Annotated in this window: 64 protein-coding genes and 1 pseudogene; 29 read left to right on the top strand and 36 right to left on the bottom strand. The window is 45.8% G+C overall.

The features are described from left to right. The first annotated feature begins 443 nt into the window (after nucleotides 1-443). Nucleotides 444-1,802 carry an MATE family efflux transporter gene (locus KG118_RS14585; RefSeq protein ID WP_117710874.1) on the top strand — a complete coding sequence of 453 codons (1,359 nt, stop codon included), beginning with the start codon at nucleotides 444-446 and terminating at the stop codon, nucleotides 1,800-1,802. 16 nt (nucleotides 1,803-1,818) lie between these two features. On the opposite strand, the gene KG118_RS14580 is transcribed toward KG118_RS14585, so the two are convergent. Then, nucleotides 1,819-3,786 (bottom strand): sulfatase family protein, encoded by a 1,968-nt coding sequence (locus KG118_RS14580; protein ID WP_117710873.1) that lies wholly within the window; start codon nucleotides 3,784-3,786, stop codon nucleotides 1,819-1,821. 238 nt (nucleotides 3,787-4,024) lie between these two features. On the opposite strand from KG118_RS14580, the gene KG118_RS14575 reads away from it, so the two are divergent. From KG118_RS14575 to KG118_RS14535, 9 genes are all read left to right on the top strand, one after another. Further along, complete coding sequence (locus tag KG118_RS14575) at nucleotides 4,025-5,926, top strand: hypothetical protein (RefSeq protein WP_117710967.1); 1,902 nt, start codon at nucleotides 4,025-4,027, stop codon at nucleotides 5,924-5,926. Nucleotides 5,927-5,967: 41 nt separating this feature from the next. Next, on the top strand, nucleotides 5,968-10,014 hold the full coding sequence (locus KG118_RS14570; RefSeq protein WP_117710872.1) for a two-component regulator propeller domain-containing protein: 4,047 nt from the start codon (nucleotides 5,968-5,970) through the stop codon (nucleotides 10,012-10,014). Nucleotides 10,015-10,021: 7 nt separating this feature from the next. After that, on the top strand, nucleotides 10,022-11,137 hold the full coding sequence (locus tag KG118_RS14565) for an aldose epimerase family protein (RefSeq protein WP_117710966.1): 1,116 nt from the start codon (nucleotides 10,022-10,024) through the stop codon (nucleotides 11,135-11,137). Nucleotides 11,138-11,169: 32 nt separating this feature from the next. After that, nucleotides 11,170-11,622, top strand: a complete 453-nt coding sequence (locus KG118_RS14560; protein WP_117710871.1) for a cupin domain-containing protein — start codon at nucleotides 11,170-11,172, stop codon at nucleotides 11,620-11,622. A 266-nt stretch (nucleotides 11,623-11,888) separates the two neighbouring features. After that, on the top strand, nucleotides 11,889-15,101 hold the full coding sequence (locus tag KG118_RS14555) for a SusC/RagA family TonB-linked outer membrane protein (RefSeq protein ID WP_213388559.1): 3,213 nt from the start codon (nucleotides 11,889-11,891) through the stop codon (nucleotides 15,099-15,101). A 21-nt stretch (nucleotides 15,102-15,122) separates the two neighbouring features. Beyond that, nucleotides 15,123-16,796, top strand: a complete 1,674-nt coding sequence (locus KG118_RS14550; RefSeq protein ID WP_117710870.1) for a RagB/SusD family nutrient uptake outer membrane protein — start codon at nucleotides 15,123-15,125, stop codon at nucleotides 16,794-16,796. A gap of 200 nt (nucleotides 16,797-16,996) precedes the next feature. Then, nucleotides 16,997-18,286, top strand: coding sequence for a DUF4995 domain-containing protein (locus KG118_RS14545; protein ID WP_117710869.1), 1,290 nt, complete (start codon nucleotides 16,997-16,999; stop codon nucleotides 18,284-18,286). 18 nt (nucleotides 18,287-18,304) lie between these two features. Further along, a complete protein-coding gene (gene hepC / locus KG118_RS14540) occupies nucleotides 18,305-20,305 on the top strand; it encodes a heparin-sulfate lyase HepC (protein WP_117710868.1) in 2,001 nt (666 codons plus the stop codon). A gap of 98 nt (nucleotides 20,306-20,403) precedes the next feature. Beyond that, nucleotides 20,404-21,033, top strand: a complete 630-nt coding sequence (locus tag KG118_RS14535) for a cytidylate kinase-like family protein (protein WP_117710867.1) — start codon at nucleotides 20,404-20,406, stop codon at nucleotides 21,031-21,033. Between the two features lie 127 nt (nucleotides 21,034-21,160). Here the strand turns inward: KG118_RS14535 and KG118_RS14530 are convergent, their stop codons facing one another. Together KG118_RS14530 and KG118_RS14525 are read right to left on the bottom strand one after the other, a co-directional pair. Then, on the bottom strand, nucleotides 21,161-22,822 hold the full coding sequence (locus KG118_RS14530) for a putative transporter (protein ID WP_117710866.1): 1,662 nt from the start codon (nucleotides 22,820-22,822) through the stop codon (nucleotides 21,161-21,163). A gap of 22 nt (nucleotides 22,823-22,844) precedes the next feature. Continuing rightward, nucleotides 22,845-23,069: a hypothetical protein gene (locus KG118_RS14525; protein ID WP_117710865.1), complete on the bottom strand. Its 225-nt coding sequence runs from the start codon at nucleotides 23,067-23,069 to the stop codon at nucleotides 22,845-22,847. A gap of 22 nt (nucleotides 23,070-23,091) precedes the next feature. On the opposite strand from KG118_RS14525, the gene mutA reads away from it, so the two are divergent. Both mutA and scpA read left to right on the top strand, forming a co-directional pair. After that, nucleotides 23,092-24,993 carry a methylmalonyl-CoA mutase small subunit gene (gene mutA, locus KG118_RS14520; RefSeq protein ID WP_117710864.1) on the top strand — a complete coding sequence of 634 codons (1,902 nt, stop codon included), beginning with the start codon at nucleotides 23,092-23,094 and terminating at the stop codon, nucleotides 24,991-24,993. A gap of 84 nt (nucleotides 24,994-25,077) precedes the next feature. Continuing rightward, nucleotides 25,078-27,225, top strand: coding sequence for a methylmalonyl-CoA mutase (scpA, locus tag KG118_RS14515; protein WP_009123127.1), 2,148 nt, complete (start codon nucleotides 25,078-25,080; stop codon nucleotides 27,223-27,225). A gap of 327 nt (nucleotides 27,226-27,552) precedes the next feature. Here scpA and KG118_RS14510 read toward each other — a convergent pair whose 3' ends face one another. The 11 genes from KG118_RS14510 to KG118_RS14460 form a co-directional block, all read right to left on the bottom strand. Beyond that, a complete protein-coding gene (locus KG118_RS14510; RefSeq protein ID WP_117710863.1) occupies nucleotides 27,553-28,815 on the bottom strand; it encodes a DUF4995 domain-containing protein in 1,263 nt (420 codons plus the stop codon). A 156-nt stretch (nucleotides 28,816-28,971) separates the two neighbouring features. After that, the gene (locus tag KG118_RS14505) at nucleotides 28,972-29,664 is read right to left on the bottom strand and encodes a DUF6250 domain-containing protein (protein ID WP_117710862.1); all 693 of its coding nucleotides are present in this window, start codon (nucleotides 29,662-29,664) and stop codon (nucleotides 28,972-28,974) included. A 13-nt stretch (nucleotides 29,665-29,677) separates the two neighbouring features. Next, nucleotides 29,678-31,660 (bottom strand): heparin-sulfate lyase HepC, encoded by a 1,983-nt coding sequence (hepC, locus tag KG118_RS14500; protein WP_117710861.1) that lies wholly within the window; start codon nucleotides 31,658-31,660, stop codon nucleotides 29,678-29,680. 41 nt (nucleotides 31,661-31,701) lie between these two features. Continuing rightward, nucleotides 31,702-33,921, bottom strand: a complete 2,220-nt coding sequence (locus KG118_RS14495) for a glycosyl hydrolase family 95 catalytic domain-containing protein (protein ID WP_117710860.1) — start codon at nucleotides 33,919-33,921, stop codon at nucleotides 31,702-31,704. Nucleotides 33,922-34,193: 272 nt separating this feature from the next. Next, on the bottom strand, nucleotides 34,194-35,885 hold the full coding sequence (locus KG118_RS14490) for a RagB/SusD family nutrient uptake outer membrane protein (protein ID WP_117710859.1): 1,692 nt from the start codon (nucleotides 35,883-35,885) through the stop codon (nucleotides 34,194-34,196). Nucleotides 35,886-35,904: 19 nt separating this feature from the next. After that, nucleotides 35,905-39,111, bottom strand: coding sequence for a SusC/RagA family TonB-linked outer membrane protein (locus KG118_RS14485; protein ID WP_213388558.1), 3,207 nt, complete (start codon nucleotides 39,109-39,111; stop codon nucleotides 35,905-35,907). 217 nt (nucleotides 39,112-39,328) lie between these two features. Beyond that, nucleotides 39,329-43,372, bottom strand: coding sequence for a hybrid sensor histidine kinase/response regulator transcription factor (locus KG118_RS14480; RefSeq protein WP_117710857.1), 4,044 nt, complete (start codon nucleotides 43,370-43,372; stop codon nucleotides 39,329-39,331). Between the two features lie 115 nt (nucleotides 43,373-43,487). Continuing rightward, nucleotides 43,488-44,714, bottom strand: a complete 1,227-nt coding sequence (locus KG118_RS14475) for a glycoside hydrolase family 88 protein (RefSeq protein WP_117710856.1) — start codon at nucleotides 44,712-44,714, stop codon at nucleotides 43,488-43,490. A 34-nt stretch (nucleotides 44,715-44,748) separates the two neighbouring features. After that, nucleotides 44,749-46,158 (bottom strand): sulfatase family protein, encoded by a 1,410-nt coding sequence (locus KG118_RS14470; protein WP_117710855.1) that lies wholly within the window; start codon nucleotides 46,156-46,158, stop codon nucleotides 44,749-44,751. A 27-nt stretch (nucleotides 46,159-46,185) separates the two neighbouring features. After that, complete coding sequence (locus KG118_RS14465; protein WP_117710854.1) at nucleotides 46,186-49,191, bottom strand: polysaccharide lyase family 8 super-sandwich domain-containing protein; 3,006 nt, start codon at nucleotides 49,189-49,191, stop codon at nucleotides 46,186-46,188. Between the two features lie 333 nt (nucleotides 49,192-49,524). Further along, the gene (locus tag KG118_RS14460) at nucleotides 49,525-51,624 is read right to left on the bottom strand and encodes a VapE domain-containing protein (RefSeq protein ID WP_117710853.1); all 2,100 of its coding nucleotides are present in this window, start codon (nucleotides 51,622-51,624) and stop codon (nucleotides 49,525-49,527) included. Nucleotides 51,625-52,047: 423 nt separating this feature from the next. Here KG118_RS14460 and KG118_RS14455 point away from each other — a divergent pair, with 423 nt between their 5' ends. Beyond that, nucleotides 52,048-52,668: an HU family DNA-binding protein gene (locus tag KG118_RS14455; protein WP_117710851.1), complete on the top strand. Its 621-nt coding sequence runs from the start codon at nucleotides 52,048-52,050 to the stop codon at nucleotides 52,666-52,668. A 182-nt stretch (nucleotides 52,669-52,850) separates the two neighbouring features. On the opposite strand, the gene KG118_RS14450 is transcribed toward KG118_RS14455, so the two are convergent. The 15 genes and pseudogenes from KG118_RS14450 to KG118_RS14380 form a co-directional block, all read right to left on the bottom strand. Next, nucleotides 52,851-55,142: an alpha-galactosidase gene (locus tag KG118_RS14450; protein ID WP_117710850.1), complete on the bottom strand. Its 2,292-nt coding sequence runs from the start codon at nucleotides 55,140-55,142 to the stop codon at nucleotides 52,851-52,853. Between the two features lie 11 nt (nucleotides 55,143-55,153). After that, nucleotides 55,154-56,818, bottom strand: a complete 1,665-nt coding sequence (locus KG118_RS14445; protein WP_117710849.1) for an alpha-L-fucosidase — start codon at nucleotides 56,816-56,818, stop codon at nucleotides 55,154-55,156. A 203-nt stretch (nucleotides 56,819-57,021) separates the two neighbouring features. Continuing rightward, nucleotides 57,022-57,213: pseudogene (locus KG118_RS14440) on the bottom strand (alpha-L-fucosidase); the annotation flags it as partial. Nucleotides 57,214-57,298: 85 nt separating this feature from the next. Further along, nucleotides 57,299-59,800 (bottom strand): DUF4962 domain-containing protein, encoded by a 2,502-nt coding sequence (locus KG118_RS14435; RefSeq protein ID WP_117710848.1) that lies wholly within the window; start codon nucleotides 59,798-59,800, stop codon nucleotides 57,299-57,301. Between the two features lie 206 nt (nucleotides 59,801-60,006). Next, complete coding sequence (locus KG118_RS14430; RefSeq protein ID WP_117710847.1) at nucleotides 60,007-62,775, bottom strand: glycoside hydrolase family 95 protein; 2,769 nt, start codon at nucleotides 62,773-62,775, stop codon at nucleotides 60,007-60,009. Nucleotides 62,776-62,914: 139 nt separating this feature from the next. Then, complete coding sequence (locus KG118_RS14425; RefSeq protein ID WP_117710846.1) at nucleotides 62,915-66,946, bottom strand: hybrid sensor histidine kinase/response regulator transcription factor; 4,032 nt, start codon at nucleotides 66,944-66,946, stop codon at nucleotides 62,915-62,917. A 118-nt stretch (nucleotides 66,947-67,064) separates the two neighbouring features. Then, nucleotides 67,065-69,650, bottom strand: coding sequence for a DUF4962 domain-containing protein (locus KG118_RS14420; RefSeq protein ID WP_117710845.1), 2,586 nt, complete (start codon nucleotides 69,648-69,650; stop codon nucleotides 67,065-67,067). Nucleotides 69,651-69,764: 114 nt separating this feature from the next. Further along, entirely contained in the window at nucleotides 69,765-71,450 is a 1,686-nt protein-coding gene (locus tag KG118_RS14415) for a DUF6562 domain-containing protein (RefSeq protein WP_117710844.1), read from the bottom strand. Between the two features lie 50 nt (nucleotides 71,451-71,500). Next, complete coding sequence (locus KG118_RS14410) at nucleotides 71,501-72,556, bottom strand: DUF6562 domain-containing protein (RefSeq protein WP_117710843.1); 1,056 nt, start codon at nucleotides 72,554-72,556, stop codon at nucleotides 71,501-71,503. A gap of 17 nt (nucleotides 72,557-72,573) precedes the next feature. Beyond that, a complete protein-coding gene (locus KG118_RS14405; protein ID WP_117710842.1) occupies nucleotides 72,574-73,359 on the bottom strand; it encodes a DUF3575 domain-containing protein in 786 nt (261 codons plus the stop codon). Nucleotides 73,360-73,597: 238 nt separating this feature from the next. Continuing rightward, nucleotides 73,598-76,135, bottom strand: coding sequence for a DUF4962 domain-containing protein (locus tag KG118_RS14400; RefSeq protein WP_117710841.1), 2,538 nt, complete (start codon nucleotides 76,133-76,135; stop codon nucleotides 73,598-73,600). Nucleotides 76,136-76,198: 63 nt separating this feature from the next. Then, complete coding sequence (locus tag KG118_RS14395; protein ID WP_117710840.1) at nucleotides 76,199-77,866, bottom strand: RagB/SusD family nutrient uptake outer membrane protein; 1,668 nt, start codon at nucleotides 77,864-77,866, stop codon at nucleotides 76,199-76,201. Between the two features lie 21 nt (nucleotides 77,867-77,887). Further along, nucleotides 77,888-81,088 (bottom strand): SusC/RagA family TonB-linked outer membrane protein, encoded by a 3,201-nt coding sequence (locus KG118_RS14390; protein ID WP_117710839.1) that lies wholly within the window; start codon nucleotides 81,086-81,088, stop codon nucleotides 77,888-77,890. A 218-nt stretch (nucleotides 81,089-81,306) separates the two neighbouring features. After that, nucleotides 81,307-83,937: a DUF4962 domain-containing protein gene (locus KG118_RS14385; RefSeq protein ID WP_117710838.1), complete on the bottom strand. Its 2,631-nt coding sequence runs from the start codon at nucleotides 83,935-83,937 to the stop codon at nucleotides 81,307-81,309. 62 nt (nucleotides 83,938-83,999) lie between these two features. Then, nucleotides 84,000-85,325: a sulfatase family protein gene (locus tag KG118_RS14380; RefSeq protein ID WP_117710837.1), complete on the bottom strand. Its 1,326-nt coding sequence runs from the start codon at nucleotides 85,323-85,325 to the stop codon at nucleotides 84,000-84,002. Nucleotides 85,326-85,810: 485 nt separating this feature from the next. Here KG118_RS14380 and KG118_RS14375 point away from each other — a divergent pair, with 485 nt between their 5' ends. Further along, nucleotides 85,811-87,952 carry a DNA topoisomerase 3 gene (locus tag KG118_RS14375; protein ID WP_117710836.1) on the top strand — a complete coding sequence of 714 codons (2,142 nt, stop codon included), beginning with the start codon at nucleotides 85,811-85,813 and terminating at the stop codon, nucleotides 87,950-87,952. 36 nt (nucleotides 87,953-87,988) lie between these two features. On the opposite strand, the gene KG118_RS14370 is transcribed toward KG118_RS14375, so the two are convergent. Genes KG118_RS14370 through aroC form a run of 3 tightly spaced genes read right to left on the bottom strand, consistent with a single transcriptional unit; the run spans nucleotide 87,989 to nucleotide 90,869 of the window. Continuing rightward, nucleotides 87,989-89,341, bottom strand: coding sequence for a dipeptidase (locus KG118_RS14370; RefSeq protein WP_117710835.1), 1,353 nt, complete (start codon nucleotides 89,339-89,341; stop codon nucleotides 87,989-87,991). A 51-nt stretch (nucleotides 89,342-89,392) separates the two neighbouring features. After that, on the bottom strand, nucleotides 89,393-89,761 hold the full coding sequence (locus KG118_RS14365; RefSeq protein ID WP_233514855.1) for a DUF1016 N-terminal domain-containing protein: 369 nt from the start codon (nucleotides 89,759-89,761) through the stop codon (nucleotides 89,393-89,395). A gap of 31 nt (nucleotides 89,762-89,792) precedes the next feature. Beyond that, complete coding sequence (gene aroC, locus KG118_RS14360; RefSeq protein ID WP_117710834.1) at nucleotides 89,793-90,869, bottom strand: chorismate synthase; 1,077 nt, start codon at nucleotides 90,867-90,869, stop codon at nucleotides 89,793-89,795. Nucleotides 90,870-91,239: 370 nt separating this feature from the next. Between aroC and KG118_RS14355 the strand changes: the two genes are divergently transcribed. Further along, a complete protein-coding gene (locus KG118_RS14355; RefSeq protein ID WP_117710833.1) occupies nucleotides 91,240-92,760 on the top strand; it encodes a PCMD domain-containing protein in 1,521 nt (506 codons plus the stop codon). 618 nt (nucleotides 92,761-93,378) lie between these two features. Here the strand turns inward: KG118_RS14355 and KG118_RS14350 are convergent. Next, on the bottom strand, nucleotides 93,379-94,164 hold the full coding sequence (locus KG118_RS14350) for a porin family protein (RefSeq protein ID WP_117710832.1): 786 nt from the start codon (nucleotides 94,162-94,164) through the stop codon (nucleotides 93,379-93,381). Between the two features lie 8 nt (nucleotides 94,165-94,172). Continuing rightward, a complete protein-coding gene (locus KG118_RS14345) occupies nucleotides 94,173-95,312 on the bottom strand; it encodes a PCMD domain-containing protein (protein WP_117710831.1) in 1,140 nt (379 codons plus the stop codon). 430 nt (nucleotides 95,313-95,742) lie between these two features. Between KG118_RS14345 and KG118_RS14340 the strand changes: the two genes are divergently transcribed. The 3 genes from KG118_RS14340 to KG118_RS14330 all read left to right on the top strand — a co-directional run bounded on the left by KG118_RS14340 (nucleotide 95,743) and on the right by KG118_RS14330 (nucleotide 97,828). Further along, nucleotides 95,743-95,925 (top strand): hypothetical protein, encoded by a 183-nt coding sequence (locus KG118_RS14340; RefSeq protein ID WP_117710830.1) that lies wholly within the window; start codon nucleotides 95,743-95,745, stop codon nucleotides 95,923-95,925. Beyond that, a complete protein-coding gene (locus KG118_RS14335; RefSeq protein WP_117710829.1) occupies nucleotides 95,922-96,431 on the top strand; it encodes a GNAT family N-acetyltransferase in 510 nt (169 codons plus the stop codon). The genes KG118_RS14340 and KG118_RS14335 overlap by 4 nt, the downstream gene beginning before the upstream one ends. A gap of 110 nt (nucleotides 96,432-96,541) precedes the next feature. Beyond that, the gene (locus KG118_RS14330; RefSeq protein ID WP_117710828.1) at nucleotides 96,542-97,828 is read left to right on the top strand and encodes an L-cysteine desulfidase family protein; all 1,287 of its coding nucleotides are present in this window, start codon (nucleotides 96,542-96,544) and stop codon (nucleotides 97,826-97,828) included. A 94-nt stretch (nucleotides 97,829-97,922) separates the two neighbouring features. On the opposite strand, the gene KG118_RS14325 is transcribed toward KG118_RS14330, so the two are convergent. Further along, the gene (locus tag KG118_RS14325; protein ID WP_117710827.1) at nucleotides 97,923-98,501 is read right to left on the bottom strand and encodes an FKBP-type peptidyl-prolyl cis-trans isomerase; all 579 of its coding nucleotides are present in this window, start codon (nucleotides 98,499-98,501) and stop codon (nucleotides 97,923-97,925) included. Nucleotides 98,502-99,019: 518 nt separating this feature from the next. Here KG118_RS14325 and ilvD point away from each other — a divergent pair. From ilvD to ilvC, 5 genes are all read left to right on the top strand, one after another. Then, the gene (ilvD, locus tag KG118_RS14320; RefSeq protein WP_117710826.1) at nucleotides 99,020-100,822 is read left to right on the top strand and encodes a dihydroxy-acid dehydratase; all 1,803 of its coding nucleotides are present in this window, start codon (nucleotides 99,020-99,022) and stop codon (nucleotides 100,820-100,822) included. Between the two features lie 38 nt (nucleotides 100,823-100,860). Continuing rightward, nucleotides 100,861-102,555 (top strand): biosynthetic-type acetolactate synthase large subunit, encoded by a 1,695-nt coding sequence (ilvB, locus tag KG118_RS14315; protein WP_117710825.1) that lies wholly within the window; start codon nucleotides 100,861-100,863, stop codon nucleotides 102,553-102,555. A gap of 115 nt (nucleotides 102,556-102,670) precedes the next feature. Then, on the top strand, nucleotides 102,671-103,234 hold the full coding sequence (ilvN, locus tag KG118_RS14310) for an acetolactate synthase small subunit (RefSeq protein WP_117710824.1): 564 nt from the start codon (nucleotides 102,671-102,673) through the stop codon (nucleotides 103,232-103,234). Next, the gene (locus tag KG118_RS14305) at nucleotides 103,231-103,980 is read left to right on the top strand and encodes an acyl-[acyl-carrier-protein] thioesterase (RefSeq protein WP_117710823.1); all 750 of its coding nucleotides are present in this window, start codon (nucleotides 103,231-103,233) and stop codon (nucleotides 103,978-103,980) included. The genes ilvN and KG118_RS14305 overlap by 4 nt, the downstream gene beginning before the upstream one ends. 51 nt (nucleotides 103,981-104,031) lie before the next feature. Next, nucleotides 104,032-105,075, top strand: coding sequence for a ketol-acid reductoisomerase (gene ilvC, locus KG118_RS14300; protein ID WP_117710822.1), 1,044 nt, complete (start codon nucleotides 104,032-104,034; stop codon nucleotides 105,073-105,075). Between the two features lie 71 nt (nucleotides 105,076-105,146). Here the strand turns inward: ilvC and KG118_RS14295 are convergent, their stop codons facing one another. Then, nucleotides 105,147-107,045 (bottom strand): AAA domain-containing protein, encoded by a 1,899-nt coding sequence (locus tag KG118_RS14295; RefSeq protein ID WP_117710821.1) that lies wholly within the window; start codon nucleotides 107,043-107,045, stop codon nucleotides 105,147-105,149. A 176-nt stretch (nucleotides 107,046-107,221) separates the two neighbouring features. On the opposite strand from KG118_RS14295, the gene KG118_RS14290 reads away from it, so the two are divergent. From KG118_RS14290 to KG118_RS14265, 6 genes are all read left to right on the top strand, one after another. Beyond that, complete coding sequence (locus KG118_RS14290; protein ID WP_117710820.1) at nucleotides 107,222-109,465, top strand: aconitate hydratase; 2,244 nt, start codon at nucleotides 107,222-107,224, stop codon at nucleotides 109,463-109,465. Nucleotides 109,466-109,468: 3 nt separating this feature from the next. Then, nucleotides 109,469-110,617, top strand: a complete 1,149-nt coding sequence (gene icd / locus KG118_RS14285; protein ID WP_117710819.1) for an NADP-dependent isocitrate dehydrogenase — start codon at nucleotides 109,469-109,471, stop codon at nucleotides 110,615-110,617. Between the two features lie 25 nt (nucleotides 110,618-110,642). After that, nucleotides 110,643-111,986 (top strand): citrate/2-methylcitrate synthase, encoded by a 1,344-nt coding sequence (locus KG118_RS14280; RefSeq protein ID WP_117710965.1) that lies wholly within the window; start codon nucleotides 110,643-110,645, stop codon nucleotides 111,984-111,986. Between the two features lie 291 nt (nucleotides 111,987-112,277). Further along, nucleotides 112,278-113,048: a DUF1295 domain-containing protein gene (locus tag KG118_RS14275; RefSeq protein WP_117710818.1), complete on the top strand. Its 771-nt coding sequence runs from the start codon at nucleotides 112,278-112,280 to the stop codon at nucleotides 113,046-113,048. A gap of 40 nt (nucleotides 113,049-113,088) precedes the next feature. Beyond that, nucleotides 113,089-114,312 (top strand): NADH:flavin oxidoreductase, encoded by a 1,224-nt coding sequence (locus tag KG118_RS14270; RefSeq protein WP_117710817.1) that lies wholly within the window; start codon nucleotides 113,089-113,091, stop codon nucleotides 114,310-114,312. A 47-nt stretch (nucleotides 114,313-114,359) separates the two neighbouring features. After that, nucleotides 114,360-115,199: an SDR family oxidoreductase gene (locus KG118_RS14265; protein ID WP_117710816.1), complete on the top strand. Its 840-nt coding sequence runs from the start codon at nucleotides 114,360-114,362 to the stop codon at nucleotides 115,197-115,199. The last annotated feature ends 144 nt before the right edge of the window (nucleotides 115,200-115,343 follow it).

Raw genomic sequence — 115,343 nt, 5'->3', positions numbered from 1 at the left:
CGCTATAATTCACTCAATTTGGGGACAAAAATACGAAACATTTTTCAGAAAGCGAACCTTTAGGGGAATTTATTCACCGCAGGGACCGTGTACGCTGTGGCGGGCTGTTAAGTATTCATCGGGCAAGGTCTTGGAAAAAGATAGCTTCGGATAGGGAAGAAGATGGTCTGACTCCGCCGGAAAGCCTGTCTAAGATAGGGGATGAACTTTATCTTCAGTCTAAAGATGTGTATCTCCAGCTTAAAGATGCGTATCTCCAGCCTGAAGATGAGCATCTCCAACCTAAAGATAAAACTTAAAGTCGGGTTGAACCTTCCTTCATCCCTATACCTGATATTTTTCTGATAGGAGGAAGGGTGGCTCTTCTTTAAGATGAAGCGGGGGCGCTTGCTCACCTGACGAATTTTGAGTACCTTTGCACCCTCGAATAATAGGTAAAAAGTATGGCAGGACAAAAAACGCCCACAGCGTTGGGTACAGAGAATATTGGAAAACTATTGATGCAGTATGCCGTACCGGCAATTATTGCCATGACGGCGTCTTCCTTATATAATATGGTGGATAGTATTTTCATCGGCCACGGCGTGGGTACGATGGCTATTTCGGGGTTGGCGTTGACTTTTCCGTTGATGAACCTTGCGGCAGCTTTCGGGTCGCTGGTCGGTGTAGGAGCGTCTACACTGATTTCCGTCAAGCTGGGGCAGAAAGACTATGATACGGCTCAACGGGTGTTGGGCAATGTTTTCGTGCTGAATATCCTGCTGGGGGTGGCTTTTACGGTGGCTGTAATGGCATTCCTCGACCCTATTCTTTACTTCTTCGGCGGCAGTGACGAAACCGTGGGATATGCGCGCGACTATATGCAGATTATCCTTCTCGGCAATGCCGTTACGCATCTTTATTTGGGATTGAATGCGGTGCTGCGCTCTTCGGGACATCCGCAGAAGGCGATGTATGCCACTATCGCTACGGTAGTTATCAACACGATACTCGACCCGGTGTTTATCTATGGTTTTGGATGGGGCATTCGCGGGGCGGCTATTGCCACGATTGTGGCGCAGGTTATATCCTTGATGTGGCAGCTCAAGATATTCAGTAACAAAGATGAACTGTTGCATTTTCATCGCGGCATCTTCCGGTTGAAGCGTAAGATTGTCTTTGATTCGCTGGCTATCGGTATGTCTCCGTTCTTGATGAATATGGCGGCCTGCTTCATCGTAATCCTTATCAATCAGGGATTGAAAAAGTATGGCGGCGATTTGGCTATCGGTGCCTTTGGTATTGTCAACCGGCTGGTATTCATTATTGTGATGATTGTGATGGGGTTGAATCAGGGAATGCAGCCCATTGCAGGCTATAATTTTGGCGCCAAACAATACGGACGTGTCACCAAGACACTGAAACTGACAATAATCTATGCAACGGGGGTCACGACTTTCGGCTTTATTGTAGGTATGCTGTTCTCCGATTTGGTGGTCAGTATCTTTACATCGGACGCCGAACTGATAGACCTTTCGGCAAAAGGGTTGCGCATTGTAGTGATGTTTTTCCCAATCATCGGCTTTCAAATGGTTACGGCCAACTTCTTCCAGAGCATAGGAATGGCGAGTAAGGCAATATTTCTTTCCCTTACCCGCCAGATGGTGGTGTTGCTCCCCTGTCTGATAATTCTGCCTCGTTTTTTCGGTGCGGCAGGCGTGTGGTACAGTATGCCGATTTCCGACTTGCTGGCCAGCCTGATAGCGGCGGCAATGCTGACGTGGCAGTTCCGAAAGTTTAAGGCACAGGCGCAGGGGGCTTGATGGCTTTGCGGATACGTCAGTTGGGGAGTGGAACCATGGGCCTGCGTCCGTGATTCAGCTTTAATCCTAATTTGTAGGATTCAGGACCATGGAGATTCTTTATGTCCATCTCGCCAAGATTGACCAAAATACCGCGTGCCATAAGTCCGGCATCTTCGTTCGCTTTGCGCGGAAGATTTTCGGCTTTGTCTTTCAAGTCTGCCAGATGAACGCGGATGGCGGGTTGCATGGCTTTATCCAAAGACAGGCATTCCAATAAAGAATAACCGATTTTTCTGTCAGCCTCTTTATCCGGATTATTCAGGAGTTCGATTCCTTTGGCGGTTTCTCCCAGATAGGCGGCTGCGTAGGCGGCTTCGCAAGCTATGTAGGGGTCTGCATCATTCAGCAGGGCGAGCAGAGGGGCGGGGCAGCTTTTTAATTCTCCTTTGCTTCCCAGTTGCGCCAAGCCAACGGATGCCCAATAACGCATTTCGGGATATTGGCTGGATAATGCTTTCTCGAATATGGGGGCATTGCTTGCTGTGGCTGTGCCTGCCAGTTCTACGAGATTATACAGTTCGTCTAAAGGATATTTCTCTTTGCGCACTTTATCATATAATACCACATTCTCGCGGGAAGTAGGCATGAAGAAACCCAAGTCTTTGGTGGCACGGATATGGTTGGAGAGAGCTTTACGCATCTTTACCAGCACTTCTGCGTATTCAGGAGAATCGGACAGGTTGTGCAATTCACCCGGGTCCTTCTCAAGGTCGAACAGCATTTCGGCAGGATGAGCATTGAAGGTTTGCGCCCAGTCGGGGTTGGTGTTATGTCCGCCTAAGACCAGTTTGTCCCATGCTTTGTTGGACGGCATGCCCCATTGGTAGTAATTTCGCAAGGCAAACTGACGGTAAGGTATGTAGCTGCGGATGTATTTAAATCGCCCGTCGGTTGCGGCGCGTACCGGCATGAAGTGGTGCAGCTGATTGGCCGCTAATGCGAACTGAATTTCCCGCTTTTCATCGGAAGCGTACTTCCCGAATAAAGCCTTGCCTTGCATATGCTTGGGCGGTTTTATGCCTGCAAGGCTGAGTACGGTAGGACCTAAGTCTGTGAAGTTGACCAAGGAGTATTCTTTTCCGGATGTTTTCTTTCCTGCCAGATGTTGCCATTTGGGTGGAAAATAGGCTATCATGGGTACTTTCAAGCCGCTTTCGTATAAATAACCCTTACCGCGTGGAACACAACCTCCATGGTCGCTGAAGAAGAAGATTATTGTGTTATCGTCCAATCCTTTTTCCTTTAGGTCTTTCAGGAAGAATCCCAGCCATGTGTCCACATCTTGTACGGCTTCCAAATGGCCTGCATAGTCGGAACGTACTTCGGGCAGGTCGGGCACGTAAGAGGGCAGGGTGAGCAATTCGGGATAGATACCCTCTGTGGTGTAATCTCTTCGTCCGTCGGTGTGGAAAGTACGGATGCGCCCCATATGCGAGGTTACTGTATTGTATACGGCAAAGAAGGGCTGGTCTTCACCGCGTTTCGGACTGTTGTAGGAGGCTGTTGTCGTACATTCATCCCAACAACTTTTGTTGTCTGTGGTGGAGTTGTAATGCGTTTTGCTGTTGTTGGTGCAGTAATATCCGGCTTCACGCAGCCATTGCGGGAAGAAGATGTTTGCCGGAGTATCATATGACACCGGATGCACATCCATTCCGTAGGTGGAGGAGTAACAACCGGTAATCAGTGATGAGCGTGCAGCCGAACTTTGCGGAGCCACCGACCATGCGTTCATGAATTGTATGCCGCGGGTGGCAAGGCTGTCCGCGTTGGGCGTATGTACATCCTTGTTGCCGTAACAACCGAATTCATATGCGCTGGTGTCTTCAAATGTGAGCCAAAGGATATTGGGCCTTTCGTTCTTTTTACTGTCTGCTGCATCTGCCTGGGTAGTGTGCAGTCCACAAAAAACAGAACACATTAATAAAGGGAAGTTTTTCATATTATATCAGTTTTTAGTAATAACCGCTAAGGTAGGGCATTTGGGCTGACAAGTATATTTCATGTGTTCAAAAAACTGCTAATATTGTTTCCATACATAATTATTCAACAAATTTGATGATGATTCAACAAATTTATGGAACGGGTAAACGTATGTTGCGGTCTATTGGAGAAAATAGTGATGGCATATGCGTGGAATGCTTTATTTTTGAAAAAATAAATCTAATAATATGAATGGTATGAGAAACATAGTTTTAGCGGTGTTTGTGTTTGCGCTGTCTTTCCCGGGACAAGTCCGTGCCGGAAATCCTGTTTATTCTGATAAATCCCTGCGTAATGATGCGGAGAAATTGCTGGTAGAGTGGGTGGACGCTTTGCTGACCTATCAATGTGAAGGGCTGCATCCGGTACTTGACGGTGGCATTCTGTGTCCTGCCTGTGCCCGTATCCACGGGCGGATAGGAGATACCGTTTTGCCCTTGATGTATCTGGCGGACAAAACCGGTAATGATAAATATCTGCTTGCCGCTAAAAAACTGATGAAATGGATGGAAAATGTGCACCGTCCGGACGGGGCTTGGATGAACGACGTTCATGTGTCGGATTGGAGTGGGACGACTGTGTTTGCGGCTATCGCTTTGTATGAGGCTTTGCATTATCATGGGCATCTGTTGGATGACTCCACCCGGAATCATTGGAAACGGCAATTACTGGAAGCCGGTGAATTTATGATGAAAAATCCCCAGATGTACAGCCGCCGTATGCAGGGAAAAATGAAACGTCTGAATAATGTGAACTATTCGGCTTCGGTGACATATGCCTTGCAGGCTCTCGGCGAGATGTTCAACCGTCCGGATTTTAAAGAAGAAGCCCGGATTGTGGCTTCAGATTTAAAGAAGTTCTTTACGACGAATGATTTCTTTCTGTACGGTGAAGGACCAAAGATATGGACACCTACAAAAAACGGTTGCCTTCCTGTAGATTTGGGTTATAATATAGAGGAGTCTTTGCCTAATTTTGCCTATTATGCTCTGATGGTGAACGACCGGGAATTATTGTCTGTCGTGGAACGTTCCATGAACACTCATTTGGAATTTATGCTGCCCGACGGAGCATGGGACAACAGTTGGGGGACACGTAGCTTCAAGTGGACATACTGGGGAGGACGCACAAGCGACGGTTTTATGGGCGGTTATTATGCCATGGCGGATAACCATCCGGAGTATCTGGAAGCTATCAACCGCAATATACAGTTATTGAAGAAATCAACATATAACGGTTTGCTTCATGCAGGACGCGACTATCAAGCCTCCGGAATTCCGGCGTGCATTCATCATACATTTGGGCATGCCAAAGCATTGACTGCCTTTTTGGAGCTTCCGCCTGTCAAGACACAGCAGTACAAGGCTTTGCCACGCGACACGGCTTATGGAGTGAAATATTTCCGGGATATTCGTACTTGGTTGGTTGCAGAAGGTCCGTGGCGTTCTACATGTACCGGCTTTGACGCTGAATATAAGGTAAAGGGGACCCATCCGATGGGAGGAGCTGTTTCGCTGTTATGGCATGAAGAGGCAGGCCCGGTATTTGCGGCTACCACAAACCGGTACGAACTGATAGAGGCACCTAATATGCAGAGTAATAGTCGTGAGTATATCATGAGCGGAACTCCTCGCGTGGAAATGGTGCAATACGGAACGGTTTACAGTAATCTGGATGACTTGGATACGGATATAACTTATGTAAAGGAGAAAGATATGCATCGCTTCCATGTCAATACTCATTTGGTAGATGCCGACCAGCAAACTCCGGTTCAAGGTTCAATACCTGTCAACATGGATTATGTATATTCCAAACAAGGGTTGTTGATAGAAGTGGATTACTGTCCTTTGACGGCCTGTTTGGTCTTGCCGGTTATCGCTTCTCCTTCAGAGGTGGTGACTATTACTCCGAAGGGTATGCGTGTTCAAAAAGAGAATGGCATTTTGGAGGTAGTTTGTGTCAGTGGTCAGCTGAAAGTCGCTCCGACCGATAAGGACGGACGGATATTCGTTCCCGTACCGGGTTTTTCTTTTGTACCTTTGCAAGTACTGCCTGAGGAAGGAGATAAGAAAATTCAAGTTAAAATCATATATAATTAATATATTTTTGTTTCTTTGTTCTGTATTAATATGTAATATATATGAGAATTCTTCGGTCTTTGTTAACATTCTTTGGGGCATTCTTGGCCGGTATCGGATATGCCGGTGGTATAGACGATATGCATTTCACACATATTGGCTTGGAAGAAGGCCTTTCACATTGTACGATATTCGGAATAAATCAGGATAAGGAAGGTAATTTGTGGTTTGCTACTTATGACGGGGTTAATAAGTACGATGGCTATAATTTTACCGTCTATCGGCATCAATATACGAATCCCCAAAGCATAGCTTGCGATATTAGCCGTTGCGTCACAGTTGATGACTCCGGAAGGGTATGGATTGGTACAAGAGAGGGATTGTCCCTTTATAACCGGAATCAGGACACTTTCTCGAATTATGTTTATAAAAGAAATGGCTATAAGGTAGCTGTCACCTGTATTGCACCAATGAATGAGGATTATCTGATGTTGGGTACGGCAAATGAAATATTACTGTTTGACATTAATCAGGGGCGTATTCTGAATGATACGCTGCCGCATCCGGCACATTTGCTGAGTGCTACCGCTATGGTTCGTCAAGGAGATAATATTTATATAGGGGCAAAAGAGGCGCTTTATGCTTATTCTTTAACAAAAGGAACCTTAGAGAAGCTATTGGATATGCCGGCGAGCGTTCAGATACATTCGATTTTCTGCCAAATGTTTAGCCGGATATGGATAGCGACGGAAGGTGAAGGGCTGTATATGTATGATACTAAGTCTAAAGCTTTGAAGAATTATAGGCATGAGGAGGGAAATTCCGGCTTGAATTCAAACTATGTTCGTTCTTTGGCTGTGGATCAGCAAAACCGGTTGTGGGTTGGTACTTATGGCGGTTTGAATATTTATGAAGAGAGTAAAGACCGTTTTTTGTCCATAAAGAATTCTATGGTGCAGGACGCGAGTTTGTCACAGAACTCTGTCCGCAGCATCTTTATGGATTCGCAAGGCGGAATGTGGTTGGGCACTTATTGGGGCGGATTGAATTATTATCATCCTTTATGTAATCGCTTCCAGCATATTAAGCATATTCCATTCGCTAATTCAATCAGTGATAATGTGGTCAGTTGCATAGTGGAGGATAAAGCAAAGAACCTATGGATTGGGACTAATGGAGGGGGCTTGAATTTTTATGACAGTGCATCGAAGACTTATAAATGCTATTTATTGAATTCCGGTTCATCCAAAGCTACGTCTTCCAAAGATATAAAAACGGTTTATGTGGATGAGCGGACTGATAATATATATATCGGAGCACATGCCGGCGGCATGATTGTGCTGAACCGTAGGACAGGACAACAAAGATTCTTTAATACCCAAAACAGCGATTTGCCCAGTAATAATGTTTATTCTATTTTACCGGACGGGTATGGAGGGCTTTGGATAGCATCGTTGAATGCTTTAATCCATTATGATATAGCTAATAATCATTTTCAGACGGTGGATAGAGACAGTAAAGGGCATCGTCTGCAAGAGTTTAATGGTGTGTTGTTCCGGGATTCGAAAAGACGTATCTGGGCAGGAGGAGAAATGGGGCTTTCAATTTATAATCAAACCAATACATCTTTGACAATCAATACGGATTATGACATTGCTCCCATATTGCAGAGGTCTTTTATCAATTGTTTTTATGAATCTGCATCCGGGCATATATGGGTTGGAACACGTAATGGACTCTTTGCCCTGAAAGAAAGTACAAAAGACTTTCTGCAATATACAACAGCAGACGGTCTGCCGAGCAATGTTATTTATGGCATATTGGAAGATAGCTATGGACGTTTGTGGATAAGTACCAATCAGGGTTTGAGCTGTCTGAACCCGGAAAATAGAAAATTGCGTAATTTTACTATAGTAGACGGCTTGCAGAGCAATCAGTTCAATGCCGGTTCTTTTTGCCGCATCAGTAATGGAAATATGCTTTTTGGAGGAATTAACGGGATTACTTCATTTCGTCCCGAAACGCTTATAGACAATCCGTATTCTCCCAAGCCGGTTGTAAATAAGTTGTATGTATCCAATAAAGAGGTGCTGCCCGGTGATGAAACCGGTATCCTGAAGAAATGTATAGAGATCGGAGATTATATAACATTGACTTCTTCTCAGAGTTCTTTTGCTATTTCATTTGTCGTTTCAAACTATATTGCCGGAAAGCATAACACTTTTGCCTATAAGTTGGAAGGGTATAATGATTCATGGTACAGCCAGGATAATATAAATCTGGTTTCTTACTCAAACCTGCCTGCAGGAGACTATACATTCTATTTAAAAGCCGCCAATAATGATGGAAAATGGAGTGAGGTGCTCGAAGCTCTCCATATACGGGTGCTTCCGGTATGGTATCGTACCTGGTGGGCGATTTCCGTGTTGGTTGTTTTGTGTGCGGCATTGTTGTTTGGTATATTGCGCTTTTTCTGGTTGCGCAAAAATATGCAGGCTGAGATCCTAATGGAGCGGTTGGATAAAGAGAAGCAGGAAGAAATCAGCCAGATGAAAATTCGTTTTTATATTGACATCTCCCATGAACTTCGCACCCCTCTTACTTTAATTGTTGCTCCGTTACAAGAACTTTTAGAGCGTATTAAAGGGCATTGGGAGCATGAAAAATTATCGTATATTCAACGTAATACCAATCGTTTGCTGCATTTGGTCAATCAGCTCATGGATTATCGCCGTGCCGAATTGGGAATTTTTAAGTTAAGACCGATATATGCTAATGCTTATAAGAAGGTACTGAATTGCTTCCTGAATTATGAAAGCTTGTCAAAACGGAAAGATATAGATTATAATCTGTATACGGAATTGCAGGATGAAGAACTGTTGTTTGATGAAACTTATTTGGATTTAATTGTAAATAACCTGCTTTCAAACGCCTTTAAGTATACAGAAAAAGGAGAATGTATCACGGTACGGCTTTATAAAGAAGATACTAATCTTGTTTTGCAGGTCATTGATACAGGTGTCGGTATCCCGGAAGAAAAACAGAAAAAGATATTCGAACGTTTTTATCAGGTAGAAAACGGACATGAAGGAAGCGGCATCGGTTTGTCTTTAGTTCAGCGGTTGGTAGAGCTACATCATGGGCGGATTGTTTTAGAAAGTAAAGTGGGTGAAGGGTCGACCTTTTCAGTTTATATTCCACAGGATAAATCGGTGTATAGTTCCGAGGAATTGCTTCAACAGGAAGGCGATTCGGAAGAGCAGCGCGCCTACTATACAAATGCGCATGATATCTATGTTGGCGATGAAGAACTGTCGGAGACCAGTGTGTTGACAGATGAAGAAAAGGAAAAACGGGGTACTGTCTTGGTTGTGGATGATAATCAGGAACTTCGACAATATTTGGTAGGTGGGTTGTCAAGTGATTTTAGCTTGTTGGAAGCGGATAATGGGCAGAAGGCATTGGATTTGTTGAAAGGGCAAGAGGTCGATTTGGTTATTACTGATGTAATGATGCCTGTAATGGATGGCGTGAAATTATGTAAAGCTATAAAACAAAATATACGTACTTGCCATATCCCCGTATATATGTTGTCGGCAAAGGCTGACATAAAATATCAGTTGGAGGGACTTCAAGTCGGAGCGGATGATTATATTCCTAAACCTTTCTCCATGCCCATTCTGAAAACTAAGATTCTGAATGTGTTGCGTACTCGTTATCGTGTTTTTGAACGCTACTCCAATACAACGGAAGTGGAGCCTGAGAAGCTGGCGAATAATACAATGGATGAAGAGTTATTAAGAAGAGCTATAACTATCATCGAGAAGAATATGGATAATGTGGAATTCTCAACCGAATTGTTTGCCAGGGAAATGAACATGAGCCGTTCTAATCTTCATTTGAAGTTGAAAGCGATTACCGGTAAGTCAGCTATAGACTTTATCCATAAAATAAGATTTAACCGTGCGTGTCAATTATTGAAAGAGGGTAAATATTCTGTTTCGGAGATTAGTTTTATGGTAGGTTATAACTCGCCTTCTTATTTTGCCGCGCGTTTTAAGAAATATATGGGATGTTTGCCTACGGAGTATGGGAAAAATAATATATGATGTTACTATGAACAAGCGAATTATGCTATTTGTGCAGCTGGTTTGTCTCTCACTGACGTTGTGGGGGCAAACGAATATGTCCGGATTTTCCATAACAAAGGAGGATAGTTTGCAGCATGAGGGCAAATCCGTGGAACTTATCAAGATAGTAAATAAAAACGGAATGACTGTTAAAGTGACAAACTATGCGGCTTCCTTAGCATATGTGTCCGCACCGGACAGAAATGGTGTGTTTGAACCGGTGGTTTTAGGGCTTGATAGCCTGTGTTACTACTTTGGCAGGCAACCTAAGCTTGGCGCTACGGTAGGACGTTTTGCCAATAGAATTAAAAATGCGGAACTAGCTTTGGACGGTAAAGTCTATCATTTAGATAAAAACAGTAAGGAACACTCTATTCATGGCGGTATAAAAGGGTTTCATTTGCAAGTCTTTAAGACAGATACTTGTTATACCGCAGGAGATACGGCGATTGTCGTGTTTAAATATCTCAGTCCCGATATGGAAGGTGGCTTCCCCGGAAATCTCAGCCTTTCATTGGCTTATAAATTTACTAATGACAATGAGCTTATTTTGGATTATGTTGCATCTACGGATAAGCCTACTGTAATAAACCTGACCAATCATAGCTATTTTAATTTGACGGGGTGCAAAGAATCAATCTTGAATCATTATTATATGATTAAGGGAGATTCTATTACATTGGTAAACTCTACAGGCATACCGACCGGAGAACTTATGTCTGTAGTGGGAACGAAATATGATTTTAGAACCTTACAACCTATAAAACGGCGTATAGAGCAATCAGGAAAGGGATATGATACCAATTACAAACTCAATAAAGCGCCGGGTAGTTTGGCATTTGTAGCCCAAGTAGTGGATTCTGTGTCCGGTAGAGTTTTGAAAGCATATACTACGGAACCGGGAATGCAGTTTTATACCCCCGGTTCGGACTTGAGTTATCTGAAAGGAGTTGGGCATTTGCGCTATGGAAAGTTTTTCGGGTTTTGTCTTGAGATGCAGCATTTTCCGGATTCTCCGCATCATCCGCAATTTCCTACAACTGTATTGTTACCCGGAGAAACCTATCGCCAAACGACTATATATAAATTTGAAATATTATAAGTATTTAAATAATTATCAAACAAAAACAGATTATGAAAACAAAAAATTGGAAAAAGTATGTATGCTTGGCTGGAATTTTTTTATTTATGCTTCCCGGAATATACGCTGCACAAGATGGAAACGGTAGGACAGCAGGTGAACCGATAAAAAAAACACGCAGTGAAACTTTTATTAGCGGAGAAAAAGAATGGGAACCGGCCGGTACGGGTGTTACTCGCCAGATTATGGGTTATGACGGACAAGTGATGCTGGTGAAAGTGAAGTTTGAGAAAGGAGCTATAGGAACCCCTCATGCCCATTACCATACGCAAACGACTTATGTGGCAAGCGGAAAGTTTGAGTTTACAGTAGGGAATGAGAAGAAAATAGTGAAAGCCGGTGATGGCATTTATATTGAACCGGATATTCTGCATGGTTGTGTTTGTTTGGAGCCGGGTGTGCTCATAGATTGTTTTGCTCCGATGAGAGCTGATTTTTTGAAATAAAATTAGTGGCAGACTTAGTAGAAAAGACAGCTTGATTAACGAATATTAGTACGACAAGAGATATTTACTTGATAAAGAAAAACGAGCCTGTGTATATGTGTGGCCTTGTTTTCAATACAAAAATATCCTTTATTGTACAAAAATAGCATTTGAAAAGTGTAAAAGTGTGATGAATAAAAACAATACTTTTACACTTTTTTTAGCATTTGCAGTATGTTTGCTGTCGAAAAAATTATTTCTAACGTAGAACCTTAGATTTATTTATTATGTACAAATTAAAAGAACTATTTTTAATGTTAATCCTCGTCTTTGTGAGTATGTCTGTATATGCGCAAAGTTTGACTGTAACCGGAAAAGTCATTGATAACGAAGGATATGAAGTAATCGGTGGTAGTGTTACTATTAAAGGTGCTGCCGGTGTAGGAACAGTTACAGACGTGAATGGTAACTATTCTTTGAAAGTAAATGATGCATCTAAAGATGTGTTGGTATTTTCGTATGTGGGTATGACTCCCCAAGAAGTAAAGGTTAATGGTAAAAACGTAATCGATGTAACATTGAAAGCTGACGCTGTAATGTTGGATGAAGTGGTCGCAATCGGTTATGCTACAGTTAAACGTAAAGATTTAACAGGGTCTGTAGCATCAGTTAACAGCAAAGAACTATCTAAAGTGCCAACGAGTGATATAACCCAAGCATTGGCAGGACGTATGGCCGGTGTGCAGGTGACACAGAGTGAAGGCGCTCCCGGTTCATCTATCTCAATTCGTGTTCGTGGAGGTATTTCTATTACTCAGAGTAATGAACCTCTTTACATCATTGACGGTTTCCCCAGTGAAGACGGTATGTCTACTCTTGACCCGGCGGAAATTGAAACGATTGACATTTTGAAGGATGCTTCCGCTACCGCTATTTATGGTGCTCGTGGTGCGAATGGTGTTGTTGTTATTACTACAAAGAGTGGTGGTAAAGACGGTAAGGCTACTGTTACTTTCGATAGTTATGTAGGCTTTAAGAAAGTAGCCAAGAAATTGGATGTACTTTCTACCAGAGAGTTTGCCATGTTGGATTATGAACGTCGTTATTATAGTGCTCTTACGGCTAAAAACAGTACTCAGGAAAACTTGGATAAAGCTGTTGCTGATTTTGAAAAGCTATATGGAAAGTATGCTGACATCGATGCTAACTATGCTAACCGTGCAGGTATCGATTGGCAGGATGAAACATTGGGACGTACTGCATTGACGCAGAATTATCGCGTAGGTGTTTCAGGCGGAACAGACAAGTTGAATTATAACTTGGCGTATTCTTATTATGATGAAGAGGGAGCTATGGTGTACAGTGGTAACAAGAAGCATAACATCTCGTTCAGTATGAATCATAAACTGAACGAACGTTTAAGCGTTAATGCTCGTGTTAGCTATGACCAAATGAAAATTTACGGTATGGGTACCTCCGAAGGTGGTGACCGTTTCAATAAAATGCAGCACATCCTGCAGTACCGTCCGATGGTAGGTATCGGTGGTACAGACGATTTGTTGTTAGGTGATGAAGACCCGCTTTTGGTGGATGATACCGGTAATGTGATGCAGAATCCTTTACTTTCTGCTGCCGAAGAGACTAAAGACCGTGAATATCGTACATTCCAGGCTAATGGAGGTTTCACTTTGAAATTGTTTAAAGGATTCTCTTTCCGTAACACAACGGGTATGCGCTATCAAACACGTCGCAATGATATATTCTATGGTGATAAGTCTATAACAGCTAAGCGTTCAAGTATTAATGGTAGCATTGAGAATATAGAAAACGGTAGCTTCCAAACGTCGAATGTGTTGAATTATAACTGGTCTGGCAAGGGACACGATATAACTGCCATGGTTGGTCAGGAATACGTTAATCGTTGGAACCGTCGCTTTTCGGCTGCTGCCGCCAACTTTCCGAACGATGATATAGGTTTGGGCGACCTTTCGTTGGGCTTGCCGACTGCGGTTTCGTCTTCCGAAAATTACGATGATAAGCTGCTTTCTTTCTTTGCACGTTTCAACTACGATTTCAGAGACAAATATTTGTTTACTGCTTCGTTCCGTGCAGACGGTTCTTCTAAGTTCGGTAAGAATAACAAGTGGGGATATTTCCCTGCATTCTCTGCAGCTTGGCGTTTGGGCGAAGAAGAGTTTATTAAGGATTTGAACATCTTCTCTGACTTGAAAGTGCGTGTGGGTTATGGTATGGCCGGTAACAACCGTATTGACAGTTATCTGAGCTTGCCGATGCTAAGTTCGGTTACTTATCCTAACGGTGACTCTACACAGCCCGGTTATATATCCAAGCAGATACCTAATCCCGATCTTAAATGGGAAGCTAACAAAACATTCAACTTTGGTCTCGACTTCGGTTTCTTTAACCAACGCCTGACTATTTCTCCTGAGTTTTATATCAACCGCAGTAGCAATCTGTTGTTGAGTGCCAAATTGCCTACGTCATCCGGTTATGATACGATGGTTATCAATGCCGGTGAAACGGAAAATAAGGGTATTGACTTGACAATCAATTCTACCAACATCATGACTAAAGACTTCACTTGGAATACAGCTGTAACGGTTTCACACAATAAGAACTCGGTAAAACAGTTGACCGGTGAAGATGTACAACTTTGGGAAGCTAACTTCGGTTACAACCAGAATACGCATATTATCGGTGTGAATCAGCCATTAGGACAGATGTATGGATATGTAACAGACGGTCTGTATCAGGTATCTGACTTTGATTATGATGCAGCTTCAAATACTTATACGTTAAAAGATGGTATACCTTATTCCGGTAAAAAGGCAGATGTCAAACCGGGTATGTGGAAATTCAAGAATGTAGATGGTAGCGAAGACAACAAGATTACAGAAAATGACAAGACTGTGATTGGTAACGCTTATCCCAAGTTCTACGGTGGTATCAACAATACTTTCACTTATAAAGACTTCGATTTGAGTATCTTTTTGACTTACAGCTTTGGCAACGATGTGTTCAATGCTACCAAGCTGACAAATACTAAGACTGCTTTGCAGAATAAAAATGTATTGGATATCGCCAACTCCAGCAACCGTTGGGTAATGGTGAACAAGAAGGGTGAATGGATTACAGATCCCCAAGAAATGGAAGAAATGAATAGAGGCAAAACAATTGCTGCCGTATATGACAATGAGATTGGTGATACTTATATTCATTCATGGGCTGTAGAAGACGGTTCTTATTTGAAGTTGAGTAATATCACGTTGGGTTATACATTCCCGAGAAAGATGCTCAATAAGATTGGTATCAGTAAACTGCGTCTTTATGCTACAGGTTCCAATCTGTTGACTTGGACTAAATATTCAGGTTTTGATCCTGAAGTTTCTACAATGGGTAACGGTTTGACGCCGGGTGTGGACTTTGGTGCTTATCCTAAGAGCCGCTCGTTCGTTTTCGGTATTAATTTAGCTTTCTAATAACCTTAAAAGGAGAATAAGATGAAAAAATATAAAATGATTGCGCTCAGCGCACTGATTGCAGTAGGATTCACCTCTTGCGAATTGGATGAAAAACCTACTTCTTACTATGAGAAGGATGCTTATTTTCAGACATATAATCATGCAAAAATGGCAGTGGTGGGTATTTATGACTGTTTGGCCATAGATAAACATTATGGACAGTTTGAAATGGCTATGCCGGCTTCGGATGATACCTATTATATAAATGGTACCGGAACAGACAATACGCGCCGTGATATTGCGCATTATACAGTGAAAACAACCAATACGTGGATTGCCGATTTGTGGAAGTATAAGTATATGGGTATAGACCGTGCCAATTACGCCATTGAGAATATTAAGAAAATGGAAGGGTATGAAGAAAGTACCGAACTGCAGGAACTGGTAGCTGAAGCGCGTTTCTTGCGTGCATTCTTGGCTTTCGACTTGGTTAAATATTGGGGAGATGTCCCATTTAAAACCGAATATACTTTTTCATATAATGATATTAACAATGGTCGTGTAAGTCGTGAAGAAATATATGATTACATTATTGACGACTTGAATTTTGCAAAAAACAACTTGCAACAAGCAAGTGCGGAACTTTCTCCGGAAGTTCCTTCACAGGGAGCAGCTCATGCTTTATTGATGCGTGTCTATTTGCAACGTGCCGGTTACAGCTTGCAACAAAATGGAAACCTTACTCGACCGGACGAAGCAAAACGTAAAGAATATTTTGAGGCTGTAATCACAGAATGGACTACTTTCCAGAGCAAAGGTTATCATGGCTTTTATGACGGCGACAACAGTTTTAAAGAATTGTTTATCGGCTATTCAGCCGGTGTCTTGAACTCTAAAGAAAGTCTGTGGGAAATAGCCTTTAATCCTACGGGAAGCGGTTATAAAGATAACTCCGGAACTTGGGCTACGTATAACGGACCGTTGGTGGAAGCTCCGGGTGCAGGCGCTCCGAAAGAAGTCATGGGACGTGCCAATGCTTTCTTCCGTGTGATGCCTGCTTGGAAAGATTTCTTCGAAGCAAATGATAAGCGCAGGGATGTAATGATATGTGATTATCAATACAAATGGGATGCAGATAAAAAGGCGCATAAAAAGACTGTAAATAAGAAACTGCAGGATTGGTATCCGGGTAAGTGGCGTAGAGAGTGGATGCCGTTGGGCTTTATAGATCCTAACAATACAGGTGTCAACTATTGTCCTTTGCGCTACGCTGATGTAGTGTTGATGGCAGCCGAGGCTTATAATGAAACAGGTAACACCCCGAAAGCTTGGGAACTGTTAAACGATGTTAGAGGGCGTGCGGGTGCTACTAAAACTAATTCTTTGCAAGAATATAAGAATGTGCAAAAGAAGTTGTACGATCTGCCTTTCTTCAATGGTGGCGACAATGCTGATAATTTCCGTACTGCCCTTTATTGGGAGCGTGGCTTTGAATTGGCTTTTGAAGGTCAGCGAAAATATGATTTATTGCGTTGGGGTATCTTGGGCGATGCATTGAAGTTGTTCCAAACTAAGATGGATAAATCATTGAATGGTAAATATGTGGCTGGTGACAACTTTGTGAAAGGCAAGCATGAACTCTTCCCTATACCATTGGGAGAATTACAAGCTAATCCTGCTTTGAATAACCAAAATAATCCCGGTTATGAATAAATAGGTTTATTGTTATAGACGAATAGCAGAGATAATTCTGCTTTGAATATTGAAAGGTGTTTCAGGGTTGGCAAAGCCACAAAGCTATTTTGTTTTGTGTCAACCCTGTTAAACATCTTTTTGACTTTTCAGAGATTGTAAACATACCAATTGAAATGAGTTGTTCGATTGATAAAATAAAATAGGAGATAGTATACGAAATGAAAAAAATATCATCGTTTAGTTTTATTCTTATAATATTGTGCGGATTCTCTGCTTGTTCTTCCAAACAATCAAGTGAGGATTATACTTGGCTGAAGCACGCCATAGATGTTTCTGCCGAACAGCTGAAATATACTGTGAATGATGTGGGAGATTCCGTTTGGCTGCCCCGTTCTGTTTGGACAAGTTATGGTACAGACTTTTTGTGTACCCAATTAGAGAAAGAACCGCTAACTTTTGCAGACTCCTTGCGGGTGAAGCCTGTTAAAGGGGAAGTAGGCTCCCGTCGTTATTGCTTTTCTATTTATGATTGGACGAGTGGTTTCTTTCCGGGTAATTTATGGTATGCTTACCAACTGACGGGTGATGAAGGACTGAAAAAGGACGCTGTCAAGTTCACAAACTACTTATATCCTTTGCGTGAATATAAAGGTACGCATGACATCGGTTTTATGATGAACTGCAGTTACGGTAATGCTTATCGCCTGTGTCCGGCTGACAGTGTTCGCCAAGCACTGGTACAGACTGCCGATAACTTGTGCGGTCGTTTTAACCCGGAAATAGGTTGCATCCGTTCATGGGATTTCGGTAAATGGAATTTCCCTGTTATCATTGATAATATGATGAATCTGGATTTGTTGTTCTATGTCAGTCATCTCACCGGTGATGATAAATATAAGGAGCTTGCCCTGAAACATGCAAAAACAACGATGAATAATCATTTTAGGGATGATTGTTCATCCTATCATGTAGTCAGCTATAATAATGACGGAACAGTAGAAAAGAAATGTACGCATCAAGGGCAGAATGACAACTCTTCATGGGCACGCGGACAGGCATGGGGTGTATATGGCTATACATCTTGTTATCGTGAATCAAAAGATGCAGGATTCCTGCAACAAGCTAAGAATATAGCCGCGCTGATTATGGAACGTGTAAAAACCGATGATGCAATTCCTTTGTGGGATTATGATGCACCGGATATCTCCCAGACACCTCGTGACGCATCTGCCGCTTCTATTACCGCTTCTGCCTTTATAGAACTGAGTACGCTGACCGAAGACGGGCAAATCTATTTTGATTATGCTGAAAAGTTGCTCAAAAGCCTTTCATCGGATGTCTATCTGGCAAAGGTAGGTACCAATCAAGGTTTTATATTGATGCATTCTACCGGGTCATTACCCAATGGTTCTGAAATAGATACACCGATTAACTATGCCGACTATTACTATCTGGAGGCATTGCTTCGTTATATGCAGGTGAAAGGCATTGATTACAAGAATATTTAATCTTATTATTTATATATCATGAAAGTAGTAAAATACATTTTAAGCGCTCTCTTCTTGGCTATTACCATTGTTGTAGATGCACAGCAGCTCCGGAAAGAAGCTTTTGAACTGCTGAATCTGGATTATCCGGGTTTGGAGAAAGTAAAAACAGCGTACTCACAACAGAAATGGAATGAAGCCGCACAAGAGTTATTGAATTATTACCGTAACCGTACAAATATCATACATCCCGACGTTGACTTGAAGAACCTCACCCTGTCAAAAGAAGAACAGAAATGGGCGGACGATGCTTTGGAGCACACTTTTTTTGTACATAAAGGCTATCAGCCCTCATACAACTACGGTAAGGATATCAACTGGGAATATTGGCCTGTGAAGGATAATGAGTTGCGTTGGCAGCTTCACCGCCACAAATGGTTTACCCCTATGGGTAAGGCCTATCGTATGTCGGGTGATGAGAAGTATGCCAAGGAATGGGCTTTTCAATATCTCGATTGGATTAAAAAGAATCCGCTGACTCAGGTCAAGAAAGAAGAGTTCGAGTTGGTCAGTGCCGGCGAGATAAGAGACAACGCGGATAATGTTCGTTTTGCATGGCGCCCGCTGGAAGTTAGTAATCGTCTGCAGGACCAGACCGGTCAGTTCCTTTTGTTCTGCACATCAAAGGCATTTACACCGGAATTCCTGACAGAGTTTCTGGTGAATTACCACCGCCACGGTGAATTTATTTTAGGGAATTACTCGGACCAAGGTAATCACCTGCTGTTTGAAGCGCAGCGTATGGTATATGCCGGTGTTTTCTTCCCGGAATTCAAAGATGCCGTCGCTTGGAGAGAGAGTGGAATTAATATTCTGAATCGCGAAATCAAGAAGCAAGTATATAATGACGGCGGTCAGTATGAGTTAGACCCTCACTATCACTTGGCGGCAATCAATATATTCTGCAAGGCTCTGCGTATGGCGGATTGTAATGGATTTCGCAATGAATTCCCGACAGAATATTTGGATACAATAAAGAGTATGATTGAGTTTTATACCAATATTTGTTTTCCCGATTATACCAATCCTTGTTTCAGTGATGCCAAGTTAGGCGATTATAAGTCTGAACTTGCCAATTACCGTGACTGGCTCGCGCTCTTTCCGGAGAATGAGTGGATACGCTATTATGCCACAGAAGGTCGTGAAGGCTCTACTTTGCCTTATCTGTCTCATGGTGCGTTGACATCGGGTTTCTTCACTTTCAGAAATGGTTGGAAAAAGGATGCGACCGTAATGGTAGTGAAAGCCGGCCCTAAGGGTGAATGGCATTGCCAACCGGATAACGGTACTTTCGAACTTTGGTTTAACGGCAAGAATCTGTTCCCCGATTCGGGTGCATATGTCTATGCAGGAGATGCTGAAGTGATGAAACTGCGCAATTGGTTCCGCCAGACACGTGTGCACAATACGTTGACGTTGGATGGCCGTAACCTTGAGACTACACAGTCTGCAACCAAGTTATGGCAACCGGAAGGTAAGGAACAAATCTTGGTTACTGAAAATCCGAGTTACAAAGGTTTGAAGCATCGTCGTACGGTATTCTTTGTCGACCGGACCTATTATGTCATAGTAGATGAGGCGGTTGGTGATGCTGAAGGAACGGTTAACCTGAATTATCACTTCTGTGAGGGCACGGTGAATATCGATGCAAAGAAGAATATGATAACCACGGCATACGAAGGTCCGAGTAATGTGAAGTTGCAATGCTTCCCGGAAATGAAAGCCTCCTTGAAAGAGATAGAAGGCTGGCGTTCCACCGCCTATCGCCAACGCGTACCCCGCACTTCCTTGTCTTTCGATGTAAACAAGGGCAATGCGGATGCCATACGTTATATAACGATTATTTATCCGGTAAAAGATGTTGCTGCCTATCCGGTTCTTAAGGCAAAATTCTTGAACAAGGGTTTTGATGAGAAAGGCGTGAAGGTGGAAGTTTCTGTTAACGGTACGACTCGCCGGTTGGAATCTCTGTTGAAGTAAACCAAATGAGTGTTTAAGAAACAAGGATTCTCTGCCCGAACTTGATATTTAGCAGGAGAATACTTATATTTGCTACCAATCATTCAGAAAACATATCTATGGACAATAAATTTGTAGTAAATATAGGTCGTCAGTTGGGTAGCGGCGGACGAGAGATAGGAGAGAAGCTGGCTGTCCGGTTGGGCATTGACTTCTATGATAAAGAACTGATTAATCTTGCTTCCGAAGAAAGCGGATTATGCAGGGAGTTTTTCGAGAAAGCCGATGAAAAGGCTTCTCAGGGAATTATAGGCGGCTTGTTTGGTATGCGCTTCCCGTTTATCAGCGACGGGGCCATGCCTGCAACCAATTGCTTGAGTAACGATGCACTGTTTAAGGTGCAAAGCGATGTGATACGCAAACTGGCTTCCGAGAAGTCCTGTCTGTTCGTCGGGCGTTGTGCCGACTATATTCTGCGGGATAATCCGCGTTGTGTCAACATCTTTATCTCCGCATCGCGTGAAGATCGTATAGCCCGTTTATGCCGTCTGCACTCTATCTCCGAGAATGCAGCAGAGGAGAAGATGAACAAAGCGGATAAACGACGTGCGGAATATTATAACTACTATAGTTATAAGACTTGGGGAGCGGCAGCCACCTATCATCTGTGCATTGACTCGTCTGTATTGGGAATTGATGAAACGGTCGGTTATATAGAAGGGTTCATAAGGAAGAAGCTGAATTTATGAAAAGCCCGCTAAATAAACTTTATAATAATTGAAAATAAACGGTGATGTGCCAAAACGAATGAGAACTAAAATTCGTTTTGGCACATCACCATTTATTAATAGCGTTGAAAACGCTTTGAACCAATTTCTACATCATTGCCAGCAGTATCATCTGTCCTGCCAGAATACGCAGGAACATCGTCAACGGATAAACCGTAGAATAGCCTACTGACGGCGCATCGTTACCCGATGCCTGATTGGAATATGCCAATGCGGGCGGGTCGGTATTACTACCGGCAATCAAACCCATTAACGTGAAGTAGTTTACCTTGCAATAAAGGCGGGCTATAATGCCGATTACCAGCAATGGAATGGTTGTAATCAAGAAACCATAACCTACATACGACAAACCGCTTCCTTCCACTACTGTCTGTACAAAATGCTCTCCCGCTTCTATACCTACACTGGCAAGGAAGAGCACGATACCTATTTCACGCAACATCAAGTTAGCGCTCATGGTAGTGTACGTCACAAGATGCAGTTTATGTCCGAAGCGTCCGATAAGGATAGCCACAACCAGCGGGCCGCCTGCCAGACCTAACTTCACCGGAGTCGGCATACCGGGGAATGCGATAGGAAGGCTACCCAGCAAGATACCGAGGAATATGCCGACGAAGATGGTTACGATGTTCGGTGTGTCCAAACGTTTCAATTGGTTACCCAATACGCCGGCTACACGCTCTACGGCATCCTGTTGGCCTACGACCATTACGCGGTCACCTACTTGGAGTACAAGGTTGGGATCGGCAAACAAGTCCATACCCGAACGGTTGATGCGTGTTACATTTACGCCGTACATACTGCGGAAGTGCATGCTTCCCAGTTTCTTTCCATTGATTTCCGATTTGGTAACCAAGATACGTCGTGACACCATAGGAGTGTCCTGCTTTTCCCAATCCACTTGGATTTCCTTACCGATAAAGGCAGTCACAGCCTCAGCATCCTCTTCGGAACATACAATAAACAACTGGTCGCCGATATGGAATTCCGTATCTTGATTCGGGATGCTGACGTGTCCTTCATGGCGAATGCGGGAGCATACGAAAGAGCGTCCCAAAAAGTCCTTTACCTGAATCAGCTTCTTGCCGTCGATAGCCTCATTACGCACTTCCAAATGCAGCATATGCGGCATATGCTTCATATCTGCTTCTTGCGTATTAAGCTGTTCTTCTTCTTTCTTCAAGTTAATGCGGCAGATATAGCGTACGGCGATAATGGAGCCGATGATGCCGACTACACCAAGCGGGTAAGCACAGGCATATCCCAGCGCAATTGGGTCTCCTGTATAATTCAGCTGGTTCAGCGCTTCTTGGGCAGCACCCAAACCGGGAGTATTGGTTACGGCTCCGTACAGAATACCTACTATCATCGGCAGGTCTATATTTCCGTCGATGAAGTAAATGCTCAGTGCGACAATGATATTCAGTGCTACAATACCCACAGCAAGCATATTCAGCGTCATACCTCCTTTCTTGAAAGAAGAGAAGAACGACGGTCCTACTTGCAGACCGATACAGAACACAAATAAAATCAAACCGAATTCGCGGATGAAATGTAAAATGTGTGTTTCACCTGTAAATCCAAAATGTCCCATTAGAATACCGGTGAAGAGTACAAATGTGACTCCCAGCGATACCCCGAAAACTTTAATCTTGCCCAACAGTACCCCCACAGATATAACGAATGCATATAAGCAAACGATATGAGCGACGGATGAAGGGTCCCAAAGAAGACTTTCTAACCAGTTCATAGTACCTTATTATATGTTGCTTTTAAAATTTTTGCGCAAAATTACTTAATAAAGAGGAGCTAACAAAGGGTTTGCCTTTCTTTTTGTAATACCAACTTTGCAAAAACAAGGCGTATGCGGGGAATATGTCTGAAATAAGGATAAACATAGTGCCATCTGTAAGTGCAATTTTCCCTAAAAAGCCTTTTTGTTTTAAGTATTTCCTTATATTTGCAAGTCTCTTGATGACAAAATGAATACTATTCATCTATTTTAATTTTAAATAAACTATGGCAGACAGTAAAGAAAAACTCTTCTCGGACTTTTCTCCGGTTTCTACGGAACAGTGGATGGAGAAAGTAACCGCAGACTTAAAAGGTGCGGACTTTGAGAAAAAGCTCGTTTGGAGGACGAATGAAGGATTCAAAGTGAAACCTTTCTATCGTATGGAAGACCTCGAAGGTTTGAAGACCACAAATGCTCTTCCCGGTGAGTTCCCGTATCTTAGAGGTACAAAGAAAAACAACAATGAGTGGTTCGTTCGCCAGGAAATCAAGGTGGAATGTCCTAAAGAAGCCAACGCCAAAGCATTGGATATCTTGAACAAGGGCATCGATTCACTTTCTTTCCATGTGAAAGCGAAAGAACTGAGTGCGGAGTATATCGAGACTTTGCTGAAAGACATCTGTGCCGAATGTGTGGAACTGAACTTCTCCACTTGTCAGGGACACGTGGTAGAGTTGGCGGAACTTTTAGTCGCTTACTTCCAAAAGAAAGACTATGACCTTACGAAGTTGCAGGGTTCTATCAACTACGATTATTTCAACAAGATGCTGGCTAAAGGCAAAGAGAAAGGCGATATGGTAGCTACTGCCAAAGCCTTGATTGAAGCCACTTCCGCTCTTCCGAAATATCGTGTGCTGAATGTAAATGCACTGACACTCAACAATGCGGGGGCATATATCTATCAGGAACTGGGTTATGCGCTGGCTTGGGGTAATGAATACATGAACCAACTTACTGATGCCGGACTGCCGGCAGCGTTGGTAGCCAAGAAGATAAAGTTTAACTTCGGTATCAGTTCCAACTACTTCCTTGAAATTGCAAAATTCCGTGCAGCCCGTATGTTGTGGGCCAATATCGTGGCTTCTTATAATCCGGAATGCTTGCGCGATTGCGAAAACAAGGGCGAACATAATGAATGCCGTTGTGCCGCCAAGATGAGGATACATGCGGAAACTTCCACTTTTAACCTCACTTTGTTCGATGCGCACGTCAACTTGTTGCGTACGCAGACTGAGGCTATGAGTGCCGCTCTTGCAGGCGTTGACTCCATGACAGTGGTTCCGTTCGACAAGACCTATGCAGCTCCCGATGAATTCTCAGAGCGTCTGGCACGCAACCAACAATTGCTGTTGAAAGAAGAATCTCACTTTGATAAGGTGATTGACCCGGCTGCCGGTTCTTACTACATCGAGAATCTGACCGTGGCTATTGCCAAGCAAGCTTGGGAACTGTTCCTTGCAGTAGAAGAAGAGGGCGGCTTCTATGCTTCTGTAAAATCCGCTAAGGTACAGGCGGCTGTGAACGAAAGCAATGCGGTTCGTCACGCAGCTGTTGCCAAACGTAAGGAAGTGTTGTTGGGTACTAACCAGTTCCCGAACTTCAACGAAAAGGCGGGCGACAAGAAACCTTTGGAAGCTTCTTGCTGTTGCGGCGGGCACAGCACTTGCGAAAAAGATGTTCCTTCACTGAACTTCGACCGTGCAGCCAGCGAATTTGAAGCGCTGCGTCTGGAAACGGAGGCTTCGGGTAAGCGTCCTAAAGCCTTTATGCTGACTATCGGTAACTTGGCAATGCGTCAGGCACGTGCTCAATATTCTTGTAACTTCCTGGCTTGTGCCGGATATGAAGTTGTTGACAACCTCGGTTTCCCGACTGTAGAGGAAGGTGTGGAAGCTGCAATGGCAGCTAAAGCCGATATTGTGGTTCTCTGTTCAAGTGATGATGAATATGCGGAATATGCTGTTCCTGCTTTCAAAGCTTTGAATGGCCGCGCTATGTTCATCGTGGCCGGTGCTCCTGCTTGCATGGATGAGTTGAAGGCGGCAGGTATCGAGAACTTTATCCATGTTCGTGTCAACGTTCTGGAAACATTAAAGGAATTCAACAAGATATTAATCAAGAATTAAGAATGAGAAATGAAGAATAGGTTGCGCATTTATTCCGCATGGTAATTCTTCATTCATCATTCTTCGTTCATCATTTTTAAGAAGATGAGAAAAGATTTTAAAAACTTAGATATATATGCCGCTTTCCAGCCTGCCAATGGCGCTGAGTGGCAAAAGGCTAACGGCATCAAGGCCGACTGGAAAACTCCGGAACACATTGAAGTGAAGCCTGTTTACACGAAAGAAGACCTCGAAGGAATGGAACACCTCAACTATGCGGCAGGTATTCCGCCCTATCTGCGTGGTCCGTATTCAGTGATGTATACTCTGCGTCCGTGGACTATCCGTCAGTATGCCGGGTTCTCTACTGCCGAAGAGTCCAATGCTTTCTATCGCCGTAACCTGGCTTCCGGTCAGAAAGGTTTGTCCGTTGCATTCGACTTGGCTACCCACCGTGGCTACGACCCCGATCATGAGCGTGTAGTAGGTGACGTTGGTAAGGCAGGTGTATCTATCTGTTCACTGGAAAACATGAAGGTGCTTTTCGACGGTATTCCTCTGAACAAGATGTCAGTGTCTATGACAATGAACGGTGCGGTGCTTCCGATTATGGCATTCTACATCAATGCCGGTTTGGAACAGGGAGCCAAGCTGGAAGAAATGGCAGGTACTATTCAAAATGATATTCTGAAAGAATTCATGGTGCGTAACACTTATATCTATCCGCCTGCATTCTCCATGAAGATTATCTCCGATATCTTTGAATATACATCTCAGAAGATGCCTAAGTTCAACTCTATCTCTATCTCCGGTTACCATATGCAGGAAGCCGGCGCTACGGCGGATATTGAGTTGGCTTATACGCTGGCCGACGGTCTGGAATATCTTCGTGCAGGTGTTGCTGCAGGTATTGATATTGATGCGTTTGCGCCTCGCCTGTCATTCTTCTGGGCTATCGGTACCAACCATTTTATGGAAATAGCCAAGATGCGTGCCGCACGTATGTTGTGGGCTAAGATTGTGAAGCAGTTCAATCCGAAGAATCCGAAATCACTGGCATTACGTACGCACTCCCAGACTTCCGGTTGGTCACTGACTGAGCAAGACCCGTTCAACAATGTAGGCCGTACTTGTATCGAGGCTATGGCTGCCGCTTTGGGGCATACACAGTCTCTTCACACCAATGCTTTGGATGAGGCTATCGCATTGCCTACCGATTTCTCCGCACGTATTGCACGTAATACGCAGATTTATATTCAGGAGGAAACTTATATTTGCAAAAATGTCGATCCATGGGGCGGTTCTTATTATGTAGAGTCTCTGACCAATGAACTGGCGCACAAGGCCTGGGAACTGATTCAGGAAGTGGAGAAACTGGGAGGTATGGCAAAGGCTATCGAAACCGGTATTCCAAAGATGCGTATCGAAGAGGCTGCCGCACGTACGCAAGCCCGCATCGACAGCGGTTCACAGACTATTGTAGGTGTAAACAAGTATCGTTTGGAAAAAGAAGCTCCCATCGATATCCTTGAGATTGATAATACAGCTGTTCGCCAAGAGCAGATTCAGAACCTGAAGACATTGAAAGAAGGTCGTGATGAAGCTGCTGTTCAGAAAGCGCTCGAAGCCATCACCAAATGTGTGGAGACGAAAGAGGGTAACCTGTTGGAACTGGCAGTGGAAGCCGCACGCGTTCGTGCCACATTGGGTGAGATTTCGTATGCTTGCGAAAAAGTTGTAGGACGTTATAAAGCAGTAATTAGAACTATTTCAGGCGTGTATTCATCAGAAAGTAAAAATGACAGCGACTTCCACAAGGCGTGTGAGTTAGCTGAGAAGTTTGCGAAGAAAGAGGGACGTCAACCTCGTATCATGGTAGCCAAAATGGGACAAGACGGTCACGACCGTGGCGCCAAAGTTGTAGCGACCGGATATGCGGACTGCGGTTTCGATGTGGATATGGGACCGTTGTTCCAGACTCCTGCCGAAGCGGCTCGCGAAGCTGTGGAAAATGACGTTCATGTAGTAGGTGTTTCTTCATTGGCTGCCGGACACAAGACATTGGTTCCGCAGATTATTGAAGAACTCAAGAAGTTGGGTCGTGAGGATATTGTAGTTATCGCAGGTGGTGTAATTCCCGCACAAGACTATGACTTCCTCTATAAAGCAGGTGTAGCTGCCATCTTCGGTCCCGGTACTCCGGTAGCGAAAGCTGCTTGCCAGATTCTTGAAATCTTGTTGGATGAGGAATAATCTGTAAAGATAAATGTTAAAAAAAGGACGGAATATGTTTACATATCCGTCCTTTTTTCTTAATCTATGTTATGAAACATACTTTTTTTCTTGGATAATTTGCAGATTTCTCAAATGTCCGTATCTTTGCAATGTGTTTTTCATAGTATTAGATTTAAGGTTAACAAAGGTTGGAGTACAGCGGTACTCCTTTTTTTATGCCCTTACATTACGTAAGGGCATAATCAGAACCTCTCTTAGATATGTTTATAAATAGAGAACGGGGATAAACGATTATCCCCGTTCGTCAAAGTTAAAAAAAACAACCCTTTGTCTAACCTTGATTCTTTATTTTTTCATATCGATGTATTTCTTCATCGCTTCCAGATAGTAGTAGTCTGCATAATTCAGGGGTACATCTATCTCGGAACCGTGAGGCAGTGAACCGGTGGAGTGCATTAGCACGTAACCTTGATTGCTGCCTTTGGCAGACAGGTAACCGGGACCGGAAAGGCTTTTCAGAATAGTTTCGGCATAGTCTGAATATTTCTTTCCGTCGGGTACGAAAGTACTGAGTTCTAAAAAGGCAGATGCTGTTACAGCAGCGGCAGAAGCATCGCGCGGAGTCTTTTCGCCTGCCGGAGCGTCATAATCCCAATAGGGAATAAGGTCATCGGTCTTTACGCGTTCCATAATCATGTCTGCAATGTGGACGGCTTCTTGCAAGAATGCAGTATCCTGAGTCTCACGATAACAGGACGTGTAACCGTATACGCCCCATGCCTGTCCGCGCGACCAAGCCGACTCCGCGTTTTTACCCTGATGCGTTTGTTTTATTTCCACGCTTCCGTCATTGTTGTAGCTGACTACGTGATATGAAGTGTAGTCGGGGCGGAAATGATTTTTCATTGTGGTTTGTGCATGCTTTACGGCTATATCCTTATATTTATTGTTTCCTGTCAGTTTGGATACGTTGAATAACAAATCCAGATTCATCATATTGTCAATGATGACGGGGAAGTTCCAGGTACCGAAGTCCCATGAACGGATGCAACCTATTTCCGGATTGAAACGGGCGCACAAGTTGTCCGCTGTTTCCACGAGTACGGCTTTTATGGTATCGTTGGGAGCCAGACGGAGAGCATTGCCGTAGCTGCAGTTCATCATGAAACCTACATCATGCGTACCTGTCAGCTTTCGTACCGGATTCAGTATATTGGTGTATTCGACAGCACGTTTTTTCAGCTCTTCATCACCGGTCATTTCGTAGGCATACCAAAGGCTTCCGGGGAAGAAACCGCTGGTCCAGTCGTAAATTCCGCAAAGATGGCGTTGTCCTAATTGCAGGGCTGCCGGGTTGGGACGCAAGGAGTCAATGTAAGATTTGTTCTCACGCTGCAATTGCGCATCAAGGAAATTGATGTCATAGCCGGCATAGATGGAACGCGGCAGTTTGTCTGTTCCGGACAGCTCCTCGGCTGTCAGTTTCAGTTGATAGGAAGCGGCATCAAGTGCATTGCTAATCCAGGCTTCTTCTTGAACCGGTGTGTTTTTACAACCTGTCATACCTACGAGCAGGGCGGTTGCAAATAACAAAGAGTTTCTTTTCATGTTATTAAATATTTAGTGATTATCGTTTGTTGACAAAAGTATGGATATTCAGGAAATATTTTGTACAAGATTGTCGAAAGCAACTTAGACATAGTTCAAAGGCATATCACTTTTGTCGAACACGGTTTTAATTCTGTATTTTCTTACTATGCGGCATTATTTTCCTTGTAATTTCTTGACTTGAAAGTCTGTGAATAGTGTATGGTTTTTCAGTAGCCGCAGGCCGAAATGTCCATCCCCCTCATTGTCTTTTATGGGCAACCGGAACAATTCTTCACCATTGACGCGATAAGTTGTGATTCCCTTTTCTACACGAATCCGGATGTCATACCATTTATTGGGCAGTAACAGATGCGCTTTGTCCGTATATTCTTTGATTACGGGGCGTGCCACCGCATCGTTGGTGTCTGCCGCTTTGGCAAAGTATTGACGGAAGCGGGTGGTGGAGTTATGGTTCCCACCATACCCCACATAAAACAGGCTCAATGTCTTGTAACGCTGAAAGATTCCGTTTCTCCATCCGCTGCGTGCAAAAAGATTGTCGGGATGCTCCGGATCATTGGCTCCCCAGAAGCAGTTCAAGTCGCTAAGGCGGTCGTATTTGCCGCCTTGCATCAACATCTTCACGCGATAGCTGATTTCATAGTCTCCGGTGATGCGCCGGTTATACCACAGTGTAAGACCTTTCGGAGCGGTAATTTCCAATGTATCACCCGATACGAGGATTTTTACTTCACCGGAGTGGTCTTCTGTTGTCCAATCCTTTAAGGCCACCTGTGCCTGGGCCATGAATGGAAGTAACATTAATATGCTTCCTAATACGAGTGTGTGAAGGTTGCTTCTTGCCATAAATGTTGTTTTATTACAGTTGATATTTTAATGTCTGCTTTTTCCCGTTGAGGCTGACTTCCACTTCCATGGCATCGGAACTGTTGTTCTTAATCTTGGCTTCCATTTTCGGGAAGTCTTTTGTGCTCTTGGCAGGATAGATAACGGTTACAAACTGTACGTTTTCTTTCTCTTTCTTTTCCGTATTGAACGAAACTGCGGTACGTTCGGTACGTTGACGATAGGCGACTGAGTACCAGCCTTCTTCTTTCTTCAGCGTTGTTTTCTTGGGAACGAAGCATTGTAATTTTACTTGGCTTTCACCTGCAAAGTCTGAAGAAAGCGAGAACGTTTTAGCGTCAATATCAATGTCACCGTCACATAACTGATAATGCAGGTTTACATTTCCGGTGGCGTTTCCTATCGCTTCATCCACGATAACGAAGTATTGCCGGTTCACGAAGAATACGGAGCGACGGTGTTTCAAGCCTTTATAACTCGGGTTCTCCGTAACCAATATTTGTACATCTCCTTCCGGTTTCCACAACTTGGTTACTGACTCTGTGGTTTCCAGATTTTTATTATCCAAAGTCAAAGTATTATGTACGGCAGTCTGCCTGAACCAGTTGCGCAGCTTCATCACTTCCGCCCCGCCGGCATAGATGTACGAACCGGAGTCGGGGAACAGGTTCTTGCCGTTAAACCACAACTCGAAAGTTCCGTTGTCCGGTTGGCAGTGCCATTCGCCCTTAGGACCGGCTTTCACTACCATTACAGTAGCGTCCTTCTTCCAGCCGTTTCTAAAGGCGAAGAAACCGGACTTCAAGAAACCTTTGGAAAGGTTTGCCGGAGCTTCTCCCTCTTGCCCGTTGGTTGCAAAGTAGCGTATCTGTTTGTTTTCGGGGAACAGTTTGAGCCATTCTTTATAATTGGCTTGTTCTGTTTGCGGGTCTCCTTTTTTGGCATCACTGAAACAGGGATTGGTGTAGTCGGGGTAACAAACGTTCATGTAGAACATAATCATGGATTCAATCGTGTTGATGTAATGAGCGGGAAACTCATTGCGGAATCCGTTAACGTCCGCCATACGCAGTGCTTTGCAGAATATCTCTATACAAGCTAAATGGTAGTGCAAATCCAGCTCGAACTGACCGCCGTCCGGGTAAACCTGTACTTTTATTTCCCTGTTCAGGATGTCGATACCGCTTTTTCTCCATGCTGCCGCTTCTTTAAATTCCGGGAAGAAAGCGCCGGCGGCCAGCATACGTTGCGCTTCAAACAGCAGATGATTGCCTTGGTCCGAGTAGTTGCCGAGGATGTGGACGGCATGTCTGTGATAGTTCACCAGAAACTCTGTCAGGAAGGCGGGGGTAAACGAGGGGGAGTTGATAAAGAGTGTAAACTGGTTGATTTGGTCTTGCAGACGGTGGCTGGTTTCCAACGGACGCCACGCGAAACGTACATTCTCGGCATCTCCTTTCACCTCTCCGGTGCTGGCAAGTTCAAACTCTTCTTTGGTGACGGTGGTCAACGGGTTTTTCTTCACCCAGTCGAGGTATTGGAAAGTCCATTCCTTGGCGTACTTCTCATTACCCGAAATACGATAAGCCTTACCCATAGGGGTAAACCATTTGTGGCGGTGGAGTTGCCAACGCAGCTCATTGTCTTTCACCGGCCAATATTTCCAGTTAATGTCTTTTCCGTAATTGAAGGCGGGCTGATAACCGTCGTGCACGTAGAATGTGTGCTCCAGTGCTTCGTCCGCCCATTGCTGCTCACGTTTGTTGATGGTGATATTGCTTAAGTCGATTGCCGGGTTGACAACGCCGGTGCGGTGGCGGTAATACTCCAAAAGCGCTTGCGCCGCAGCCTCTTTCTTTCCTTGTCCGTAAAGGTCTTTCACTTTTTCCAAACCGGGATAGTTCAGGTTCAGCTGTGAAAAAGCCTCTTCATTGATGGATTGTGCCTGTAATGAACAGGATAACATACAAATCAAAAGTACAATAATGTGTCTCATGTAGTTGGTTTATTAGTAATTATGAATATTGTTTTTTTATTTTATTGCAGTCCGAAGAAGTTCCGCCCTTGTCCGTCAACGGGACTTATAACAGGAATGGCACCTCCTTCGGTAGTCAGGACAACGGTCTCTCCCTTCTTTAAATCTAAAGAGTACTCTCCTTTTCCCGTTGGAGTAAGTGTGGCGTGGCCAAGTTTTACTATTGGTTTCACCATATCTGTACGTAAAATACAGGGTTCTCCTGCAAGGCTTTTGATACGGATGCAGGTTGTCTTTCCATCTTTCCGTCCGGCAGACACGAGAAATGCGCCTTCCGTCCTTAAATCTTCGAACTGCACATCTCCCCATTGGGAAGGTACGGCAGGGAATACGCGTATCTTTCCGCCCCAACTTTGAAGCAGCATATCGTGTATGCACTGTGCGCCGGACAGGGGAGTCTCAATGACCGGGCCGCTTTCCATATACATGGTATTGGGGCGCAGCGTACGGGCAAACAGGCCGTTCAGCTTTTCCAACGCTTTGTCTCCCTCGCCAAACGCTGCATACAGTGAGGAAGCTCCCGTGTAAGTGTATCCGAGGATATTTCCCGGCAGGCTGTGCCAATGTTCCACAGATTTTTCCATGAGTTCTTTGCTGCCGCTTTGTTCAGCATTCAGTAAATAGAGCGGGTAGAACATCAGCAGATGCGAGTAATGGCGGTGCGAACGGCTAAAAGGCACATCTTTGCCTATCATCATGCCGTTTTTATCTTGCGGATAGTCGGTCAGCTTTTCTGTGACTTCTTTCCAGCGGGGTATCAGTTCATCGTCAACGGACAGGATTCGGGTGGCTTCGAGCAGTGTGTTGCATCCCCAGCGTAGTAATGCGATGTCGTAATTGCAATCCTCGGCAGTACCGTATTCGGGAGAGAAAGTCCTTTTCAGGTGCAGTTTGCCTTGTTCGTCTTCTTTCAGGAAAGGAAGGTAGAAATTAATGGCGCGTCTTAATGTCGGGAACAGGACATCCCTCAGTATTGTCTCGTCCATGCTGAAACGGTATTGCAGCCAGATATTATGGCAAATCCACGGTAAGTTTCCTACTTGGGCTTTCTTTTCGGTACCGGGTACATTCACCATTTCTCCTGCCAAGCTGAAATCAGTGGCAACGGGCAGTGCCGCTGCATCTTTCCGGTAGGCTTCGGGGACATTGCTTATCAGATTCTTCAGATTGCTGCCGATTGCGTTGACCAGCGGCATTCCCAGCTCCAGACGGTTGGAAGCATATACCGACCAATAGCTTAGTTGTACATTCAGGTTCCACCACGCGTTGGGCCAGGGAGTAAGCACTTGCCAGGGACCGCTGTTGTCCAGCAAACCGCCGCCAATACGTGTTGCGGATGCAAGTTTGTACATTTGCGCCCAATAGAAGTTCTCCTTCTTTTTGTCGGGCAGGCTTACGAAGCTCTGCGGGTAGTAGCTGTGCCACCACTCCCGGTGAGCCTTTAGGAGAGCCGGCAAGTCGTTTTCTTGCAGATTAGCCAATGCTGTTTCCACTTTTCGCATAGCATTCGTTTCCGGAAATGAATATGCGTTGCTTATGATGAGGACGCTTTTATTATTTTTCCTTATCTCTTTCCAAGCCGTGGCTGTACCGCCGCCGGCAAGCAGAGGCTGCCAACAATAGTTCACTCCGTTGCGTGCGGATAACTGTGATACGGGATTGGATATATAATCCTTTTTAAAATGTTTTTTACTTTTTATGCGGATAGCGTTCAATTGTCTTGGCGAGTCCGTATTCTCCGGATAGAATTTCCAGATGAAATCCTTTTCTCCTTCCGTAGCTTCGGCTTCAACGATGATGTAGGGGTTTTCGGAGGTGACGCAGGCTTTCAGTTTTATCTCTCCTTTAGTGGTGCGGATACATCCGGTGGTTTCTGCGTTCCATAAGCCCAGTCTCATGTTTCCGGATTGTATTTCTCCTGCAGGTTGCAGGAGGAAATAGCCGATAAGCAGACGGCATCTCCCGTAGATGCTTTTATCATCGGCGCGACGGTCGTGTACCATGCTGTTGCCGATGTCTACCCGTATGGCGTTTTTGCCGGGTTCTTTACAGATATAAGTCCCCATACTGCCGTTTCCCATAAAGGGGGCTTCATACCATGTTTGGGGGAGCCGCGTCCAAATCATGTCCTGTTGGGACATGAAATTCTTCCAGTCTATTTGGCAGTGGCAACAAACAGTTATGCACCAGACTGTGATGGAGAATAAAAGAAGTCTTTTCATGTGTTATAGATTCGTTATCATATGTTTTTATAGTATATGTTTTCTCTTGTAACAAAGGTAACAGATTATTAATGAAATGAGGTTTGATAATGTCGAAAGGTCTTGCATTATATTATGCTGCATTTTTAATTTTGTCTCATGAAGTTTTAGAATTGTGCAATTCTATATAAAAGCAAGGTATGTTATGGTATACTCAATCAGATTAAGCCATAACATACCTTTAAAACTTCAGAATTATTTAGAGCACTTCAATATTCTGGTTTATTGATGTCTTAGTTATATCCGGGATTATTTTTTCCCTCTAATTTAGGATTACTTTGTATTTCTTTCAAAGGTATGGGAAACAATTCATGTTTTCCGGTTACGAAATTTTTGTATGCCGGATAACTGTCATTGGCGTTGATAGGTTTATTTACTGCACTTTTGCTGCCAAACAATTCTAATGCCTCTTTCAATATTCCCCAACGGATAAGGTCATACTTGCGTTGTCCTTCAAATGCCAGTTCAAATGCCCGTTCCCAATAAAGGGCCGTACGGAATTTTCCGGCATCATCAGCGTCGCTGATGAATGGCAGGTTGTACACTTGAGGAGCTTTCACTAAACTCGTATAATTGCTTGGGGTGATTTCTGTCGCTTTAGCACGGGTACGGACTTTGTTCAGCAATGTCCATGCCATTGGCGTGTCTCCTGTTTCATTGTAGGCTTCGGCAGCCATCAACACAACATCGGCATAGCGTAGCGGGCAATAGTTCACATCAGTACTATTCGGGTTCTTATAACCTATTGGCATCCATTCGCGACGCCATTTTCCCGGATACCATCTGTTGGATTTGTTTTCAACTTTTTTATGATTGTAAGATTGGGTGTCCCATTTGTACATATATGTACAAACCATAACATCACGGCGTACATCAGAATTTTCAAAGAAATCTTTCCATTCGGGTACAACCCGGAAGAATGCATTGGCCCGTCCCATGAAATTAGCTGTTTCTGTGGGTTTGATTACAGGGGCTACTACTTCCGGACCGTTATAAGTTCCCCATACTCCCTTTCCCTGAGTTCCATCAGGAGTGAAGTAAAATGCAATCTCAAAAAGATTTTCTTTAGAGTTGATAATACCGGCGGATACATCCTTAAATAATCCGTCGAAACCATTAGGATAGAAATCATGGTATTTGTTTGCTTCAAAAGCCTCCCATTCTTTAATAACTGCACCGAAGTATTCTTTTCGTTTTGCATCATCGGGGCGGGTCAGGTTTCCGTCTTGTTGCAAACTGTAGCCGGCACGTTGTAGATACACACGCATTAATAGAGCTCTTGCAGCCCCTTGCGTTGCTCTCTCAGGAGACGAGGAAGCGTCAGCCCACGATAAGTTGTTTTTAGCGAAATCCAAATCTTTGATTATTTCATCGTAGATTATTTCACGGCTTGTACGTCCTTGAAATGTAGATGCATAGTCAGAAGTGTAGGTAGTCTTAAAAGGAACATCTCCCCAATATTTAACCAAGTCAAATGCAAGGAACGCACGTAAAAAGCGAGCTTCAGCTACCAATGCTTGTAGTGCTTTATTCTCTTCATAGCCCGGCATTGATTGAATACCGTCAATGGCATAGTTTGCCCGATCAATGCCCTGATATTTATAAATCCATATATTTTGAATCCATGCATTGGACGGAGTGAGTACATAGTGAGCTATGTCTCGACGTATATTATCAATATTGGTTCCGTTCATGTAATAGGTATCGTCTGAAGCCGGGGTCACGGTTTCTACAGAGCCATAATGATCGGAATGTTCTATGGAATGATAGATACCGTAAATTGCCATTTCTGCTTTAGATTCAGAGGTAAAGAATTGCTCTTTCTTGTAGGAAGAATCCGGTTCTTCTGTCAGCGTATCTTCGCATGAGGTAAGCCCTGCCAAGAATAAGGTCGAAGCTATGTATAGTAAGTGATATTTTTTCATTGATGTAATCTTTTAAAGTTTAGAATGCTACGTTAATACCAAAGATGAATGAACGGCTGCGGGGATATGCGCCGGAGTCTACGCCCGGAGTTAATCCGCTTGCCATGGTAGAAACTTCCGGGTCGAAGCCGGAATATTTGGTCCAAGTTGCCAGATTGTTACCTGTTGCGTATAAACGCAGGTTGCTCAGCCCGATGTGGCTAATCATCTTCTTAGGGAATGTGTATCCTAATGTTATATTGCTCAGTTTGAGGAAAGAAGCGTCTTCTACAGCCCATGAGTGGATATAATTGGCGTTATCGAAATAGGCTGCTGTGGTTTTGCCGATATTCAGTTCTGCCAGTTCCGTAGGATCGGTTACTGTCTCTCCTGCAGCATTGATGGTCATCCAGCGATTTGCGCTGCTCATCGTACTCAGTGCGTTCTTATTTTTGTCCCCTATCTTGGAGTTAATCAGTTTAGTTGCGTTGAAAACTTCATTACCATAGCTGAATGTAACGAATATACTTAAGTCGAAGTTCTTGTAGGTAAAAGTGTTGTTTAAACCGCCATAAAATTTGGGGCTGGCATTGCCTATTACAGTTTTATCCTCTTCCGTAATAAGATTATCCTCGCTTCCATCCAGATTTTTAAATTTCCACATACCGGGTTGGATGTTTCCTTTGTTTCCGGTATACGGAATACCGTCTTTGAGCGTATAGGTTTTCGTTGCAGCATCATAATTGAAGTCACTGACTTGGTATAAACCATCTGTTACGTATCCGTAGAATTGTCCGATAGGAGCTCCTACAGCCAATCTATGGGTATTCAAGTTAAAACCGAATTTTGCTTCATATAATTGTTCCGCTTCACCTGTCAATGCTTCTACTTTATTCTTGTTGTGTGAAAGGGTCAAGGCAGTATTCCATGTGAAATCTTTTGTGGAAATATTGGCTGAATTGATGGTCAGGTCGATACCTACATTCTTTGTTTCACCGGCATTGATTACCATGGTTTGAAAACCGGATGAATAAGGCAGTTGTGCGCTTAATAATAGATTGCTGCTTTTGTTGATATAAAATTCGGGCGAAATAGTTAAGCGTTGGTTGAAGAAACCGAAATCCATTCCTAAGTTAAATGTCTTGTTTGCTTCCCATTTCAGGTCGGGGTTGGGAATCTGGGTCGGTGCGTATCCGGAGACGGTAGCATCTCCTAATGATGCTACGATAGAACCTAATATGGCCAAACTATTGTAGCTGCCGATACGGTTGTTTCCGGCTAAACCATAACCGATACGGAATTTCAAGTCAGAGAAAATATCCAGTTTTTTGATAAATTCTTCTTCTCCTAAACGCCAGGCGGCTGATACGGCAGGAAAGTATCCCCATTTATTATTCTTACCGAATTTGGAGGAACCGTCTGCACGGAGAGAAGCGGTGAAAATGTATTTGTCTGCAAAATCATAGTTGGCACGTGCAAAGAATGAAATTAATTTGTCATCATAGTTTTCATTGGATAAAGGAGTGCCTGCCTTACCTAAAGACATATCGCTTAAGCCTATTTCATCGTTGGGAAAGTCGGTAGCACTTGCTTGGACATAGCGAGACCAACGATTAACGTATTCTTGTCCTGCCATTACTGTAAGACTGTGCTTATTGAAATCCTTGCTATAAGTCAGCACGTTGGAAGTTTGGAAACTACTGTTTTCAGTATTTCTGATACGACCATTGATGCTTGAACGCTGTGCTATTCTGGATTCAGCTCCATAGAAAATAGAATTTCTATAAATTTGATAACGCATACCGGTTGTGTTACGGAATGTCAGTCCATCTATAATTTTGACAGTAAGGCTTCCGTTGGCTTGGAATGTGCGGTACTCTTTGTCATTGGTTTCTTCTCTTGCAGAAATTAAAGGATTCTGCATGACGTTTCCGCTGTCATCAGCCAAAGCGGGGTCTTCTCCTGCTAACAAATCGGTATCGTTTCCGGTAATACCGATGGTTGGACGATATTGTAAGATGTGTGTCATCTTATTGAATCTGGCTTCCTTGTTTGAAGTACCTTCGTTTGTGCCATCTCCGGAAGTACCTACACCATAGATATTCAACTGGTCGAAGCTGATACGGGCTGTGGCAGACAACCATTTATTGATTTCACTGTTGACGCTGAGTGAGATATTATGTTTTGAATTGCCACTATATACCATAGCTCCTTCATCTTTGAAGTAACTGTATGCCATACTGTATTGTGTCTTTTCGCTTCCACCTTGAATACCGACACGGTAATTTTGGGCAATAGCGGTACGTCCTAATGTCTCTTCTTGCCAATCAATTCCTTTGCGGTTTTTGTAATTGGCCTCAATATCGCTGAACTTACCGTAGCGTGCTTCCCATTTGGTTGTTTCTTCGGCTATATCAGAAGCTTTTCCTATGGTTCTTTCGTAGTCTGCCAATACATATTCGTAGGGGGAGAGTACATCCAACTTGCTTGCCAGTTTCCGAATGCCGAAATAACTGTCAAATGTAACAGTAGCTTTCCCTTTGTTTTTCGAACCGTTCTTGGTAGTGATTACCACAACGCCATTGGCACCGCGAGCTCCATAGATAGCGGTAGCTGAAGCATCTTTCAAAATATCTATGGTTTCTATTTCAGCGGGATCTAATGTAGACATTCCATCTTCTGTAGGAAAACCGTCGATGACATATAAGGGTTCGTTGCTTTGAGTAATAGAGATACCACCGCGAACACGAATTGAGATAGATGAACCGGGAGCGCCTTCACTCTGTGTCACCTGTACACCGGCCATACGTCCTGCCAATGCTTGGGTAACGTCTGATGTCGGTATTTTCAGCAGGTCTTCACTTTTCACTGATGCTACGGATCCTGTTAAGTCTTTACGTTTCACAGTAGCATAACCGATTGCAACTACTTCATCCAGCATTACGGCATCTGCCTTTAAAGTAACATTGATGTTTTTTTGTCCGTTGACTTTTACTTCTTGCGAGGTCATTCCTACATACGAAAATACTAATATGTCTTTTGACGCATCATTTACTGTCAAGGTGTATTTACCGTTTACGTCAGTGACAGTTCCCGTTCCGGCAGCTCCTTTAATGGTTACGCTACCGCCGATCACTTCATATCCTTCATTGTCTATCACAGTACCGGTTACTTGCATCTTTTGTGCATAAGCGGCAGATAAACCTGTAAGGAGGAAAAATAGAATGAACAGAATCTTACATTTCATAATACTTTTGCTTAATAAGGTTAATAAAAATGTTTGTTTATCATATTGCCAACAATATTTGTCAGCATTGGCAAAATAAATAAATCCGCATTTAAGTTAACTTCTCTTCTGTTTGAAAAGGTTATATCCTTGTAGGAAATAGTTCAATCTTGTATGAAAGAAGTTTAATGTTGTAGTATTATGTAATGAATAATATCTTTTTATTCTGTATGCATCCTTACTTTCCGTATTCTGTGGGTAAGTAACCGAAGTATTTCTTGAAGCTGGTTGAGAAATAAGAAGGAGTGTTGAATCCTACCATTGTACTTATCTCGGCCACTGTATATCGTTTTTCTTTAAGTAATTTGCAAGCCCGGTTAAAACGTATTTTACGGATGAAGTCATTTGTTGTATCTCCGGTCAATGCTTTCAATTTTGAGTGCAAATTAGAACGGCTCATGCATATTTCGCGGGCAAAATCATCGGTAGAGAATTCTACATCGTCCATATGCTTTTCTACAATGGCGACTGCTTTTTTCAGTAAATCCTCGTCCATTGCATTGAGCGCCACTTTTTCCGGTTCCACTTCCAAAGAGTTGGAATAGTGTTCAATGGCTCGATAACGTGTACGGAACAGGTTTCTAATTTTCGTTGCAATCACTGCCATTGAGAATGGCTTGGGAATATAGTCGTCCGCACCTACCTGCAATCCTTCCAGCTGCTCTTTCAAGTCTGTTTTGGCGGACAGTATGATGATAGGGATATGGCAGGTACGCAGATTTTGTTTTATCTGCTTGCATAGCTGTAAACCATCCATAACGGGCATCATGACATCTGTTAATATAAGGTCTATCTCTTGCTCTTTGATGGTAGCCAGCGCTTCTTCTCCATTGTCAGCTGTCAATACACGATAACTTTTGCCTAATTCATCACTGAGATATTGACGGATGTCCGGATTGTCTTCTACTATGAGAATATTCTCTTTTCGTTTCTTGCTGTTTTCCTCTGTCTCTTCTTCTGTTGCCGTTTTTTCATCCTCTGTATCGACGATGTACATATCTTGGTTGTTGGTAGTATATGATTGCTGTTCTCCGATAGAATCCGTCAGGGTGGCTATTTCTCCCGGTTGGTATGCGCTTTCCTCCGTTGGCAGATAAATGGAGAAAGTACTTCCTTCTCCTTCCCGGCTTTCCAGTTCAATCCGACCATGATGCAGGTCTACGAGACGTTGCACCAGTGATAATCCTATGCCGCTTCCCATATGTTCGCTGTCCGCCTGATAGAATCGTTCAAATATTTTAGCCTGCTTGTCAATGGGGATTCCGTTTCCGGTGTCCTTCACTTGCAGCAACAATTCTTTTTCGGTTTCTTTTAGCGTCACTGTGATACTCTTTCCCTCATCGGTGTATTTGAAGGCATTCGAGAGCAGGTTGTTGACTATCAGCTCCAAATAGTTGGGATCACAGAGAATATCCTTCCCTTCTACTTCCGAAGAGAGGTTATAAACTATCTTTTTCTTTTGTGCCAATCGGTCATAGAATAAGAAATCTTTTTCGATGACTGTATGAATAGGAGTACGTCTTACTTTGAGATTGAACACTCCCAGTTCTGCACGTCGGTAGTCCATTAACTGATTTACCAAATGCAGCAATCGGTTTGTGTTTCTCTGTATATGGTCCAGTTGTTTTCGCTGCCACCGGTCGTTCACCTTATCCAACATTTCTTGCACGGGAGCCAGAATCATAGTGAGTGGCGTGCGCAGTTCGTGCGAGATATTTATGAAGAACCGTAGTTTCATTTCATTCACTTCTTTCTGTCTTTCTTTGTCTACCCGTTCCATTTGGAGCTCTGCTTGCATACTTTTGCGCATCCAGAAATAGCGGAATATGAATATTGTGATGGCGATAAAAGTTACAATGAATAACAGTATAGCCCACCAAGTCTTATACCATACCGGCAATACTATGATTTCCAGCTCTGTGGGTTTCTCATTCCATTTACCGTCGCTGTTGGCGGCTTTTACTAAGAACCGGTAAGTTCCCGCCGGGAGGTTGGAGTAAGATACGGTACGCCGGTTACCTGTGTAGTACCATTCTTTGTCATATCCTTCCAGTATATAGGCGAAAGTATTATGTTTGCCTGATATATAGTTGGGTACAACGAAGTCCAGGGAGAACATTGATTGTTTTGCAGCGAGGGTTATACTGCGGGTTTCGCAGATATTGGTTTTCAGTATGCGGGTATCGTCTCCCGGTATGACTTTCTTGTTGAAAAGTCGTAACTGGGTGATGGTAACCGGAGGGGTATACGGATTGTCTACAATTTCTTCCGGCTGAAATGCGGTGATACCTCTGATTCCGCCAAAGTACATCTTGCCATTGGCTGCACGGCAGTATGCGGATGCTGCAAATTGGTTACTTTGCAGTCCGTCGTTGCTGGTAAAGTTACGGAACTTTTCAGTTTTGGGTTGGAAACAGCTTAATCCTTTATCCGTACTTATCCACAGTTTTCCTTCACGGTCTTCCAAAATACCAAAGACTACATTATTGGGCAATCCTTCTTCTGTGGTATATTGTTTGCTTGTTTTGTCTTTTTCATCGAAACGGTAGATTCCGTTACGTGTACCAATCCAGAATATGCCGTCGTGTCCCTCGTATATGCTGTTGATAAAACGATGGTTCAGGGGAGAGTCCGAAGGCAATACCGGGATACTTTGTAACTCGTTGCCGTCTTGTGCGTAGACAATGACTCCCGTTTCACTTCCAAACCATAAACGTTGCTTGCTATCCTTGAATACGGTAGTGATTCGTGTACTTTTGAATGGCTTGCCGTCTTTTTCGGCGGTAACAGGGGTGAATGTCTTTTGTGAAGGATTGAAACGGACTACTCCGCCTAAGGTTCCTACCCAATATTCGCCATTGCCGATAGGTACGATGGCATAAATACTTTTTGTCGCGATTCCTGACGGATAAGGGATGGTAAGGGTTTCAATGCGGCCGGTATTACGATGCAACACACTGATGCCGCCTGCATGTACACCGATATAGACCTTGTTTTGTCGTTCGTCTACATAGATTGTCTTTACGTCATTAGAACCCAACCCGTCTTTGGGAGTATAATGGGTGAATGTATTGGTTTTGGAGTTATAGAAGTTGACACCGCCACTGTTTGTTCCAATCCATAAATTGTTTTCCTGATCCTCTACTATACAATTAATTATGTTGTTGTTTAGGGAGTTACGGTTAGGTACAGATTGTATTTTTTGAAAACGGCCCTTCAACGGGTGATAATAATTCAGACCTCCGAAAAATGTTCCCAACCACATTCCGCCTTGTGAATCGGCGAATATGCTGCGGATGGAGGTTTGCGACAAGCTTCCTTCTCTCAGAGGGTTGCTTTTGTATATTGAGAAGGAATCGCTCTCTTTTTGGTATATGTTGAGGGAATTGATAGTACCCACCCACAGCCGGTTTTGTGTGTCCAGTGACAATACACGTATGTAGTTGGAACTGATAGGGTGTGTGCCTCCCGGTGTCGCTGTATATTGCTTGGTTTCGTTGTTGAACGGGTTTACAAGGAATAATCCGTTTCCTTCGGTTCCCACCCATAACAGAGTGGGGGATTGTTGTAGCACGGCGGATATATGTTTCCCTTTCAAAATCTCAGGTGCAACGCTTGTGATTGTATTTTGTGAGATAGAATAAGAGAACAGGCCTTCTCTGCTACCTATATAAATATAATCTCCCTGACGGTTGACGGATGTAGGGCTAATGGTAAAGATGTCCGGATTAAGCTGAGATTTGGAGAACGATTGGGTGCGGGTATTGAACAAGACAAGTTCTCCGTCCGTATAGATAAGCAACAGTTCCTCGTTGACTGTCACAATCTTATTGACAGGCATATTCTTGCCCTCTTTCTTGTATTGGAAATTCTGGAAACACTCTTTGTCAGTGTCATATAATGAAAGTCCTTCGTAAGTTCCAATCCATATTCTGCCTTGTTCGTCAGTCTTTAATGAGCGGACAATATCGCAACCCAAGCTTTGCGGGTCTTTTTCATTATGTTGAAATACCGTGAATGTATAACCGTCATATTTATTCAGCCCGTTGTAGGTGGCAAACCACATATTACCGTATTTGTCTTGGGTAATATCGAATACGGTACTTTGCGACAGTCCATCGTCCAGCCCGATATGGACAAAACTTATTGGTTCTGTGGTTTGTGCGTGAAGCGGGTAGATGAGTAGCCAAAATAAGATGGACAATAAGACAGGCTTTACCATGGTTTATTGATTGATAAGGTTTTGTAACAACAAATATAGGAAAAAATCTTCATTCCTGCCGGATAATGGCAATAATGAAGATTTTTTCTTGATAAAGTGTTGTAAATATAAGTTCTTATAGTTTCGTAACTTTATACAATTCTTTTCCATTGAGGAGTTGCAGGTATCTCAGCAATCCTTCCGTATAATAATAATCGGCATACGAGAGTGCCCCGTCCAGTTCACTGTTGCGCAGGAAGTTTCCGGTGGCGTGCATCAGGACAAAGTTTTCATGAGTTCCCGGCTTCGCCAGATAAGCAGGAGAAGACAGGCTTTTCAACTGTTTCTCACCGGCTTCAAAGTATTTCTTTTTCTGAGAAGAATAGGTGCTGAGTTCCATGAGTGCCGATGCCATAATGGCAGCCGCTGATGCGTCACGCATCTTTGAACGTTCGGGTGCGGAGTAATCCCAGTAAGGAATCATGTCTTCGGGCATATTGGGATGGCTTAGCAGGAAGTCCGCAATCTTCTCGGCATGGCGTAGATACTTCCGGTCACCTGTTTCGCGATACATCATGGTGAAACCGTAGAGTCCCCATGACTGGCCGCGTGACCAAGTGGAGTTCGTAGTGTTGTCCGAGCCATTGTTCCAGTCGTATTTGCGCATAGCTCCCGTTTCCGGTTCGTAGTCCACAACATGCGGACAAGACATATTTTCGCGATAATGGTATTTCATGGTCTTGTCGGCATGAGAGACGGCAATCTGTCTGAGCGTTGTATCTCCCGATATTTTGTAGGCTTCCATGAGCAGTTCCAAGTTAATCATGTTGTCTATAATGACCGGAAATAGCCAGTCGCGTTTTGCATCCGGTTCCCACGACATGATGAGGCCGGTTTTGTACGAATAGCGTGAGGCCAGCGTTTTGGCAGAACGGAAGATGATGTGGCGGTAGGTTTTGTTTCCGGTCAGCAGATAACCGTTTCCATAACAAGAGTACATTTTAAAGCCGATGTCGTGGTCAAAGGCATTGTTCTGTTCCCCTTCCATTAAGGCGGTGGCTTTCTCGGCACGTACTTTCCATATGTCTTTTCCGGTGTAGGTGTACAGATACCATAGCGTACCGGGAAAGAAACCTGCCGTCCAGTTTGTTTTCGGCTGTAATCCCTGTTGAATGGAGCGTGGAAGCAGTCCTGTTTTCATTACCTCTTTGTACATGGCTTCCGATTGTGTTTGTGCCACAGTAAAGGCGTTTTCCACCCATGTAGGTACCTCCTCCACTTGAAGGGGGGGTACTTGCTGGGCTTTTAGGATACCTTGGCAACCCAGTAGGGTTAATGCCAATAGCAGTATAGTTCTTTTCATGATACAATTCGTTTTTTGTTTATACGAGTGTATGTTACTCAATCATAAGGTGTTTCATCTCTTCGTCCATTTCCTTTTGGAACTCCTTTATCTTGGCGTACATCTGTTCTGCAATTTCAGGGTGTTGTGCTGCCACATCGTTGCTTTCTTTAGGATCGGTTTCCATGTCGAAGAGTGCAAGACCGATGTTTCCGCCTTTGGCTATCTGCTCTCCGGGCATTCCGTCTTTTCCGGGAGTCTTTACGATGCGGTAGCTATGTGGGGCTACGCATTTCCATTTGCCGTCACGCAGCGCTTCCACAATACCGTTGTATACGAAGTAGAAAGGCCGGTGACCGTTTTCTTTTCCGGTCAGGATTCCCCAAGCGTCTTGTCCGTCGAATTTGTTCATGCGCGGCATCTGTGATTGGGTGAGGTTTACCAGAGTGGGTGTGATGTCGAGGGCGGATAGGAATTGGTCGCTGACCTTGCCTGCGGGTATTACGCCCGGCATACGTACCACAAAGGGGACACGCTGTCCTCCGTCGAAGGTTGTTCCCTTACCTTCTCGCAGTCCGCCGGTGCTGCCGCCATGATTTCCGTAACTCAGCCAGGGACCGTTGTCGGAAGTAAACATGACGATGGTATTCTCATCCAGACCGTTAGCTTTCAAAGTCTTCATTATTTCTCCCACACTCCAGTCTATTTCCATGATTACATCCGCATAAAGTCCTTCACCTGATTTTCCTTTGAATTTGTCCGAAACGCCCAGTGGCACGTGCGGTTGGGTGTAGGGCAAATAGAGGAGGAACGGCTTTGCCTTATGGTCGTTGATGAAACGGATGGCGCGTTCGGTCAGTCTTGTCGTCATTTGATTGACGGGAGGGTTGTATTCTATTATACGGTCGTTGTCATAAAGCGGCAGTGCCGGATAGGCGTGGTCGGGGGCGGGATGATAAGGCCACATATCGTTGGAGTAGGGAAGACCGAAGAATTCTGTGAACCCATGACGCAACGGCAGGTATTCGGGTTGGTAGCCCAAGTGCCATTTGCCTACGAGGGCAGTGGCATAGTCATTCTGTTTCAGATATTCCGCCAAAGTGATTTCACTGCGTTTGATACCGTTTTCCGAAGTGTCGTCCACCACTCCCGGCACTCCTACACGTTCGGCATAGCGTCCTGTCAGCAATGCGGCTCGTGAGGGGGTGGAGGCGGCGGCTCCGGCATAGAAATTGGTGAACCGCGTCCCTTCGGCAGCCAGCTTATCCAGATTGGGAGTTTGCAAATTAGGACTGCCGTAACATTTCATGTCTCCGTATCCTTGGTCATCGGTCAGTAGGATTACGATATTGGGCCGGTGGACAGACCTGTTGTCTGTATTACCGTTTTCGGGTTGTGTAGTTTTGGAGCCGCTGCAGGATGATAGTCCTGCAGCCGCCAAACATACAATGGATAGTTTATTCATTGTGCGCTGTTTTTAAGTTCCTTCGTATTACTTCTTGGGTATGTTCACTATGATTGGTGTAGCTGCGTACAAGTCCGATTGATAGTTGTACTTCTCGGCGTCGCGGCTGTCCGGCAACTCTACCGTAACCTTGCTGCCTTTGCCTTCTGATATTACCGTAACGGTTTCACCTTCCAGCGGATACACGCCTTTGGTTCGGTAGGTGTAGGTTCCGGCAGGCAGTTGGGCGGAGGTGCTGAACGTCAGGGTTTGTTTCTGTCCGTCCGGCATGGGGTTGTTTACGGACAGTACCCATTCCTTACCGTTGTCACGCAACATAATTTGTGCAACATCGTTGGCAGTAACTGCGGTCTTTCCCACGGAGATGCTTCCGGGTTTGAAGAAAGCGTATTGCCAAGTCTTGTCGGCATCGGAGTACACGGCATGCGCCTTGCCGTCCTGCATATTGAATTCCAAATCTTTCAGCAAGGCTTCTACACGTTCCGGCATTTCTGCTGCGCTGACGTTGGGAAGTTGTACATAACGGTATGCGTTGTCCCAAGTTTGCCCCGGTTGTGCTCCATGACTTACGGCGACAATGAAGTTAGGCTTTTTGTTGGCTATCGTACGGTCGGTGATGTTTACTTCCTTACCGCTCTTTATCCGTAATGACAGTTTTTTCAGCGGTAGAATAACATATCCTTTGCCACCCTGATGCAGCCAGCATACGTCGTTTATCTCCTTGGCGATATTTACGGACTGTCCGGATTCTATCGTTTGCGTTTCTTCGCCGACGCACCATGTCAACGGGCTGTTCAATGCCGTCTGTTCAATGAATGTGGTAATCTCATTTCCTTGTCCCGGACGCAGACGGGCGATGTCGCTGCCCAAGGCGATTATTTTGTCCTCGATGAAGTGATAGCTCTTGAAGGCTGTGGCAGAGCTGTACGTTTCTTTAGGCAGATGATTGTAGATACCCATACCTGCTTTCCCATCTGCCAGTACACCCGAAATTTTATTTAGTCCGGGCAGCGATAATTGCGCGTGTCCTAACGGCATCGGATCGGTGCGCCACTCTTCCGTCAGTCCGGGCAGGGCGTGCCAGTCGAAGTTGCATATAACCTTGTCGGAATATTCGTTTCCATTCACTTTCACTTGCAGGATGCCATATCCCATATGCCATGAACGGCGTACTTTCTTGCTGAAATCCTCGGCGCCTACGGTACGTTCCGATTTCAGTTTCAGCGAAGCATAGAACGGAGCTTCATTTTCACCACGGCGGTGTACCAGATATTCATTAATCCAATAGGCATCTGTTCCCGAATATTCATAGGTATTCTCTTTCAGCTGTCGGCAAATATTTTTGAGTTCTTCTACTCCGGCCAGTTTAGAGCCTTTGTTTTGTGCATTCAGCATGGACTTTACAGCTCCGGTGTATGTTTTGGTTACGAATCTTTGCATATCATCTATGAAAGAACGTCCCGCAACGAGGAAGTCCATACGTTGTTTGTAGAACAGTTTCGGATATACATTCAGCAAGCGGTCCAACTGGAACTGGTAGTATTTATCGTCTATTTTGAATTTTGTGTTCTTGAAATAGCTGTATCCTTCATTACAATCCGTCAGCCATTCAAAACCGTAAGCCACCATGGCGGCATCGGTCGCATTGGCGATGTGATGCGATATGGTTCCGTCAGGTTGGAAGCCGGACTGTATATATTTGTGAGACACGATGTTATATTTAGTCATCCAACGGCTGACATCCGCTACAATGCCGTGCGGGCTCCATCCCGGTGAGTAGCTGAATCCTTTGAACGGTTGGTCGTGATAGAAATCGCTGTACCAATACTGTACGTAAGTCAAGGGACGGTTGTAGTCTGCCCAGATGATAGGCAATGCCAATAATGTACGTGAACGGTGGCCAAGGTTGGCGTCAGCCCATGCACCGGATGAGTAGATTGTATCTTGCAGTTCGCCCCAGCGGCCGTCGGGATTGTCTATGGCGCGGCGGCTTTCGATTTCCGAGAAGAAGATTTGCAGGTAGCGTATCAGCGCATTGTGTACCTTCAGGCAGGTTTCATCCTGATTGTGCATACCTTTCAGCAATTCGGGCATCAGGTGAAGTACGGGGACTACCAGCGGGTCGGTCAGAGTCCATTGGTGGGTGGGCGTTTGCATTCCTGCCATTTTGTGCGCTTGCAGCATACCGAAGCCGTCACCGGTGCAATTACCAATCGGCTTTCCGTCTACCATAACTTCGTTTCCCTCTACGGGTACGGAGTTGGTATAGGTCAATATCGCCTGATATAAGGTTTCTCTCAGTTCTTTCCGCTTTTCGGGGTCACCTTTCGGACCGTACACTTTGGAAGTGGCGTAGGAGTAACCCAATCCGCCTATTTGGTTGGCGACTTTCGCCCAGTCATATTCTATGGTTCCGCTTGGAGCATGGTCGTTGGTGGGGTCGAGGATGATTTTATAGTCTTGCGGGCGTCCTTGATAGCATTTTTCCAGTCCGGCAAACTTCCAGTTATTATTTTTCAGTTCTTCAATCTTGGCTGCCACTTCATCGTCCGAGTATTGGATACGCCCGTACAAACGATTGTTTTTAAGTGTTTTGGGAGTGTAGCGCTTGTTGAATAAACTCCATAAAGTCTCTTTTACAACTTTGACGTTGATATTGAATTTTTTCAGTTGCCTGTCACCGTCTTTCAAGGCAATGGTCAGGCGATGATTGGAAGGGGTGCTTCCTGTATTCTGGCCTTTGGCTACGGTAAGTACACCCATAATGCGTTTGGATAAGTCATATCGGGTTTCCAAGTTGAACATTCCATCCGCTTGTTTGAGAATCTCAAAGTGATAACCGGCAGGAATGGGGCTTGTCAGTACATCTTTATTCCTTTCCAGATGAATACGGCCGATTACTTCCGTTCCTTCCGGGCTGTTTACCGGAATGTCGAAATAATTGGCAAAGATTTTCTCTTCCTTTGATGCGGCGGACAGCATAGCGGGAAAGAGGAATAATACAATTAATAGATGAAGAATCTTGTCTTTCATGATGTTTTAGTTTTTTAGTTTTTCTTGCAAGGCAAAAGTAACGTATTCATCGGAAAGAGGAGTGTAATGTTGTTTTCCAAGATAGTAATATTCTTCTATTGTATTACAATTGTGTGCGACAAGATTACAATCTTGTCGGTATTAACGGTTAGAACCTGTTTGATTTACCTATTATTGCATAATTACCATTATTTTAAATCATGAATAATGATAATTTGTTATCACTCGTCACTTTTTGTTGTAATGCTTTAAGAATAAGTAGTTTATTAAGTGATATTAACGCTGTAAGAAGTGACGACCCCGCGTTTGGTCGTCACTTCTGAAAATAGAATATCAGGATTTTACAATTCGATAAACAGTTCCTTTGTTGGTGTGCCTGCTTTCCAAACTATTCTTTTTTAATATCCGTCCGAAATGCTTTGAATAACCTTCTGTGAACTTTATGTTACTATTCTTTGTATGCAAATACTCCAATATCTGTATTGGCGACATCCATATCCCTTCTTCTCCTTCTTCCGGCAAGCGGAAGTAACAATGGAACATTTGTTCAATCGGGCTGATTTGTTCGAATTCCCGGTTTGTCTCCTTCAAGACAGACTCATCCTCGTCGTCAAACCAGTAACGTTCGCCGTTCCTGACGGCTTGCATGGCTTGCGCATAGAGTTGGCGGTAGTTTATCGTCACATTCGTGTCAATGGGAGCCGTCACCTCCACACAGACAAAACGGCGGCTGCCGCTACTGTCCGTCAGCAAATCTTTATGGTTGCTCGTACCGATAAACGACGCATACCGCCTCATTTCCTGAATGCTGCTTCCGTAGGGCTTGCGCAGGTTGGCGACGGGCTTCTGCAACAGATGTTTCAAGAATCCCTGCTGATGGATGCTCACTTGGTCGAATTCGTCGATGTTCACCAGCAGGAAACGGCCCAGATACATCTCCGCGTCCCGCTTGCTTCCAAAGTCCAGACTGTCCGTATAGCCGAAGCGCAGTTCCGGCGGAAGGATGATGCGGCAGAAGGTGGACTTGCGGTAGCCCTGCGCACCAATCAGCAACGGTGACGTGCTGTTGGCGTGCATCTTGTTGCCAAGTCCCCGCCAGTGCGCCACCATGTTCAGAAACCAGCGGTAGAACAGTTCGCGCCAATACCGGTTGTTGCAGGGAACCAAATCGGCCAGCGCGCGGATGCGGTCTTTCCCGTCCCAACGGCCTACACCGGACAGATATTCCTCGACGGGATTGTACAACGGCACGCGGTTGGAGGTAAGGTAGCGGTTCACGTCCCTGTCCCATACACGCAATCCCTCCTGCAGGGCATCCATAGCCACGCTGTTGCGTGCGCGCTGGTCCATTACATGAAAATAGAAGTGGATGGAATCGCGTTGGCGGTATTCCAAGTCGCCCATCAGCTGGTTATACCGGAATTCATAGCGGCGTTCCATGAACTCGTCCAGTTTCAGTGCCGTACACTGTTCGGGCGTGAGGACGGGCTTCTTGCCGAATCCCCGGCATTCGCGGTAGAGGTTGTGCAGCGTGGCGCGCACCGTCTGTTCATCCGCTTGCCTGCGGTAGTGTATCATTACCTGCCGGACGGCTTCTTCTTCGGGGATGCCGCTCCCGAAGCATTGCTCGCCTATGGGGATGAGCAGCGGTTGGAAGTCGTCGCGGTCTCTCTGCCAGTTCTCCACCTCGTCCAGTGCACGGTTCAGCGCCGCTTCAAACAAGAAGGTGAAGGTCTGCGAAGATTCATAGCCCGGCTGCAACCGCTTCAGAGGATTTTTCTCCGCCAGCCTGTGTTGGCCGAATGTCTGTTCGCCGGGCATCGTCACCGGCTGTTCAAGACAGAAAGGAACGGCATCGGGGGCGAAATAGGGCGTCTCGTCCAGCGTCATGCGGAAAGTATCGTTATGCGAAGGTTCTTTCAGTGTGAGGGGAAACGGAAGCAGGGGTTGGTAACACTGCACCGCCATGCGGTAGGCGTGTGCATGAAACAGGGCAATCTCTTCTTCCCGTTGCGGCAACCTGCCGTCCGGCAGGGCGAACAGCGCCCATATCTTTACACTCCGTCCGCTGCTTCCCGCAAAAGCGGCATAAGTCTGGGGTAGCAATGCCGCCTGTTCTTTCACCTGTTCCACTTCGGACAGTCCGGATAGCCCGCCCGCATCCAACAGCACGATGCCGTTGTAGCGTTTCATCCGCCGCTCTCCCTCGCGGGTACGGCCGTACTCCATGGCGGGGCATATGCGGGGAAGTCTGTCGACGGATTCGTATGCTCCGCCGTCGGTGCGGCCCGTATATTCCAGCATGGCACGCAATCCGCTGACATACCGGGCTTTGGTTTCCGACTTGATTTTGGCAATAAAAGTGTCTGTATCGCAGGTGCTGATACTTTCCGTGCCTGCGTCACGGTTTTCCTTGATAAAGGTAATTTTCATCCGATGTTGTTTGTTTTGAAAATTGTTGAGGATAAGAGCGTCTCTCTTAGCGTCTGCAAGGTACGCATAAAATGGGCTGAAAGCAAGTAAATACGTCCTTTTGTTTTGAGAATTATCCTCCTTGCCCGTCACCGGAAATAAATAAGAAAAATTGAAAAATATATCGTCTGAAACTTGACTTTGCCTTGTGGATTTTGTATCTTTACAAGTACTAAAACCTCGTTTTCCAATTGCGGGCCGAAGAGCCTCCAACTGCGTGCCCGACGGCCCGCAACTGCCAACCGGAGAGCCCGCAACTGCAAAACGAGGTTTTGTTATAAGCATATCGGGGTTTTGCCATAGGCATACCGGCATTTTCGATGAGGCTGACGTAGAAAACCAACGGTGCGATTTTAGAAATAGAAACTAAAAACAAAAAGAACAATGGCAGCAGAGTATGACTTCCAAAGAAAGCCCAACCCGAAAGGGGACGGCGAGTTACAACCCATGTATCCCCGCATCGTGAACAAGGGTACTATCACCACGAAACGTCTGATTAGCGACATATCGCAGGCAACCAGCTTCACCCCCGGAGACATCGAGGGACTGCTGGCGGCATTGGAAGACCGCATCTCCTACTACCTGTCCGAAGGGCATCATGTGCAGTTGGGAGATATGGGGCATTTCTCGGCGGGACTGGCGGCGCGTCCCGTCATGGACAAAAAAGAAATCCATGCGCAGACGGTATTCTTCGGCAAGGTGCATTTCCGTGTATCTCCCGGTTTCCGCAAACAGTGTGCGGGATTTGTGGAACGTGTCAGGGCAGGGTACGGTTTCCGGCATAGTGCGGACATCAGCAGTGCGGAACGTTACCGCCGCCTGTGCGTGTTTTTGGAGGCGAATCCGTTCATTACCCGCAAGGATTACAGCGGAATTACGGGGCTTTTGAAGAATAAAGCGCTGAACGACCTCAATTTGTTGGTGGAAAAAGGTATTTTAACAACATTGGGACAAGGGTCGCATAAGGTGTATGTAAGGGCTGTGAATAAGGAAGTTACAGCATAATATCGTAAGAAAGACGCAAAAAAAACGGTGACGACCAGCTGTGGGTCGTCACCGTCGTAATGGTTCTTATCACTCGCAAATGCCCATACTCATAGGCAGTTAACTGCAAAAGTGATGAGTGATGACAAAAAGCGGATTATTTGTATTTGTGATTTAAGTTCTGCATTCAATGTTAATGCGGGTTATTTGAATTCTATATTCCAATTGATAGTTCCGGATTTTTGAGGAATAAATGACACTCGTACCAGCTTTCCTTCCTTTTGGATAAACATTTTGCCGCCATTACTTTTTGCACTTCTGATGGCGAACTTTTCGGGTACTATAATACGTAGTTCATATTTATCCCCTTTTACAACTTTACTTGTTCCGGATAGGATTTGTCTGTCGGGATTCCATGATTCTTCTTTTATATCCATCAGTCCTTGAGTAATGTGCCGGGATGTGCTGATAACCTGTGGATGAGACTTGCTTGGGCGTACTGCCAACACTTTGCAGGATGCAGGGTCCAGTGTTTGGGAAAGTTTCCCTTTGATATTTCCTAAATACTTATTGTCCCAAAAGTCGAACAGTTCGTAGTTCTCAGAACTCTTCAGTCCCATTCGTTCCAAACCATAATCAATTTTTGTGTGTCTTTGTTCATTCCAGTTGAACAACCCCAAGACGATTAGCCTGTCATTTTTTACCATCCAGATTTGAGGCTTATTACTTTCAAGGATATCTATTGGACGGGCATTCAGATTGTGGGTGGGCAGTGCACGTTTTATTATGTCCAAGCGTTCGGGCTCCAGTTCGGAATATTGCATACTGGTAGTGTTCATTACTCCTGAAACAGCCTGCCAAGATACCATCCAGCGTGTTTTGTTTAACGGGTTGGAGTTGCGTACAAAGTAAGGGTCGGGATCGTTGTACCAGACTTTGTTGTGCAGGAAGTATAGGTTGCCTGCATAGTCTGCTCCGGCTGTGGTTTTTCCCCATACTCCCTGTATGGCACCGTCGTTGTCGGGGCCTACACGCATAGCATCCACCATACCGAAGGATGCCCCCAAAGAACTCATGTTCTGAGTTGCGGCGCATCCTAAAAGGAAAACGCCCGGAGCTTCTTCTTTTAAAATAGAAAGCCCTTTACGGAAACATTGTGTGAAAGTGTATTCATCATTGTAAAGGCGTGCATCTCCATAAACAGGTATTCCATCATAGCTTCTGTTTATATAGATGTTTTCGGAAGGTGCACCGGTGTGCAATCCGTCAATTTTGTAATAGCGATACCCCCAATTATAGATTCTTTTAAAACGTTCCCGCAAAAAAATCTCACCTGCCGGACTTGTGGCGTCTATGCAGGTCCCCGACCATTTTTTTACTTCATAAGGAGTATCTGTCCAACGGTGTTTCGCGAAGATTTCTTTAGGAAAATACGGATTGTGTACGTCACCGGAAAAAGGCATGAACCAAAGCCCGGGAGTAAAACCTTTCTTTTCCAGATGTTTTGCGGTATGTTCCATGCCTGAAGGGAAGTTGGAATTATTTTCAGCAAAAGTTTTTAAAGGGCCTGTCCCCAATTCTGTTTTGGGCATTTCCATGGAACTTTGCCAATGGTCGTCAATTTGGAATGTGTTCAGACCGAAGGCAGCTAATTCTTTTCTTGCAAAATCGGCATTTTCCAATAATAGTTTTTCGGTGGAAGCGCCTGAACCGCTTAGGTTACGGTGATACCAAGTACAATAGATTTCCGGTTTGGACGGTAGCTGTATACGATATGCTTTGGCAAGATAATCTCCATATAATTCCAGTCCTTCTCTTCCATCCTCGAAAAAGCCTATCAGTAGGATATCGGTGTCTCTTTCTTTACCGTTTCTTACCAAATAATTGCCGAATTCCAGTTCGGCTTTTACTTTGTATGTTTTCTTGCTTTTGTCCAACTTCGGAGTCATTAATCCTATACCTTGTTTCTGTGTCAGCCAGGCAGTTAGAATGGAATGCCGGCTATCGGGCTCGGCTAATAGAGTGTAGGTGTAACTTCCCTGTGCCTGTTGGGCAGGGGCAAATCCGCCACTTCCCAAAGTGTTCAACGGCTTGCTCATCTCACCTATACTCATTTCTACGGATGCTATTTCCAGACGATTCACCCGTATATCCTGTCCTGATTCGTTCTTTACTACCGTATGGATGTAGAGAAAGGGATTGTTGTCATATAGGGTGAATGTAACCTTACGTCCGTCGTTGTAATGAGCTTCTAATGATTGTCCTTTTCCCCACAAATTATCAGTTGTTTCTGCCTTCCCGGAGGAAACTATTTGTCCCGGTAAAAGTATGTTTTTTACTTTTAGGTCAGGACACTTTTTACTCTCTACTGCAACCTGTTGCTTGTGTATTCGCAAGGTGAGCAGATTATTTTCTATACTTGCCGATTGGGCATTTGCATTGGAAATGTCTATCAGAGCCGATAAAATAAGGAATATAGTAATCAGAAATTTCATATGAATTATGTTTATTTGGTTATTACTTTGAAAGCATAGGCGTATTCTCCTATGGGTTGGGACGGAGTTGTGATATACAATCCGCTTTCATCTTGTTTCCATTTCACCTGTTCTCCTGATGCAAGGAATGAGATGGATTTGATGTTCTTTATTTCTTTGCTGTTCAGGTTTTGTATCTTGACGGTTTTTCCGTTTCCGGGCCAATCCAGCGTAAGGACGTATATCGTATTCTTCTTGGTGGTGAAACGTATGTCTTTTGCGGTGAAGGCATACAGGTAGTCCGCATATTTTTTCTTACCGGTCGTAGCGTTCATACTGAATGTTCCTTCACCATACACCTTGAAAGGCCGGGTATTGTAGATGGCTTCACCGTTTAGTTTCAGCCAGTTGCCTATCTTTACAAGTTCGTCCCGGAATGTTTCGGGCAGGCTGCCGTCTGCGCGCAATCCTACATTGAGCATCATATTGCCGTTTTTGCTGACAATATCCACGAGGTTGTCCACAATCTGTCCTGCAGTCATGCGCAGTTTGTCTTTGGTCTTTCCCTGAATAACCGAACCCATACCTGCGTCTCCACCGTCTTTGCTGATGTTCAGCGAGTTTCCCATGTAGAACCAGCCGGGGTTTACCGTCGTATCTACCAAGAACGGATTTTTCTGCAAATCATCTACGCCGGAACATTCGCGGTCCAGTGTATATCCTTCTCTCACTCTCTTAATGGTGAGTACACCGTTTTGTATGCCTTTGCGCGACAGGTTCTTGTTATAGAAATGCGCAGCCAGTTGTTGCCCATAGATGCCATTAGGCAGCGGACCGTCGAAGTAAAGTAGTTCGGGTTCGTATTTGTCTATCAGCTCTTTGGTTCTGAGGTACCATGACTGTGCGAATTCGGGTTCCAGTCGCATGATGCGGTCCGGGGTACGTTTGCCGTACAGACCTTCGTAGGCAGGATTCATATAATCATAAGGCACTCCGGCATAGGACCCTTCGGGGTCGGCATTAGTACCCTGGTAGAACATATGTTCATGGCAGTAGTTGCTGAGGTGGGAGGAAATGGCAAAATGAACGCCCGCCTTTTTGCATGCTTTCTGCCATGCACCCACAATGTCCAGTTTGGGACCCATATTTACAGAGTTCCAAGGTTGGTGGCTTGAATCGTACAGGTCGAAGTTATCGTGGTGGACAGCCATTACACCGATAAATTTGGCACCAATTTCTTTGTAGAAGGCTGCCAGTGAATCTGCATTGAACTTGTCGGCTTTCCACATCGGTATAAAGTCTTTGTAGCCGAATTTGGAAGGATGTCCGTAAGTTTTCAGGTGATGTTGGTATACTTTGGGTGCATGTGCCCTGTATCCCAGTATGGGATATTTGCGTAGCCCTGAGTCCGGTTCCTGATACCAGTACATCCATCTGCCGTAATGGCCGTCATAGCCCGGAATAGAATTGACTCCCCAGTGCATATAGATACCGAACTTGGCGTCACGAAACCATTCGGGGCATTGATAGTGCGCTGCAATAGAGGCATCGGTAGGTTCTATGGGACCTGATGCTATGTCGAAGTTGAAGGTGGACGCGCTTGGGTTGATAAGGGCATCCTGACCGAAGTCGTCATGCTGTGCCTGGACGGTAAGTGTACAGCAAGAGAGTGCAAAAAGTAGGGTTTTGATGTTCATGGATTATACTTTAAAAAGGTTTACTGAAAAAAGTTTACTTATTTTGCCAACAGTATTGGTTAACGTTGGCAAAATAAGTAAATTGGCATTTTAATAGGCTTCTTCTCTGTTTGAAAATACTATATTTCTGTAGAAAACAAGTTCAATGCTGTTTAAGGAAAACTTAATATTGTAGTATTTATACAGGAAACAGCAAAAAAATGTTACTTTTTTACTTTGAAGCTGAAAGCCAATGCTTCATTTTTCAGCCCTTGTGGCAATATAACCTTTACTTTACCGTCTTTGCAGGTATATTTTACACGTTTCCCGTTTTGAAGCAATGTCATTTTACCATTGGGCTCGTTGCCTTCCCATTCTATATGCTCAGGCAGTTTTTCCTGCGCATAGAGGGCAAAGGACAAACCGAGTCCTGCTATTAGAGATACAAGTCTTTTTTTCATGATTGTATAAATTGATAAAATATGTGTTTAGATAAGCCTGCTACCTTACTCTTCCAGTCACCTGTGCGGGTCTGTCCTTCATTTCTTGTACTGCCCATTTGCCGTTAAAACTATCGTATAAGATAGAGAAATCTTTTTCTTTACCTTCGTACACCTTACCGTTTATCATCGGCTTTTCTTTTCCGTAGCTGAAGGTTGCCTGTGTTCGGCTGTTCCGGATGTACAAACTTGCCGGACGTTTGGCATTCAATTCCGCTTCAATCGTCCAGTCACCGCATTGGAAATTGTTGCCGGTACGTTCTATGTTTACCATCTGGTTTTCGTTCGCTTCCACTTGAATGATAGTAAGAATACGGTTCATCTTGCAGGGTTCGTAGCTGGCTGTTAGCGACCAGGGGGCGGTAAAGTCTTCACCGCGTACACCTATCTTTTTGTTAGGCTCGGCTATAAACTTGTTTGTTTGGCTGATGGTGCATCTCTGTTCGCTGAACAGGCGGGCAACAGAAGTATATTTGTCTCTTTTGTTATGGGTTGTCAGTGTTGCTGTTGCCTCGTCTATTTGGAATTTAACCGGACTGTGCAGCAACCAATCCCAGCTTACGGCTTTGTCCGCTTCCAGCTCGTCGTAGATAACTACAATGTTGGGATGCAACAGGAAGATATGACGGCGATACTTCTTAAGTGGAGTTTCTCCGAAACCGTTTTCGCGCGACTGTTCAAGATTGTGGTTGGCAAAGTTCTTTTGCCACATGGGGTATTCACTGATGCCGCAATAGGCGTTGGAGGCATCTCCCAAGGCATAGGATATATGCTCTCCGTTGAACATACGGACAATGTTTCCATAGGCACGTGTGGTGAACGGTTGCCCGATACCGTCTACTAATATGGTGTTGTGGGCGCGTGTATGGCGGTAAGATAACAGGTTGTGTGGGTCGGCAAAATTCATGTAATGACCTACTGCATGATAAATGGCTTTTCCGCCGTAGTGCAGGTTGAAAGCGTTTTGGTTGGAATGCGTGTGGCTGCCGGATCCGAACGGGCTGGAACGGAAACTGAGACTGATGTTATGTTTATAGTCTTTCAGGTTACTGTTGGCTATCATCTCGCCTGTGTCTTTGAACCATACGGCTTTGGGGGCATCCGACGGCAGTTCAGCTTGTCGGGGACGCTGCTTGCCACACGCCATGCGGTAGAGGCGGGTTTCTGTTTCCGCTTTATAACGGTTGTTGATAGACGAATACCATGTGGCATAAGGGTCGCCGGTGGTACGTGCCATGAAGTCGGCAAAGGCGCTGCGGATGCGCAGAGGCTTCGGATTGCTCTTCTCGTGTCCGTCACCGAAACCGGCACTCAGTGATTTGGGTTGCCAGCTGTACAGCATACCGATGCCGGCGTTCTTATACCAGGGGTGCTGCATAAAGTCCGTATTTGTCAGGTAGCTGAACAAGGCGGGTACATAGGACAAGGTAACAGCGTTGGCGCTGAAATAACTTGTACCGTTGTGCCATGAGCCGTCGCGATTGAAACCGGATGCCGGGGCGCGCGCCGTCCACAGTTCATAGCTGTATTCCAGATATTCTTTGGCAAGCGGATATTTATCGTACATGACTAATGCGGCTTGCATGAAGTGGCGGAAAGCAAACTGCCAGAAGTGGTTGTCGAAGATATGGGTTTCTTCGTTCGCTAAAATGTGGCTTTTATAGTAGAGTGACAGTACATCCATGATGATGCTTTCCATCTGTTTGCGCTCTTGTGCGCTGAAGCGGTCGTAACAGTTCTCGTAGGTACAGGCTAACATATAAATCAGCTCACCTGCGTTAAAGTCATTGCCGATGACTTTCCGGTCGGGTTCTACTGCCAGCAGGCAGCGTACGTTCTGTACCATTTTTTCTGCATAAACATCCAATTGCAACATTTGGTAGGCGGTATTCAGGATGTCGCACTCGGCAGCCATACGGGTGATTTGCCTGTAGGGCTTGGTGTCGTTGGTATAGTTTGAACCGAGCGCATTGCGCGAATCGGCAATCATATTCTCGAATTCCGGATGTGAGCGTACTTTCTTGCGAGCCTTTTTCAGATTGTCGTTCAGGAAACAATAGATGCGAGGGTATGTTTGGGGAATGTTATTCAGAAAAACGTTGGCTTCGGGCGTGACGAATTGCGGTATATCTCCGGTTACGGTGAAGCTGTACGTCTTGCTCCAAGGAAATTCTTTGCCTTCCTTGCTCACTGAACGTACGCGCCAGTACCATATGCCGTTTTCCAATATTTTGTGCGGATTGAACATACACCAAGGTTTGGGTTGGGACAGTACGCTACTTGCATCCGAGAAGTTTTCGCTTCGGGATAGTTGGAATTGCAGGAAGTCCGATTGCTTCATGCTTTTGGGAACCAGTAGCGGCGAAGGGTTTATATATAAGGTGTGCTCCTGTTGCGGATACGGTGTTTCCCGTTCATTTTCGTGGATACGCCAGATGTTTTCTGCTTGAACCGTAGTTAGTGCCAGGCAGAATGTTAAGAAGAGTAAAAGTCGTTTTTTCATGTTATATTGTTTTTGAAATGATTCTCAGTCAACGGTAGCAAAGGTATCGTATCGATATATAAACGACTTTCTATGTCGTCAAATGATTTATTATATAAGTATAAAGCGCTTGCACTTTTGTGCAAAGTGCTTTTGATTTTGTGTAACAGTGACAGATATGAAAGAAAAAAGGCAATATTCATTGCCTTTTCTTTATTTAATGAGTCTTATTTCTTTTCAATGCAGGTAGCCGTTCCTTTTCCCTCATTACCTCCCTTGTCGAGTGATACCACTTTGAGTACCAGATAGTCGGTGTCTTTGAGTTCCGGTGCGGTGTATTTATAGGTCGGTTGCTTTACATCGGTTGCTATCAGTTCGTAGTCGGGGTTGTTACCGCGAGTGCGATATATGGCATAGGCGGCAGCATCTTTGGCGGGTGTCCATTGCAGGGAAACGGTGTTCCCATCGAAGCCCGCCTTTAAGTCCTGTGGGGCTGCCGCTACTTTGCGTTGCGGCACATTACTTAGTATGTATGTTTGGTTGGCTTTTGCCGGGAATGATATTTTGTCTTTACCTATCGGCTTGTATTTTATCGCTTTACCTGCGGTATCTTTCAGTACTGCATAGGTAATGTTGGGATGTTTTAAAATGCAGGCGCCATTCTGTTTGGACAGAATCTCAGCTTGTATAAGCATCCCTCCCTTCCAGTTAGCGGATACTTCGAAGTTGCCGCGTGCGGTGAGTCCTTTGTATGAACCGTTCTTCCATACATCCGGCAGGGCGGGCAGGATATGTATATAGCCTTCATGGCTTTGCAGCAGCATTTCTGCGATACCGGCTGTTCCGCCGAAGTTGGCGTCAATCTGGAAAGGCGAACGGAGGACGGCAAGACAGGTTGCCCAAAGATTTTCGTGAATGCCCGTTGTGAGCAAGGCGGCTACGAGGTCATGTGCGCGGTTCCCCTCTTTGGCACGTGCCCAAAGATTTATTTTGTGTGCCATAGACCAACCGGTGGAAACATCACCGCGACGGTTGAGCGTCACTTTGGCTGCATCCAGCCATGCGGGGGTATTCTCATTGATTAGCGTACCGGGATAGAGGCCGATAAGATGTGAGATGTGGCGGTGGTTCTGTTCCAGTACGATATCACCGTAATGTTTTTCCTCGCGGTATTCTTTGATTTGACCGGAATTGCCTATCTGTACGGGATCCAGCCGTTTGCTTTGTTCCTTAAAGAGACGGATGTTTTTGTTGCGGTCGCCCAGTAAGGCTGCGGCACGGATGGCGTCCTGATGGTTTTCATATATCATCTGCTGGTCGAAAGCGCATCCGATGGTAGGATAAGGACGCTTGGTGGCTTTGGCATATTGTTCGGGTGAGGCGGAGGGAGTGGCAAGCAGGAAGCCGAGTGTGTCGGCAGTGACTTTGCTCAGGAAGTTGGCCACTCCCAGCACTGCGGGATAGGCTGTCTCTTTCAGGATTTGTTTGTCATTGGTGAAGGCGTAATAGTCCCAGAAAAGTTTCGAGGTGAAGGCTGCCATGCCGGGACCGGAATGTCCGCCGGGCATTCCTACCATATAAGCTCCTGCGCCTGTGCCCATGGTCCAGCCATTGCCGCCGGGTTCGTCGGAGAAGTGCTGCGGATGGTGTATCTTGATGTATTTCGATGCAAACTGTTCTGCCATGGGCTTGTAGGCCTTATGGAAATCCGCGTAACTTTCGAAAAGCTCTATCAGATTGGTGTTGAAGGCAGGCCAGTAGTTCATTTGTATATTGATGTTGTGGGTATAGTTTCCGTTCCATGGGGCCAGTTCATACTGGTTCCAGACTCCTTGCAGGGTGGGAGGCAATGCTCCTTTACGGGTGCTGCTGATAAGCAGGTAGCGGCCGTAGTGGAAGAAGAGCTCTTCCAGATAGGGGTCTTGCTTCCCTTGTTTATAGGTTGCCAACAGGCGGTCGGTAGTGAGGGGGCTTTTCTTGCCGATATTCAGCTGTACCCGTCCGGTGAGGGAGGAGAAGTCGTTGATGTGTGCAGCGCGTAATTGGTCGTAGCCTTTTTGGGCGGCCTTGATGAGGCGTCGGGATATTTCCGTATGCGGGTCAGGACAGCCTTTCAGTTTTTCGGCAGGTTTGTTGGAGAATACTTGCGGCGTTAATCGGTAATTGGTTCCTAAAGCCAATAGTATGACGGCTGAATCGGCATTCTCTACCCGGAGGGTACCGTGGTCTGCGTTGGTGTCATTTCGGGCGGATATGCTTCCGTTTACCGGAATAACTTTGATTTGCGCTTCATAAATCAGTTTCAGATATTCTGTTTTACCTCTCAGAGTAATCATATCTTCTTTGGCAAAGACCTTGCCTTCACGTCCGTTATAGTTGAAGCGGGTTTGTGTGGGACCGCTTAAATAGCCTATGGTCATAGTGTCCGTACGTTGCAAGGGACCGAAAGGAACGAGGTGGGCAATTTGGGGACGAACGGTAAAAGAAAGTTTTCCGGGTTTGTCGGCGGTTAGTTTGATGACCAGTACATTGTCCGGATAACTCATGAAGTATTCACGATGGTATTTTACGCCTTGGTATTCGTAGCTGACTTCGGCAATACCTTTGTTCAGATTCAAGCTTCGGCGATAATCGGTACGGAGATTATGGAAGAAATCCAGATACAAATCGCCGAATGAGGTTTGGGTTTCGGCTCCCCAAAGTCCGCGTATGTATAGGGTCTTGTCTGTCAGCTGCAGTCTTTCCGTACTTGTACCGCCAAAGATACTTGCTCCCATGTAACCGTTCCCGATAGGGAGCGACCAACGTTCCCAATCCGTATCGATAGGGCGTTCGGACTCATTAGGGGGAATTACGCCGCCTTGGTTGTTTGCGGGTTCATCATACCAAAGTTCGTAATCGGAAGTAGGTTGTCCGGTGCTTTCATACTGCGCCTGCACATTGATTATATAGGACAGGCATAATAAGACGGTCAGAAGTTTCTTTCTGTTTTTCATGGTAAATGTTCTTGCTTTTGTTTGAAACAAAGATAGGCAAGTTGGCATTTCAACGGTTATAACGGTGTATGATAAAAAGTGAGACAAGTATAAACCTGTCTCACTTCTGTCTAATTGCATTATACTTTTGTCTGAAAATCTACTTTCCGTACTCTGACGGCAGGCAGCCGAAATATTTTTTAAAGCTGGTAGCGAAGTAAGACGGAGTATTGAAACCGACCATTCCGCTGATTTCCGCTACGGTGTATCTGCCCTCTTTCAGTAATTTGGTGGCTTGGTTGAAACGCATTTTGCGGATAAAATCATTGGTAGATTCTCCTGTCAGCGCTTTCATCTTGATGTGCAGGTTGGAGCGGCTCATACACATCTCACGTGCGAATTCATCGGTCGAGAACTCCACATTATCCATATGCTTTTCCATGATAGCTATCGCTTTCTTCAACAGTTCTTCATCCATCGGATTGAGTGCCACTTTTTCCGGCTCCACTTCCAATGAGTTGGAATAATGCTCAATGGCACGGTGGCGTGTACGGAACAGATTCTTAATTTTTGCGGTAACCACTGCCATAGAGAAAGGTTTGGGGATATAGTCATCCGCGCCTACTTGCAAGCCCTCCAGCTGTTCTTTCAAATCGGTCTTGGCGGACAGTATGATAACGGGGATATGACAAGTGCGCAAGTTTTGTTTTATCTGTTTGCAAAGTTGCAATCCGTCCATAACGGGCATCATGACGTCGGTCAGTATGAGGTCAATTTCTTGCTCTTTTACGATGGATAACGCCTCTTCACCATTTTCGGCAGTCAGTATGTGGTAGCTCTTGCCCAACTCTTCGCTGAGATATTGGCGGATATCCGCATTGTCTTCTACAATCAGGATGTTCTCTTTACGTTGTCCCTCTTTTTCGGGCGTTTCCTCAGCAACCTCTTTTGTTTCCGTGTCGATTACATACATATTCCGGTCATTGGTGGTGTAGACTCTCTGCTCTTCTACGGGTTCTGACGCAGTCTGTCTTTCCTCCGGGAGATAGACCGATTCCTCTGTCGGCAGGTAGACGGTGAATGTACTTCCGACACCTTCCCGGCTTTCCAATTCGATGCGTCCGTGATGCAGGTCTACAAGCCGTTGTACCAGTGACAAACCGATGCCGCTGCCCAGATGTTCATTATCTATCTGGTAGAAGCGTTCGAATATCTTTCCCTGCTTGTCTATGGGAATACCGTTTCCTGTGTCTTTCACTTGGAGGAGGAGTTCGCGGTTCTCTTCCTGCAAGGTTACGGTGATGCTCTTGCCCTCGTCGGTATATTTGAAGGCATTGGAAAGCAGGTTGTTTACAATCAGTTCCAAATAATCCGGATCGCAAAGAATCTCACGTCCTTCTGTGTTGGAGTTGAAATTATAGGTTATCTGCTTACGTTCTGCCAGACGTTCGTAGAACAAGAAGTCTTTTTTAATGACATTGTGTATCGGATTGGGACGTACTTTCAGATTGAACACACCCAATTCGGCACGGCGATAATCCATTAGCTGGTTCACCAGATGCAGCAACCGATTGGTGTTTTTCTGTACATGCTCCAGTTGCTTGTGCAGCCATCGGTCGCTTACTCTATCCATCATTTCCTGTACCGGGGCGAGAATCAATGTCAGCGGAGTACGCAACTCATGGGAAATGTTGATGAAGAAACGCAGCTTCATTTCATTCATCTCTTTTTGACGCTCTTTGTCCACACGTTCCATTTGCAGTTCGGCTTCCATACTTTTGCGCATCCAGAAGTAGCGGAATATGAAAATTGTAATGGCAATGAAAGCAGCTATAAATAGCAGGATTGCCCACCATGTCTTGTACCAGACGGGCAGTACCACGATTTCCAGCTCTGTCGGCGTCTCATTCCATTTACCGTCGCTGTTGGCGGCTTTTACGAGGAAATGATAGGTTCCCGCCGGGAGGTTGGAGTAGGATACCGTACGCAGGGTATTGGTATAGTACCACTCTTTGTCATACCCTTTCAGCATATAGGCGAATGTGTTATGGCTACCTGATATGTAGTTCGATACAACGAAATCCAGTGAAAACATGGTTTGCCTGCTCGATAACGTGATGCTTTTCGTACTGCTGATGTCTTGCTTCAGCAGACCGGTGTCATCATTAGGGGAAACTGCCTTGTTGAACAGATGCAATCGGGTGAGGACAACCGGAGGGGTGTATGGATTGTCTACTATCTGCTCCGGGTGGAATGTGGTGATGCCGTTGATGCCGCCGAAATACATTTGTCCTTCTGTGGTCTGGAAGTAAGCATTATTTGTAAATTGATTACTTTGAAGCCCGTCATTGTCTGTATAGTTACGGAACTTCTCTGTCTCGGGTTGGAAACGACTCAGCCCTTTGTTGGTGCTTAGCCACAGTCTGCCGTCTGCGTCTTCCAATATTCCGTGTATGACGTTGTTGGGAAGTCCGTTGGCAGTGGTATATTGTTTATACTCCTTTTTGCTTTCGTCAAAGCGATAGAGTCCGTTTCGCGCTCCTATCCAGAAAATACCGTTTCGCGCTTCGTATATGGTGTTGACGGCTTTAGACCTTACCGGAAAGTCGTGTGGCAGTATGGGACAGGCTAACAATCCGTTATTGTCCTCTGTATATACGTTCAACCCTTTTTCGCTGCCTATCCAAAGGCGCTGCTTGCTGTCGCGTAATATATATGTAGATTCCTTCTGCTCCAAAGGACGTCCGTCACTTTGATGGGTTATGCGGGTAAATGTTTTCTGTCGAGGGTTAAAACGCAGAAGAGCCGTCATTCCGGTTATCCATAAATCACCGTTGATGGCAGGCTGAATATCGTATAGGTTTCTCGTATTCCTGTTGTTGAACGTTTCGATACGGCCGGAGTTACGGTGCAGTATGCTGAGACCTCCGGTGTGAGTACCGATGTAGACCAGATTCTGTGCTTCATCGATGTATATGGCTTTAATGTCATTGGATTCAAGCCCGTCTTTTTGTGTATAATAGGTGAACTTATGTGTGTGGGGATTATAGTAGTTCAAACCGCCGTTATTGGTACCTATCCAAATACCTTTCTGCGCATCTTCCTTGATACATCCTATAGTGCTGCTATTCAACGAATTTTCTTTTGCAAAGGACCGGATATTATGAAAACGGTCTTTTAGCGGATGATAGTAGTTCAATCCGCCGTAATAGGTTCCTAACCACATTCCGCCTTGCGTGTCCATAAAAATATCACGGACAGATGCTTGTGAGAGGCTTCCGCTTACTTCCGCATTACTGGCATAGCTGTCAAAGGAATCGGTTGCTTCATTATAGATGTTCAGGGAATTGATAGCGCCTATCCATAAGACATTTTCCGAGTCGAGTGCCAGGGAGCGGATATAGTTGGAACTGATACTTCCTTTCTTTCCGGGGATATGAGTATAATGGATTAATTCTTTTGTTTGAGGATTGATTTTGTACAATCCGCTTCCCTCTGTACCTATCCATAGGCATGTAGGGGATTGCTGTAAAATAGAGAGTATTTGTTTGTCTTGCAACTTTTCCGGTATGATTTTCTCAAGCGTATTGCGGGAGATTGAGTAAACGAATACTCCTTTGTAACTTCCGATGTATATATTGTCTCCTTGCCTGCTGACAGTAGTGGGCGATACGGATAGTAGCGAGGGATGCAGAGGCTTGTCGGAGAATTGGCGGGTTTCAGTATTAAATACCAAGAGATCTTCATCCTTATTTGATAGTAGGAGTAACTGCCCTTCATTGATTTCTACAATTCCGGTAACAGGTATATTCTTTTTATCCCTTTGAAAAGTGTAGTTATAGAACTTGTCTTGTGAGGTATCATAGAGTGACAAACCTTCCTGTGTACCTATCCATATATTGGCTTGCGAATCGAGCAGGCATGTTCTGGTAATGCTGCTTCCTATGCTGTACGGATTCTGTTCATCGTGTTGATATGCGGTGAAGTCGTAACCGTCATATTTGTTCAGGCCGTCATAGGTGGCAAACCACATATTGCCCTGTTTGTCTTGCGCTATGTCAAAGATTGTATTTTGTGACAATCCTTCATTCACTCCGATGTGCATAAACTTGATGTGCTTGGGTGTCTGTGCATGGAGGGGGAGCAATAGTATGACAATATTTGCTATAAGAAATATAAAGTACTTTGCCATATTCTGTTAGTTTTTAGTAAGATTGCAAGACAAAGATAAATAATTAAATCTTCATCTTTGCGAAATGATGCGCAAAAATGAAGATTTATGATGATGAAAAATAGCAATCATCCTGTTGTTAACGTGCTACGCGGGTAGTTGCCGGTAGCCGGTCGTTCATTTCTGTCACTTTGTATTCACCGTTTATTGCATCGTAAAGCAGGGATGACATAGTATTCTCTCTCGGATAAAGTGTTCCGTTCAATACTGGATTTTCCTTGCCGTAGCTGAAATATACGGGAGTGTCGGCATGGGTTATGCTGAGTGAAGCGGGTTGCGAGGCGTCCAGTTCGGCATTGACAGTCCATTTGCCTATTGTTAGCGTATTACCCGTTTTGCGGATGATTTGAGGGGGGATACCACTGGCGTTGGCTTGTATTACGGCAAGAATACGGGTCTTGGCCTCTCCTTCGATGCGTGCCGTCATGTGCCACTGGTTGGGGTATGATTTTCCTTTTTTCATGGTAGCAGGATCGGGGGCGACAAGAAATCGGTCGGTCAGTGACATATTGACGGGATTGTTGCAGAATAGTTGGGTCACAGCTGTATAACCGAACTCATGACTGGAATGGTTAATGGTGAGCAACTCTTTGTTGAGAGACAGTTGTGAGGGACTGTGTAATAACCAGTCATAGGCGACGGGTTCCGAAGCCTCCAGTTCGTCGTAGATGAGGACAATGCCTTCGGGATGAAGCATCAATACGTGGCGGCGGTATTTGGTGAGGGGTGTTTCACCGAAACCATTTTCCGGAGTTTGGGTGATGCCGGCTTTCTCGAAAGCCTCCACCCACATGGGGTCGTCCGAGATGCCGCAGTAGGCTTTTGAAGCATCACCCAGACAGTAAGTGATGTGTTCGCCTTCGAGGGCGCGCATAATGTTGCCATAGCCGTTGGTGGAGTAGGGTTGCCCGATACCGTTCACCAGAATGGTGTTGTGTGCCCGCGAGTGGCGGTAGGACATCAGGTTGTGGGCATCGCTGAAATGCAGATAGTAGCCCGAACTGCGGTATATCTCTTTCCCTTTGAACAATAGGTTGAAGGCGTTTTGGCTTGAGGTGGTGTGGCTGCCCGAGCCGAAGGTGCTGGAGCGGAACGACAGGTTCACGTCGCGGTCAGTGTCTGTCAGGCAGCTGTGCATCGCCACTTCGCCCGTGTCTTCGTACCATACCATCTTGGCAGCGTCGGCAGGCAGGTCGGTGGGGTAGCAGAGGGTGGAGCACATGCGGTAGAGGCGAAAAAGGTAGTCGTTTTGCGCGTTACCGCATTCTGAAGCGTACCAGCCGGCGTATGGGTCATTCAGCTCGCGGGCAAGGAAGTCGGCGAAGGCAGCGCGCTGGCGCACCGGTTCGTCTCCGTTTTCGCTACCGTCTCCGAAGCCACTGCTCTTGGAGCGGGGCGGCCATGTGTAGGTCATTGAACGCCCGGCGTTGCGATACCAGGGATGTTGCAGGAAATCAGTGCCGGTGACGTATGTGAAGAGCATCGGCATATAGTGCAGTGTTTCGAGGTTGCTATTGAAGTATCCGCTACCGTTGTGCCACACGCCGTCGCGGTTAAAGCCGGAGGCGGGGGCGCGGGCGGTCCATAGTTCGTAGTAGTATTTCAGCATGGGTAGCACTTCGGCACTGTATGCGGGCTTGTTATACAGCAGGAAGGCACACTGGAAAGTGATACGCATATTCTGTTGCCAGAAATGGTTGTCGAAGATGTGGTTCTCTTGCATACCGCGGTGCATGGAATAGTTTTTACGCAGTACGCGCATCATTACATTTTCTGCAACGGCACGTTCGTCGGCTGTCAATTCGTTGTACAGCATATCGTAGATGCGGGCGTAGCAGATGGCGATGTCAGTAGCGCCGAAGTTGGAAGCGAACAGTAGCCGATCGCTGATGGGGTACGCCATCATCTGCCGGAGCAGTTGGTGCATACGGTTGCTATATCTGGTGTCTTGGGTCAGGTGCAGGGCATCGTAGAGCATTTGCAGGTGTCCTGCCAGTCTGCCGGCGTCTTCGTTGGGATTTATCATTGTATAGTCGGCATTGAGGGCGTTTTGTGCGCGCGACAGCAGGGTGGGGTATTCGCTGTGTTTGGATACTTGGCGGCGTGCCTCTTTCAGTTGCGGGTCCAGGTAGCAGTAGAGGCGCGGATGCCTGGAGGGCAGGCTGCTACTGAATGCGTTGAATGCGGGGGTGACGAATGCAGGGGTCTTTTCGGTTACCTCAAAGTGGTAGGTATCGCTCCATTCGCCTTGCGGGATACCTTGGGCATCGGCTTGCCGGAAACGCCAGTACCAAGTACCTGTCTCCAACTTACGGTGGGGGTTGAAAAGGCACCATTCTTCGGCTTCGGAGCGCATGGTCTCCGTGCTGCTAAAGTTTTCGCTGGGTGAGAGTTCAAATAGCAGACGCTCGCCGGTCTTCATACTTTGGGGTACGATAAGGGGTGGCGGGTTCAGATAAAGTTCGTTGTTGGCTTTCGGGTAGGGAGCAGTACGTATTTTGTCGTGATAGGCATCAGATAGTTCTGCAGTCTCTTCTTCTTCGGTGTCGGGCTCTTGGGGGGTAACGGGTGGCGTATCGTCACGGCAGGCGAAGAGTGAGAGTAATAACACAATAAAGCAGAAGTGTGCGGTATGGCGACAAAGAGTGTAGATTTGTGTTCTCATACGATAAGTTTAAACTGGGAACCCACCCCACACACGCGTACTTACGGTGGGGGTGGGAAAAATAATATATGTTATCCTATTGTCTTAATTACCTTGTTATCGGGTTACAGCTGTTTATTGTGCTTTGCTGATACCTTCGAAGATGGTGAGGACGGGGCGGATAGCAAACTGTGTATCTGATTTGAGTTGTATAGTTTTCGGTGTAAAAATGAAAGGGGTTTTATCCGTAGTATCTTCTGTTTTAGTGACGATACATGGCATTGTATTGTCTGCACTTAGAGTGCTTGACATGAAGTACGTTTCCCCAGTTCGATTGATGATCGTGGCATTCGCTGCGGTAAAGGCTCCTGAAATTGCTTTATTGGCGGGTGTATCACCATATCCCAATATGGCAGTATGGAAATCTGATAATTGGTTACAAGAAGGGATATACCATTTACTAATGTTGTCATTTGAAGAGATGGTATTATTCGTAATGAATGTAAGATAAGCTGTATTAAACAAAACAGAAGTCTTTCCGGTAAAGGTAGAAATTATATTGTTAGATTTTTGAAGTGCTGCATAATTAGTTGTTGTAAGGTCGGTAGTATTGGCGACTAAAGTGTATTCTTCAGTGTTTTCTTTATTGACTATATATGAGCGATTTACATAGCCTATTGAGAATGCATAACCTGTAATCTTCTTGCTTGTCATGTCAGTCCCATTGGCTTCTGCTGTATAATTATCTGCTGCATCACCTACAGCTTCGCCGCCGTCTGTTACCAATTTCCATACAATAGCTACAGCTTGGTCTGAATATGTTTTGCTAAAAGTACCGTCTTTCAGAATATAGTCACCTACAGCCAATGCATTTGGATCTACCATTCCATCGGGGAAGATAACATCTATTGAAGTATCATTATCCTTTTTAGGCTCTACTGTTGCTTCTACTTCTACATTTTCTGTCAGAGTGATGCTTGCACCGTTCAATTTGAGTTCTCCACTGGTTTCGTCATTCTCCTTCTTCAGCTCGAATACAATGTCATTGCCTTCACCTAAGTTTTCCTTGTTTGAGCTTGCAAATAGGTATACGCTAAACCATTTTCCGCTCTCAACAGCAAGTTCGGAAGAAGATATTTTGCTATTTGTATAAGCATCTTTACCGGCATATCCGGCAGTCTCTCCACTCATTACGTTGAAACCGGTGGGGGCGGGCAAATCTTTTATTGTAATCTTGGTATAGCCAGTGTAGGCTGATTGACCGTCCTTGAATGTGATTTTAGTAAAAGGACGCTTCAGGGTGATTGATGGGAGTGTTTCATTGCCTGTAGCAGGGGCCAGTGAGCAAGCGTAGAAAGCATCAGCCACATCACCATTGAACATCTCGTTTCCGGCATTGGCTGTGTAGCCGATAGCTTTCAGGTCAGCTGTATTGTAGATGTTGTCGGCTGCGGCAAGGTCTTGTTCTTCTGTCGGTTTCTTCACATAATCTGCCCAAAAGGCGCATTTATACGCTTCGTCTGGAGCATTAAAGGTGAAAGTTATCTTTTCAATTCCTGCCGGAACTTCCTGTACAATTTTGTCACCGATAGCATCATTACCGTCTGACTTCATCAGTTGAAGAATGCAACGCAGCGTATATCCTTCGGGTATATTAGGCACGGCACGTGTCACGGGATTGTTCACCGGAATATTTACGTCTATTGATATAGCACCGCCTCCGGTTTGGTCTTTGCTCGAAATAATCTCGTCTTGGCTACATGAGGTTGCTATCAATCCCATGAAAAATGCCATTACTGCGAATAAGAAATTCTTTTTCATAATCAATGTGATATTAGTTGGTTAATAAATTATTTATACTCTTAGTTAAATTATTCTGTGGGATATACCGGTACTATAATGTCCTCTTTGCCATCAAAATCGGGGTCGAAATCAATACCGCCATCAGGGTTGGCGGTGAGGAATCCGTAGGTGATGGTAGTGTTCTTTCCTGCCTGCCCGGTAATGTTGAAGGTGGTGGATGCCACAACTTTCTTGTTTACCACAATTTCCAGTGTAACAGGGATACGTGTCACTGCGTCGTATGCTGCAAATGCGTAGTCGAAAGTCAGCGGATAGGTGCCTTTATCCTTCAGGACACTGTTTTTGATGGTTCTTTCCTGCTGTAAGAACATCAATCCATGCCGGGGTATACGTTCCAGCACATTATAACCCATTTTGAGATAGGAGATATACTTGACACGGGCTATGAAGCTGTCGCCTGTTAGTTTGCCGTCAGTAAAGAGCTTAAGGAATTTCTGTACGTCATTTGCCACAAGCTCGTAGCGCATTACGGGGCGTGCCAGTTCCATGTCGAGCGATACTTGAGTGTTCCATTGGCCGCGATACTGTTCAAGCTCTAGTTGTGCACTACCGCAGAAAGCGTCTTTGTATTCGTTGTTGCCCCGATAGGTTTCACTGCCATATACGGTGAGCAGATGATTGTCGGTAGAGTTGTAAAAGTAGTCTTCCGTTCCGGTGATGCCTTCTGCTTCATCGGGCATTTGCACGTAGTCTGTCCACACGGCTATCTCATAGTTGCGTGCGTGCAGCTTCATACTGACGGGCAGGCTGATTTCATCACGTCCGTCTACTATGTCTTGATAAACTACTTGGCGTGCCACGAATACGCGATCCAGATAGGCATCAATGATGAAACGATGACGATACTGCGGAGCATCGCCTGCTGTGGGGCGTAACAATGATGTGCCGCCTTCTTCTGCTGCGGGCATTTTGAGATTGAGCTTTAGTTTGGCATTCAGTATTACGGATGTAGGGTCTACGCCTATCTCGCCATCTTCGGTCATTATGGGGTGCTCGTATAGGCAACCTGTCAGCAGGGCGGGTAGCAAAAGGTACAGAAAGTATGTTGTTATTTTCTTTTTCATGGCTTCTTCCTTTCTTTTTAAAAACGGTAAACTAATGAGAGACCCGCACGGGTGATGCCCCAATAATGGCGGATGTGTGTCTCCAGCCAGGCGCCGTTCTCTATATTATAAAAAGTGTCGTATTTCATGTTGGCATAACCTGCGCCAATATTGAACTCTGCTCCCCAATGGGCAGAGAGAGGCAACTTGTAACCGTAGCTGATACCGGCACCGGTAAGGGGGCGTTTCCGGGTTTGGTAGCGGTTGTCTTCCCACTTGGCATTAAACCATGCTACGTGGGTGTGTAGTCCGAAAAAGTGTCCGGTACCTGCTTCTTTGAGCCACCAGCGTCCTTCCGGTTGGAAAGCGATGCCGCGTATTGCGTGTTCACGCTCTATATCGCTGATACTCCACATTACGGGGAGGTCTATGGTAATGTGTTTGTGCACTTGCACTTCGAGGGCGAGATTCTGTACTGCAAGTACATCGAAAGGAATGTTGGTTTTCAAGGCAACATAGTGGCCGTTTACTTGTGTAGCAGGTTTGATTTTACCTTTCTTGCTATTTGTATTGCTCTTGCCACTTTTGTTTTTTGCAGTTTGCGGTTTCTTTTCTTTTCCGGTTTGGGAATTATTTTTTTTCTTGACTGTTTCTCTGGAAGCATTTACTTGGGGGGGAGTCTTCCCTGTTCCGTCAACCTTTTTGTTGATGACGGTCTTTTTGTTGATGACTGTCTTCTTTATATCTTGTGCCCAGGTGGCGGAAACCATTGCCAAGCAGAATATCAAGATTACTTGTCGCAGTAAATAAGTATTCAGTTTCATATACCGGTATTATTCATAGTTTATAACTGTGTTTTTCAGTCTCTACGTTTTTATTGTTTTTCTGTTAGCAAATGTATATGCTTTATAGGAAAAGGGATTTCTTTCTCGTCTTATCTTTGTTCAATGCCGGTGAATTGGCTTTTAATTCTGTTTAAGTCCCTTTCAGTATTGTACATACTGAAAGGGTTTAAGATATATCGTGTGTGGTTTCTTACCGGCTCTTTGTTTGTTAATACGGTTATTTTGTTACTTTTCCCGTTGGTCGCGGCTCAATGTCTGACATCTCGTGGATGGTCCATTTGCCATCCATTTCATCGAAAAGCACCGATGTGCCGGGTGTGCGTTTGTAGTCCTCTCCTTCAATTCGGAGGTTCTTGTTGCCTAAGCTGAAAAGCACCCCGGATTTCGGGTCACGTATCAGGAGCTCAGCAGGCTGTTTCGGGTCAAGCTGTGCCCTGAGTTTCCATTTTCCGGCAAGGATGAAATCATTGGGCGTTCCGTTCTTGTCATGTATCACGGTGTAGGGCTTGCTGCCGTCGGGGAGCAGAAGGATGACAGTGAGGATACGGTTGGCGGTGCTCTTTTCGTAAGCGGCGGTCATGTGCCACTGGTTGGGGTAACTTCTGCCTTTGCGCATCTTCTTGGGGTCGGGTGCCGAGAAGAATTTGTCAGTCTGAGACAGTGTACAATCGGAGTTGCTGAACATGTAGGCGGTGGAAGTAAATTTCTTCTCGGGGTAGTAGGTGGTAAGTGTCTTGTCCTTACCATTCTCATCGAGCTTGAACTGCACGGGGCTGTGTAGCAGCCAATCCCAGCGCACAGGCTTTTCCGCTTCCAGTTCATCGTAGATGACCACGATGTTGGGGTGTAGCAGCAGGATGTGGCGGCGGTATTTCTTTAGCGGCGTTTCGCCGAAACCGTTTGCCACGGATTCCTCTACCTTGACGCTCTTGAAGTTCTTTTTCCACATGGGGTAATCCGTCAGACCGCAATAAGCGTTCGACGCGTCACCGCAGGCATAGGAGATATTCTTTCCGCTGAGCATACGGACAATCTTGCCGTAGGCGCGGGTGGTGAAAGGCTGCCCGATACCGTCAACAAGAATCGTGTTGTGTGCGCGGGTGTGGCGGTAGGATAACAGGTTGTGTGGGTCGTTGAAGTGCAGGTAGTAACCGGTGGAACGGTAGACAGGCACTCCGCGATAATGCAGATTGAAACCGTTTTGGTCGGCAAGCGTATGGCTGCCCGATCCGAAAGGACTGGAACGGAAACTGAGGAATGTGTTCTCTCGGTAACGGTTGAGGTTGCTGTGTGCCAGCAATTCGCCGGTGTCTTGCATCCAAAGCGCTTTGGGTGCATCGGCGGGCAGCGGAGCGGAAGCAGGGTAGCTCTTTAAAGAACCTATACGCTGGAGACGGCTGTCGAAATCTCCTGTAGCAGCTTTGGTCTCGTTGCAATACCATATTGCGTAAGGGTCTTGCAGTTCGCGAGCGAGGTAATCGGCAAGCGCTACGCGTTGGCGCTGAGGAGCGTTTTCTTTTTCATTTCCGTCGCCGAATCCGGCACTCTTGCTTCTGGGTGGGAATGCATAGACCAGAGCGCGTCCCAGGTTCTTGTAGAATGGGTGTTGCAGGAAGTCTGTCTTTGTGACGTATGATAGCAGTGCCGGTACATACCACAAGGTCTTGGTGTTGGCGTTGAAGTAGCCTTGTCCGTTGTGCCATTCGCCGTCGTGGTTGAAAGCGGATGCCGGAGCGCGTGCCGTCCAAAGTTCGTAGCAGTATTCAAGAATCTCTTTGGCGTCATCGCGGGTATCACCGAACATCACCCCCAGTTGCAGCATTTCGCGGAAGGTGCGTTGCCAATAGTGGTTGTCGAAAATGTGGTTTTCCACTCCGCCGTTTCGATGCTGCTTGTGGTGGTATTTGGCTGAAGCGAACACACGCTTCTCTATCTCTTTGCGTTCGGCGTCGGTCAGTTGGTCGTGGCAGGCATCGTAGACTTGCAGGAAGGTGTCGAGGATGTCGCCGCAGATGAAGTCGTTGTTCAAGGTCATGTCGTGGGGAACGGCAAGCAGGGCACGGATAACGGCAAGCATTTTGTCGGCATATTGCTTCTCGCCGGTGGCACGGTAGATGGTATGGAGGAAGTTGAAGTCGAGCGCTATCTTTGCCATTGCTTTGTAAGGCTGTGGGTTGGTCTCATAGCTGTTGTTCATGGCACCGTCCGCACGCCTTTTCATCTCTTTGTATTCGGGATGCGTGGCAATGGTCGCCTTTCCTTTTTCCAATCCCTTGTTCAGGAAGCAGTACATACGCGGATAGGCTTTCGGCAGGTTCTTGAAGAAAGTGTCGAAGGTGGGGGTGACGAATTGCGGAACGTCTTCCGTTACATTGAAATGATAGGTCTCGCTCCATTCGGTCGCTTTCTTGTCTTTGCTTACGGAGCGGAAACGCCAGTACCACGTGCCATTCTTCAGTACGGTGTGCGGGTTAAACATACACCAGGGAAGAGGTTTGGACTGTATGGTCTTTTCTGCGGGGAATGCCTGGTTTTGCGACAGTTGGAATTGTAGGAATTCCGCCTTGCGCATTTGTGCCGGTACTATCAGTGGCGAAGGGTTCAGGTACAGTGGGTTATCCTGCTGGGGATAGGGGGTGACGCGTACGTTTTCGTGCACACGCTCCAGGTTGGTCTTTTGTGCCAATGTTGCTGGCATCGTTGTCAGAACAAGGACAAGTATTAACGCCCATTGTCGGATAGCTTGTTTTTTCATGATAATGGAATTTATGATTTGTATTTTTAGTTATAGTGTATGATTTATTGTTTCTTGACGGTATCAGTATCCGGGATTGTTCTTATTTTCTAATTTGTAGTTTATTTGCAGTTCGTCTTCCGGTATAGGGAAGAGTTCGTGCTTGCCACCATGGAAGTTCTCTCCGGCAGGATAGGGTGTATTTCTGCTGGTGTTAACCGTAGTGATGCCGCCCATCAGTTGCAAGGTTTCTTTGAGGATACCCCAGCGGATAAGGTCGTACTTGCGGACTCCTTCGCAGGCAAGTTCGAAAGCGCGCTCCCAATAAAGGACGGTGCGTATCTTGCCGGCTTCGTCGGTGTCGTTGATGAAGGCGAGGTCCAGTACCTGCGGGGCTTTCATCAGGGTGCTGTAGTTGGCTGCGCTCAGCGCTGTGGCTTTGGCACGGTTTCGCACTTTGTTGATGAGTTCCCAGGCTTTGCCGGTTTCGCCCAGTTCATTATAGGCTTCGGCTGCGGACAATACCACTTCAGCATAGCGTATATAGCAGAGGTTGACGTCAGTTGTGTTCAATTCTTCATAGCCTAGCGGCATCCATTCGCGTCTCCACTTGCCGACAAAGGCATAGCCGGTGATATCTCTTTTGACGTGTGTCTTCTTTTCATTGTCCCAGTTCCATTGGTGTTGGGCGACCAGTACATCACGGCGCTGGTCTGTCGCTTCAAAGAATCCTTTCCATTCGGGCAGGCAGCGGTATTGTACGGCGGCACGCCCCATGACATTGTTTTTCTCGTTACCTTCTACACTGGGCTGTGCTACCTGTACTCCTATTGCGGAACCGAGCGAACCTTTGCGGTTAGGGTATTGGAAAGCTATTTCGAACAGGCTCTCCTTGCTGTTTAGGATTTCGGCAGAGAAACTCTTGAACAGTGCTTCGTAGCTGTTGGCGGCATCGTCATAGAAGCCGTGATAGTTGCCGCCTGCTCCCTGGAAGGCTTCCCACTCTTTCGTTACAGCTTTGAAGTATATCCGGCGTTGGGAGTCTTCAGGGCGTTCCAGAGAACCGTTGGCTTGCAGGCTGTAGCCGGCACGCTGCAGTAATACGCGCATTAGCAGGGCTCTTGCCGCCCCTTGAGTGGCGCGTTCCGGCGAGGAACTGGCAGTGGCCCATGGCAGGTGTTCCTTGGCGAAAGTCAGGTCGCTTACTATCTGGTCGTAAATGACTTCCCGGTCGGTGCGTGGTCTGTAACTGTTTTCGTAGTCTTTACTGTAATCGGTGGTATAGGGAACGTCCCCCCACATCCGTACGAGATCGAAAGATACCATGGCGCGTACGAACATGGCTTCCGCTACGTAGGTCTGCAGCGTGATGCTGTTCCGGTAGTCTTTCATGCCTTGTATGCCGTTAATAGTATAGTTGGCGCGGTTCAGAATGGCGTACTTGGTTCTCCATGCTGTGTTGATCGCCTGGTTAGCGGGCGTCATGATGTACATGAAGATGGCATCCTTGCTGTTATCATTCTGTACACGGCTGGAGTAATAGATGTCATCTGCCCCCCAGAGATTGTAGTCTTCGGTCAGTCCGGCATAGACACCGATGACTGCCATTTCTGCATTTACCTCTTTGGTAAAGTAGTCGTCCTTTTCATAGACATTCTGTGGCTTTTCTGTCAGTATGTCCGCACAGGCGGATAGAGTCATGACTCCCATGAGGAGTATGTTTGAAAGACATATATGTTTGAACTGTTTCATATCGATATTTATTTTATAGGTTTATAAAGTGAGGTTTAATCCGAAGACAAACGAACGGTTGCGCGGATAAGAGCCGAAGTCGATTCCACGTGTCAACCCACTGCCTGATACGGAAGTTTCCGGGTCGAAGCCGCTGTATGGAGTCCATACAAAGAGGTTATTGGCGGTGAAATAGAGTCGTAACCGCTGTATGGAGTATTTCCGAATGAGTTGCTTCGGGAAGTTATAGCCCAGTGACACGTTTTGCAGACGGAGGAAAGAAGCGTCTTCCACAGCCCAGGAGTGAATATACTTGTCGCCTTGTTCCATGTCGTATATACTGGCTATGGTTCGTCCGGTATTGACGGCTTTCAGTTGCTCGGGGTCGGTTATTAGCTTGCCGGTCTGTCTGTCGATATATGTCCAGCGATTGTTCATGTTGCAGATGTCCAGCACATTGTAATTCAGTTTTCCGGACTGGGTGTTGGACAGCTTGGTGGCATTCAGCACTTCACCTCCGTAACTGAATCTGAAGAAAATGCTTAGGTCGAAGTTCTTGTACTTGAAAGTGTTGTTGATACCTCCGTAGAAGTCGGGATTAGCATTGCCGATGACAGTCTTGTCTTTTTCGTTGACTACCCCTTTGCTGTCACCCGTATCATCGATGTTGGCGAATTTCCAGTCGCCGGGGCGAACACTGTTACGGTCGCTTCCTTTATAGGGGATGCCTTCCTTCAGGGTATATTTTTGGGTGTCGGGGTTGTAGTCGAATTCATCCACTTGGTAAAGTCCGAGTGTCTTGTAACCGTAGAATTGTCCGATGGCTTTTCCGACTTCAACCTTATGGGTGCTCTGCTGCCATCCGAAGGCATATTCCTCGTAGAAATAATCCTCGCCGGACAGCGCACGGATTGTGTTTTTGTTATAGGAGATGTTGAAATCCGTTTTCCACGAGAATTGTTTCCGTTGGATGTTGAAAGTGCTGATGGCAAGGTCGAAACCGATATTTTGTGTCTCGCCGATATTGCGCATCATCTTTGTAAATCCAGAGGAAGAGGGCACGCGTGAGTTCAGCAGTAGGTGGTTGCTGCGGTTCAGATAGAACTCCGGTGTGATGATGATGCGTTGGGCAAGGAATCCTACGTCCAGACCCATGTTCAGAGTCTTGTTCGCTTCCCATTGTAAATCGACGCTGGGGATGCTTGACGGTATGTAGCCGGTGATAATGTCGGAACCATTGGCATACTTTATCGAGTTTAGAAGATCCAGTGACATGAAGTCGCCGATGCGATTGTTACCGGCAAGACCATAACCGACACGCAACTTCAGGTCGGAGAAGAGGTTCAGCTTCTTGATGAAAGGCTCTTCCGACATACGCCAAGCACCCGATACTGATGGAAATACACCCCATTTGTGGTTGTGTCCGAATTTGGAGGAACCGTCGGCACGAAGGGTGGCGGTGAAGAGGTATTTGTTCTTGAAGTTGTAATTGGCACGTGTGAACCAGGAAATCATCCGGTTGCTGTTGATATAGCTCGAAGAGATGGCGGTGGGGACACCTGCGCCCATGTTGTTCAAGCCTAGGTCATCGTTGGCAAACTGGTTGGCATCGGCACGTAGTGATTTGCTCCAACTGCTTATCCATTCCTGACCGAGCATTAAGGTGAATCGGTGTGCCTTCTTATACCTATTGTCGAAGGTGAGCACATTGGATGTCTGGAAACTATTGCTCTCTGCGTATTGTATGTATCCGCCGATGCTGGAACGTTTGGCATAGGCAGAGAGGTCGCCGTTGAATTGGTCGTTACGATTCAGGTAATAGCGGGTACCAATGATGTTGCGGAAACTTAACTTCTTGGAAAAGTAGAACGTGAATCCGCCGTTTGCCTGCAGATTGCGTGTGAAACGCGTGCGGTCTTCTTCCCGTGCCGATATAATAGGATTCTGCATCGGGTTGTCCTGCTGGTCTACGAACATGGGGTCTTCACCTTCGAGTAATTCAGTATCGCTACCTTTGATGCCGCTTATGGGGCGGTATTGGAGAATATGCTCCATTTTGTTGAAGCGCGTGGTTTGGCCGGAGGTACCCATACCGTAGGTCTTGCCTTGGTTGTAGCTGAATCGGGCATTTGCCTGGAAGCGCGAGGATGCCTTGTGAGAGATGTTGAAGGAGATGTTGTGACGGTAATCACCGCTGTAAACCATGGCTCCCTGCTCCTTGAAGTAATTATAACTCATACCGTATTTCAGCTCTTTCGTACCGCCGGAAATATTGACACGGTAGTTTTGGGAGGTAGTGACGCGTCCCAATGCTTCTTCTTGCCAGTCGATGCCTTTACGGTCGGCATAGTTTTCATCGATATCTTGGAAAGAGCCGTAGCGCTTCTGAAAGGTACTTACTCCGGTAGTCCCGTTTAAGGCATAGCTGCGTTCATAGTCAAGTAAGGCAAATTCTGCGGGTGACAACACGTCTAATTTTTTGGCTATTTTGCTGATACCTACGTAACTGTCGAAACTGACATTCATCTTACTGGCATCTTTAGGACCTTTTTTGGTCGTGATAACCACTACACCATTAGCACCGCGCGCACCGTAGATGGCAGTGGAAGATGCATCTTTCAGGATGTCGATGCTTTCAATTTCTCCCGGGTCTAGACTGGACATACCGTCCTCACTGGGATAACCGTCGATGACATAAAGCGGCTCGTTACTCTGGGTCATGGAGATACCGCCGCGTACATTAATAGAGATAGAAGAACCCGGACCTCCTTCACTTTGTGAGATTTGCACGCCTGCCACACGTCCCGCCAAAGCCTGTGCCACATCGGAAGTAGGGGTCTGCATCAAGTCCTCACTCTTTACGGATACGACAGAACCGGTGAGGTCGCTACGTTTGGATGTTCCGTAACCGATAACGACGACTTCATCAAGCAGCTTGCTGTCCGATTGCAGGGTTACGTTAATTTGTTTTTTACCTTTTACGTGTACTTCTTGGGTTCTCATCCCGATGAACGAGAAGACGAGAATGTCTTTGGACGGATTGTTTACTTTCAGCGTATATTGTCCGTCTAAATTGGTAATAGTACCGACGCCGGCGCTTCCTTTTACGGAAATATTGGCGCCAATCACTTCCAGTCCTTCTTCATCTATGACCTTTCCGGTAACGGTGATACTTTGCGCATACATACCTAAGGTGATGAAGAGGCATGATGTCAGCAGGAGAATCTTTCGAATGTTTTCCATATTTAGAATCTTAATAGTATGATATTTGTTATCACTAATTTTTCAGATGCTAAATTATGGATTTTCTGTGTGCCGGTCTTTTTGTAGTGTCTTGTAAAAGTTGTGGAGTGTTGATTTAGCTTTCAGTTTTGTGCATACAGCTTTCATTTCTGTACAAAGAAGCCGAAAGAGTTGAGAGTTAAAGGTTGAGAGTTGAAAGTCTAATAACTTTCAACTCTTTAGATTTCCAGTTCCGGAATTTCGTCTTTCAGTGTTGTTTTCTTGCCATTGTCATGTATCACGGTTGCCCCGTAATCCTTATAGCTTACGCTTGCATTGTAGCCTTTGCGCGTATTTTTTACTTCAAAGGAGGGCTTTCCGGCAGTGGAGATGTTCGCGCGGATATTCCAGTCACCTACTTGGATGCTGCCGTCTTTCAGTTTTCGGGGAGCGGTTTGGGCGCTTTCCGTGTTGTCGGCTTTGGCGTGTGTATATACAATTGTTGCGAAACGATATACCTTCTGTTTCTCCGATGTGGCGGTGAAGTGCCAGTGATTGGGGTATGGCTTGAAATTACCTTTCTCGTCTGCACGCAGCCAGTTGACGGCAGGAACAAAGAACCGGTCGGTGGTGTCTGTCTTCAGTGTTCCGGCAGAGAAGAGGTAGGCGTCCGATACACCGTCTTTGCTGGTGGCTTGTATGTGTACGTATTCTTTGGCCTTGTCCACGCTCATCGGATTGGTGACGGTGTGCAGCAGGTAGCTCCAAGTTACGGGTTCGGCAGCTTCCAGTTCATCATAAATGAACGAATAGCCGCTCTTGCCCAAGGTTACGATGTGGCGGCGGAATGTCTTTAAGCCTGTTTCGTCCCAGCCGTTTTCGGGGGAGTATTCCAGATGGCTTTGTTTGCCGCGTAGCAGCCACAGCGGAGAGATAACTTTTCCATAAGCGTTGGATGCGTCGCCTGCGACATAGCTAATCCTGTCACTGACATAGTGGCGGGGTATCCAGCCGTAACCTTCTGTTCCTATGCGTTGACCCATGCCGTTTACCAGAATGGAGTTGTGGGCACGTGTGGCACGGTGGCAATAAACACTGTGCTTGTCGGTGAAGCTGATGTGATGTCCGCTGCTGTAAAAGAGCGGCTGTCCGTTCCAGAAAGTATTGAAAGCATTCTGGTTGGCTATGGCGTGCGAAGTGCTGCCATAGGGGCTGCTGCGAAAACTGAGCATGGCGCTTTTGCGGGTGTCGTCCAAGTCGGTGGAGAAAGAAGCCAGTCCGCTTTGCGGGAATACGTGTCCCATCGGCAGGTCTTTCAATCCCGGTCCGTTGGGCAGAGGCTTGTCGCATTGAAGGCGGAACCATGCCAGACCTCCGGCTTTTGAGGTGCTTCCCTGTTCGAGAATATCGGGTTGGCGGGCACTGATATGACGTACATAATCTGCTGCATAGGTGTTGCCTGTCATACGTGCCAAAGCATCGGCATAGCCTACACGCGTACCGTTCGGGGTGAGAATGTTCTGATGTGAGCTGCCGTTGCCACCCGATTTGGAAAATGGCGGTTGCTGGTAGATGACATACAGCGCATTTCCCTGATACCAGGAATCGGAGAAGTAATTGTAACCGGTAAGGCGGGTATAGAAATATGGTACTTCTATGAGTGTGCGGAAATTGACACCGAAGTAGGAGTCACCGTTATGCCAAGCTCCATCCTTGTTCAGACCGGGGAAACGGGCGAGCCACAGGTTATAGCAATAGTCCGTCCACATATCGGCTTCGGGCAGTTCGCCATAAACGGTAAAGGCTGCCATGGTAAGGATGCGGAAGGTCATTTGCCATACGTGGTTGTCGGCGATGTGGTTTTCCAAACGATTGATGTCGTGCAGGAACATACTGTTGCCGGACTTTCGTATTTCGTTCAGCAGGAACTTGCGGGTGGTGTCATCCAAAGTATCGTATAGAGCGTCGTATGCCATAGAGCAGAGCGAAAGAAGGGTGGCTTCATTGAAGTCGCCCACTACATTCTTGTTGTCTCCCCAAGTTACCATTTCCTTGACACGTTTGATGGCTTCATCGGCATAACGGCGGTCTTTGGTGAGCAGATAGGCACGAATCAGCACGTCCGTATTGGCTTCTTCACCGTCGATGATGCGGCGGCTTTCGCGAGTGAGCATGGCGCTTTTCTGTACTTCGTTGGTCAGTCCTTTCGCTAAGTCTGAATTGATATCGTTCACGGACTTCATCGGAGTGACGAGTACTTTCTTGGCGCGTTTGAGGTAAGTAGTGCGTTCGGCTTTTCCTTCGCTGCGTTTTATGAAACTGTTCCATTCATCCTTGTCGAGCCATATGCGGGGGTGATGAGCGGGCAGCGCTTTCAATACGGTTGCTAAAGCAGGAGGACAGAACTTTTGGGGATTGGTTTTTACCGTAAATTGCAAGGTTTCGCTCCATTCGGCTTTGCCATCCGTAACATAGCCGTATTGCCAGTACCATGTGCCCGGAGTAAGGTCTTGTTCGGGATTGAAAAAGGGCCAGCGTGTTTCTACTTGTACGGTGCTTTCCTGTTCAAATGCCGGGCTTTGTGAATAGCGAAGGAAATAGCGTAATTTACTTTTGTCTGTTTCTTTTTGAGGAGGATTCTCTTCTGTCCCGTCCAGACCGCTTCGCAGTATGTTGAGGCTTGCCGGTAGCTGCCATTGAAAGGATACGGCGCGGTCGCTGACCGAAGCGCCGTTCAGCGGTGAAGGAGTTGCACGCATTTCGTGCATCAGTGTCGTGTCGGAGAGTTTGACGGTTGCCTTTCCGACTGCCTGTGCCTGTGCGCAGAGGGGTAGAAGGGAGAGGAGAGTAATGGATAGAATCTTGTTCATTTAATTGGGTATTACAAAAATAAGATGAGTGAAAGTACTATTATTTATACGCCGCTTGATAATTAGCCTTTTTTAGGAAGCACCTTTCCCGGTACATCATGCAGTTTGGGACGTGTCGGCTTAATCTTATGGGTATTCATATACTTTTCAAGAATGTCACGATGTTGCTGCGCCACTTTCTCGTAAGCGTTTTCCATCATGAGATTTCTTGTTTCACCCCTGTCGTTCTCCATGTCGAACAGTTGTTCGCGATGTCTGCCTTTGTCGTACAATACATATTTATAACGTGCGGTACGTACCATCCAACCTCGCGTCTTGCTGCTGTCGAAGCGTGTCTCGGTGATGACGTAATCCTGATGGGGAGCTTGCGGGTTACCTTCTTCGGCCACTTTACGGAATGATTTTCCGGCAGTGCCTTTAGGTTTTTTAGCACCTGTCCAGTCGCAGATGGTGGCGAAGAAATCTACTCCGTTGCTGATGAGTTGCGGCAATTGCTTGCCTGCATGTTTCTTGCCCGGCAGGGTTACGATGAACGGAATGTTTACCACTTCCTCGTATAAAGCCGATTTCTGGTTCCAGTGATGGGCGCCCAGTCCGTCTCCATGGTCGCTGGAGAAGATGACAACGGTATTCTCCCAAAGGTTGTTCTTGTCAATGGCATCGACTATCTTGCCGATTTCACGGTCTACTTTCTCTACCAAGCGGTAGTACGTGTAGCGGTACATACGCCAATCTTCGGGGGTAAAGGTAGCGGTGGGGTAGACATTGAAATTGTTGGCTCTCTCGTTTTCAAGGACATCGGCATCGTAGGGGTTCTTGGCGAAGTTGGCGGGCAGTCCCGGACAGTTACGTATCTCCGGTATACCGATATTGCCGTAGGGCAGGTTTTGGCTGCGTGCATATTCGCAAACATTGTGCGGATTGTCGAATGAAGCTACCAAGAAGAAAGGCTTGTTGTGCTTCTTGGAAAGGAATTGCACACAGGCCTCCGCCAGTCCGTCGTCGCTGTGTTTGTACAGTTGGTCGAAGCCGCGTTGTTTGTCGGGGATATCCAGTTCGGGTACGTGCCATTTGCCACCGTATGCGCATTCATACCCGGCATTCTTGACAAGCGTGCCCAATGTTTGTGTCTGAAGGGAATCGGGCATTGGAGCGCCGTTGATTGATAATCCTACCGCATCGGGATAGTGTCCTGTAAACATGGCGCCGCGTGAAGGACCGCTGAGCGGAGCGGTACAGTAAGCGTTTTGGAACATGATGCCGGCAGCAGCGAGCCTGTCCAGATTCGGTGTATGCAGGTCCGGGTTTCCGGCACAACTCATGGCATTTGCCGTATGCTGGTCGGTGAAGATGTAAATGATGTTGGGACGTTCGGCAGCGTATGCCATTGATGAACTTAGCAGGGATAGGCAAGCTATGTGCTTCATTGAGATTTGTTTTACCATATTATTAGTTTTTATAATTGATTTCAGAGGCTATTTCCACGATTGCTAAATTACGCTTTTCTCTACGTATAGATGAACGCTAATGTTTTTTTTATGATACGGAATGTGCATTTGATTGTCAATTTTGTACAGTTCGCTTTTAAATTTGTGCTAAAGGTGAATACAGAGGCACGGAGATAAGTAAGTATTGGAATTTAATTTATATCAAGAGTATCTGTCATTCAGAGCGAAGCGAAGAATCTCCTTTCTGTGTATACATTAAGAGAGTAGATTCTTCGCTTCGCTCTGAATGACAGATAGTATAAAAGTCGTTTTTCAAAATCTCTGTGTCTCAGTGTCTCTGTGTTTGAATAAGGGAACAAGTTAATCCCTAAACTCGCTTAATCGAATTTTTGCATTATCTTTGTCCCGACTAAAGAGAAAAATGAATGATAGTTTGTATAGCCGAAAAGCCTTCTGTGGCGCGTGACATAGCCGATGTACTCGGAGCGAAAGATAAGAAAGACGGATACATCGAAGGAAACGGATACCAGGTGACCTGGACGTTTGGCCACCTCTGTACACTGAAAGAACCGCACGAATACACTCCCAACTGGAAGTCGTGGAGCTTGGGCAGTCTGCCTATGGTGCCGCCCCGTTTCGGTATCAAACTTATCAGCAACCCTACATACGAACGCCAGTTTCGCGTGATTGAGAACCTCATGCAGCATGCCGATATGATTATAAACTGCGGTGATGCCGGACAAGAGGGAGAGCTCATTCAGCGTTGGGTGATGCAGAAAGCCGGTGCGCGTTGTCCGGTGAAGCGTCTGTGGATTTCCTCGCTGACGGAAGAAGCTATCCGTGAGGGGTTTGCCAAGCTGAGGGACGCATCCGATTTCCAACCTCTGTACGAAGCAGGTCTTTCGCGTGCCATCGGTGACTGGCTGTTGGGGATGAACGCCACCCGCCTGTACACCATGAAGTACGGTCAGAACCGGCAGGTACTTTCTATCGGACGGGTACAAACGCCTACATTGGCGCTAATCGTGAACCGCCAGCTTGAGATACAGAACTTTGTCCCCAAACAATACTGGGAATTGAAGACGGTGTATCGTGATACCACCTTTTCGGCCATTCTCCGCAAGAGCGATGAAGAACTGGTACTGGAAGCCGAAAAACAGAAAGAAGGCGCTGCCGCCAAAGCCGCAAAACCCGAAGAAAACCGGGGAATAGAGCCTATCACGGACAGGGAGCGTGGAATGGCTTTGCTGGAGCAGATAAAGAACTCTCCTTTTACTGTCACAAACGTCACCCGCAAGAACGGTAAAGAGGCCCCGCCTCGGTTGTTCGACTTGACTTCCCTGCAGGTGGAGTGTAACAAGAAGTTTGCTTTTTCCGCCGACGAGACGCTGAAAACCATCCAGTCGCTGTACGAGAAGAAAGTAACGACCTATCCGCGTGTCGATACCACTTTCCTGAGTGATGATATCTATCCCAAGTGTCCCGGCATACTGAAGGGGTTGCGGGACTATCAAACATTGATCGCTCCGTTGGACGGAGCTACGTTGCCGAAATCGAAAAAGGTGTTCGACAACTCGAAGGTGACGGATCACCATGCCATTATACCTACCGGTCAGCCCCCTCAGAACCTGACGGATATGGAACGACGTGTATTCGATCTCATTGCGCGCCGCTTCATTGCCGTGTTCTATCCGGACTGTTTGTTTGCAACGACTACGGTAATAGGTGAGGTGGAGCAGATTGAATTTAAAGTTTCGGGCAAGCAGATATTGGAACCCGGTTGGCGTGTGGTCTTTGGTACACCCTCGGCACAATCGCAAGAAGAAAAAGAAGAGAAAGGCGGAGAAGATGAAAACGTGCTTCCTGCATTTGTGGCGGGAGAGAACGGCCCGCACTTGCCGGACTTATACGAGAAGTGGACGCAACCGCCACGCCCTTATACCGAGGCTACTTTGTTGCGTGCCATGGAAACTGCCGGTAAGCTGGTGGATAATGACGAACTGCGCGATGCTCTGAAAGAAAACGGTATAGGCCGCCCTTCTACCCGCGCCGCCATTATCGAAACGCTCTTTAAACGTAATTATATCCGCAAGGAGAAAAAGAATCTGATTGCTACTCCTACGGGGGTAGAGTTGATTCAGATTATTCATGAAGAATTGTTGAAATCAGCTCAACTTACTGGAGAATGGGAACAGAAGTTGCGCAAGATTGAGAAAAAAACATTTAGTGCTTCGCAGTTTCTGGAGGAGTTGAAGCAAATGGTATCGGAGATTGTGATGAGTGTACTTTCCGATAACAGTAACCGCCATATCACCATACAAACTCCTGTACCCGAAAAGGGTGAAAAGACTTCTGCAGCATCAGCTTCCGCTGCCGATAAACCGAAAAAAGAGCCAAAGAAAAGAGCGCCGCGAAAGCCCGCAGCAAAGAAAGCGGAGCAAACGACCGATGCGCTGGTAGGACAACCTTGTCCGCTTTGCGGAAAGGGAACGGTTATTAAAGGAAAAACGGCTTACGGCTGTTCCGAATGGAGGAGCGGATGTACATTCCGCAAGCCGTTTGAATAGAGGCACAGAGATACAGTCCCCTCTGTGCTCTCAGCTTTATTCGTAATTCAAGTGGAATTCTACGACCGCTTCAATACCTTTCCGCAGAATATCCAGCGGGATATTTTCGTTGGGAGAATGAATGGCGTTGGACTCCAGACCGAATCCCATCAGTACGGTTTTTATTCCCAATACCTGTTCAAAAGTAGAGATTATAGGAATACTTCCTCCGCGACGTACTGCCAACGGTTTCTTTCCGAATGCTTTGGTGAAGCCTTTCTCTGCGGCTTGGTATGCGGGGAGCGTAATGGGGCATACATATCCTTGCCCGCCATGCATGGGAGTAACCTTTACTTGTACGGTATCGGGGGCTATACTCATGATATAATCGGCGAACTGTTGCGAAATCTTATGATGCTCCTGATGCGGAACCAGTCGGCATGATACTTTGGCATAGGCTTTGGAGGGCAGCACGGTTTTAGAGCCTTCACCCGTATAACCTCCCCAAATACCGCATACATCGAAAGACGGACGGCAACTGTTGCGTTCCAGCGTACTGTAACCTTTTTCTCCGGAAAGGGCATTTACGCCGATAGCCTTTTTATATTTCTCCTCATCAAACGGGATATGCGCTATCATCTCACGTTCTGCCTGCGGCACTTCTTCCACATCGTCGTAGAAGCCCGGTACGGTGATACGTCCGTCCGCATCCGTCACTTGGCTTATCATCCGGCAAAGCACGTTGATGGGGTTGGCTACTGCACCGCCGAAGTGTCCGGAATGCAAGTCGCGATTCGGACCGGTTACTTCTATTTCCCAATAGGCAAGCCCGCGCAGTCCGGTAGTGAGTGAGGGAAGGTCTGCACCCAGCATACTGGTGTCGGAGACGAGGATTACGTCGGCTTTCAACAGCTCTTTATGTTCTTGGCAGAATCCTTCAAGACTGGGTGAACCGATTTCTTCTTCTCCTTCGAAGATGAACTTTACGTTGTGGGTCAGCAGGTTGTTCTTCACCAAGTATTCAAAAGCCTTTACTTGGATGAATGATTGGCCTTTATCATCGTCTGCGCCACGTGCCCAGATGTGTCCGTCACGTATTTCCGGTTCAAAGGGATTGCTTTTCCAAAGCTCCAGCGGTTCGGCGGGCATCACGTCATAGTGGGCGTATATTAATACGGTCTTGGCTTTCGGGTCTACGGTTTTCTGTCCGAATACGATGGGATTGCCTGCGGAGGGCATAACCAACGCTTCGTCAGCGCCGGCTGCCAACAATAGTTGCGCCCAGCGTTCGGCGCACGCCAGCATATCATCGTGATGTTCGGGCTTCGCACTGATGCTGGGAATACGGATAAGGCTGAATAAGTCTTCCAGCATCTTGGATTCGTTCTCTGCAATATAATCTTGTATCATATAATATTAGATAAGTATGTCATTATTTATTTTTTTCGTCTTTAGTGTGGCTTAGAATGATGCCAAAATGTGCGACCAACTTAATTTGTCAGACACTGTCTGACAAATTGGATAGAGTAGATAGAACTTTCTCATATTGTTTAAATTAGGGCGGCTGTAGCCTTTCCCTAATTTAATACGTAATATTTTTGCTAATGAAGAAAGCAATGCTGTACCATATTTAGCCTTAATATTTCCTTGTTGCTCGAACTCTACAATGTATTTGCCTATATTCCAATAGGTAGAAACCAAAGTCGTATTAACAATTTGGACTAATTGATTCTTAGTGTCAGTTACCAGATTGGTAATATTGTCAGCCAATTGATTTAATTCTTGTTCTGCCAAAATTGGTGAATTTGCAATATTATTGTTTTTATCCATATCTATAAAGTCTATCTTTTATTGATAGGTATCAGAGTTGTGTTGTTCTATCAATCAGATAATAATCCAATAATGTCATGGCTGCCATAGCTTCTACAATGGGTACGGCGCGGGGCAGCACGCAGGGGTCGTGGCGTCCGCGGGCTTTGAGGGTGGTGTCTATGCCGTCCATGTTTACGGTATGCTGTTCCATGAGTACGGTTGCCACGGGCTTGAAGGCTACGCGGAAGTAGATGTCCTGTCCGTTGCTGATGCCGCCCTGAATACCGCCGGAGTGGTTGGTGTGTGTTTCGATGCGTCCGTTATTATTGAAGAATACGTCGTTTTGCTCGGAACCTTTCATCTTCAGACCTTTGAAGCCTTCACCGTATTCAAATGCCTTTGCAGCATTGATGCTGAGCATACCGGCGGCAAGGGCCGATTGAAGTTTGCCGTAAATGGGTTGTCCCAGTCCGATGGGGCATCCTTTGATGACACAAGTCACTACGCCGCCAATGGTGTCGCCTTCTCCTTTTATCTTGAAGATGAGCTCTTCCATTTCTTTCGCCTTCTCCGGGTCGGGGCAACGCACCGGATTGCTCTCAATCAGGTCGAGGTCGTAAGCGGTATAGTTTTCTTCCAGCTTGATAGGACCTACTTGTGAAGTGTATGCCGTGATGCGGATGCCCAGCTGTTTCAAAGCCAATTTGGCCAATGCTCCTGCCACAACGCGCGAAATGGTTTCGCGTGCCGATGAGCGTCCTCCGCCACGGTGGTCGCGTATTCCGTATTTTACGTTATATGTATAGTCGGCGTGCGAGGGGCGATATACTTCTTTCAGATTATTATAGTCGTTGGAGTGTTGGTTTTCATTCCATACGATGAATCCGATGGGGCATCCGGTGGATTTACCTTCGAAAATGCCGGAAAGGAATTCTACTTTATCAGATTCTTTGCGTGAGGTGGTGATACGTGATTGTCCCGGACGGCGACGGTCGAGTTCCGATTGGACAAAATCCATATCGATGGTAATTCCTGCGGGGAATCCATCTATTACACCGCCTATGCCTTTACCATGTGACTCTCCGAAACTGGTAAGGCGGAGAATATTACCGAATGAGTTGAACATATCAAATGCTTTAAGAGTTTATAATGAGGTTAATGTGCCAGTTTGCCCTGTCATAACGGGCTTTGACTTTTTAAAGGTAACAATTATTTTTGTAAAACGTTTCAAAAATGGCAATAAATCTTTTATTTTCCGGCTTTCGGGAGTGTCAATTACTGTTTCAACCTATTGATTCCGTTCGTAAATCCATAGAATCCTTTAAGAATGTGAAGAAACTTTATAAATGCTCCTATATGAAAAAAGGGACATCTATTCTATATAAAAGACCTTGTTTGGAGGTTTTAAAAACTGTTATTTTGCGCCATAGATAAAAAAGAGAATATTAATCCACCCATAATTGTATGGGAATTTTATTAACTAAACAAGTACTTATATGAAGAAAAGTTTGTTTTTTTTATTTGCATTGATCTGTTCAATGAGTTTATTTACCGCTTGTAGCGATGATGATGATCCTGACTACTCTAAAGTTATTGAAGAAGAAATAGCAGGTGATTATAAAGGAACCTTGACTGTGACAGTAGAGGGAACTACTATGCCTTCCGAACCTCAAAAGATTAAGATTGAAAAGGCCAGTCCTTCTGCTATAAATCTTTCTTTAGCTAATTTTAGCTTTATGGGGATTGCTATCGGTGATGTTGAGTTGAAGAACTGTGTATTATCTCAGAATGGTAATACTTATACATTTTCTGGTACCCAAGATTTGAAGGTAGAAACCTTGTCTTGTATAATTAATGCCAAAGGTACAGCTTCAAATGGTGCCGTAAAAGTTGATATGGATATCGATGCCACTGTAGGCAGCTTGGAGCAGAAAGTCAAAGTTGTGTATGAAGGTACTCGTCTGACTGGCTCTGAAAGCAGTGAAGCTAAGATTACGGCTTTCTCTTTCGATATGTCTAACAAAGCAAATTCCATTGTAATTGAGCAACCGGTTATTAATGATGATAATACAATCACATTTAGAGTAGACGAGGCTGCGGTGGAAGCTGATGCAAATGTATTGAAAACTGTAGTTCCTACGTTTACTGTTTCTGACAAAGCAACTACGTCTGTGGAAAGTGGTAAGGCTATGGACCTTTCAAAAGATGTAACGATTACTGTGCTGGCAGAAGATGGTACAGTAGTGGAATATATAGTAAAAACCCCTGTAAGAAACTCTTTAATAAAATACTCTTTTGAAACTTGGTATGTTACAAATGAAGGGAAAGAATCAGAATATTGGAATCCAAATCCTAAAGAGGAATTGAATACATCAAATGAAGGGGCAGCACTCATGAATAATACATCATTTTCTCCTTTATTGATTGGTTTTCCTGTTACATCTGAAGATAATGGATTTACAGGTAAAGCAGCTAAACTGGTGACTTTATATTCTAAAAATCATCCTTTTGGTACTATTGCCCCTATAACTTCAGGCTCTTTATTTATGGGGCAGTTTAAAACAACTTTCCCAGCTCTAAAATCAACAAAGTTTGGTATACCTTATGATAAAAAGCCTATACTATTTAAGGGAGTCTATAAATATACGGCTGGGGATAATTATGTAGATGGAACGAAATCTCCTGTAGAAGAGAATCTTGATATCAAAGATGAGTGTGCTATTCAAGCTGTACTTTATGAAGCTGTTGATGAAAATGGAAAAGAGGTAACTTTAACAGGTGAAGATATTAACACATCACAATATCGTGTAGCACTTGCTCAGTTGGAAGATGGCTCTGAAAAGGCAGAATGGACTAAGTTTAATATTCCGTTTAAATATTTGGAAGGTAAATCTTATGATGAAAGTAAGGAATATAAATTGGCTATTGTGTGCTCTTCAAGTAAAGATGGTGACAAATTTAAGGGTGCTGTAAATAGTACTCTTATTGTAGATGAATTAGAAATTATTGGTGAATGATGATATTATAATTTAGAAATTTGAAAGGTAAGAAACAATCAGTGTTTCTTACCTTTTTTTAATACTTTTAGTATAGTCTTTTGAGGGGTAATTAAGATTATCCTCTGTGCTTATCTCCGATTTCCATAGACTGAAACATTATCATACTTCTTTGAAAACATACCCCAGCTTTGTGTTTTTTCTGTTTTCATCAGTAGTATAACCTCGTTTTACAGTTGCGGGCTGTACGGTTGCCAACTGCGGGCTGTAGAGCCCACAACTGCAAACCGTACAGCCCGCAACTGTAAAACGAGGTTTAGTTACGTGCATAGTGGCATTTAGTATACGCTATAACGACAAAAAGAACGTGCCGGAATCTCTTTTGTATGTATGGTTGAGGACTATATGCTGCAATAAAAGGGAAATTTACTCCTATTAACGGTTTGATGTAGATTAAGGGAAAATCCTTGTATGTGAGTAAGTTATAAGAGAAAAAGAAACAATGGGATTATAATAAGGAGTGACGACCAAAAGCGGTCGTCACTCCTTATTATGATTGTTATCACTCGATAACTCCTTTTGCTTTAATATGTTACCACTAAAAGTGACGAGTGATGAGAAAACACTCAAACTTTATATTTAGAATGCATACCCAAATCCTAAGTTCATATAGATGGGATACATATTAAATGTTATTGTATTAAAGTCTTTCTGGAAGATATTGTTCAGCCCCCATGTCAAGTCGGCATGTACGGTAAGGTGTTTGAATGCTTTCCATTCTCCGCCAAGTTGTAAGCCCCACTGAAATTTTCTTAAATCATTGGAGAAGTCATACGTTGCGATACTTTCTCCGGTGAATTCAACTTTTGAACCGGTTTGGTCGGGGGTACGTAGATGCCCTTCGTAAACGTGTCCGGAGAAGTTGCCCTCCAGCAAATAGGAGAAATAAGGGCCGGCAGACAATATCCAGCGTTTACTGATATGGTAGTTTGCCAGAACGGGAATGGTAAGATAAGAGTTCTTTACTTTAGTTTTGACTCCTCCTGTCCAAAGTCCTGCCAACTCTCCGCCATTGGTATTGATGATTTTCATACCGTAATTCTTTACGGTGGCTTCGGTTGTCATGTTCTTGTTCTCTAATCGTAAGCCCAATGTGAGTCCCCATTTCTTGTCTTTGTCAAACCATTTGGTGGCATTACCTTCAATGGCAATGGCTATGCCGGGTGCATAACTGTTTATTTTACGTATTTCCTTAGGCAGAGGAATAGGAGATGTACCACCAATATTGAATCCGGCTTTTATGCCATATTCCCAACCATGCAGATAGGAGTTGATAAGACTCTTATTTCTTTCTTCTTGTGCCTGTACGTTGGCAGCCATTGCCAACAGTACGGCTATAATGCAAATAAAATGATACTTTTTCATACTGAATATTAGTTGTCTTCGCTTATAAGTTCTAATTCGTCTATATGCAGTGTGCTGCCAACAGCTCCTTTGAAGTAAGCGCCGTCTACACTGGAGGAAAGGACAATACTTAATTTATATTTACCGTTCTGCAATTTGGCAGCGTCTATGCTTTTACCGTTTACCGCTTCAAAAGGCAACTCAAACGCTGTCCATGTATCGGTTTCTTTAGCTTCTTCTTCGCTGATACGGGCGATGGATACGAGCTTGTCGGAAGTCAAATCCAAGCTGTTGCTGCCATCCAGCATGAAAGAGTTTTCGTTTGCCTCGTATAGTATGGCATAAATGTCGAAACGGTCTTTTTTGTCTTTCTGTACTACGCCTTCATCGGTGTACACGTCTCCGGCTTTGAACTTATAGTAGCCTTTTAGTGAAACGGGACGCTTGTAATATTGTATGCCGAACTTAGTAGCCCGCAAAGGATCTTTTAGTGCGTTTGCCAAGTCGAAAGAGCCGATGAACAGGTTGCCAGCCGCAATATACATCTTCACCATAGCGCCGAAGCTGCCGGTGTCGCAGGTGGTTAGTTTCAACCCTTTGCCGCGGTAGCCGTCGGTTATTTGCTGGGTTGGATAGCCGGTACGGTTATCTGCCATACTGGTTAACTTGAATCCGGGGTTACCGCTTGACCATTGCAGTACACGTGAAACACTGGTTGATGTTCCCGGTTCGAACTCATAAAGAATGTCGTACTCGGTATTGCTTGATGGAAGCAGTTCTTCAAAGTGGAAAGAGCCGGGTACTTCGGTCGGTATAATCTTTACGGTATATGTGGAGTGCCATTCTCCGTCTTCGGAAGTTACGGTAAAGGTGCGTGAGTGCGAGTCATTGCTGAAATCGTAATTGTTCATTACGTCATCCGGATAATGTTCGTTCGCTTTGAGGGTTGCGCCTGCGGGCAACTTAAACTGTAATTGCTGTTTTGATAAATCCGCTCCTTTATGCACGTATATGTTTATCTCTTTTGAATCGCTATTGATATGAGCTAATTGTACGTCTGTACCGGTACAAGCATCAATGGCTGCTTCGGAGTTGAGTGCTTCGTCTTGAATGCACGATGTTGTTGCGAAGCCTAAAAAGAGGCAGGCTATCAGATTTTTAAGTCTCATATTTTTCTGTTTAGTTAATAACTGTTTGCTAATTAAAGCCTTTGTAACTTTAATAATAACAAAATTCGGTCGACAAAGTTAGGTTTCTTTTTCGTAAATAAAGTATTTCTCCAATCCTTTCTGCTCTTTCGGCATTATAAAAGTTTTGAAACGATATCACTTTCTCTTAACTTTAGGAGATACATACGGAAAAGAACATCCGGAATGTTGCCGGTAATGATAAAAGGATTTCTCATATTTGCTTAATCTACACTTAGTGAATATAAATGTAATTATTCATTTTGAATTATACAAATTGTATAATGCGAAATGAATAATGGAAGTGTCACATATCATCTGATAATCATCACTTCTTATCCTTTTTATTTGGCAGTCTCAAAGAGATATATTACTTTTGTGTTGAATATAAACCTATTAGAAAGAAACGACTATGGCAAGACCTATTAGAGAAACACCGATACTGTTCGGTAAAGATGCCGCTCGTTTCGAGGCAGAAATGAAGCGGGTAGAGAACTTGACCGCGGAAGAGCGTAAAGCCAACCGGGATAAGGCTCGCAAGGCTTATGAAGAGTTGATAACCGAAGTGAAGTTTCCAAGCATAAGCCGTGTATGAAACTGATACAACTAACTGAAGATTACGAGTTAAAGCCATTCGATTGCGGCGATGCCGATTTGAATGGCTTTCTTGCGCATGACGCAAAGGGATTTCATGATAAACACATCGGAAAAACTTTCCTTCTTATCGACGGTGAACAGATAGCTGCCTATTTCTGTCTGTTCAATGATAAGGTGTCACGTGTGGAAGCATCCGGTTCCGCATGGAGAAAAATGAAAAAGCTCTTCCCTCACGACAAACATTTCAGCAGTTACCCTGCTGTAAAGATTGGGCGGCTGGCTGTTTCACAGGATTATCGGAACACCGGTATCGGAAGCAAACTGATGTTGTCTATCAAACATATGCTCAATGCCGAAGATACATGCTCGACTTTCCGCTTTATCACTGTTGACGCTTATTTGTCCGCCGTACCCTTTTACATCAAAAATGACTTCAAATTGCTGGTCTCCGATGATGATGACAAGCACACGCGTCTGATGTTCTTCGACATGATGGAAATGTAGCGGTCGTAACTGAATTATACAAATTGTATAATGTGAAATGAATAATGGCGGCTATCGTTGTTTCTCCAATCCTTTTTGCTATTTTTGCATGATTAAAAACTGAAGTAGTGATGACTGAAACAGAGAGAAAACAGATAATTGCCTTAGTGCAGCGTGAAGTAGTTCCCGCCATCGGGTGTACAGAACCTATTGCCGTAGCTTTATGTGTGGCGAAAGCGACCGAAACCTTGGGGACAAAACCGGAAAAGATAAATGTCTTGTTAAGTGCCAATATCTTGAAAAATGCAATGGGTGTCGGAATTCCCGGTACGGGCATGATAGGGCTGCCCATTGCCATAGCGTTGGGAGCGCTGATAGGCAAATCGGAATATCAGCTGGAAGTGCTGAAAGACAGTAGTCCTGCAGCAGTGGAGGAAGGAAAATGCTTTATCGGTGAAAAACGCGTTAATATAGCCCTCAAAAAGAATATCACAGAGAAACTCTACATCGAAGTATGTTGCGAATCGGGTGAGAACAAGGCTACTGCCATTATTGCCGGCGGACATACTACTTTTATATATATAGCCCGTAACAATGACATCCTTTTGAATAAGCAAAGCACAAGTTGCGGGGAAGCGGAAGAGCAAACCGTAGAACTGACTTTGCGCAAAGTGTATAACTTTGCCATGAATGCTCCGCTGGACGAAATACGTTTTATTCTTGAGACTGCCCGTTTGAATAAAGCTGCCGCCGAACGCTCTTTCGATGGAAACTACGGTCATGGGCTGGGCAGAATGCTGCGTGGCACTTATGAACATAAGATATTGGGCGATAGCGTGTTCTCTCATATCCTTTCTTATACATCCGGCGCATGTGATGCCCGTATGGCAGGTGCTATGATACCGGTAATGAGTAATTCCGGAAGTGGAAACCAAGGCATCTCCGCCACGTTGCCCGTCCTGGTTTATGCCGAAGAAAACGGTAAATCGGAGGAGGAATTGATTCGCGCCCTCATGCTTAGCCATCTGACTGTGATTTACATCAAGCAAAGCCTCGGTCGCCTGTCTGCACTATGCGGTTGTGTGGTAGCGGCTACGGGTTCCAGTTGCGGCATCACTTGGCTGATGGGCGGCACTTACGAACAAGTTGCCTTTGCCGTTCAGAATATGATTGCCAACCTTACCGGAATGATTTGTGACGGCGCCAAGCCCAGTTGCGCCCTGAAAGTAACTACCGGCGTTTCCACCGCCGTCCTTTCCGCCATAATGGCAATGGAGAATCGTTGTGTTACTTCAGTTGAAGGAATAATTGATGAAGATGTAGATCAAAGCATCCGCAACCTGACAAAGATAGGTTCTAAAGGAATGGATGAAACGGACAGACTGGTGCTGGAGATAATGACAGGAAAAGGGAAATAATTGATAGCTTTTAGAGTTGATAGCTTTTAAAGTTGAAAGTCAGCTACACTATAATGCTGCATAGCTAACTTTCAACTTTAAAAGTTTTCAATTTTTAATGGCAGCATCCGTCCCCGCATTCATGGTCGCCGCATCCGCTGCCGCAGTCTCCGCAGTCGCATCCGCCACTGCATCCGCCGCCGCTCATCATGCGTGCCATTTCTGCCAATTCATCGTTGGTAGCCGGACGGTTTTCGGTGATTTCACCTACAAAGTTCAGGTCGCAACCTGCCAAGGGGTGATTCATATCCATTACTACTACATCATCTTTTACTTCTACCACGCTTCCGTTGATGCGCTGGCCTTCTGAGGTCATCAAAGGAATAACGGCACCTTCTACTACACGTTCGCTGTCAAACTGGCCTTCTATCTCGAAGATGTTTTTCGGGAGGTCGATAACGTGCTCGTCGTCATATTCGCCGTAGGCTTCTTCGGCTTTGATTGTAAAGTCGAACTTGTCACCTTTCTTCAAATCTTTCACTTGGTTCTCGAAAGATTCCAGTGTCAGGCCCAATCCGGAGATAAATTGGAACGGGTGCTCTGCGGGCGCCTCTTCTGTGAATTCTTTTTCTCCGTTTTCAATTGTGTACAACTTATATGCTAAGGTGATGTACTTGTTTTCTACTGTTTCCATTGATTTTGTTATTTCTTTATTAATAAATACTGTTTTTCAGTCTCGCGTAATTTTCGCTTAGTGCGCAAAGATACGGAATATTTTGTTTCGGGAAGGGAAGCGTTCCGGTAATTTTCAGATTATTAAATGCTTTGGAATTGATGAATATCTTCTTTAAAAAGTATCCGAATCGTTTTATTTGCAACTGATAAGTGATAAAATAAGATTTTAAAGCGCGGTTTCCTTACGATTATTCATGTTTATATCTTTTTTTTCTTCAATTTGTTTGGAGTTTATAAAAAAGCACTTACCTTTGCAGCATATTTATATGAAACAACAAATAAGAGAACAATAAAGATAATTTAGTTATGAATCTACATACATCTATTAACCTGGCAGTCCTGCATATTATTCGCGTCGTGGTGGTGGCATCAAGAGCGTGAGAAAGGTTGTGTATGTATTCGTACGGTAAAGATATTTATAATAAGCCTTTCTCATTACGGTGAGAAAGGCTTTTTTCATAAAAGGAGACAGATAAGATGAAACATCAGTTACGCAGTTCGTTCAGCACACAAGGCCGCCGTATGGCAGGTGCCCGCGCATTGTGGGTGGCAAACGGCATGAAGAAGGAGCAAATGGGCAAGCCCATAATTGCGATAGTCAATTCTTTTACCCAGTTTGTACCGGGGCATGTGCATCTGCATGAAATAGGCCAGTTTGTAAAGGAAGAGATAGAAAAGCAAGGCTGCTTTGCTGCCGAATTCAATACGATTGCCATTGACGACGGCATCGCGATGGGGCACGACGGTATGCTGTATTCATTGCCGTCACGCGATATCATAGCCGACAGCGTGGAATATATGGTGAATGCGCATAAGGCGGATGCCATGGTTTGCATCAGCAACTGCGACAAAATTACGCCGGGTATGCTTATGGCTGCGATGAGGCTGAACATTCCTACGGTATTTGTTTCCGGTGGTCCTATGGAAGCCGGAGAATGGAACGGACAGCACCTCGACCTGATTGATGCTATGATTAAGTCGGCCGATGAAAGCGTGAGCGATAGCGATGTTGCCAAGATAGAACAGCACGCTTGTCCTACTTGCGGATGTTGCTCGGGTATGTTTACCGCCAATTCCATGAACTGCCTGAACGAGGCTATCGGTCTGGCGTTGCCGGGTAACGGTACGATTGTGGCTACCCACGAGAATCGCAAGAAACTGTTTGAGGATGCCGCCAAGCTGATTGTTGAAAACGCTTATAAGTATTATGAAGAGGGAGACGAAAGCGTACTTCCCCGCAGCATTGCCACTCGTGAGGCTTTCCTGAATGCAATGACACTGGATATTGCAATGGGCGGTTCCACCAATACGGTGCTTCACTTGCTGGCGGTGGCGCATGAAGCCGGAGCGGATTTCACGATGGATGACATTGATATGCTGTCCCGTAAGACTCCTTGCTTGTGCAAAGTGGCTCCCAATACCCGGAAATATCATGTGCAGGATGTAAACCGTGCCGGCGGTATCGTTGCCATTATGGGCGAGCTTGCCAAAGGCGGCTTGGTGGATACGAATGTACGCCGTGTAGACGGGATGACACTGGCGGAGGAAATAGACCGGTATTGCATCACAAGCCCGAATATTTGTGAGAAAGCTATCAAGAAATATTCCAGTGCCGCTGCCGGAAAGTTCAATCTGGTACTCGGTTCGCAGGATACTTATTATAAGGAATTGGACACAGACCGTGCCGAAGGTTGTATCCGCGACCTGCAGCATGCTTATAGCAAGGACGGCGGACTGGCTGTTCTGAAAGGAAACATAGCACAGGACGGTTGTGTGGTCAAAACTGCCGGAGTGGACGAAAGTATATGGAAGTTTACCGGCCCTGCTAAAGTATTCGATTCGCAAGAAGCTGCCTGCGACGGTATTCTGGATGGAAAGGTTGTCAGCGGCGATGTTGTCGTCATCACCCACGAAGGTCCGAAAGGCGGTCCGGGTATGCAGGAAATGCTTTATCCCACTTCTTATATCAAATCCCGCCATTTAGGCAAGGAATGTGCGCTGATTACCGACGGACGCTTTAGCGGCGGTACTTCCGGACTGAGCATCGGGCATATCTCTCCCGAAGCCGCTGCGGGTGGCAATATCGGTAAGATTCAGGACGGTGACATCATCGAAATAGATATACCGAACCGCTCTATCAATGTGAAGCTGACGGACGGTGAACTGGCTGCCCGTCCCATGACGCCGGTAACCCGCGACCGCCAAGTGTCGAAAGCGTTGAAAGCGTATGCCGGCATGGTAAGTTCGGCAGATAAAGGAGCTGTAAGGCTGATAGATTAATTTAGAATTCCGTGCCCGGAAAACAATAATAAATAGATATGGAAAACTTAATAACAGGCGCAGAAGCATTGATGCGTTCTCTGGAACATCAGGGAGTAAAGACCATTTTCGGTTATCCGGGTGGCAGCATCATGCCGGTATTTGATGCCTTATACGACCACCGAGAGAATCTGAATCATATCCTCGTTCGCCATGAACAGGGAGCTACTCATGCTGCACAGGGCTTTGCACGTGTGTCGGGTAAGGTCGGCGTATGTCTGGTCACCAGCGGTCCGGGTGCAACAAACACCATTACAGGTATTGCCGATGCCATGATAGACAGTACACCGATAGTTGTCATTGCAGGGCAGGTTGCTACGGGATTTCTCGGAACGGACGCCTTTCAGGAAGTGGACTTGGTAGGCATTACACAACCTATCACGAAGTGGAGCTACCAGATTCGTCGTGCGGAAGACGTGGCATGGGCTGTCGCCCGCGCTTTCTACATCGCACAGAGCGGACGTCCCGGTCCGGTTGTACTGGACTTTGCCAAGAATGCCCAAGTGGATAGGACGGAGTATATTCCTACCCGGGTGGATTATGTGCGCAGCTATCTGCCCGTACCGGAAATGGAGCCGGAAGCCATACAACAGGCTGCCGATTTGATAAATGCTGCGGAACGTCCGTTGGTATTGGTGGGACAAGGTGTGGAGCTCGGCAATGCGCAAAACGAATTGCGTGCTTTCATCGAAAAGGCAGGTATGCCTGCCGGCTGCACTTTGCTGGGGCTTTCCGCATTGCCTACGGATCATCCCCTGAATAAAGGCATGCTGGGTATGCACGGCAATCTGGGCCCGAATATAAACACCAACAAATGCGATGTGCTGGTTGCGGTGGGTATGCGCTTTGACGACCGTGTCACTGGCAAAATATCCACTTATGCGCCGCAGGCAAAAGTAATCCATTTCGATATTGACCCTGCGGAGATAGACAAGAATGTAAAGACTGACGTGGCAGTATTGGGCGATTGCAAAGACACTCTTGCCGCAGTAACCGAATTACTGAACCCCGCCGAACATAAAGAGTGGCTGGAAAGTTTCCTGCCCTACGAACAGATGGAAGAGGAGAAGGTAATCCGTCCCGAACTGCATCCGGCAGGTGATGCTTTGAGCATGGGCGAAGTGGTGCGTGCCGTTAGTGAGGCCACGCATAACGAGGCTGTTTTGGTGACGGATGTAGGTCAGAACCAGATGATGTCTGCCCGCTACTTTAAATATAGCAAGGAGCGCAGTATTGTTACTTCCGGAGGTTTGGGTACAATGGGCTTTGGTCTTCCTGCCGCTATCGGCGCTACTTTCGGACGTCCCGACCGTACGGTTTGCGTCTTTATGGGTGACGGCGGTCTGCAGATGAACTTGCAGGAGCTGGGTACGATAATGGAACAGAAAGCTCCCGTTAAGATGATTTTGCTGAACAATAACTTTCTCGGTAATGTTCGTCAATGGCAAGCCATGTTCTTCAATCACCGTTATTCGTTCACTCCGATGATGAATCCTGACTACATGAAGATTGCTTCCGCCTACGAAATTCCGGCACGCCGTGTATTTACCCGCGAGGAATTGGCAGAAGCCATTGAAGAGATGATTGCGACAGACGGTCCGTTCCTGTTGGAAGCTTGCGTAGAGGAAGAGGGGAATGTAATGCCGATGACACCTCCGGGTGGCTCTGTGAACCAAATGTTGCTGGAGTGCTAATATAAATGATGAGAATGAAGAATTTTCGGGATGTTTCTCTTTTATTCTGCATTCTTCATTAAGGAGATATGTACAAAATGTAATTCTTCATTCTTAATTCTTCATTAATAAAGTTATGGACAAGACATTATATACAATTATCGTTCATTCGGAAAACTTTGCAGGTCTGCTGAATCAGGTAACGGCTGTATTTACCCGCCGTCAAATCAATATCGAGAGTTTGAACGTTTCGGCATCCTCTATCAAGGGGGTGCATAAATACACCATTACAGCTTGGACGGACAAAGACACTATTGAGAAGGTGACGAAGCAAATCACCAAAAAGATAGATGTATTGCAGGCGCACTATTTCACGGATGATGAAATCTATCAGCATGAGATTGCGCTTTACAAGATAACGACTCCCACGCTGGAGGAGAAGCCGGAAGTATCCAAAATCATCCGCAAGTACAATGCGCGTATCGTGGAGGTAAATTCCGTATTCTCCATTGTAGAGAAGAACGGCATGAGTGAGGAGATAACCAATCTTTATGAGGAACTGCGTGCTTTGGAGTGTGTACTCCAGTTTGTACGTTCCGGTCGTGTGGCTATCACAACGAGTTGCTTTGAACGCGTAAACGAGTATCTGGCGGATCGTGAAACAAAATATCGCCGGAGTAAAGAACAACAAGGACAATGAGTGAAAACAATAAAATAGGTACTTACAAGTTTGTAGCCGAACCGTTCCATGTGGACTTTACCGGCCGTCTTACAATGGGTGTGCTCGGCAACCATTTGCTGAACTGTGCAGGATTTCATGCAACAGAACGCGGTTTCGGTATTGCAACCTTGAATGAGGACAACTACACGTGGGTACTTTCCCGTCTTGCCATCGAGTTGGACGAGATGCCGTACCAATACGAGGATTTCTCTATCCAGACTTGGGTGGAGAATGTATACCGCCTCTTTACGGACCGTAACTTTGCCATCATCAACAAAGACGGAAAGAAAATAGGATATGCACGTTCCGTATGGGCTATGATTAGCCTTAATACCCGTAAGCCTGCCGATTTGCTGGCCTTGCACGGTGGCAGTATTGTGGACTATGTGTGCGACGAGCCTTGCCCCATTGAGAAGCCTTCGCGTATAAAAGTGACTTCTATGGAGCCGGCTTCTTCGCTGAATGCCAGATACAGCGATATTGATATTAACGGGCACGTAAACAGTATCCGTTATATCGAGCACATCCTTGATTTGTTTCCGATAGAACTATATAAGGAGAGCCGTATCCGTCGTTTTGAAATGGCATATGTAGCCGAGAGCTATTACGATGACGAGCTTACTTTTTATAAAGACTATGTAGGCAACGGTACGTATGATGTAGAAGTAAGAAAGAATGGCAGCGAAGTGGTTTGCCGTTCTAAAGTGATATTTGTAGAGAAATAATTTATTAATCAATTAGTTGGCATAAGCCACAAATAAAAATTAAAACAAAAAATGGCACAATTGAATTTTGGCGGTGTTATTGAAAATGTAATGACCCGCGAAGAGTTTCCTTTGGAAAAAGCACGTGAGATTTTAAAGGATGAGACAATCGCAGTTATCGGTTACGGTGTACAAGGTCCCGGCCAGGCTTGCAACCTGCGCGACAATGGCTTCAATGTGATTGTAGGCCAGCGTCAGGGCAAGACTTATGAAAAAGCCGTTGCAGACGGATGGGTTCCGGGTGAAACGCTGTTCAGCATTGAAGATGCTTGTCAGAAAGGTACTGTTATTATGTGCCTGTTGTCTGATGCAGCTGTAATGTCTGTATGGCCCACAATGAAACCTTATCTTACGGCCGGAAAGGCTCTTTACTTCTCTCATGGTTTCGCTATTACTTGGAGCGACCGTACCGGTGTAGTTCCTCCTAAAGATATTGATGTTATCATGGTTGCTCCCAAAGGCTCGGGTACGTCACTTCGTACAATGTTCCTCGAGGGCCGCGGCTTGAACTCTTCTTACGCCATCTATCAGGATGCTACTGGCAAGGCTTTGGACAGAACGCTTGCACTGGGTATCGGTATCGGTTCCGGCTATTTGTTCGAAACAACTTTCATCCGTGAAGCTACTTCCGACCTGACCGGTGAGCGCGGTTCTTTGATGGGTGCCATTCAAGGCTTGCTGTTGGCTCAGTACGAAGTTTTGCGTGAAAACGGTCATACTCCGTCAGAAGCGTTCAACGAAACTGTTGAAGAACTGACGCAGTCATTGATGCCGTTGTTTGCAAAGAACGGTATGGACTGGATGTATGCCAACTGTTCTACTACTGCTCAACGCGGCGCTTTGGACTGGATGGGCCCGTTCCACGATGCCATCAAGCCGGTTGTACAGAAATTGTATCAGAGTGTTAAGTCCGGCAACGAAGCTCAGATTTCTATTGACAGCAACTCTAAGCCTGACTATCGTGAGAAACTGAACGAAGAATTGAAAGCATTGCGCGAAAGCGAAATGTGGCAGACTGCCGTAACGGTTCGTAAGCTCCGTCCGGAAAACAACTGATTCTTGATATAAATCAGAGAATAATGAAAGAAAGGCTGTGTCAGAAGAACGTTGACACAGCCTTTCTTTCATTACTTTTCATTAATCTTTCTTATGTATTCAAGCAGTCTTTTATAGAATGCATGGTGGCTCAGTGTGGCTGCTTCTCCCAGTATCACCAATTTCATGCGTGCCCTTGTTATCGCCACGTTCATTCTGCGCAAATCGTTCAGAAAGCCGATTTGCCCTTCTTCATTGGCACGTACCAGACTGATAAAAATCACGTCCCGTTCCTGTCCTTGAAATCCGTCGACGGTATTGACTGTTATCAAGCTGCGGTAGGGGCGTAAAGAGGCGTTGTTTTTTATTTTTCCCCGTAAATATTGTACTTGCGCCTTGTAGGGCGAGATTAGTCCGAAGTCGATGCGTTCTTCAAGGATGCGTTCGCCACCTATTCGCTGAATGTACGCTTCCAACTCTTTTAGTAATAGATTGGCTTCCTCCTTGTTGATGCGTCCGAATGTTTCTCCGACAAACTCTTCCTTGAAATCCATATCGGAAGTATCAATCCATGTAACGGGAGTGTCCCAGTCCAATATGCCCCGATGGCGTATTTCGGGAGCTGCTTCCAACTCTCCGTTATAAAACCATTCCGAGGAAAAACGCATAATATCCTCATGCATTCGATATTGTACCTTTAATAAAGATACGGCAGACGGCTTGTTGGTTACAACCTTTTCCATTAAGGTCTGTTCCAATCCGCCACGTGCGGCTTCGTAGCATTTGATGGTGGGGGGTAATTGGCAGTGGTCGCCTGCCAACACTACCCGGTCTGCCTTGCGGATGGCTATCCAGCAGGCGGCTTCCAAGGCTTGGGCAGCTTCGTCGATGAACAGCGTGCCGAAGCGGCGTCCGTTCAGCAAGCGATGATTGCTACTGACAAGGGTTGAGGCTATGACATGGGCATTGTCGAACAGCTCGGCATTGATTTGCACTTCCAGTGCGGTGGCGCGGTCACGCAGGCGACTCATGCGGCTGCGTATTCCTTCGCGTTCATCATAATTGCCGCGGCGGGTCTTACCGCCCAGTTGCCGGAGTTCCTTACGAATGCTCCATAATTCGGGATAAAGCGGATGGTTTTCGAACCGGCGTTCGTAAGTGAATGACAGCATTTTATCATTTACCCGTGTGGGATTACCGATTCGCAGCACATTTACACCTCTGTCCACTAACTTCTCGGAAATCCAGTCGACTGCCATATTGCTTTGGGCGCACACCAATACTTGGGGCTCCCGGTGCAGAGTCTCGTAGATGGCTTCTACAAGCGTGGTTGTTTTGCCTGTTCCCGGAGGACCGTGTACGATGGATACGTCGCGGGCACACAACACTTTGTTGACGGCTGTCTCTTGGGTAGGGTTCAGCCATGGGAAACGTACCGGGTAGAGCTCACGAAAACCGGTTTTTACCGTTCCCAGCAGGATGTCCCGCAATTCGGCAAGCCGATTGCCTTTTGCGCGGAGTACATCTTCCAGCGCCTCAAACATCGTGCGGTAAGAGGTCTCATCGAAATAAAGCTGTACTCCGAGATTGTCGGCGGACTGCACATCCATGACAGCTCCCGTGCCGGGCATAACCACTACCATACGTGTCTCGTCGGCATAACTGACGGTGCCCGTAAAATTGAAGTAGGTGATTTTCCCGTCGGCAGACTGACGGAAGAAACAGACAGGACGTCCGAATTCGAAGTTATGTTCTATATCCGTATTTTCGATATGTGTAATTTCTATTACTAATTGATTCAGCGAATTATAGTAACTTCGACCCGGTGAGACGGGATACCAGCAGAGTCCTCGTTTTACTTTTCGGGCGACACCCATATTCTCTGTTTGCCGTTTGAACTCCTCTTTTTCGTATTCATACTCCATACGTAACAAGAGTTGCTGCCGTTGAAGGTGTATAATGGGAGATTGTATATTGTTATTTTCGCTCATTCTTATTATTGTGAGACTCTGCGTCTTTTGTGATGAATATTCTTTTGCAAAGGTAATAAATCTCAGCCTTTAGGGGAAAAAATGCTTTATTTTGTTAAACTTTTCCTTATTTTAATTTGTTTATTATATTAATTTGTAATCTTTACAATATTGAAAAAACTAAAACAAAAGTGGTTATGGTATATGATTTAACAATGCTCAAAGCGTTTTATGCACTTTATGAGGGTAAAATAGAGCGCATCCGGACTCTGTTGCAACGTCCGTTGACTTTAGCCGAGAAGATTTTGTATGCTCATTTGTACGATGAGAAGACTGTAAGGAACTACAAACGCGGTGAGGACTACGTAAATTTTCGCCCCGACCGTGTCGCCATGCAGGATGCAACCGCCCAGATGGCATTATTGCAGTTTATGAATGCAGGCCGCGATGAGGCGGCTGTCCCTTCGACGGTACACTGCGACCATTTGATTCAGGCTTATAAAGGAGCAAAAGAAGATATCGCCACCGCCACCAAGACGAACGAGGAAGTGTATGATTTCCTCCGCGACGTCTCTTCCCGTTACGGCATCGGTTTCTGGCAACCCGGAGCGGGTATCATTCATCAGGTTGTGTTGGAAAACTACGCATTTCCCGGCGGTATGATGGTAGGCACCGATTCTCATACTCCGAATGCCGGTGGTCTGGGAATGGTGGCTATCGGTGTAGGTGGCGCCGATGCGGTGGATGTAATGACCGGTATGGAGTGGGAGCTGAAGATGCCCCGTCTGATTGGTGTGCGTCTCACCGGAAAGCTGAACGGCTGGGCGGCTCCTAAGGACGTTATCTTGAAGTTGGCGGGAATCCTGACGGTGAAGGGCGGAACGAATGCCATTATTGAGTACTTCGGACCGGGTACGGCTTCGCTTTCGGCTACCGGGAAAGCAACGATTTGCAATATGGGTGCGGAGGTAGGAGCCACAACTTCTCTTTTCCCTTATGACGAGCGTATGGCTACTTACCTGAAAGCTACCGGACGCGAGGAAGTGGCGGATATGGCTACCGCCGTTGCCGCGGAACTGCGTGCCGATGATGAAGTGGCTGCCAATCCGGAACAATACTACGACCGCATTATTGACATAGACCTTTCCACATTGGAGCCTTACATCAACGGCCCGTTTACACCGGATGCCGCTACACCCATTTCGGAATTCTCCGAGAAGGTCTTGAAGAACGGTTATCCCCGCAAAATGGAAGTGGGGCTGATTGGTTCTTGCACCAATTCATCCTATCAGGACTTAAGCCGTGCCGTATCTTTGGCACGTCAGGTGACGGATAAACATCTGTATGTGGCAGCTCCTTTGATTGTCAATCCGGGTTCGGAGCGCATACGCGCCACAGCGGAACGTGACGGCATGATTGACGCTTTTGAGAAAATAGGCGCCACGATTATGGCAAATGCCTGCGGTCCTTGTATCGGACAGTGGAAACGTGTGACGGATGACCCCACCCGCAAGAACTCCATCGTGACTTCTTTCAACCGGAATTTTGCCAAGCGTGCGGATGGCAATCCGAACACATATGCGTTTGTTGCCTCTCCCGAACTGACAATGGCGTTGACCATTGCCGGGGATTTGTGCTTTAATCCGCTGAAAGACACATTGGTCAATGCCAACGGCGAAAGAGTAAAACTCTCCGAACCCGTAGGCGAGGAACTGCCGCCTAAGGGATTTACCGCAGGCAGCGAGGGTTATACCGCACCTTCCAAGATAAAGACGGATATTGTGGTAGCTCCCCAATCGCAACGACTGCAACTTCTTACCCCGTTCCCTGCATGGGACGGAACAGACTTGCTGAATATGCCTTTGTTGATTAAGACACAGGGCAAGTGTACTACCGACCATATCTCGATGGCAGGACCGTGGCTCCGTTTCCGCGGACATTTGGAGAATATCTCCGACAATATGCTGATGGGTGCTGTCAATGCCTTTAACGGAGAAACGAACAAAGTATGGAACCGTTCCACCAATACGTACGGAACGGTTTCCGGTACGGCAAAGCTGTATAAATCCGAGGGAATCGCTTCCATTGTCGTTGCCGAAGAAAACTACGGTGAGGGCTCCAGCCGCGAACACGCCGCTATGGAACCGCGTTTCCTGAATGTACGTGTCATATTGGCAAAGAGTTTCGCGCGTATCCACGAGACAAATCTGAAGAAACAAGGTATGTTGGCGCTGACCTTTATAGACAAGGCGGATTATGATAAGATTCAGGAGCACGATTTGCTTTCTGTGACGGGCTTGAAGGATTTTGCTCCGGGGCACAACCTGAAAGTAGTACTTCACCACGAAGACGGCAGCAAAGAGAGTTTTGAAGTACAACATACGTATAATGAACAGCAGATAGGCTGGTTCCGTGCCGGTTCTGCATTAAATGCACGATAGAATATGGAAAAGATTATTGTACCTTTTATTACAGGCGACGGAGTGGGTGCGGAGATAACCCCGTCCATGCAGGCTGTTGTGAATGCAGCCTTGAAAAAAGCCTACGGAGACAGCCGGAGTATAGAATGGAAAGAAGTGCTGGCGGGTGAGCGGGCATTTAATGAAACGGGTTCTTGGCTGCCGGAAGAGACGATGGAAGCGTTCCGGACTTACAAGGTAGGCATCAAAGGACCGTTGACTACACCTATCGGCGGCGGCATCCGCTCGCTGAACGTGGCATTGCGCCAAACACTCGATTTGTACGTCTGCCTGCGCCCTGTGCGCTGGTATAAAGGCGTAGTCTCTCCGGTGAAAGAGCCGCAGAAGGTAAATATGTGCGTATTTCGTGAGAATACGGAAGATATTTATGTAGGTATCGAGTGGGAAGCCGGAACGCCGGAAGCCGAGAAGTTCTACCGTTTCCTGCATGATGAAATGGGGGTGACTAAAGTGCGCTTTCCCCAGACCTCTTCCTTTGGGGTAAAGCCTGTGTCTAAAGAAGGAACGGAGCGGTTGGTGCGCGCAGCTTGTCTGTATGCGCTCGAAAACCATTTTCCTTCCGTAACGTTGGTGCACAAAGGCAATATCATGAAGTTCACCGAAGGCGGTTTCAAGAAATGGGGCTATGAGTTGGCCGAACGTGAGTTTGGCAGGGAGATAGCCGACGGACGTCTTGCCATCAAAGACTGCATTGCCGATGCCTTTTTGCAGAATACGTTGCTCATCCCCGAAGAATACTCGGTCATTGCCACGCTGAACCTGAACGGTGATTACGTTTCCGACCAGCTGGCTGCCATGGTGGGCGGCATCGGTATCGCTCCGGGCGCCAACATCAACTACCAGACGGGGCATGCCATTTTTGAGGCTACTCACGGCACGGCTCCCAACATTGCAGGAAAAGATATTGTAAATCCATGTTCCATCATCCTTTCCGCGGTGATGATGCTCGAACATCTGGGTTGGAAAGAAGCGGCTGCACTGATAGAGAAAGCATTGGAGGATAGCTTTACGGAAGGTCGTGCCACCGCCGATTTGGCCCGTTTTATGCCGGACGGTGTCTCGTTGTCCACATCGGCTTTTACAAGGGAGATTGTGGAAAGAATAGAAAAATAAAAATAACGAATAAAACGAAATGATTATGAAGAAGGAATATTTGATTTACAAGCTGTCTGAAGACCTGAAAGAAGCGACCCGGATTGAGAACGAATTGTTCAAGAAGTTTGATGTGAAGCGCGGCTTGCGCAACGAGGACGGGACGGGTGTGCTGGTCGGATTGACCAAGATTGGTAATGTAGTAGGCTACGAACGTATTCCGGGCGGAGGATTGAAACCCATTCCGGGTAAGTTGTTCTACCGCGGTTATGACCTTGAAGATTTGGCGCACGCCATTCTTAAAGAAAAGCGTTTCGGTTTTGAGGAAGTGGCCTATCTGTTGCTTTCCGGCCGCCTGCCCGACAAGGAGGAACTGGTGTCCTTTCGCGAACTGATAAACGACAATATGCCGCTGGAACAGAAAACGAAGATGAACATCATTGAGCTTGAGGGAAATAACATTATGAACATTCTGGCACGCAGCGTACTCGAAATGTACCGTTTCGACCCGAATGCCGATGATACTTCCCGCGATAACCTGATGCGCCAAAGCATTGAACTGATTTCAAAGTTCCCTACTATCATAGCTTACGCCTTCAATATGCTTCGCCATGCCACTCATGGCCGTTCATTGCACATCCGTCATCCGCAGGAGAATCTCTCCATTGCCGAAAACTTCCTGTATATGCTGAAAAAGGATTACACGGAACTGGATGCGCGCACTCTCGACCTCTTGCTGGTGCTGCAGGCAGAGCATGGCGGCGGTAACAACTCTACGTTCACTGTACGTGTAACTTCTTCTACGGGGACGGATACTTACTCCTCTATTGCTGCGGGTATCGGTTCGTTGAAAGGTCCGCTTCATGGCGGCGCCAATATTCAGGTCACCGATATGTTCCACCATCTGCAGGAGAACATCCGGGATTGGACGAATGTGGATGAGATTGACACTTACTTTACCCGTATGCTGAACAAGGAGGTTTACAACAAGACAGGACTGATATATGGTATCGGCCATGCCGTTTACACAATTTCCGACCCGCGTGCCATACTGTTGAAGGAACTTGCCCGCGACCTTGCCCGCGAGAAAGGCAAAGAACGTGAGTTTGCATTCCTTGAATTGCTTGAAGAACGTGCTATCGAGGTCTTTGGACGTGTGAAGAACAACGGAAAGACCGTTTCGAGCAATGTTGATTTCTATTCCGGTTTTGTATACGAGATGATTGGTTTGCCGCAGGAAATCTTTACTCCGCTTTTTGCCATGGCGCGTATCGTAGGCTGGTGTGCACACCGCAATGAGGAACTGAACTTTGAAGGTAAACGTATCATCCGTCCGGCATACAAGAATGTGCTGGAGGAAGTGGCATATATTCCTATCAAGAAACGTTAGAATCCATTTGACAGACATAGGCATCGGATTGCCGGATTGTATGAGGTATCACTGAGACGATTAAGAGGTCGGACAGCGATACCTTATTCGTTCCACCGTGGGGTACTTTCCGTTCCACCACGGTGGAACGAAACTTTCTCCACGGTGGAACGGAAAGTACCCCATGGCGGAACGAATAAACTTTAGCATCCTCAGATTTACGTCTTCTCTCTTGTTGTTTTTAATTCTTACAGGAAAACGGTTTGATTCTCATGAGTTTTCTTTATATTTGCCACACTTAAATTAAAGAGTATGAGCGAAGAAGGATTTCATATATTCTTGGGAGTGATGAGTGCGACTGCACTTTTTGTGTTCATTGCACTTTATTTTATCAAAGCGGGGTACGGAATGTTCCGTACGGCGTCATGGGGATATTCCATTAACAACAAGCTGGCATGGGTGCTGATGGAAGCGCCGGTGTTCATCGTTATGTTCTGGCTGTGGGGCAGGAGCGGGGTGGGGTTTGCTGTGCCGGTATATCTTTTCTTCCTGTTATTCCAGCTGCATTATCTCCAGCGTTCGTTTGTTTTTCCTTTTTTGCTGAAAGGGAAGAGCCGGATGCCGATAGCGATTATGGCTATGGGGATTGTGTTCAACGCCCTGAATGGAATGATGCAGGCAGGCGGTTTGTTCTATTTTGCTTCCGAAGGACTGTATGCCGACGGCTGGGCTTATTGGCTGAAGCCGAATGCGTTGCCGGGAGCCTTGCTGTTTTTTGCGGGTATGTTCATCAATCTCCATTCCGATTATGTGATACGGCATCTGCGCAAGCCGGGCGACACGAAGCATTATCTTCCGGCAAAGGGCTTTTACCGCTATGTCACTTCCGCCAACTATTTCGGTGAATTAGTGGAATGGACGGGGTTTGCCATACTTACCGCTTCACCCGCTGCATGGGTGTTTGTCTGGTGGACTTTTGCCAATCTTGTTCCTCGTGCCGATGCCATCTACCGTCACTATCGGGAAGAATTCGGTGATGAGGCGGTGGGAAAACGCAAACGCATCATACCTTATATCTATTGAACAGTTGATTGTTGAAAATTGATAAATCATAAATCATCACATGGAATCAAAATTATTCACACCGGTCACTTTCGGACCGCTGACTTTACGCAACCGTACCATCCGTTCGGCCGCTTTTGAGAGTATGTGTCCGGGCAATGCGCCTTCGGATATGTTGCTCGACTATCATCGCTCGGTTGCAGCGGGCGGTATCGGTATGACTACCGTGGCTTATGCCGCCGTTACCCGGAGCGGCCTTTCTTTTGACCGCCAGTTGTGGATGCGTCCTGAAATCATTCCGGGACTTCGCAAGCTGACTAATGCGATACACTCGGAGGGCGCCGCTGCCGGCATTCAATTGGGGCATTGCGGAAATATGTCGCATAAGAGTATTTGCGGGTGTACTCCTGTCGGTGCAAGCAGTGGCTTTAACCTGTATTCGCCCACTTTTGTACGCGGACTGCGTGCCGATGAACTTCCGGAGATGGCACGTGCCTACGGGCGTTCGGTAAATCTGGCGCGTGAGGCGGGGTTTGATGCTGTGGAAATCCATGCAGGGCATGGTTATCTCATCAGCCAGTTCCTTTCACCCTCTACCAATCATCGAAAAGATGAATTCGGCGGTTCGTTGCAGAACCGTATGCGTTTTATGGATATGGTAATGGAGGAGGTGATGAAAGCTGCCGGTAACGATATGGCGGTGCTTGTGAAAATGAATATGCGTGACGGATTCCGGGGAGGCATGGAGATGGATGAAACGATGCAGGTGGCCAAGCGCCTCGAACGGTCGGGAGCGCACGGGCTGGTGCTGAGTGGTGGGTTTGTAAGCAAGGCTCCTATGTATGTGATGCGTGGGGAAATGCCGATTAGCAGCATGACGCATTACATGACGTGCTGGTGGTTGAAGTATGGAGTGCGCATGGTAGGCAAGTGGATGATACCTGCTGTGCCGTTCAAAGAAGCTTATTTTCTGGAAGATGCCTTGAAGTTCCGTGCGGAGTTGAAGATGCCGTTGATATACGTGGGCGGACTGGTGTCGCGTTCCAAAATAGACGAAGTATTGGACGATGGTTTTGATGCCGTGCAAATGGCGCGTGCGCTACTCAATGAACCGGGGTTTGTGAACCGTATGCGTGAAGAAGAGAATGCACGCTGCAATTGTCGGCACAGCAACTACTGTATAGCCCGGATGTATTCTGTTGAAATGGCTTGTCATCAGCATTTGAGTGAGGAGCTTCCGGCTTGCCTGAAGCGGGAGATTGAGAGAATAGAAGCGAAAGGGTGATTGCTGTCTCCTTGGATTTTGTAATTTATAATTTGTAATAGATAAACGTGAAACTTGCTATTATAACCGGTGCCGACGGCGGTATGGGAACGGAAATAACACGCGCTGTGGCTGAGGCCGGATATAAGATTATTATGGCTTGCTACCGTCCGGAAAAGGCGGAGAAAGTGAGGGAGATGTTGGTGCGCGATACTGGTAATCCGCATCTTGAGGTATTGGGCGTGGACTTGTCTTCGCTGGCGTCTGTGTCGGCTTTTGCCGAAACTGTTTTGAAGCGTGGCGATACTGTCAGTCTGCTGATGAATAATGCGGGGACAATGGAGACGGACCGCTTTATTACGGAGGATGGTTTGGAACGTACGGTAAGCGTTAATTATGTTGCTCCTTATTTGTTGACGCGCAAACTTCTTCCTCTGATGGGAGAGGGAAGCCGTATTGTTAATATGGTGTCTTGTACCTATGCTGTCGGGCATCTCGATTTTCCTGATTTCTTTCTTCGGGGAAGGAAAGGCAACTTTTGGCGTATTCCTGTTTACAGTAATACGAAACTGGCGTTGACTTTGTTTACTCTTAATCTGGCTGACCGTCTTAAAGAAAAAGGAATTGTGGTCAATGCAGCCGATCCGGGCATTGTTTCCACCAATATCATAACGATGCATATGTGGTTTGACCCGTTGACGGATATTCTTTTCCGTCCTTTCATCCGTACTCCCAAGAAAGGGGCTGAAACGGCTGTTCATCTACTGCTGAATGAAGATGCGGGGAAACGTACGGGTACTCTGAACGTGAGTTGCCGTCAGAAGAAGCTTTCCGGAAAGTTTACCAACCATGTGCAGATGCAGGAACTGTGGGATAGGACGGAGAGGATTGTGGAGAAGTGGTTATAAAACAAAAGGAGAGGTGTGCCAAAATGGCACACCCTTTTTTCGGACACAACTTTTGTGATTAGGAAAAATAGTTGATTGATAACGAGTTAGTAAATGACACAAGTACGGATTTATCCGTATAAACATTATTTCGCTAAGGAAACT

The organism is Bacteroides propionicigenes (assembly GCF_018390535.1).
GTDB classification, from domain to species: domain Bacteria; phylum Bacteroidota; class Bacteroidia; order Bacteroidales; family Bacteroidaceae; genus Bacteroides; species Bacteroides propionicigenes.
The sequence above is the reverse complement of the archived record's forward strand: the minus strand, read 5'-3'. Positions and strand labels throughout refer to the sequence as shown.

Coding starts and splice junctions, on each gene's coding strand:
- KG118_RS14560 (WP_117710871.1), top strand. CDS start 11,170: ATGAAAACAAAAAATTGGAAAAAGTATGTATGCTTGGCTGGAATTTTT.
- KG118_RS14545 (WP_117710869.1), top strand. CDS start 16,997: ATGAAAAAAATATCATCGTTTAGTTTTATTCTTATAATATTGTGCGGA.
- KG118_RS14450 (WP_117710850.1), bottom strand. CDS start 55,142: ATGAAATTTCTGATTACTATATTCCTTATTTTATCGGCTCTGATAGAC.
- KG118_RS14525 (WP_117710865.1), bottom strand. CDS start 23,069: ATGAATAGTATTCATTTTGTCATCAAGAGACTTGCAAATATAAGGAAA.
- KG118_RS14505 (WP_117710862.1), bottom strand. CDS start 29,664: ATGGCAAGAAGCAACCTTCACACACTCGTATTAGGAAGCATATTAATG.
- KG118_RS14340 (WP_117710830.1), top strand. CDS start 95,743: ATGGCAAGACCTATTAGAGAAACACCGATACTGTTCGGTAAAGATGCC.
- KG118_RS14455 (WP_117710851.1), top strand. CDS start 52,048: ATGGCAGCAGAGTATGACTTCCAAAGAAAGCCCAACCCGAAAGGGGAC.
- ilvN (WP_117710824.1), top strand. CDS start 102,671: ATGGACAAGACATTATATACAATTATCGTTCATTCGGAAAACTTTGCA.
- KG118_RS14490 (WP_117710859.1), bottom strand. CDS start 35,885: ATGAAAAAATATCACTTACTATACATAGCTTCGACCTTATTCTTGGCA.
- KG118_RS14280 (WP_117710965.1), top strand. CDS start 110,643: ATGAAGAAGGAATATTTGATTTACAAGCTGTCTGAAGACCTGAAAGAA.
- KG118_RS14445 (WP_117710849.1), bottom strand. CDS start 56,818: ATGAACATCAAAACCCTACTTTTTGCACTCTCTTGCTGTACACTTACC.
- KG118_RS14275 (WP_117710818.1), top strand. CDS start 112,278: ATGAGCGAAGAAGGATTTCATATATTCTTGGGAGTGATGAGTGCGACT.
- KG118_RS14405 (WP_117710842.1), bottom strand. CDS start 73,359: ATGAAACTGAATACTTATTTACTGCGACAAGTAATCTTGATATTCTGC.
- KG118_RS14295 (WP_117710821.1), bottom strand. CDS start 107,045: ATGAGCGAAAATAACAATATACAATCTCCCATTATACACCTTCAACGG.
- ilvC (WP_117710822.1), top strand. CDS start 104,032: ATGGCACAATTGAATTTTGGCGGTGTTATTGAAAATGTAATGACCCGC.
- KG118_RS14305 (WP_117710823.1), top strand. CDS start 103,231: ATGAGTGAAAACAATAAAATAGGTACTTACAAGTTTGTAGCCGAACCG.
- hepC (WP_117710861.1), bottom strand. CDS start 31,660: ATGAGACACATTATTGTACTTTTGATTTGTATGTTATCCTGTTCATTA.
- KG118_RS14580 (WP_117710873.1), bottom strand. CDS start 3,786: ATGAAAAACTTCCCTTTATTAATGTGTTCTGTTTTTTGTGGACTGCAC.
- KG118_RS14550 (WP_117710870.1), top strand. CDS start 15,123: ATGAAAAAATATAAAATGATTGCGCTCAGCGCACTGATTGCAGTAGGA.
- KG118_RS14390 (WP_117710839.1), bottom strand. CDS start 81,088: ATGGAAAACATTCGAAAGATTCTCCTGCTGACATCATGCCTCTTCATC.
- KG118_RS14565 (WP_117710966.1), top strand. CDS start 10,022: ATGAACAAGCGAATTATGCTATTTGTGCAGCTGGTTTGTCTCTCACTG.
- KG118_RS14420 (WP_117710845.1), bottom strand. CDS start 69,650: ATGAGAACACAAATCTACACTCTTTGTCGCCATACCGCACACTTCTGC.
- KG118_RS14330 (WP_117710828.1), top strand. CDS start 96,542: ATGACTGAAACAGAGAGAAAACAGATAATTGCCTTAGTGCAGCGTGAA.
- KG118_RS14350 (WP_117710832.1), bottom strand. CDS start 94,164: ATGAAAAAGTATCATTTTATTTGCATTATAGCCGTACTGTTGGCAATG.
- KG118_RS14430 (WP_117710847.1), bottom strand. CDS start 62,775: ATGAAAAACAGAAAGAAACTTCTGACCGTCTTATTATGCCTGTCCTAT.
- ilvB (WP_117710825.1), top strand. CDS start 100,861: ATGGAAAACTTAATAACAGGCGCAGAAGCATTGATGCGTTCTCTGGAA.
- KG118_RS14460 (WP_117710853.1), bottom strand. CDS start 51,624: ATGAAAATTACCTTTATCAAGGAAAACCGTGACGCAGGCACGGAAAGT.
- KG118_RS14395 (WP_117710840.1), bottom strand. CDS start 77,866: ATGAAACAGTTCAAACATATATGTCTTTCAAACATACTCCTCATGGGA.
- KG118_RS14570 (WP_117710872.1), top strand. CDS start 5,968: ATGAGAATTCTTCGGTCTTTGTTAACATTCTTTGGGGCATTCTTGGCC.
- KG118_RS14335 (WP_117710829.1), top strand. CDS start 95,922: ATGAAACTGATACAACTAACTGAAGATTACGAGTTAAAGCCATTCGAT.
- KG118_RS14510 (WP_117710863.1), bottom strand. CDS start 28,815: ATGAAAAGAAACTCTTTGTTATTTGCAACCGCCCTGCTCGTAGGTATG.
- KG118_RS14495 (WP_117710860.1), bottom strand. CDS start 33,921: ATGAAAAGACTTCTTTTATTCTCCATCACAGTCTGGTGCATAACTGTT.
- KG118_RS14290 (WP_117710820.1), top strand. CDS start 107,222: ATGGTATATGATTTAACAATGCTCAAAGCGTTTTATGCACTTTATGAG.
- KG118_RS14465 (WP_117710854.1), bottom strand. CDS start 49,191: ATGAAAGACAAGATTCTTCATCTATTAATTGTATTATTCCTCTTTCCC.
- KG118_RS14355 (WP_117710833.1), top strand. CDS start 91,240: ATGAAGAAAAGTTTGTTTTTTTTATTTGCATTGATCTGTTCAATGAGT.
- KG118_RS14380 (WP_117710837.1), bottom strand. CDS start 85,325: ATGGCATACGCTGCCGAACGTCCCAACATCATTTACATCTTCACCGAC.
- hepC (WP_117710868.1), top strand. CDS start 18,305: ATGAAAGTAGTAAAATACATTTTAAGCGCTCTCTTCTTGGCTATTACC.
- KG118_RS14530 (WP_117710866.1), bottom strand. CDS start 22,822: ATGAACTGGTTAGAAAGTCTTCTTTGGGACCCTTCATCCGTCGCTCAT.
- KG118_RS14385 (WP_117710838.1), bottom strand. CDS start 83,937: ATGAACAAGATTCTATCCATTACTCTCCTCTCCCTTCTACCCCTCTGC.
- KG118_RS14485 (WP_213388558.1), bottom strand. CDS start 39,111: ATGAAATGTAAGATTCTGTTCATTCTATTTTTCCTCCTTACAGGTTTA.
- KG118_RS14400 (WP_117710841.1), bottom strand. CDS start 76,135: ATGAAAAAACAAGCTATCCGACAATGGGCGTTAATACTTGTCCTTGTT.
- KG118_RS14585 (WP_117710874.1), top strand. CDS start 444: ATGGCAGGACAAAAAACGCCCACAGCGTTGGGTACAGAGAATATTGGA.
- ilvD (WP_117710826.1), top strand. CDS start 99,020: ATGAAACATCAGTTACGCAGTTCGTTCAGCACACAAGGCCGCCGTATG.
- mutA (WP_117710864.1), top strand. CDS start 23,092: ATGGCAGACAGTAAAGAAAAACTCTTCTCGGACTTTTCTCCGGTTTCT.
- KG118_RS14325 (WP_117710827.1), bottom strand. CDS start 98,501: ATGGAAACAGTAGAAAACAAGTACATCACCTTAGCATATAAGTTGTAC.
- KG118_RS14475 (WP_117710856.1), bottom strand. CDS start 44,714: ATGAAAAGAACTATACTGCTATTGGCATTAACCCTACTGGGTTGCCAA.
- KG118_RS14415 (WP_117710844.1), bottom strand. CDS start 71,450: ATGAAAAAGAATTTCTTATTCGCAGTAATGGCATTTTTCATGGGATTG.
- KG118_RS14370 (WP_117710835.1), bottom strand. CDS start 89,341: ATGATACAAGATTATATTGCAGAGAACGAATCCAAGATGCTGGAAGAC.
- icd (WP_117710819.1), top strand. CDS start 109,469: ATGGAAAAGATTATTGTACCTTTTATTACAGGCGACGGAGTGGGTGCG.
- KG118_RS14480 (WP_117710857.1), bottom strand. CDS start 43,372: ATGGTAAAGCCTGTCTTATTGTCCATCTTATTTTGGCTACTCATCTAC.
- scpA (WP_009123127.1), top strand. CDS start 25,078: ATGAGAAAAGATTTTAAAAACTTAGATATATATGCCGCTTTCCAGCCT.
- KG118_RS14375 (WP_117710836.1), top strand. CDS start 85,811: ATGATAGTTTGTATAGCCGAAAAGCCTTCTGTGGCGCGTGACATAGCC.
- KG118_RS14270 (WP_117710817.1), top strand. CDS start 113,089: ATGGAATCAAAATTATTCACACCGGTCACTTTCGGACCGCTGACTTTA.
- KG118_RS14575 (WP_117710967.1), top strand. CDS start 4,025: ATGAGAAACATAGTTTTAGCGGTGTTTGTGTTTGCGCTGTCTTTCCCG.
- aroC (WP_117710834.1), bottom strand. CDS start 90,869: ATGTTCAACTCATTCGGTAATATTCTCCGCCTTACCAGTTTCGGAGAG.
- KG118_RS14555 (WP_213388559.1), top strand. CDS start 11,889: ATGTACAAATTAAAAGAACTATTTTTAATGTTAATCCTCGTCTTTGTG.
- KG118_RS14535 (WP_117710867.1), top strand. CDS start 20,404: ATGGACAATAAATTTGTAGTAAATATAGGTCGTCAGTTGGGTAGCGGC.
- KG118_RS14410 (WP_117710843.1), bottom strand. CDS start 72,556: ATGAAAAAGAAAATAACAACATACTTTCTGTACCTTTTGCTACCCGCC.
- KG118_RS14345 (WP_117710831.1), bottom strand. CDS start 95,312: ATGAGACTTAAAAATCTGATAGCCTGCCTCTTTTTAGGCTTCGCAACA.
- KG118_RS14425 (WP_117710846.1), bottom strand. CDS start 66,946: ATGGCAAAGTACTTTATATTTCTTATAGCAAATATTGTCATACTATTG.
- KG118_RS14435 (WP_117710848.1), bottom strand. CDS start 59,800: ATGAAAAAACGACTTTTACTCTTCTTAACATTCTGCCTGGCACTAACT.
- KG118_RS14365 (WP_233514855.1), bottom strand. CDS start 89,761: ATGGATAAAAACAATAATATTGCAAATTCACCAATTTTGGCAGAACAA.
- KG118_RS14470 (WP_117710855.1), bottom strand. CDS start 46,158: ATGAATAAACTATCCATTGTATGTTTGGCGGCTGCAGGACTATCATCC.